This window comes from Dyella ginsengisoli (assembly GCF_044904665.1).
Classification (GTDB): Bacteria; Pseudomonadota; Gammaproteobacteria; order Xanthomonadales; family Rhodanobacteraceae; genus Dyella_A; species Dyella_A ginsengisoli.
In genome coordinates, this window is sequence record NZ_JADIKM010000004.1 from 1 (window position 1) to 111655 (window position 111655).

General features: G+C 68.1%; 102 protein-coding genes, 1 tRNA gene and 1 riboswitch (1 of these 104 cut by a window edge). Of the genes, 50 read left to right on the forward strand and 53 right to left on the reverse strand.

Annotation, left to right across the window (positions count from 1 at the left end):
* Window positions 1-289: 289 nt before the first annotated feature.
* The 7 genes from ISP17_RS14315 to ISP17_RS14345 are packed head-to-tail and all read right to left on the reverse strand — an operon-like array spanning window position 290 to window position 7023.
* On the reverse strand, window positions 290-1378 hold the full coding sequence (locus ISP17_RS14315; protein WP_404634340.1) for an SAM-dependent methyltransferase: 1089 nt from the start codon (window positions 1376-1378) through the stop codon (window positions 290-292).
* On the reverse strand, window positions 1375-2166 hold the full coding sequence (locus tag ISP17_RS14320; protein WP_404634342.1) for a DUF1295 domain-containing protein: 792 nt from the start codon (window positions 2164-2166) through the stop codon (window positions 1375-1377). Before ISP17_RS14320 ends, ISP17_RS14315 begins: the two co-directional genes overlap by 4 nt.
* Entirely contained in the window at window positions 2156-2707 is a 552-nt protein-coding gene (locus ISP17_RS14325; RefSeq protein WP_404634344.1) for a DUF2878 domain-containing protein, read from the reverse strand. The genes ISP17_RS14320 and ISP17_RS14325 overlap by 11 nt, the downstream gene beginning before the upstream one ends.
* Window positions 2708-2717: 10 nt before the next feature.
* Window positions 2718-3986, reverse strand: coding sequence for a class I SAM-dependent methyltransferase (locus ISP17_RS14330; RefSeq protein WP_404634910.1), 1269 nt, complete (start codon window positions 3984-3986; stop codon window positions 2718-2720).
* A 36-nt stretch (window positions 3987-4022) separates the two neighbouring features.
* The gene (locus tag ISP17_RS14335; protein WP_404634346.1) at window positions 4023-4874 is read right to left on the reverse strand and encodes a DUF1365 domain-containing protein; all 852 of its coding nucleotides are present in this window, start codon (window positions 4872-4874) and stop codon (window positions 4023-4025) included.
* Window positions 4868-6109 (reverse strand): NAD(P)/FAD-dependent oxidoreductase, encoded by a 1242-nt coding sequence (locus ISP17_RS14340; RefSeq protein ID WP_404634348.1) that lies wholly within the window; start codon window positions 6107-6109, stop codon window positions 4868-4870. Before ISP17_RS14340 ends, ISP17_RS14335 begins: the two co-directional genes overlap by 7 nt.
* Before the next feature lie 8 nt (window positions 6110-6117).
* Window positions 6118-7023 (reverse strand): acyl-CoA desaturase, encoded by a 906-nt coding sequence (locus ISP17_RS14345; RefSeq protein WP_404634912.1) that lies wholly within the window; start codon window positions 7021-7023, stop codon window positions 6118-6120.
* 404 nt (window positions 7024-7427) lie between these two features.
* Here ISP17_RS14345 and ISP17_RS14350 point away from each other — a divergent pair, with 404 nt between their 5' ends.
* Window positions 7428-8186 carry a pseudouridine synthase gene (locus ISP17_RS14350; protein WP_404634350.1) on the forward strand — a complete coding sequence of 253 codons (759 nt, stop codon included), beginning with the start codon at window positions 7428-7430 and terminating at the stop codon, window positions 8184-8186.
* Between the two features lie 548 nt (window positions 8187-8734).
* Here the strand turns inward: ISP17_RS14350 and kbl are convergent.
* The 3 genes from kbl to tdh form a co-directional block, all read right to left on the reverse strand.
* On the reverse strand, window positions 8735-9931 hold the full coding sequence (kbl, locus tag ISP17_RS14355) for a glycine C-acetyltransferase (RefSeq protein WP_404634352.1): 1197 nt from the start codon (window positions 9929-9931) through the stop codon (window positions 8735-8737).
* Between the two features lie 79 nt (window positions 9932-10010).
* Complete coding sequence (locus tag ISP17_RS14360; RefSeq protein ID WP_404634354.1) at window positions 10011-13643, reverse strand: DUF748 domain-containing protein; 3633 nt, start codon at window positions 13641-13643, stop codon at window positions 10011-10013.
* A gap of 190 nt (window positions 13644-13833) precedes the next feature.
* Window positions 13834-14868, reverse strand: a complete 1035-nt coding sequence (tdh, locus tag ISP17_RS14365) for an L-threonine 3-dehydrogenase (protein WP_404634356.1) — start codon at window positions 14866-14868, stop codon at window positions 13834-13836.
* Between the two features lie 121 nt (window positions 14869-14989).
* On the opposite strand from tdh, the gene miaA reads away from it, so the two are divergent.
* The 6 genes from miaA to ISP17_RS14395 all read left to right on the forward strand — a co-directional run bounded on the left by miaA (window position 14990) and on the right by ISP17_RS14395 (window position 21439).
* Window positions 14990-15955 carry a tRNA (adenosine(37)-N6)-dimethylallyltransferase MiaA gene (gene miaA / locus ISP17_RS14370; protein WP_404634358.1) on the forward strand — a complete coding sequence of 322 codons (966 nt, stop codon included), beginning with the start codon at window positions 14990-14992 and terminating at the stop codon, window positions 15953-15955.
* Window positions 15956-16095: 140 nt separating this feature from the next.
* Window positions 16096-16365: an RNA chaperone Hfq gene (gene hfq, locus ISP17_RS14375; protein ID WP_404634360.1), complete on the forward strand. Its 270-nt coding sequence runs from the start codon at window positions 16096-16098 to the stop codon at window positions 16363-16365.
* A gap of 87 nt (window positions 16366-16452) precedes the next feature.
* Window positions 16453-17766, forward strand: a complete 1314-nt coding sequence (hflX, locus tag ISP17_RS14380; RefSeq protein WP_404634362.1) for a ribosome rescue GTPase HflX — start codon at window positions 16453-16455, stop codon at window positions 17764-17766.
* A gap of 165 nt (window positions 17767-17931) precedes the next feature.
* Complete coding sequence (gene hflK / locus ISP17_RS14385) at window positions 17932-19083, forward strand: FtsH protease activity modulator HflK (RefSeq protein ID WP_404634364.1); 1152 nt, start codon at window positions 17932-17934, stop codon at window positions 19081-19083.
* Window positions 19080-19946 carry a protease modulator HflC gene (gene hflC / locus ISP17_RS14390; RefSeq protein WP_404634366.1) on the forward strand — a complete coding sequence of 289 codons (867 nt, stop codon included), beginning with the start codon at window positions 19080-19082 and terminating at the stop codon, window positions 19944-19946. Before hflK ends, hflC begins: the two co-directional genes overlap by 4 nt.
* 200 nt (window positions 19947-20146) lie before the next feature.
* Window positions 20147-21439, forward strand: coding sequence for an adenylosuccinate synthase (locus ISP17_RS14395; protein WP_404634368.1), 1293 nt, complete (start codon window positions 20147-20149; stop codon window positions 21437-21439).
* 152 nt (window positions 21440-21591) lie between these two features.
* Here ISP17_RS14395 and ISP17_RS14400 read toward each other — a convergent pair whose 3' ends face one another.
* Entirely contained in the window at window positions 21592-21975 is a 384-nt protein-coding gene (locus ISP17_RS14400; RefSeq protein WP_404634370.1) for a DUF302 domain-containing protein, read from the reverse strand.
* 291 nt (window positions 21976-22266) lie between these two features.
* On the opposite strand from ISP17_RS14400, the gene ISP17_RS14405 reads away from it, so the two are divergent.
* The 7 genes from ISP17_RS14405 (at window position 22267) to ISP17_RS14435 (ending at window position 33267) form a co-directional block, all read left to right on the forward strand.
* On the forward strand, window positions 22267-23352 hold the full coding sequence (locus tag ISP17_RS14405) for a Fic family protein (protein WP_404634372.1): 1086 nt from the start codon (window positions 22267-22269) through the stop codon (window positions 23350-23352).
* A gap of 106 nt (window positions 23353-23458) precedes the next feature.
* Entirely contained in the window at window positions 23459-24940 is a 1482-nt protein-coding gene (locus ISP17_RS14410) for a type I restriction-modification system subunit M (protein WP_404634374.1), read from the forward strand.
* Window positions 24937-26082, forward strand: a complete 1146-nt coding sequence (locus tag ISP17_RS14415) for a restriction endonuclease subunit S (RefSeq protein WP_404634376.1) — start codon at window positions 24937-24939, stop codon at window positions 26080-26082. The genes ISP17_RS14410 and ISP17_RS14415 overlap by 4 nt, the downstream gene beginning before the upstream one ends.
* Window positions 26083-26085: 3 nt before the next feature.
* Window positions 26086-29562 carry a DEAD/DEAH box helicase family protein gene (locus ISP17_RS14420; protein ID WP_404634377.1) on the forward strand — a complete coding sequence of 1159 codons (3477 nt, stop codon included), beginning with the start codon at window positions 26086-26088 and terminating at the stop codon, window positions 29560-29562.
* Window positions 29563-29603: 41 nt separating this feature from the next.
* Entirely contained in the window at window positions 29604-30518 is a 915-nt protein-coding gene (locus tag ISP17_RS14425) for a restriction endonuclease (RefSeq protein WP_404634378.1), read from the forward strand.
* A gap of 57 nt (window positions 30519-30575) precedes the next feature.
* The gene (locus ISP17_RS14430; protein ID WP_404634380.1) at window positions 30576-31415 is read left to right on the forward strand and encodes a helix-turn-helix transcriptional regulator; all 840 of its coding nucleotides are present in this window, start codon (window positions 30576-30578) and stop codon (window positions 31413-31415) included.
* Between the two features lie 130 nt (window positions 31416-31545).
* Entirely contained in the window at window positions 31546-33267 is a 1722-nt protein-coding gene (locus ISP17_RS14435) for a serine hydrolase domain-containing protein (RefSeq protein WP_404634382.1), read from the forward strand.
* Window positions 33268-33445: 178 nt separating this feature from the next.
* Here ISP17_RS14435 and ISP17_RS14440 read toward each other — a convergent pair whose 3' ends face one another.
* Window positions 33446-33799 (reverse strand): hypothetical protein, encoded by a 354-nt coding sequence (locus ISP17_RS14440; protein WP_404634384.1) that lies wholly within the window; start codon window positions 33797-33799, stop codon window positions 33446-33448.
* Window positions 33800-34104: 305 nt separating this feature from the next.
* On the opposite strand from ISP17_RS14440, the gene ISP17_RS14445 reads away from it, so the two are divergent.
* Both ISP17_RS14445 and ISP17_RS14450 read left to right on the forward strand, forming a co-directional pair.
* Complete coding sequence (locus ISP17_RS14445; protein ID WP_404634386.1) at window positions 34105-34548, forward strand: hypothetical protein; 444 nt, start codon at window positions 34105-34107, stop codon at window positions 34546-34548.
* Window positions 34549-34906: 358 nt separating this feature from the next.
* Window positions 34907-37555: a M1 family metallopeptidase gene (locus tag ISP17_RS14450; RefSeq protein WP_404634388.1), complete on the forward strand. Its 2649-nt coding sequence runs from the start codon at window positions 34907-34909 to the stop codon at window positions 37553-37555.
* Window positions 37556-37979: 424 nt separating this feature from the next.
* On the opposite strand, the gene ISP17_RS14455 is transcribed toward ISP17_RS14450, so the two are convergent.
* The 6 genes from ISP17_RS14455 to ISP17_RS14480 all read right to left on the reverse strand — a co-directional run bounded on the left by ISP17_RS14455 (window position 37980) and on the right by ISP17_RS14480 (window position 42599).
* Window positions 37980-38411 carry a type II toxin-antitoxin system death-on-curing family toxin gene (locus tag ISP17_RS14455; RefSeq protein ID WP_404634390.1) on the reverse strand — a complete coding sequence of 144 codons (432 nt, stop codon included), beginning with the start codon at window positions 38409-38411 and terminating at the stop codon, window positions 37980-37982.
* Between the two features lie 15 nt (window positions 38412-38426).
* The gene (locus tag ISP17_RS14460; RefSeq protein ID WP_404634392.1) at window positions 38427-38648 is read right to left on the reverse strand and encodes an AbrB/MazE/SpoVT family DNA-binding domain-containing protein; all 222 of its coding nucleotides are present in this window, start codon (window positions 38646-38648) and stop codon (window positions 38427-38429) included.
* A gap of 235 nt (window positions 38649-38883) precedes the next feature.
* Entirely contained in the window at window positions 38884-40113 is a 1230-nt protein-coding gene (locus tag ISP17_RS14465) for a carbohydrate porin (RefSeq protein ID WP_404634394.1), read from the reverse strand.
* A 60-nt stretch (window positions 40114-40173) separates the two neighbouring features.
* Window positions 40174-40548 (reverse strand): hypothetical protein, encoded by a 375-nt coding sequence (locus ISP17_RS14470; RefSeq protein WP_404634396.1) that lies wholly within the window; start codon window positions 40546-40548, stop codon window positions 40174-40176.
* Window positions 40549-40572: 24 nt separating this feature from the next.
* Window positions 40573-41340: a LytR/AlgR family response regulator transcription factor gene (locus ISP17_RS14475; protein WP_404634398.1), complete on the reverse strand. Its 768-nt coding sequence runs from the start codon at window positions 41338-41340 to the stop codon at window positions 40573-40575.
* The gene (locus ISP17_RS14480; protein ID WP_404634400.1) at window positions 41337-42599 is read right to left on the reverse strand and encodes a sensor histidine kinase; all 1263 of its coding nucleotides are present in this window, start codon (window positions 42597-42599) and stop codon (window positions 41337-41339) included. Before ISP17_RS14480 ends, ISP17_RS14475 begins: the two co-directional genes overlap by 4 nt.
* 219 nt (window positions 42600-42818) lie before the next feature.
* Between ISP17_RS14480 and ISP17_RS14485 the strand changes: the two genes are divergently transcribed.
* Window positions 42819-44900, forward strand: coding sequence for a putative bifunctional diguanylate cyclase/phosphodiesterase (locus tag ISP17_RS14485; protein WP_404634402.1), 2082 nt, complete (start codon window positions 42819-42821; stop codon window positions 44898-44900).
* 63 nt (window positions 44901-44963) lie between these two features.
* Here ISP17_RS14485 and gcvP read toward each other — a convergent pair whose 3' ends face one another.
* On the reverse strand, window positions 44964-47855 hold the full coding sequence (gene gcvP, locus ISP17_RS14490) for an aminomethyl-transferring glycine dehydrogenase (protein WP_404634404.1): 2892 nt from the start codon (window positions 47853-47855) through the stop codon (window positions 44964-44966).
* 41 nt (window positions 47856-47896) lie between these two features.
* Window positions 47897-48003, reverse strand: a riboswitch (glycine riboswitch).
* A 233-nt stretch (window positions 48004-48236) separates the two neighbouring features.
* On the opposite strand from gcvP, the gene ISP17_RS14495 reads away from it, so the two are divergent.
* Window positions 48237-48659: a VOC family protein gene (locus ISP17_RS14495; RefSeq protein ID WP_404634406.1), complete on the forward strand. Its 423-nt coding sequence runs from the start codon at window positions 48237-48239 to the stop codon at window positions 48657-48659.
* 8 nt (window positions 48660-48667) lie between these two features.
* On the opposite strand, the gene ISP17_RS14500 is transcribed toward ISP17_RS14495, so the two are convergent.
* Window positions 48668-49273: an HAD family hydrolase gene (locus ISP17_RS14500; RefSeq protein WP_404634408.1), complete on the reverse strand. Its 606-nt coding sequence runs from the start codon at window positions 49271-49273 to the stop codon at window positions 48668-48670.
* A 76-nt stretch (window positions 49274-49349) separates the two neighbouring features.
* Window positions 49350-49434 (reverse strand) — tRNA-Leu (locus ISP17_RS14505).
* Between the two features lie 266 nt (window positions 49435-49700).
* Between ISP17_RS14505 and rnr the strand changes: the two genes are divergently transcribed.
* Genes rnr through ISP17_RS14520 form a run of 3 tightly spaced genes read left to right on the forward strand, consistent with a single transcriptional unit; the run spans window position 49701 to window position 53331 of the window.
* On the forward strand, window positions 49701-52298 hold the full coding sequence (gene rnr / locus ISP17_RS14510) for a ribonuclease R (protein WP_404634914.1): 2598 nt from the start codon (window positions 49701-49703) through the stop codon (window positions 52296-52298).
* Window positions 52295-53041 (forward strand): 23S rRNA (guanosine(2251)-2'-O)-methyltransferase RlmB, encoded by a 747-nt coding sequence (gene rlmB / locus ISP17_RS14515; RefSeq protein ID WP_404634410.1) that lies wholly within the window; start codon window positions 52295-52297, stop codon window positions 53039-53041. Before rnr ends, rlmB begins: the two co-directional genes overlap by 4 nt.
* Window positions 53038-53331 carry a CBU_0592 family membrane protein gene (locus ISP17_RS14520; protein WP_404634412.1) on the forward strand — a complete coding sequence of 98 codons (294 nt, stop codon included), beginning with the start codon at window positions 53038-53040 and terminating at the stop codon, window positions 53329-53331. The genes rlmB and ISP17_RS14520 overlap by 4 nt, the downstream gene beginning before the upstream one ends.
* Before the next feature lie 78 nt (window positions 53332-53409).
* Here ISP17_RS14520 and phoU read toward each other — a convergent pair whose 3' ends face one another.
* The 6 genes from phoU to rnt form a co-directional block, all read right to left on the reverse strand.
* The gene (phoU, locus tag ISP17_RS14525; RefSeq protein ID WP_404634414.1) at window positions 53410-54129 is read right to left on the reverse strand and encodes a phosphate signaling complex protein PhoU; all 720 of its coding nucleotides are present in this window, start codon (window positions 54127-54129) and stop codon (window positions 53410-53412) included.
* A gap of 88 nt (window positions 54130-54217) precedes the next feature.
* Window positions 54218-55033: a phosphate ABC transporter ATP-binding protein PstB gene (gene pstB, locus ISP17_RS14530; protein ID WP_404634416.1), complete on the reverse strand. Its 816-nt coding sequence runs from the start codon at window positions 55031-55033 to the stop codon at window positions 54218-54220.
* Window positions 55026-55892: a phosphate ABC transporter permease PstA gene (gene pstA, locus ISP17_RS14535; protein ID WP_404634418.1), complete on the reverse strand. Its 867-nt coding sequence runs from the start codon at window positions 55890-55892 to the stop codon at window positions 55026-55028. Before pstA ends, pstB begins: the two co-directional genes overlap by 8 nt.
* Entirely contained in the window at window positions 55892-56911 is a 1020-nt protein-coding gene (gene pstC / locus ISP17_RS14540; protein WP_404634420.1) for a phosphate ABC transporter permease subunit PstC, read from the reverse strand. Before pstC ends, pstA begins: the two co-directional genes overlap by 1 nt.
* A gap of 150 nt (window positions 56912-57061) precedes the next feature.
* Window positions 57062-58081 (reverse strand): phosphate ABC transporter substrate-binding protein PstS, encoded by a 1020-nt coding sequence (gene pstS, locus ISP17_RS14545; protein ID WP_404634422.1) that lies wholly within the window; start codon window positions 58079-58081, stop codon window positions 57062-57064.
* A gap of 120 nt (window positions 58082-58201) precedes the next feature.
* On the reverse strand, window positions 58202-58861 hold the full coding sequence (rnt, locus tag ISP17_RS14550; protein ID WP_404634424.1) for a ribonuclease T: 660 nt from the start codon (window positions 58859-58861) through the stop codon (window positions 58202-58204).
* A 205-nt stretch (window positions 58862-59066) separates the two neighbouring features.
* Between rnt and ISP17_RS14555 the strand changes: the two genes are divergently transcribed.
* Window positions 59067-60332 carry a porin gene (locus ISP17_RS14555; RefSeq protein ID WP_404634426.1) on the forward strand — a complete coding sequence of 422 codons (1266 nt, stop codon included), beginning with the start codon at window positions 59067-59069 and terminating at the stop codon, window positions 60330-60332.
* A 158-nt stretch (window positions 60333-60490) separates the two neighbouring features.
* Here ISP17_RS14555 and nth read toward each other — a convergent pair whose 3' ends face one another.
* Both nth and ISP17_RS14565 read right to left on the reverse strand, forming a co-directional pair.
* Window positions 60491-61126, reverse strand: coding sequence for an endonuclease III (gene nth, locus ISP17_RS14560; protein WP_404634428.1), 636 nt, complete (start codon window positions 61124-61126; stop codon window positions 60491-60493).
* Window positions 61123-61746 (reverse strand): RnfABCDGE type electron transport complex subunit B, encoded by a 624-nt coding sequence (locus tag ISP17_RS14565; protein ID WP_404634430.1) that lies wholly within the window; start codon window positions 61744-61746, stop codon window positions 61123-61125. The genes nth and ISP17_RS14565 overlap by 4 nt, the downstream gene beginning before the upstream one ends.
* Before the next feature lie 69 nt (window positions 61747-61815).
* Here ISP17_RS14565 and ISP17_RS14570 point away from each other — a divergent pair, with 69 nt between their 5' ends.
* Window positions 61816-62130, forward strand: coding sequence for a hypothetical protein (locus tag ISP17_RS14570; protein ID WP_404634432.1), 315 nt, complete (start codon window positions 61816-61818; stop codon window positions 62128-62130).
* A 7-nt stretch (window positions 62131-62137) separates the two neighbouring features.
* On the opposite strand, the gene metG is transcribed toward ISP17_RS14570, so the two are convergent.
* The gene (gene metG, locus ISP17_RS14575; RefSeq protein ID WP_404634434.1) at window positions 62138-64249 is read right to left on the reverse strand and encodes a methionine--tRNA ligase; all 2112 of its coding nucleotides are present in this window, start codon (window positions 64247-64249) and stop codon (window positions 62138-62140) included.
* A gap of 130 nt (window positions 64250-64379) precedes the next feature.
* Window positions 64380-64826: a DUF2147 domain-containing protein gene (locus ISP17_RS14580; RefSeq protein ID WP_404634436.1), complete on the reverse strand. Its 447-nt coding sequence runs from the start codon at window positions 64824-64826 to the stop codon at window positions 64380-64382.
* Window positions 64827-64996: 170 nt separating this feature from the next.
* Between ISP17_RS14580 and apbC the strand changes: the two genes are divergently transcribed.
* From apbC to ISP17_RS14600, 4 genes are all read left to right on the forward strand, one after another.
* Window positions 64997-66091 (forward strand): iron-sulfur cluster carrier protein ApbC, encoded by a 1095-nt coding sequence (gene apbC / locus ISP17_RS14585; RefSeq protein WP_404634438.1) that lies wholly within the window; start codon window positions 64997-64999, stop codon window positions 66089-66091.
* On the forward strand, window positions 66088-66636 hold the full coding sequence (locus ISP17_RS14590) for an NADPH-dependent FMN reductase (protein WP_404634440.1): 549 nt from the start codon (window positions 66088-66090) through the stop codon (window positions 66634-66636). Before apbC ends, ISP17_RS14590 begins: the two co-directional genes overlap by 4 nt.
* 80 nt (window positions 66637-66716) lie before the next feature.
* Entirely contained in the window at window positions 66717-67283 is a 567-nt protein-coding gene (gene dcd, locus ISP17_RS14595; RefSeq protein ID WP_404634442.1) for a dCTP deaminase, read from the forward strand.
* A gap of 82 nt (window positions 67284-67365) precedes the next feature.
* Window positions 67366-67863, forward strand: coding sequence for a hypothetical protein (locus ISP17_RS14600; RefSeq protein ID WP_404634444.1), 498 nt, complete (start codon window positions 67366-67368; stop codon window positions 67861-67863).
* Between the two features lie 108 nt (window positions 67864-67971).
* Here the strand turns inward: ISP17_RS14600 and pcp are convergent, their stop codons facing one another.
* The 9 genes from pcp to ISP17_RS14645 form a co-directional block, all read right to left on the reverse strand.
* The gene (gene pcp / locus ISP17_RS14605; protein WP_404634446.1) at window positions 67972-68628 is read right to left on the reverse strand and encodes a pyroglutamyl-peptidase I; all 657 of its coding nucleotides are present in this window, start codon (window positions 68626-68628) and stop codon (window positions 67972-67974) included.
* 20 nt (window positions 68629-68648) lie between these two features.
* The gene (locus ISP17_RS14610) at window positions 68649-69617 is read right to left on the reverse strand and encodes a 5-oxoproline transporter, DUF979 family subunit (protein ID WP_404634448.1); all 969 of its coding nucleotides are present in this window, start codon (window positions 69615-69617) and stop codon (window positions 68649-68651) included.
* 2 nt (window positions 69618-69619) lie between these two features.
* A complete protein-coding gene (locus ISP17_RS14615) occupies window positions 69620-70303 on the reverse strand; it encodes a DUF969 domain-containing protein (protein WP_404634450.1) in 684 nt (227 codons plus the stop codon).
* A gap of 22 nt (window positions 70304-70325) precedes the next feature.
* Window positions 70326-71090, reverse strand: a complete 765-nt coding sequence (locus ISP17_RS14620) for a LamB/YcsF family protein (protein WP_404634452.1) — start codon at window positions 71088-71090, stop codon at window positions 70326-70328.
* A 1-nt stretch (window position 71091) separates the two neighbouring features.
* A complete protein-coding gene (locus ISP17_RS14625; protein ID WP_404634454.1) occupies window positions 71092-72066 on the reverse strand; it encodes a 5-oxoprolinase subunit C family protein in 975 nt (324 codons plus the stop codon).
* Window positions 72063-72767: a 5-oxoprolinase subunit PxpB gene (gene pxpB, locus ISP17_RS14630; RefSeq protein WP_404634456.1), complete on the reverse strand. Its 705-nt coding sequence runs from the start codon at window positions 72765-72767 to the stop codon at window positions 72063-72065. Before pxpB ends, ISP17_RS14625 begins: the two co-directional genes overlap by 4 nt.
* A 6-nt stretch (window positions 72768-72773) precedes the next feature.
* Entirely contained in the window at window positions 72774-73196 is a 423-nt protein-coding gene (locus ISP17_RS14635; protein WP_404634458.1) for an HIT domain-containing protein, read from the reverse strand.
* Window positions 73193-73867 (reverse strand): dienelactone hydrolase family protein, encoded by a 675-nt coding sequence (locus ISP17_RS14640; protein ID WP_404634460.1) that lies wholly within the window; start codon window positions 73865-73867, stop codon window positions 73193-73195. Before ISP17_RS14640 ends, ISP17_RS14635 begins: the two co-directional genes overlap by 4 nt.
* Before the next feature lie 159 nt (window positions 73868-74026).
* A complete protein-coding gene (locus ISP17_RS14645; RefSeq protein ID WP_404634462.1) occupies window positions 74027-74683 on the reverse strand; it encodes a dienelactone hydrolase family protein in 657 nt (218 codons plus the stop codon).
* Window positions 74684-74867: 184 nt separating this feature from the next.
* On the opposite strand from ISP17_RS14645, the gene rimO reads away from it, so the two are divergent.
* Together rimO and ISP17_RS14655 are read left to right on the forward strand one after the other, a co-directional pair.
* Entirely contained in the window at window positions 74868-76211 is a 1344-nt protein-coding gene (rimO, locus tag ISP17_RS14650) for a 30S ribosomal protein S12 methylthiotransferase RimO (RefSeq protein WP_404634464.1), read from the forward strand.
* Window positions 76208-77056 carry a DUF3025 domain-containing protein gene (locus tag ISP17_RS14655; RefSeq protein ID WP_404634466.1) on the forward strand — a complete coding sequence of 283 codons (849 nt, stop codon included), beginning with the start codon at window positions 76208-76210 and terminating at the stop codon, window positions 77054-77056. Before rimO ends, ISP17_RS14655 begins: the two co-directional genes overlap by 4 nt.
* Before the next feature lie 149 nt (window positions 77057-77205).
* Here the strand turns inward: ISP17_RS14655 and ISP17_RS14660 are convergent, their stop codons facing one another.
* The 4 genes from ISP17_RS14660 to ISP17_RS14675 all read right to left on the reverse strand — a co-directional run bounded on the left by ISP17_RS14660 (window position 77206) and on the right by ISP17_RS14675 (window position 81554).
* The gene (locus tag ISP17_RS14660; protein WP_404634468.1) at window positions 77206-78198 is read right to left on the reverse strand and encodes an OmpA family protein; all 993 of its coding nucleotides are present in this window, start codon (window positions 78196-78198) and stop codon (window positions 77206-77208) included.
* 79 nt (window positions 78199-78277) lie between these two features.
* On the reverse strand, window positions 78278-78793 hold the full coding sequence (gene greB, locus ISP17_RS14665; RefSeq protein ID WP_404634470.1) for a transcription elongation factor GreB: 516 nt from the start codon (window positions 78791-78793) through the stop codon (window positions 78278-78280).
* Complete coding sequence (locus tag ISP17_RS14670; protein ID WP_404634472.1) at window positions 78790-80055, reverse strand: hypothetical protein; 1266 nt, start codon at window positions 80053-80055, stop codon at window positions 78790-78792. Before ISP17_RS14670 ends, greB begins: the two co-directional genes overlap by 4 nt.
* Entirely contained in the window at window positions 80052-81554 is a 1503-nt protein-coding gene (locus tag ISP17_RS14675; RefSeq protein WP_404634474.1) for a helicase HerA-like domain-containing protein, read from the reverse strand. The genes ISP17_RS14670 and ISP17_RS14675 overlap by 4 nt, the downstream gene beginning before the upstream one ends.
* A gap of 110 nt (window positions 81555-81664) precedes the next feature.
* Between ISP17_RS14675 and ISP17_RS14680 the strand changes: the two genes are divergently transcribed.
* Entirely contained in the window at window positions 81665-83140 is a 1476-nt protein-coding gene (locus ISP17_RS14680; RefSeq protein WP_404634476.1) for a transglycosylase SLT domain-containing protein, read from the forward strand.
* 49 nt (window positions 83141-83189) lie between these two features.
* Here the strand turns inward: ISP17_RS14680 and ISP17_RS14685 are convergent, their stop codons facing one another.
* Together ISP17_RS14685 and asd are read right to left on the reverse strand one after the other, a co-directional pair.
* Window positions 83190-83627, reverse strand: a complete 438-nt coding sequence (locus ISP17_RS14685) for a hypothetical protein (RefSeq protein ID WP_404634478.1) — start codon at window positions 83625-83627, stop codon at window positions 83190-83192.
* Window positions 83628-83764: 137 nt separating this feature from the next.
* Window positions 83765-84601 carry an archaetidylserine decarboxylase gene (gene asd / locus ISP17_RS14690; RefSeq protein ID WP_404634480.1) on the reverse strand — a complete coding sequence of 279 codons (837 nt, stop codon included), beginning with the start codon at window positions 84599-84601 and terminating at the stop codon, window positions 83765-83767.
* A gap of 152 nt (window positions 84602-84753) precedes the next feature.
* Between asd and prmB the strand changes: the two genes are divergently transcribed.
* The 9 genes from prmB to ISP17_RS14735 all read left to right on the forward strand — a co-directional run bounded on the left by prmB (window position 84754) and on the right by ISP17_RS14735 (window position 94393).
* On the forward strand, window positions 84754-85674 hold the full coding sequence (prmB, locus tag ISP17_RS14695) for a 50S ribosomal protein L3 N(5)-glutamine methyltransferase (RefSeq protein WP_404634482.1): 921 nt from the start codon (window positions 84754-84756) through the stop codon (window positions 85672-85674).
* Between the two features lie 102 nt (window positions 85675-85776).
* Complete coding sequence (aroC, locus tag ISP17_RS14700) at window positions 85777-86865, forward strand: chorismate synthase (protein ID WP_404634484.1); 1089 nt, start codon at window positions 85777-85779, stop codon at window positions 86863-86865.
* Between the two features lie 38 nt (window positions 86866-86903).
* Window positions 86904-87923 carry a 2-hydroxyacid dehydrogenase gene (locus ISP17_RS14705; RefSeq protein WP_404634486.1) on the forward strand — a complete coding sequence of 340 codons (1020 nt, stop codon included), beginning with the start codon at window positions 86904-86906 and terminating at the stop codon, window positions 87921-87923.
* Between the two features lie 122 nt (window positions 87924-88045).
* Entirely contained in the window at window positions 88046-89074 is a 1029-nt protein-coding gene (locus ISP17_RS14710) for an aspartate-semialdehyde dehydrogenase (RefSeq protein ID WP_404634488.1), read from the forward strand.
* 10 nt (window positions 89075-89084) lie between these two features.
* A complete protein-coding gene (locus ISP17_RS14715; protein ID WP_404634490.1) occupies window positions 89085-89390 on the forward strand; it encodes a hypothetical protein in 306 nt (101 codons plus the stop codon).
* Window positions 89391-89565: 175 nt separating this feature from the next.
* Window positions 89566-91848, forward strand: a complete 2283-nt coding sequence (locus tag ISP17_RS14720; RefSeq protein ID WP_404634492.1) for a FimV/HubP family polar landmark protein — start codon at window positions 89566-89568, stop codon at window positions 91846-91848.
* Between the two features lie 107 nt (window positions 91849-91955).
* Window positions 91956-92723 (forward strand): tRNA pseudouridine(38-40) synthase TruA, encoded by a 768-nt coding sequence (gene truA, locus ISP17_RS14725; RefSeq protein ID WP_404634494.1) that lies wholly within the window; start codon window positions 91956-91958, stop codon window positions 92721-92723.
* Entirely contained in the window at window positions 92720-93349 is a 630-nt protein-coding gene (locus ISP17_RS14730; RefSeq protein ID WP_404634496.1) for a phosphoribosylanthranilate isomerase, read from the forward strand. The genes truA and ISP17_RS14730 overlap by 4 nt, the downstream gene beginning before the upstream one ends.
* Window positions 93350-93388: 39 nt before the next feature.
* Entirely contained in the window at window positions 93389-94393 is a 1005-nt protein-coding gene (locus ISP17_RS14735) for a cupin-like domain-containing protein (RefSeq protein ID WP_404634498.1), read from the forward strand.
* A 152-nt stretch (window positions 94394-94545) separates the two neighbouring features.
* On the opposite strand, the gene ISP17_RS14740 is transcribed toward ISP17_RS14735, so the two are convergent.
* Window positions 94546-95448, reverse strand: a complete 903-nt coding sequence (locus tag ISP17_RS14740; protein ID WP_404634500.1) for a LysR family transcriptional regulator — start codon at window positions 95446-95448, stop codon at window positions 94546-94548.
* A 126-nt stretch (window positions 95449-95574) separates the two neighbouring features.
* Here ISP17_RS14740 and trpB point away from each other — a divergent pair, with 126 nt between their 5' ends.
* The 3 genes from trpB to accD all read left to right on the forward strand — a co-directional run bounded on the left by trpB (window position 95575) and on the right by accD (window position 98653).
* Entirely contained in the window at window positions 95575-96804 is a 1230-nt protein-coding gene (trpB, locus tag ISP17_RS14745; RefSeq protein ID WP_404634502.1) for a tryptophan synthase subunit beta, read from the forward strand.
* Between the two features lie 132 nt (window positions 96805-96936).
* Window positions 96937-97737, forward strand: a complete 801-nt coding sequence (gene trpA, locus ISP17_RS14750; protein WP_404634504.1) for a tryptophan synthase subunit alpha — start codon at window positions 96937-96939, stop codon at window positions 97735-97737.
* A gap of 46 nt (window positions 97738-97783) precedes the next feature.
* Window positions 97784-98653 carry an acetyl-CoA carboxylase, carboxyltransferase subunit beta gene (gene accD / locus ISP17_RS14755; protein ID WP_404634506.1) on the forward strand — a complete coding sequence of 290 codons (870 nt, stop codon included), beginning with the start codon at window positions 97784-97786 and terminating at the stop codon, window positions 98651-98653.
* 290 nt (window positions 98654-98943) lie between these two features.
* On the opposite strand, the gene ISP17_RS14760 is transcribed toward accD, so the two are convergent.
* The gene (locus ISP17_RS14760) at window positions 98944-99516 is read right to left on the reverse strand and encodes a phosphatase PAP2 family protein (protein ID WP_404634508.1); all 573 of its coding nucleotides are present in this window, start codon (window positions 99514-99516) and stop codon (window positions 98944-98946) included.
* Window positions 99482-100645, reverse strand: coding sequence for a glycosyltransferase family 4 protein (locus ISP17_RS14765; protein WP_404634510.1), 1164 nt, complete (start codon window positions 100643-100645; stop codon window positions 99482-99484). Before ISP17_RS14765 ends, ISP17_RS14760 begins: the two co-directional genes overlap by 35 nt.
* Before the next feature lie 193 nt (window positions 100646-100838).
* Between ISP17_RS14765 and ISP17_RS14770 the strand changes: the two genes are divergently transcribed.
* Window positions 100839-101186 carry a hypothetical protein gene (locus tag ISP17_RS14770; protein WP_404634512.1) on the forward strand — a complete coding sequence of 116 codons (348 nt, stop codon included), beginning with the start codon at window positions 100839-100841 and terminating at the stop codon, window positions 101184-101186.
* A gap of 26 nt (window positions 101187-101212) precedes the next feature.
* Here the strand turns inward: ISP17_RS14770 and ISP17_RS14775 are convergent, their stop codons facing one another.
* Window positions 101213-102019 carry a transporter gene (locus tag ISP17_RS14775; protein ID WP_404634514.1) on the reverse strand — a complete coding sequence of 269 codons (807 nt, stop codon included), beginning with the start codon at window positions 102017-102019 and terminating at the stop codon, window positions 101213-101215.
* Window positions 102020-102033: 14 nt separating this feature from the next.
* On the opposite strand from ISP17_RS14775, the gene gltX reads away from it, so the two are divergent.
* The 6 genes from gltX (at window position 102034) to ISP17_RS14805 (ending at window position 106673) form a co-directional block, all read left to right on the forward strand.
* Window positions 102034-103434 (forward strand): glutamate--tRNA ligase, encoded by a 1401-nt coding sequence (gene gltX / locus ISP17_RS14780; protein WP_404634516.1) that lies wholly within the window; start codon window positions 102034-102036, stop codon window positions 103432-103434.
* 36 nt (window positions 103435-103470) lie between these two features.
* Window positions 103471-103764, forward strand: coding sequence for a hypothetical protein (locus ISP17_RS14785; RefSeq protein ID WP_404634518.1), 294 nt, complete (start codon window positions 103471-103473; stop codon window positions 103762-103764).
* Window positions 103765-103840: 76 nt separating this feature from the next.
* Complete coding sequence (locus tag ISP17_RS14790; protein ID WP_404634520.1) at window positions 103841-104362, forward strand: transcriptional repressor; 522 nt, start codon at window positions 103841-103843, stop codon at window positions 104360-104362.
* A 109-nt stretch (window positions 104363-104471) separates the two neighbouring features.
* Entirely contained in the window at window positions 104472-104900 is a 429-nt protein-coding gene (locus tag ISP17_RS14795) for a MerC domain-containing protein (RefSeq protein ID WP_404634522.1), read from the forward strand.
* Window positions 104901-104982: 82 nt separating this feature from the next.
* The gene (locus tag ISP17_RS14800) at window positions 104983-105144 is read left to right on the forward strand and encodes a 30S ribosomal protein THX (RefSeq protein ID WP_404634524.1); all 162 of its coding nucleotides are present in this window, start codon (window positions 104983-104985) and stop codon (window positions 105142-105144) included.
* 131 nt (window positions 105145-105275) lie between these two features.
* Window positions 105276-106673: a hypothetical protein gene (locus tag ISP17_RS14805; protein WP_404634526.1), complete on the forward strand. Its 1398-nt coding sequence runs from the start codon at window positions 105276-105278 to the stop codon at window positions 106671-106673.
* A 44-nt stretch (window positions 106674-106717) separates the two neighbouring features.
* On the opposite strand, the gene hutI is transcribed toward ISP17_RS14805, so the two are convergent.
* From hutI to ISP17_RS14820, 3 genes are read right to left on the reverse strand one after another with little or no spacing between them, the layout of a single operon-like run.
* Window positions 106718-107944, reverse strand: a complete 1227-nt coding sequence (gene hutI / locus ISP17_RS14810) for an imidazolonepropionase (RefSeq protein WP_404634528.1) — start codon at window positions 107942-107944, stop codon at window positions 106718-106720.
* Between the two features lie 21 nt (window positions 107945-107965).
* On the reverse strand, window positions 107966-109471 hold the full coding sequence (locus ISP17_RS14815) for a chloride channel protein (protein WP_404634530.1): 1506 nt from the start codon (window positions 109469-109471) through the stop codon (window positions 107966-107968).
* 33 nt (window positions 109472-109504) lie between these two features.
* Window positions 109505-111073, reverse strand: coding sequence for a GNAT family N-acetyltransferase (locus ISP17_RS14820; protein ID WP_404634532.1), 1569 nt, complete (start codon window positions 111071-111073; stop codon window positions 109505-109507).
* 79 nt (window positions 111074-111152) lie between these two features.
* Between ISP17_RS14820 and ISP17_RS14825 the strand changes: the two genes are divergently transcribed.
* Window positions 111153-111655 carry the beginning of a formimidoylglutamate deiminase gene (locus tag ISP17_RS14825; protein ID WP_404634534.1) on the forward strand. It continues 871 nt past the right edge of the window, so only the first 503 of its 1374 coding nucleotides appear in the window; its start codon is at window positions 111153-111155; its stop codon lies off the right edge, out of view.

The following is a 111655-nucleotide window of genomic DNA, read 5'->3' on the forward strand; positions in this document are numbered from 1 at the left end:
ACGGCGAGAGCGATCCGGTGGACACGAACGACACGGATGCCGGTCGCGCCCGCAACCGTCGCACGGAGCTACAGGTTCAGCAGTAAGAACCCCCGCAGTACCCATGAAGAAGCCCGGCATCTGCCGGGCTTCTTCTTTTTTGGCTTCCGCGTAAGGCTCCGCCACGGAGGGATGAGGCTCTCCCGACGTGATTTCGGTGAGCCAGGCGAGGCAACTGGGTGTGTGTGACAACGCAAGAAAAAGCCCGGGCAAACCGGGCTTTTTTGTCATAAGGAGGGCGGCGAAAGTATCAGTCGGGACGGCGCATGAACCGGTAATGCCCCACCAGCCACTCGTCGCCGCCGTCGAAACCGAACAGCTCCGCACAGGCCATCCAGAACATGCGCCACCGCTGGTGCCAAAGATTCGCCGCCTGCTCGCCGTAGGTTCCCGCCAGCACCTGGAGAACCTCCTCGCGGTTGGCATCCTGGTTGGCCAGCCAGTGGTTGGAGGTCTTTTCGTAGTGGGTGCCTGACAGGCGCCACTGCTGCTCGATCACCATGTGCTGCTGGAAATGCATGAACGTATCGGCCGCCGGCATCAGGCCGCCGGTGAAGAAATGACGGCCCATCCAGTCGTCGTCGCGCTCTGTCTCGAACGGGTACATCAGTTCGCGGTGGCAGAAGATGTGCACGAACAGCTTGCCGCCGGGACGCAGCCATTCGGCTATGCGCTGCAGCAGGATCTGGTAGTTGCGTACGTGTTCGAACATCTCCACCGAGACGACGCGGTCGAACTGCTCCGGATCGAGCTCCAGCCGGTTGACGTCCTCCGTGATCACCCGCACGTTGAGCAGCCCGCGCTCGCGACAACGCGCCTCGATGTGCTCGCGCTGCGGGCGCGAGTTGGACACGGCGGTGATGTGCGAAGCGGGATAGCGCTCGGCCATCCACAACGTGAGCGACCCCCAGCCGCAGCCGAGCTCCAGGATCTGCTGGCCATCGGCCAGCTCCGCGCGCTCGCCGTAGAGCGAAAGCATCTTCTCCTCAGCCTGGTCGAGCGTTTCGTTGCCGATGGGGTAGTAGCAGCTGGAATACTTCAGGCGCTTGCCCAGGCAAAGCTCGAAGAAGCGTGGCGGCAACTCGTAGTGCTGGCGGTTGGCGGCATCGGTATGGATGGCCAGCGGGCTCTGGCGCAGCTGTTCGAGCTGCGCGCGGAAGCGCTGCCAGGTCGCCTCCGCGCCGCCCGCGCTCTCCTCGCGCAAGCGCTGCGCGCACAGTCGGCGGATGCCCAGCCGCAGCAGGCCGTCCGGGATCAGCCCCAGCTCGGCCAGGCGCGTGAGTCCGCGCTCCTCGGTTTGCTCGATGGCGTCGGAGTTCATGGCGAGACTGTCGGTCATGGGGTCGATCCTTGCTTTTTCGGAAACCACGGGATGAAGGAGCTGGTGCTGCGCTGGTAGTCGCGGTAATCGTCGCCGCGACTGCGCAGCGCCTGCGCCTCGGTGAACGGGATGCCGGTGAAGCGGTACAGCGACACCAGCATCAGCAGCGGCCCCAGCCACGCCAGCCAGGCCAGCGGCGAGCCCCAGGCCAGCAGCACGTAGGCGAACCAGTGCGTCCACTCGAAGAAGTAGTTTGGGTGTCGCGAATAGCGCCACAATCCGACGCGGCAGGTGCGGCCGCGGTTGGCCGGATCCTCGCGGAAGCGCGCGAGCTGGCGGTCGGCGATCGACTCGCCGTACAGGCTGCCAAGCCACACCAGTATTCCGACGATCATCAGCGCCGCCATGCCGCCGCCGGGATTCGCCGCCACGGCCAGAAAGGGCAGCGAGAAGATCGTGGTGAACAGCGCCTGCGCCTGGAAGAAGCCGAAGAACTTGGCTTGGTTATCCTGCCAGTGCTGGCGCAGGTAGCGGTAGCGGCCGTCCTCGGTGCGGATGCGGTGCAGCAGGTGCAGGAACAGCCGCAGCGCCCACAGTCCGCCGAGTACCGCCATCAGGCCACGCACGGCGGGCGATCCGCTGCCGACGGCGGCGTAGAACACCGCGCTCAGGCCCATCGTCGCGGTCCAGATCGCATCCACCAGGGTGGCGTTGCGCGTGCGGTACTGCACGGCCCAGCCCAGCGTCATGGCGGTGGCGGTGACCAGCCATACGGCGAGGATCTGCCAGCCGACGTCATGCCACATGCGCGCGACTCCCTGTCGATGACGTTGTCTGCCGGCGCTCGAAGTGCTGCGCCAGCGTGACGAGCGCCGGCATCGCGATGAGCCAGCCGAGGCCGAGTGCGATCACTGCCGCGGTGGTGCCGCGAGGAAACGCCACCGCATGCCAGCCACGCGCAGCGGCGAGATAGGCCAGCGGAGCCCCGATCGCGCCCAGCGCGGCGGCGAGCACCGGTCGACCGTGCAGAAAGCGGAAGCTGTGCCGCAGGGTGAGCGCGAATGCCGCCCAGATCGCGACGATCCACACCGGCGCCGCATGCGGTGACGGTACGGCCGAGGCGTACGCCACCAGATCGCTGGCCGCGAGCGTGGAATCCAGCGCGACGCCGATCAGCATCGCCACCGGCATCAGCCACGCATCCGCGCGTCCGTCCGGCCGGCTGAGGTACCAGGCGGCGAACGGAACCAGCGCCAGCGGCGCCAGCCACCAATAGCCGGTGGCCGCACCCCACACGGCGGCAAACCAGACCAGCTGGTAGCCGAGGGCGTTGACCCAGACCTTCATCGGCGCACCGTCAGGCCGCTGCCGAGGTGGGCAGGTCGGGCAGGAAGGAGGCGCGACGGCAGCCGGGGCGCGTCAGCAGCATCTGCACGTCGCCGATCGAGCGCTCGCGGAAACCGCCTTCGCAATAGGCGAGGTAGAACTCCCACATGCGGATGAAGCGCTCGTCGTAGCCGGCCTGCATCACCTCGCTGCGACGGCCCATGAAGCGCTCCCGCCACGCCTTGAGGGTCAGCGCGTAACTGGGGCCGATGTCCTCCAGATGGAACAGGCGCAGGTCGCTGGCCTTGCGCGCGGCGCCGAGCATGGCACTCACCGAGGGAATGAAGCTGCCCGGGAAGACATAGCGCTTGATGTAATCGACCGACTTCAGCGCCTGCTCGTAGCGGTGGTCCTCGATGGTGATGGCCTGGATCAGCGCCATGCCGTCGTCCTTCAGCAGGCGCGAGATCGCGCCGAAGTAGGTCGGCATGAACTCGGCGCCGATCGCCTCGATCATCTCGATGGACACCAGCTTGTCGTAGCGGCCGGTGAGATCGCGATAGTCGTTGAGCAGGAGCTCGATCCGATCGCCAAGCCCCGCTTCGGCCACGCGCTGAGTGGCCAGGTCGAATTGCTCGCGCGAGATGGTGGTGGTGGTGACACGGCAGCCGTAATGCCTGGCGGCGTGGATGGCGAAGCCGCCCCAGCCAGTGCCGATCTCGAGTACGTGGTCGGCGGGCGACAGGTTGAGCTTCTGGCAGATGCGATCAAGCTTGCGGGTGGAGGCGGTCTCCAGCGACTCGCTCTCGTCGGCGTAGATTGCCGAGGAGTACATCAGGTCCTTCGACAGGAACAGCCCGAACAGCTTGTTGCCCAGGTCGTAGTGCGCGGCGATGTTGCGACGGCTGCCCGAGCGCGTGTTCCGGTTGAGCGCGTGCCACGCCTTCATCGCCAGGCCGCCGAGGCGGGCGAGGCCGCTCTCCATGCCGTCGAGCAGGTCGCGGTTGCGCACCATGATGCGGATCAGCGCCACCAGATCGTCGCAGCGCCACATGCCCTCGATGTAGGCCTCGCCGGCACCCACGCTGCCGTTGGCCGCGACCAGCCGGTAGAAGCGTGGATCGAGCACGCGCAGGTGCACGCGCAGCGGCTCCTCGCCGGCGATCGGCGTGCCCAGCTCCACCGAGTCCACCGCGTCGTCCAGGGTGAGGCGGCAGCCCCTGAGCTGGCCCATCTGCGTCAGCAGGCGGCCGCGCAGCATGCGCTCCAGGCTGCCCGGCTGCGTGGCGGTGGCCGGCATCTGCTCGGCGACGGTGCTCAGTTCGATATCCATGGGTCAGTTCTCGTGATGCTTGGGATGGTCGTGAACGGGGTTGCGCTTGAGCCACAGCTTCAGCGCCTGCCAGTGGATCGCCCACACCACCTGCAGCGTCATCAGCGGGTAGCGCCACAGCACGCGGGCGAGGCCGGCGCCGTCCAGCGGGCGGCGTTCCAGCACCAGCGTGGCGTCGAAGTCGCGTCGGTCGCCGTCGAGCACGTTCATATGTACGCGCAACACGTCGCCCGGGATGCCGAAGCGCCAGTCGTAGCGACGCGCCATCGGCATGAATGGCGAGACGTGGAAGGTCTTGTCGAACGCCCACGCCGCCGCGGTGCCGTGCGTACGGCCCTCGGCCAGCGGCAGTACATAGGCGTGGCGCTCCTTCCACGGCGTGTTGGTGATCTCGGCGACGATGGTTTCCAGCGTGCGGCCGTCCGCGGCGTAGCAGTAGTAGAAGCTCACCGGGTTGAATACGTGGCCACCGTAGCGCAGGTGGGCGAGCAGGCGGATCGGGCCGGTCGGGCGCGTGCCGGTGTGCTCGGCCACGCGTCGGCGTACGGCCTCGTGCAGCGGCAGCTCGGCTGGGCCGAGGTAGTCGCTGCGGCGGAACTCGGCAAGGTTCCGCCGATCGCTCGACCACAGCCAGCGTCGTGCGAACAGCGTGGGCAGCTCGGCCAGGTCCAGATACAGCATCGCCATCCGATAGCGGAACGCGTGGGCCCGTGGTGCGTGGCGCCGGTGGCGCACCCAGCCTTCGTAGATGGCGCTCGCCAGCGGCCGGCTTTCCACGCTCGCGTCGGCGGCCGCACCCGCGCCGGTCGCGGCGGGCGTCGGTGCCAGCGGCTGGCGCAAGGCGGACGTCACCACTGCACTCCGAGCGCTTTGGTCACTTCCACCGCGCTGCGCATGCCGTCCTCGTGGAAACCCCAGCCCCAGTAGGCGCCGGCATACCAGATGCGGTCCTTGCCCTGGATCTCGCCCTTGCGCTGCTGCGCGGCCACCGAGGCGTGGCTGTACTCCGGATGCGCGTAGCGCATGCGGCGCAGGATCTTGTCCGGGTCGATGCGATCGGTGCAGTTGAGCGACACGCAGAAGGTGTCCTCGGCGTCCAGCGACTGCAGCAGGTTCATGCAGTAGGTCACCGTGCAGGCCTCGGTGGGCGAGGCCGGAATGAGCACGTTCCACGCCGACCACGCCTTGCGCCGGTTCGGCAGCAGGCGCGTGTCGGTGTGCAGCACGGTGTCGTTTTCCTGGTAGCGGATGGCGCCCAGCACCTCGCGTTCGGCCGGCGTCGGGGCGGCCAGCATCGCCAGCGCCTCATCGCTGTGGCAGGCCAGCACCACCTGGTCGTAGCGCTCGCTGCCGAGCAGGCTTACCACTTCCACGCCGTCGGCGTGGCGGTGCACTTCATGCACGGGACAGGCGATGCGCTCGGTGACGTTCCAGCGCTTGCGCAGCGCGTCGACGTAGCGGGTGGAACCGCCGCGCACCACGCGCCACTGCGGCCGACCCTCGATCTGCAACATGTGGTGGTTGGCCATGAACTGCACGAGGTAGCGCGCGGGGAAGTCGAGCACCTTGTCGCTGGGCGAGGACCACAGCGCCGAGGCCATCGGCACGATGTGGCGGTCGCGGAACATCGCGCCGTAGCGGTGCTCGCGCAGGTAGTCGCCCAGCGTCGGGCTGGCGTCGGCGGTCTGCAGCAGCGCCGGCGACTCGCGATAGAACCGCGTGAGGTCGCGCACCATGCCGTAGAAGGCCGGCGAAAGCAGGTTGCGGCGCTGGCAGAACAGCGCATCGACGGTGGTGGTGCCGTACTCGAAGCCGCTCGCCTCGTCGTGCACGGCGAAGCTCATGGTGGTGGGCTGTGAGTCCACGCCGAGCTCGGCGAACAACCGGCTCAGCAGCGGATAGTTGTCCGGGTTGAACACGATAAAACCGCTGTCTACCGCATACGGGCGGCCATTCGAGCTGACGTCGTGGGTGTGCGTGTGGCCCCCGACGTAGGCGTTGGCCTCGTACAGGTCCACCTGGTGCTGGCGCGACAGCAGCCACGCCGAGGCCATGCCAGAGATGCCGCTGCCAATGACTGCAATGCGCATGGCGAGCCTCAGCGTTCGCTGCGCTTGAGGCCGACCGGCACGGCTTTCAGCTCGCGCACCAGCCCGAACACCGCCATCGTCCGCAGGATGTAGAAGGTCAGGTCGACCTCCCACCAGCGGAAACCCTGCCGCGCCGAACCGGGAAAGTGGTGGTGGTTGTTGTGCCAGCCCTCGCCGAAGGTAAGGATCGCCAGCAGCCAGTTGTTGCGGCTGTTGTCGCGCGTCTCGAAGCGGCGGCTGCCGAAGCGGTGGGCCAGCGAGTTGATCGTCACCGTGACGTGGAACAGCACGATGGTGGAGATGAAAAAGCCCCACACCAGCAGCTGCGGCCCGCTGGTGCCCAGCTCCGGATGCGCCACGCCCAGCCAGCGGCCAAGGAAGAACAGGCCCACCGCCAGCGCCACCGGTACCAGCAGGTCGAAGCGATCGAGCAGGCGCAGTTCGGGGAATTTCACCAGGTCCGGAATCTTCGCCCAGTCGGTGCGAAAACCCGCGCGGCTGAGGAACCAGCCCATGTGGCTGTGCAGGAAGCCATGCTGCACAGGCGAATGCACGTCGGCCGGGGTGTCGGCATGGCGATGGTGGTTGCGGTGATGAGCTGCCCACCACAGCGGCCCGCGCTGCACCGCGCTGGCGCCGATCACCGCGAACGCGAACTGCACCGGGCGCGACGCCTTGAACGCGCGGTGCGAGAAGTAGCGGTGGTAAAACGCGGTGATCGCGAACATGCGCAGCGCGTACAGCCCCAGCGCCACCCAGAACGCGAACCACGAAAAACCAACCCAGATTACCGCCAGGCAGGCCAGGTGCATGCCGATGAAAGGGATGACCCGGCTCCAATCGATGTGGTCGTCGTCGTCGCCGATTTCGTCCTGTGCGCTGGTATCGAACCAGCGCACCAGGCCGGTGATCATCCGTTTGAGCATGTTCGGTTCTGCAATGCCGGTTTTCATGGGGCGCATTCGATCGTTGGATAGAGGCCTGCTGGCCGTGGCTAGACATACGTTGATCGGGGTGCCGCGGATGCAGCACCGCCGCCCTCCGGAACCGGCGGGCGACATACGCATGCGAAGGGCGGCGAGGTGGTTCCTCCGGCGCCTCCTGGGTTACTTCATGACCCGCCGGGTGGGCCGGCGCGAGGGCCGCCTTGCGGGCATGGCTCGGCGAAAGCGTGGGAGTGGTCAACCGTGGGGAAAGGTGCCTTGCGCAGCAGCGCGCCGCTGCCCTCATCGCACGCCGGGTGATTCGTGGCCGGACGGCCAAAAATCGGGCTGATCCGACGCTTGGTTTCTGCTCGCCGGCCGCCTAGGCTGCCCGGATGATCCGACCGCCCGACCGCTCTCCGACATCCCGCACCACTACTCCGCGCCACGGCCTGGCCCGCGTGTTGAGCAAGCTCGGCGTGTGCTCGCGCAGCCAGGCCGAGCAGGCGGTGCGCGCCGGACGGGTGAGCGTGGACGGCCGTCGCGTGCTCGATCCGGAACGGCCGACCGATCCGGCGCGCGAAGTGCTGCAGCTGGACGGCGCTACGGTGGGTGCCGCTGGGCGCGTCTACGTCGCCGTGAACAAGCCCCGCGGCATCGTGGTGAGCGCCGCCGACGAACGCGGTCGCGACACCGTCTACGACCTGCTCAAGGACGCCGGCCTGCCGTGGCTGGGCCCGGTGGGCCGGCTCGACCGCGCCAGCGAGGGCCTGCTGCTGCTCAGCAACGACACCGTCTGGGCCGCCGGCCTCACCGAACCGAAACATCACGTGGACAAGACCTATCACGTGCAGATCGACCGTCGCCCCGATACCGCGTTGCTCACCGCGCTGCAGGCGGGCGTAGTGGATGCCGGCGAGCGACTGGGTACGGTGGCGGTCTCCGTGCTGCGCGAGGGCGAAAAAAATGCATGGCTGGAGATCGTGCTCGACGAAGGCCGCAACCGGCACATCCGCCGCCTGCTCGCCGCGCACGAGGTGGGCGTGCTGCGGCTGATCCGCGTGGCGATCGGGCCACTGGCCCTGGGCGAACTGCCCAAGGGCCAGTGGCGGCACCTCACTCCCGACGAGGTGCGCGCGCTGCAGCGTGCATGAGCTCGCGGCGCGGAGAAGAGCGAGGCCGGCGAAGAAACCTGGTCCTCTCCCAGGAGCGATGAAGCTGTTCAGCGGGTGGAGCGCGGTCTCCCGTTCACCACGAAGCTCCCCGCTTGAGCCCTCTCCTCCGAGCCTGCTCGGGGGAGAGGGTTGGGTGAGGGGGCGCTTTGGGCTGTTGGTATTCGTCGGCGAGAGGGGAGCGCCTTCAAAGCAAAGGCCTCCCCCTCACCCCAACCCTCTCCCCCGAACGATGGAGCTGTTCGGGGGAGAGGGAGCAGAGCGCGCGCTCCCGGGCACCGCGAAGCTCCCCGCTTGAGCCCTCTCCTCCGAGCTTGCTCGGGGGAGAGGGTTGGGTGAGGGGGCGCTTTGGGCTGTTGGTTTCGTCGGCTAGCGGGGAGCGCCTTCAAAGCAAAGACCTCCCCTCACCCCAAACCCTCTCCCCCGAACGATGGAGCTGTTCGGGGGAGAGGGGGCAGGGCGCGCGCTCCCGGGCGCCACGAAGCTCCCCGCTTGAGCTTTCTCCCACAATCGAAAGAGAGGGCGTCGGGTCAGCCGATGACGCCGAGCCGCTTGCCGATGCGGGTGAACGCGGCGATCGCGCGGTCCAGGTGCTCGCGGGTGTGTGCCGCGCTCATCTGGGTGCGGATGCGTGCCTGGCCCTTGGGCACCACCGGGAAGAAGAAGCCGGTGACGTAGATGCCTTCCTCCAGCAGGCCGGCGGCCATCGCCTGCGCCTTGGGTGCGTCGTAGATCATCACCGGCACGATCGGGTGCACGCCGGGCTTGATGTCGAAGCCGGCGGCGGTCATGCGCTCGCGGAAGTAGGCGGTGTTCTCCTGCACCCTGGCGCGCAGCTCGCCGGCGCTTTCGAGCATGTCGAACACCTTGATCGCCGCGGCCACCACGTGCGGCGGCAGCGAATTGGAGAACAGGTACGGCCGCGAGCGTTGGCGCAGCAGTTCGATCACTTCCTTCGGGCCGGTGGTGAAGCCGCCCAGCGCGCCGCCGAGCGCCTTGCCCAGGGTGCCGGTGAAGATGTCGACCTTGTCCATCACGCCGCTGACCTCGGCCGCGCCGCGGCCGGTGGCGCCGAGGAAGCCGGTGCAGTGGCATTCGTCGATGTGCACCAGCGCGTCGTACTTCTCGGCCAGCGCGGTGATCTTGTCCAGCGGGGCGATGAAGCCGTCCATCGAGAACGCGCCGTCGGTGGTGATCAGCTTGATGCGCGCGCCGGCGGCGTCGGCGGCCTGCAGCTGGGCTTCCAGGTCGGCCATGTCGCAGTTGGCGTAGCGGAAGCGCCTGGCCTTGCACAGGCGGATGCCGTCGATGATCGAGGCGTGGTTGAGCGCGTCGGAGATCACCGCGTCCTCCTCGCCCAGCAGCGGCTCGTAGAGGCCGCCGTTGGCGTCGAAGCAGGCGGCGTAGAGGATGGTGTCCTCGGTGCCGAAGAACTGCGCGATCTTCGCTTCCAGCTGTTTGTGCAGGTCCTGCGTGCCGCAGATGAAGCGCACGCTGGCCATGCCGAAGCCGTGGGTGTCCAGCGCCTCCTTGGCGGCGGCGATCACCTCGGGATGATCGGCCAGGCCCAGGTAGTTGTTGGCGCAGAAGTTGAGCACCTTGCGCCCGCCCTCCAGCTCGATCTCGGCCGATTGCGGCGAGACGATGATGCGCTCGGCCTTGAACAGGCCCTGCTCGCGGATGGAGTCGAGTTCGGCGGCGTAGCGCGACTGGCCGGGGTAGCTCATGGCGGGGACCTTCTGCGTGGGCAAAACGCTATTCTCGCCCCTCGCGGCGGGGCTGGGAAGGAAGCCCCGCAAAGCCGCGCTACTGGTGCAGGCCGAAGTCCACCCGCGTGGTCTTGCCCTTGTCCTCGATGCCCTTGGCATCGAGCTGCACCGCCTTCTCGTCGTAGCGCGCCGCATCGAGCTTGCCGGCAAGCCAGGCGCGCACGGCATCGGCGCGGCGCTTGGCCAGCGCGCGCATCGCCGGTTCGTCCACCGCCACGTTGGCCTCCATCAGGCTGCGCATCTCGTCCGGTTCCAGCGATTTCTTCAAGCCGAGGAAGTTGCGCGGCTTGTTGGCGATGTCGTCGTGCTTGTAGGCGCGCTTGAGGTATTTCTCCACCTGGTCCGGCGTGACGCGCACGTCGGCCAGGGCAGCATCGGACACGTCCGCGTCCTTGCCCTTTTCGTCGAGCACCAGCTCGCGACGGATCAGGTTCTCCACGGTGACCTTGCGCAGCCCGTCGCGATCCTTGGTGGGGTCGACGCGACCGATGATGTCCAGCTTCAGCGACGGCTTCTTCTGCAGGATCCCCACAAGCTTGCCCAGCCGCTCCTGCGCCCCGGCATCGAGGATCGCCGAGCCCGGCGCAAACTCGACGTAGCCCAGGTCCGCGCCTGGCCCGCCGAAGGCCGCGCCGAGCAGGCGGAACGGCGCGGTCACCGCCTTGGCGATCAGGTTGCCCAGCGCGCGCCAGATCAGCCCGCCCACGCTGAATTGCGGATCGTCCAGCGAGCCGGATACCGGCAGGTTGACGTCGATGTTGCCTTCGGTGTCCTTCAGCAGCGCCACCGCCAGCTTGACCGGCAGGTGCTTGGCGCCGGGGCTGGTGTCGCGCTCGCCGAAGGTGAGCTGGGTGATGAAGATGTGGTTGTCCGCATCGAGCTTGCGCTGGTCGAGCCGATAGTGGACGTCCATGTTGAGCTTGCCGGCGGTGATCGGGTAGCCGGCGTAGCGGTTGGAGTAGGCGGCGAGCCGGGTCAGCTCCACCTGGTCGGCCTTGCCCTTGATGTCCAGGAACGCCACCGGCTGCAGCGGGTTGATGCTGCCGCTGATGTCCACCGGTGAGTTGTCGTCCAGCGCAGCCTGCACCGTCACGTCCGCCGGAGGGGCGCCCGGCGTGGTGCCGAAGGCGCCGATCTTGCCGGTGAGCCGGGTGAGGTTGGCGGTGTAGTTGGGCTTGATGAAGTTGTCGGTGTAGTTGAGCTGGCCGTTCACCAGGGTGATGCCGCCCAGGCGGATGTCGGCGGCCGGTGCGGGCGTTTGCGCCACGGCGCCGGGCTGCGGCGCGGGCGCGCTGGCGACGGGCTCCGGTGCGCCTGCGCCGCCCTCGGCGCGCGTCACCGACACCGGCGCGGAGCTCGGCGAGGCGACCACGTCGGACAGGTTCAGCTTGCCGTCCGCGTTGATGATCATGCGGGCGTAGAACGAGGTCAGCACCAGCGCGCCGATGTGCACGCGCGGCGCGCCGATGCCCACTGCTGCATCCAGCGTCGAGGCCGTGAGCGTGCGCCAGCGCAGGAAGTCGTCACCGCTGAGCTTGTCCTGCACGCGCACGCGTTCCAGCGCGGCGTTGCCCCGATAGCGCACGATCGGCGCGCTGCCGCGTGCGTCGTAATGCAGGGTGCCGTCGCTGCTGAGGTGCGCGCTGGCGATGGTCACGTTCAAGGGCACGCTGAGGTAGGGCACGAAGCGCGCGATGTCCAGACGGCGCGTGGCCAGCTTCAGGTCTGCGCCCAGCGGGATCGGACGCAGCGTGCCGTCGGCGGTGAAATTGCCGCGGTCGATCGTGCCCTGCAGCGCAAAGGGACGCGCCTGGTCGAGCTTCTCGCTGAGCTGGTCGAGATGGCCCCTCAACCCGGTGAGGCGCACCGTGATCGGCCGTGGGCCGGCGGCCAGGTCGGTGAAGTCCACCGACGAATCGTCCAGCGTGAGCTTGGCGAGACTCCAGTGCCAGGGCGCCTCGGCAGCGGCGGCCGTCGTTTGCGCGGCGGGCGCTTCCGGCAGCAGCTCCAGCAGGCTGAGGGTGCCGTTGCGCTGCCGCTGCAGGTCCATGCCGAGCTGGTGCACGTTGACGTCGCCCAGCTGCGCCCGTCGGCTGGCCAGGTCGAGCAGGGGAATCGCCGCGTCCAGCCGGCTCCAGGCCAACGCCGGGCCGCGCCCTTCGGCCTGCGGGGCCAGCGCGAAGTCGGTGACCGACGCGTGCGCATCGGTCAGGTGGACGTTGATCGTCTTGCCCCAGTCCAGTTGCAGCTGGCCGGCGGCATCCAGCGCGCCCCGGGTCACCGGTGCGCGCAGCGTCGGCGCGGCGACGGCCTGCAGCGGGGCCACGGGCACCTGCTTCAGGCCGAGCGCGACCTTCATCCGGCTGGCGGCCAGTTCCAGCGAGCCCTTGGCCGCGATGCTGCCGCCGCCGAGGCCGGCCATCAGGTTCAGTGCGCAGACCGGTGCCGGCAGCAGGCTGACGCCGTGCAGCGCACCGCGCAGCTTGGTGAGATCCAGCGTCTGCCCGCCCGCGCTGGCGTAGTGCACTGCGCTGTCGCCCAGGAACAGCGCATCGATGCGCAGGTCGGTGGGAGTGCTGCCTTTGGCCGGCGCCGGCCCGCCAGTGAGTGCGTCGAAGTTGCTGTGGCCGTCCGCGCGCTGGATGTAGCTGAGCCGCGCCCGGTCCAGCATCACCGTGCCGAGGTGATAGCGCGACACCAGCGGCTGCACGTCGGTGAGCTGCGCGCCGGCATGTCCCAGGCCGAGAATCGGCGAGCCGCGCGGCGTGGCCAGCGCGAAGTCGTCCAGCTGCAGGTGGCCGGTGAGCTGCAGTTGCGGGGTGGGTTGGCTCTGCACGAAGTGCAGGTCCAGCACGCCACTGAGCAGCCCTTTGGGAATGGAGACGGGCAGGGCGGTCGGCACGTAGGCGAGGTAGCGCGGCAGGTCCAGCCGATCGAACTGGAAGTGCATGATCGATTCGCGCGAATCTGCAAACGGCTTGGTATGCCCCTCGATGCGCAGCGGGCTGCCGTCCACCCGCATGGCCAGCAGCGGCTGCACGAAGATGTCGGTGTCGCTGGGCAGGTTGGCCAGGAACGGGATGCCCACATCCAGCTGCTCGACGTGGTGGCTGGCCTTGGTCAGCGCGTCGTCGAAGCGGATGTCGCCGCCCTGCACGCGGATGTTGGCCAGCGCGAAGCGCGCCGGTGGAGCTTTCGGATCGGTTGGTTTGGCGGCGTAGCGGTCGATCAGGTCGGAGAAGTTGAAGCGGCCGTCCGCCGCGCGCGCCAGATGCAGCTGCGGACGCTGCAGGCGCAGCGCGTCGAGCACCGGCGCCATGCGGAACAGCGAGGTCCACGAGGCGTTGATCACCGCCGTGTCCACGTCGACGAAGGCGGTGCCGGCGTCGCGGCCGCCCACGTGCAGATGGTCGAGCTCCAGCCGCAGGGTGAACGGATTGAAGTGCACCGCCTGCAGCGTCACCGGCCGCGACAACGCCGCGCTGGCGCGTTTCTCGATCTGCCCGCGCAGGATCGGTGGCGCGGCGAAGAAGCCCAGCAGGGCGAACACCGCCAGCACGACGGCGGCGATCAGCAGGCCGCGGCGAACGCGATGGGATTGGCTCAGCGTGCGGGCGCGGGACAGGGCGCGGGCCGCACGGGGATCTTCCAGAAAACGACGAACGCGCATGGCCTGCACTCCCTGAACGTCGCGATCCGGCGTGCCGTGACGGAGCAAGCCGGTGGTGGAATCCGTGGCCCCTGCGGATCGGTGGCAGTGTACGAAGAAGCCACGTCGGCGCACAGGCGCCGGCGTGGCTGGGTGGAGCGAATGGATCGTTCGAACGTGTGGCCGGGGCGCCGGCCTCAGCCGGACGTCCTCAGCTCCAGCTGCAGACCACCTTGCCGCAGGTGCCCGCGTCCATCAGGTCGAAGCCGCGCTGGAAGTCGTCGATGGCGATCTGGTGGGTGAGCACCTTCTGCAGCGGGAAGCCGGTGAGCACCATCTGCGTCATCTTGTACCAGGTCTCGTACATCTTGCGGCCGTAGATGCCCTGCAGGGTGAGGCCCTTGAAAATCACCTTGTCCCAGTCGATGCCGGCGCCGCGCGGCATGATGCCGAGCATGGCCACTTTGCCGCCGTGGTACATCACCTCGAGCATGTCGTTGAAGGCGCGCGGGTTGCCGCTCATCTCCAGGCCCACGTCGAAGCCCTGGATGTGCAGGTCCTTCACCACGTCGCGCAGCGACTGGTTGGCCACGTTCACCACGCGGGTGGCGCCCATGTCGGCGGCGAGCTTCAGGCGGTAGTCGTTGACGTCGGTGACCACCACGTTGCGCGCGCCCACGTGCTTGGCGATGCCGGCGGCGATGATGCCGATCGGGCCGGCGCCGGTGATCAGCACGTCCTCGCCGATCAGGTCGAACTCCAGCGCGCAGTGCGCGGCGTTGCCGTACGGGTCGAAGAACGCGGCCAGCTCGGAGGGGATCTGGTCCGGGATCGGCCACAGGTTGGAGGCCGGCATGGTCATGTATTCCGCGAACGCGCCGTTGCGGTTCACGCCGATGCCCACCGTGTTCGGGCACAGGTGCTGGCGGCCGGCGCGGCAGTTGCGGCAGTGACCGCAGACGATGTGGCCCTCGGCCGAGACGCGGTCGCCGATGCTGTAACCGGTGACGCCCGGGCCCATCTCCACGATACGGCCGACGAACTCGTGGCCGATGGTCAGGCCGGGCTTGATCGTGCGCTGGCTCCACTCGTCCCACTTGTAGATGTGCAGGTCGGTGCCGCAGATCGCGGTCTTCTCCAGCTTGATCAGCACCTCGTTCGGGCCTACCTCGGGCACCGGCACTTCTTCCATCCAGATGCCGGGCTCGGCGTGGCGCTTGACCAGGGCTTTCATCGTCTGAGGCATGGGGAAACCTGCTGTCTGGCCCGCAGGGCGGGCGGGGGAAAACGCAATTATAGGGTGACGCCGCCGACGCGTTCCTGCGGCACTGCGGCAGCGGCGGGTGCCGCGCCGATACACTGGCGCAATGCACCGCCACGACACCCGACCGCTCGCGATCTTCCTGATGGGCCCCACCGCCTCGGGCAAGACCGCGCTCGCCTGCACGCTGGCCGAGCGATTCCCGATCGAGCTGGTCAGCGTGGATTCGGCGCTGGTCTATCGCGGGCTGGACATCGGCAGCGCCAAGCCGGACGCGGCCACGCTGGCGCGCCATCCGCATGCGTTGATCGACATCCGCGACCCGGCCGAACCGTACTCGGCCGCCGACTTCCGCGCCGACGCGCTGACCGCGATGCGCGCGATCACCGCGCGCGGGCACGTGCCGCTGCTGGTCGGCGGCACCGGGCTGTATTTCCGCGCGCTGCAGCAGGGCCTGTCGGCGTTGCCGGAAGCCCACGCCGAGCTGCGCGCGCAGATCAGCGCCGAGGCGGCCGAGATCGGCTGGCCGCAGCTGCACGCCCGGCTGACCGGGCAGGACCCGGTCGCGGCCACGCGGATCGGCCCGAACGACGCCCAGCGCATCCAGCGCGCGCTGGAGGTGATCGCGCTCACCGGCCGGCCACTGTCGGAACTGCAGGGCAGCCAGGTGCGCGAGCCGTTCCCGTGGCGGGTGCTCAAGCTGGCCCTGCTGCCGGCCGACCGGGCGCCGCTGCATGCGCGCATCGCCGAGCGCTTCGACGCCATGCTGGCGGCCGGTTTCCTCGACGAGGTGCGCGCGCTGAAGGCCCGCGGCGACCTGCACGCCGACCTGCCGGCGATCCGCGCCGTGGGCTACCGCCAGGCCTGGCAGCACCTGGAGGGCGCCTTCGACGCGGCCGAGCTGCGCAACCGCGGCATCTTCGCTACCCGCCAGCTGGCCAAGCGCCAGATCACCTGGCTGCGCAGCGAGCTGGACGCCCGGGCGCTCGACCCGGAGCGCGCCGACCTCGCCGGACGGGCCGTCGATGCGCTCGAGCTGTTCCTCGGGCCGGCCGCCGGCAGACCGGGGTGATGGCCGCCGCGCTGCCGTCGGGGCGGCCGTCAAGCGGCTTTCGCGCTTGATTTAAAAGCGGTTAAGATCGAGCGGACTTGGTTCGGAGCGGGCGCGCTTCTTTGTCCGGACCGCAGCTTTGACGGGGGAGTATCAGAACAATGTCCAAAGGACAGTCCTTGCAAGATCCATTTCTCAACGCACTACGCCGGGAGCGCATCCCGGTATCGATCTACCTGGTCAACGGCATCAAGCTGCAGGGGACGGTGGAGTCGTTCGACCAGTTCGTGGTGCTGCTGCGCAACCAGGTCAGCCAGATGGTCTACAAGCACGCCATCTCCACCGTGGTGCCCAGCCGCAACGTGCGCGTCGGCAACGGCCACGACGGTCCCGGCGAAACCTCGGCCACGCCGGCCGAAACCGAAGCCTGATTCCGCCCCGCGCGGGCGCGCCCCGGCTTGATCGCAGCGGGCAAGCCCCCATGACTGGGGTTTGCCCGGCAGGACATCCCCGCACCCGTGTTTGACAGACAGAAAAAAGGCGACCGCGCGCTCCTCGTGCTTCCGCATTCGCGCGGCGAGGGCGACGCCGTGCGTCGCGGCGAGGAATTCGCCGAGCTGGTGAAATCCGCCGGGGCCGAGATCCTCGGCGCCATCCCCGCCCGCGTCGAGGCGCCCAACCCGCGCTTCTACATCGGTACCGGCAAGGCCGACGAGGTCGCCGAGATGGCGCGTGCGGTCGAGGCCGACGTGGTGCTGGTCGACCACCTGCTCACCCCCGTGCAGGAGCGCAACCTGGAAAAGCACCTGGGCGTGCGCGTGGTCGATCGCGCCGGCTTGATCCTGGACATCTTCGCCCAGCGCGCCCGCTCGCACGAAGGCAAGCTGGAAGTGGAGCTGGCCCAGCTCAAGCACATCGCCACCCGGCTGGTGCGCGGCTGGACCCACCTGGACGCCCAGCGCGGCGGTGCCATCGGCAACCGCGGCCCGGGCGAAACCCAGCTGGAGACCGACCGCCGCCTGCTCGGCGAGCGCGTGAAGCAGCTCACCAAGCGGCTGGAAAAAGTGCAGACCCAGCGCGGCCAGCAGCGCCGTGCGCGCCTGCGCAATACCGTGCCGCGGGTGGCCCTGGTGGGCTACACCAACGCCGGCAAGTCCACGCTGTTCAATGCGCTGACCACCGGCGGCGTGTACGCCGCCAACCAGCTGTTCGCCACGCTCGATCCCACCGTGCGCAAGATCGACGACCTCAGCTGCGGCCCGGCGGTGATCTCCGACACCGTGGGTTTCATCCGCGACCTGCCGCATGACCTGGTGGCCGCCTTCCGCGGCACCCTCGCCGAAGCGCGCGACGCCGACCTGCTGCTGCACGTGTGCGACGCCGCCGACGAAGACCGCGAGCGCCTGCGCCAGGTGGTCGACGGCGTGCTGGAGGAGATCGACGCCGGTGACCTGCCGCAGTTGCAGGTGATGAACAAGATCGACCTCGCCGGCACCGAGCCGCGCATCGTGCGCGATGGCGAGGGGCGGCCCACCCAGGTGTGGCTGTCCGCCGCCACCGGGGCGGGGCTGGAACTGCTGCGTGAGGCGCTGGGCGAACTGCTCGGCGGCGAGCGGCTGCAGTCCGCGCTCAGCCTGCCGCTGTCCGCCGGCCGGCTGCACGCCCGGCTCAAGGCGGCCGGCGCCATCGTCGGCGAGCGGGTCGACGAGGACGGCTGGCACCTGGACATCGACGCCCCGCGCAGCGTGATCGCCCCGCTCAGCGGCGGCGTGGATGCCGACGCCGTGCTGCTGCGCGACCTGCTCGAACGCACCGCGCTGCCGGTCGAGTGACCGGCAGCGCCGCGGTGCCTCTGGTAAACTCCCGCCCGTTTGTGCCCTCGGCTGGCGCGGGGCGTTCCCTGCGATTCCTGCACGCGAAGCACGTCATGACCCAACCCGTCACACCTGTGTTCCGGCTGCTGTTGCCGGCCTCCCAGCGGCCCCAAGGAGACTGACATGGCCTGGAACGAACCCGGCGACAACGGACAGCGCAATCCCTGGGGCAAGAAAAGCCCCGGCGGCGGCAAGGCGCCCAATCTCGACCAGCTGCTGAAGAACGTGCGCAACCGCCTGGGCCGCCTCGGCGGCGGCAGTGGCGGCATCGTCACCATCGTGCTGGCGCTGCTCATCGCGTGGATGCTGCTGAGCAGCTACACCATCATCAACACCAGCCAGAACGGCGTGGTGCTGCGGTTGGGCCAATACTCCCGCACGCTGGGCCCGGGCTTCCACTTCAAGCTGCCGGCGCCGATCGAAACCGTGTCCAAGGTCGAGACCACGCGCGTGCGCGCCATGGTCGACCAGGTGCGCATGCTCACCAGCGACGAGAACATCATCGCGGTGAACTTCAACGTGCAGTACCAGGTGTCGGACGCGCGCAAGTACCTGTTCTCCACCAACGATCCGGACGACACCCTCAAGCAGGCCGCCGAGGCGGCGGTGCGCTCGGTGGTCGGCGCCCATTCGATGGACGACATCCTCACCAGCCCGGGCGAGGACGTGGTCGCCGCGGCCGTCCCGGCCGGCGCGGCCTCCAGCATTGCCAAGCCGGCACCGGCGCCGGTGGCCAGCAAGGCCAGCGGCGACCAGGATCGCGTCACCCTGCAGCAGCAGACCCGCGAAGCGCTGCAGCGCACGCTGGACGGCTACGACGCCGGCCTCGTCGTCACCGACGTGAGCTTCCAGAACGTGTCGCCGCCGGACGAGGTGAAGGCCGCCTTCGACGACGTCAACGCCGCCCGCGAAGACAAGCAGAGCGCCGTCAACAAGGCCTACGCCTACGCCAACCAGGTGATTCCGCAGGCCACCGGCGAAGCCTCGCGCATCCTGGCCAAGGCCGCCGGCGACAAGGCCGAGCGCGTGGCCCGCGCCACCGGCGACGCCGAGCGCTTCAATCTGCTGCTCACCGAATACAAGGCCGCTCCCGCCGTGACCCGCCAGCGCCTGTGGCTGGAAACCATGGAAGAGGTGATGGCGCGCAACACCAAGGTGGTCGACGGCTCCGACGGCCGCAACATCATCAACCTGCCGGGCGCCGCACCCAGCGCGCCGGTGAGCGCGGGGGTGTCCGTCACCGGTGACGCCAACGGCCAGGAGAAGCAGCCATGAAGATCTCCGCCATCGTCGCCGTCGTCGTGGTCGCGCTGCTCGGGCTGAGCAGCATGTACATCGTGAGCGAGGGGCAGACCGCGCTGCTGCTGCAGTTCGGCCGCATCGTGCGCACCAGCGACCAGCCGGGCCTGCACTTCAAGCTGCCGCTGGTGCAGCAGGTGATGCGTTTCGACAACCGCATCCTCACCATGGACGCCCAGCCGGAGCGCTACTTCACCTCCGAGAAGAAGAGCGTCAACGTCGACTTCTACGTGAAGTGGCGCATCGCCGACAACGCGGATTTCTACCGCGCCACCGGCGGCGATCCGCTGCAGGCCGCCCAGCGGTTGAGCCCGATCGTGAAGAACGCGCTGCGCTTCGAGTTCAACGGCCGCACCCTGCAGGAGCTGATCACCGGCGGGCGCAAGGACATCACCGACCGCGTGCGCGAGCAGACCGACGCCGCCGCGCGCAAGAACCTCGGCATCCAGGTGGTGGACGTGCGCATCAAGCGCATCGACCTGCCCGACGAGGTGAGCGACTCGGTCTACAAGCGCATGAAGGCCGAGCGCCTGCAGCTGGCCAACGAGCTGCGCTACACCGGCGAGCAGATGGCCACCACCATCACCGCCGACGCCGACCGCCAGGGCCAGGTGCTGCGTGCCAACGCCGAGCGCGACGCGGCCAAGACCCGCGGCGAGGGTGATGCCCAGGCCGCGCTGATCTACGCCCAGGCCTACGGCCAGGATCCGGAGTTCTTCGCGTTCTACCGCTCCATGGAGGCGTATCGTCACGCCTTCGGCGACGGCAAGAGCACGCTCATCGTCAAGCCGGACGATCCGTTCCTGCAGTATTTCCAGAGCAGCGCCGGAAAGCGCTGAGACACGTTCGCGACACACCGGCGGGCCGACCGATTCGGCTCGCACCTATTGGCTCCGGCCCACGGGCTTGAGGGTGCGTCGCGCGCGGGCGTGATGCGGATTCCACGGACGAAACCCGCCAGCGCCACCGCAACACCGGCAATACCAACGCGTTACCTCCCGCCCCGCCGATCGGGGCGCCACACGAGAGCGAAACCATCATGGGCAAGTCAGTAGTCATTCTTGGAGCCCAGTGGGGCGACGAAGGCAAAGGCAAGATCGTCGACCTGCTGACCGAACGCGTGGGCGCCGTCGCGCGCTTCCAGGGCGGCCACAACGCCGGCCACACGCTGGTGATCAAGGGCAAGAAGACCGTGTTGCACCTGATCCCCTCGGGCATCCTGCGCGACGACGCGCTGTGCCTGATCGGCAACGGCGTGGTGCTCTCGCCCGCCGCGCTCAAGCACGAGATTGAGGAGCTGGAGGCCAACGGCGTCAACGTGCGCCCGCGCCTGAAGATCAGCCCCGCCACGCCGCTGATCATGCCGTACCACATCGCCGTGGATAAGGCGCGCGAGATCGCCGCCGGCAAGAGCGCCATCGGCACCACCGGCCGCGGCATCGGCCCGGCCTACGAAGACAAGGTCGCCCGCCGCTCCATCCGCGTGGCCGACCTGATGTACCCGCACGAGCTGCCGGCCAAGATCAAGGCCGCCGTGGACTACCACAACTTCATCCTCACCCAGTGGCTCAAGGCCGAGCCGGTGGACTACCAGACCGTGCTGGACGAAGCGCTGACCTACAGCGAGTTCATCCGCCCGATGGTCGACGACGTCGCCACCATCCTGCACGACGTGCGCAAGGCCGGCGGCAACATCCTGTTCGAAGGCGCGCAGGGCGCGCTGCTGGATATCGACCACGGCACCTACCCGTACGTCACCTCCAGCAACACCACCGTGGGCGGCGCGCTCGCCGGCACCGGCGTGGGCGCAGGCGACATCGACTACGTGCTGGGCATCTGCAAGGCCTACGCCACGCGCGTCGGCGGCGGCCCGTTCCCCACCGAGCTCAACGACGAGATGGGCGAGCGCCTGCGCAAGGTCGGCAACGAGTTCGGCGCCAGCACCGGCCGCCCGCGCCGCTGCGGCTGGATCGACCTCGTCGCGCTCAAGCGCGCCGTGCAGATCAACGGCATCAACGGCCTGGCCATCACCAAGCTCGACGTGCTCGACGGCCTGCCCAGCATCAAGGTGTGCATCGCTTACGAATACCGCGGCAAGCGCCGCGAGCTGGCCCCGCTCGACGCCGACGGTTGGGACGAGTGCAAGCCGGTGTACCTGGAGTTCCCCGGCTGGGAAGAGTCCACCGCCGGCATCCGCGAGTGGGACAAGCTGCCGCCCGCCGCCCGCGCCTACCTGCGCTCGCTGGAAGAACTCTCCGGCTGCCGCATCGCCCTCGTCGCCACCGGCGCCGACCGCGATGACACCATCATCCTGGACGACCCGTTCGCCTGAGTGGTGGGTAAGTCGTGACACGAAAAAGCCCCGCACCGCGGGGCTTTTTTTTATTCCTTCTCCGCGTTTCTCCCTCTCCCCGCCGGGGAGAGGGCCGGGGAGAGGGCCGGGTGCTCGCGGGAAACTCTACCAAGCCAAACACCGATAACGACTCAAACCGCCTCGTCGATGATCGCCTTCATCGTCGCCTCCACCCCGCGCGCCGCCTCGGCAATGCGTGCATCGCTGGAGATCAGAGAAAGCTGGTCGGTCGGCGGCACCATACCGATCCACGTCGCGCCGTTCTCCTCGTACACCGACACCCGGCAAGGCAGCGCCATGTTCAGCGTCATGTCCATCGCCAGCACCTCCGACGCCTGCTTCGGATTGCACACCTCCATCACGATGCAGCCGTTGGCCAGCGCAAACCCCTTGTCCGCCAGCGTCTGCTTGAAGTCGTAGGTGTGCAGCACGCCAAACCCGTGCGCCTTCACCGCCGCCTGCATGGCCTCGAACGCCTGCGCGATCGGTTTGGATGTCTGCTTCTTGTAGATCATGGTCGCGTCTCCTTGGGGGATAAGTCGCCGACTACCGTGCGCATTGGCCAGTATGGAGTTCGTCAACGTGGCGCTGAGGTGAGCGGCCCGTTCCGGTGTCTTTGTGGCTTTGCCGATTGGAAGACGATTGCCGCCAAAGCGGCAACAAGCGGGCGGGAAGCCCGGATTGTTGGGCGCTGAATTCGTCCTCATGGTTGCCAATATGCATAGAAAATCGAAATTTCTATACATGTTGCTTTCCATGTGTATAGATATGTCCGGTTTCCTTGCGCATTGCCACGGATGAACGCCATGCCTCCCATCGCTCCCCTTGAGCAGCTGCAGCCCGAGCGCTTCGAAACGCCCGCCATTCTCAAGCCGCTCAACGCCGCCAGCCGAAAGCTGGCCGAGCTGAAGGGGGTGGCTGCATCCATCCCGCACCAAGGCATCCTCATCAATACGCTTGGCCTGCAGGAAGCAAAGGACAGCTCCGCCATCGAGAACATCGTCACCACCCATGACGAGCTGTTCCGTGAGGAGGCCTTTCCCGAGGGCGTCAATAGTCCAGCCACCAAGGAGGTAGCGCGCTACCGCCAGGCGTTGCGGGTGGGGTTCGAGGCAGTTCGCGATTCGGGCCTGCTTACCAGCAACCACATTCTCACCATCCAGCAGCAGTTGGAGCACAACCGCGCCGGCTTTCGCAAAGTGCCCGGTACGTCCCTCAAGGACGGTGCAGGGCAGGTGGTCTACACGCCGCCGTCGCCGGAGCAGATACCGGACCTCATGGGCGATCTGCAGCGCTTCATTAACGATGACGGCCTCTTTGCCGCCGATCCGCTGATCAAGATGGCTCTGATCCATCATCAATTCGAGAGCATCCACCCCTTCTATGACGGCAACGGCCGCACCGGCCGCATCGTCAACGTGCTCTATCTGGTGAAAGAGGGGCTGCTCGACATCCCCGTGCTCTACCTCAGCCGTCACATCGTCCAGACCAAGGCCGAGTACTACCGACTGCTGCAGGCTGTGCGCGACGACGACGCATGGGAAGACTGGGTGCTGTACATGCTCACGGCAGTGGAGCAGACCGCCAGCGACGGCATCGCCACGATCCAGGCGATCAAGGCACTGCTGCTGGACATGAAGCATCGCATCCGCGAGCGCTACCGCTTCTACAGCCAGGACCTGATCAACAACCTGTTCAACCACCCGTATACCAAGATCGATTTCATCCGGCGTGACCTCAAGGTCTCCCGGCTCACCGCCACGCGATACCTCGACGAACTGGCGGAGGGCGGCTTCGTGCACAAGCAGAAGGTCGGGCGCTCCAACTACTACATCAACCTTCCGCTGTACCGGATTCTCACCGGCGCCGCGCCGCCGGAACGTCATGGCTGATAACCGCTATTGAGCCGTGCCCTCGCGCGCCGGACACTACGCGCTTGCGCCCTCGGCACCTCAATTCACCAAGGCGGCGATGACGCCGCCAACAGCACGGAAAAGCATGATCACAGGCACCATCAAATCCCAGGTTGACCAGATCTGGAACGCGTTCTGGAGCGGCGGCATCTCCAACCCCATGGAGGTCATCGAGCAGATGACCTACCTGCTTTTCATCAAGCGGTTGGACGAGCTGCACACGGTGCGCGAGAAAAAGGCCAATCGCCTCAAGCAGCCGATCGAGAACCCCATCTTCAACCGCAAGCAGCAGAAGCTGCGCTGGTCGCACTTCAAGGATCTGGGCGACCCGGGCCTGCTGTATCACATCGTCTCGGAGGAGGTGTTCCCCTTCATCAAGAAGCTGGGCGGGCATGAGGGTGACTCCACCTATGCCACCCACATGAAGGATGCACGCTTCACCATTCCGCAGCCGCTGCTGGTGAAGGTGGTGGACATGCTCGACGCCATCCCCATGGAGGATCGCGACACCAAGGGCGACCTCTACGAGTACATGCTCGGCAAGATCGCCAGCGCCGGACAGAATGGCCAGTTCCGCACGCCGCGCCACATCATCAAGCTGATGGTGGAGATGATGGCGCCCAAGCCCAGCGACGTGATCTGCGATCCGGCCTGCGGCACGGCGGGCTTCCTGGTGGCAGCGGCCGAGTACCTCGACCAGCATCACCGCGACCAAATCTACGCCGACAAGAAGGCGCTGAAGCGCTTCAACCACGACACCTTCCACGGCTTCGACTTCGACAGCACCATGCTGCGCGTCGGCTCCATGAACATGCTGCTGCATGGCGTGGAAGACCCGGCCATCGAAAACCGCGATTCCCTGAGCGAGAACCATGCCGGTGTCGAAGACCAGTTCACCCTGATCCTGGCCAACCCGCCGTTCGCCGGCAGCCTCGACTACGAGAGCACGGCCAAGGATTTGCAGGCCATCGTCAAGACCAAGAAGACCGAGCTGCTGTTCGTGGCGCTGTTCCTGCGTCTGCTGAAAGCCGGCGGCCGCGCGGCGGTGATCGTGCCGGACGGCGTGCTGTTCGGCTCCTCCAAAGCGCACAAGACGCTGCGCCGCCTGCTGGTGGAGGAGCACAAGCTGGACGGCATCGTCTCCATGCCCTCGGGCGTGTTCCGCCCCTACGCCGGTGTGTCCACCGCGATTCTTCTATTTACCAAGACCAACTCCGGCGGTACCGACCAGGTGTGGTTCTACGACATGCAGGCCGACGGCTACTCACTGGACGACAAGCGCAACCCGCTGGACCCGACCAAGCACGAAACCAACAACCTGCCGGACATCCTCACCCGCTGGCAGCATCGGGACAAGGAAGCCAAGCGCGCCCGCACCGAGCAGAGCTTCCTGGTACCCACGGCCGAGATCGCCGCCAACGACTACGACCTGTCAATCAATCGCTATAAGCAGGTGGTGTACGAGGAAGTGCAGCACGCCTCGCCGCAGGTGATCCTGGCCGAGCTTAAGGCGCTGGAGGCGGAGATCATGCGAGGAATGAATGAGTTGGAAGGGATGCTCAAGTGACCCATCCAGCAGCACGCCTTGGTGATCTGGCTGAAGTTACGAGCGGCTTTGCTTTCAAATCGGAGCAATTCAACACGGAGGAGAAGGGCCTTCCGCTGGTTCGGATTCGCGACGTGGTTGATGGAGTGTCGGACACGTACTACTCGGGCGAATACAGCGCCGAGCACCTCGTTGCGGATGGCGATGCCTTGATAGGCATGGATGGTCAGTTCAACCTTGCATGCTGGCGCGGAGGGGCAGCCTTACTTAATCAGCGAGTATGCAGAGTGAAGGCTGTCAATAGTCGTCTTGATCAGTCTTATCTTCTTCACTTTCTTCCTGCAGCCTTGAAAGAGATTGAGGATAGAACTCCGTTCGTGACGGTAAAGCACCTTTCGGTCAAAGCATTGCGAGAGATAGAAGTTCCACTGCCACCTCTAGCGGAGCAACGCCGCATCGCGGCGATTCTGGACAAGGTCGACGCACTACGCGCCAATCGCCGCGAAGCCATCGCCAAGCTCGATCAGCTGCTGCATTCCGTGTTTCTGGACATGTTCGGCGATCCCGCAACCAATCCGATGGGCTGGCCTGTCGGGGTGATTGGTGATCTTTTGGATTCTGTGAAATATGGCTCGTCCGAAAAGGCTGTCTTAGAGGGCGAGGTGCCAATTCTCAGGATGAACAACATAACGTACTCGGGCGAGATGGACTTGAGAGACCTCAAGTACATAAGCGCCTCGAGCGCGGATGAAAAGTATTTGGTCCGACCAGGCGATATTCTTTTCAACCGTACCAACAGTAAGGAGTTGGTCGGAAAGACCGCTGTGTACGATGGGCCGACACCTATGGCTTACGCGGGGTATCTGGTTCGTGGGCGCGCGAAGAGTGGGCAGTCTCCGTATTACATCTCCGGTTTCATGAACTCTCTCTACGGAAAGACAATGCTGCAAGGGATGTGCAAGAGCATCGTAGGGATGGCCAACATAAACGCTCAAGAATTCAAAGCCATCGCTATCGCGCTGCCTCCTGCTCGGGTGCAGAAAGAGTACGAATCAAAAATTCGAAGCATCAAAGCGCAGAGGGACCAACATCGGAGCCAATCCGTCAAACTGGATGCTCTCTTTTCTTCGCTGCAACAGCAGGCTTTTGCAGGGACGCTCTAACCCATGACCAATTTCCAGTTCCTCCTCCCTGAGTTCAAACCGCTCTACGAGCCGGCCAAGGGCGCGGAGCAACTGGTCTATTCCGACCCGCGCGCCTGCTGCATGCGTACCCGTCATGCGCTGGAGCAGGCGGTGCACTGGCTGTACGAGCACGACCGCGACCTGCGCATGCCGTACGACAGCGGCCTCAACGTGCTGCTCACGGATCGGGACTTTGAGCGACTGCTGCCACCGCATATCCACCAGAAGACCCGGCTGATCCAGAAGCTGGGCAACCAGGCGGTGCATGCCGGCCAGCCGATCGGGCAGCTGGATGCGCTGCGTCTGGTGCGCGAGCTGTTCCACGTGCTGTTCTGGCTGGCACGCAGCTACACCCGCGCCAGCGACCCCAAGTCGCTGGAGGCGAGCTTCGACGAAAAGCGCGTGCCGCGGCTGGTGCGCGCCGACGAAGCCATCGCATTGACCCGCGAAGAGCTGAAGAAGCAGGAGGCGACCTTCCAGCAGCAGATCGCCGCCCAGCACGCCGCGCTGGAGCAGCGCGAGGCGGCGATTGCCGAGCAGGCCGCCACGCTGGCGGAGCGCGAGGCGCTGCTGGCACAAGTCAACGCGGATCTGGCGGCAGCCCGTGCCGAGCTGGCCCAGGCCAAGGCCGCCAACATCGCCGTGCCCGACACGCACGACTACGACGAGGCGGACACGCGCCGCTTCTTCATCGACGTGCTGCTGCGCGAGGCCGGCTGGACGGTGGGCGGCAACGCCTCGGTGGAAGTGCCGGTGACCGGCATGCCCAACAACCAGGGCGAGGGCTTCGTCGACTACGTGCTGTGGGGCAAGGATGGGCTGCCGCTGGCCGTGGTCGAGGCCAAGCGCAGCCTGAAAGATCCAGACGTGGGCCAGCAGCAGGCCAGGCTCTATGCCGACTGCCTGGAGGCCGAGAAGGGCCGGCGACCGCTGGTCTTCTACACCAACGGCAACAGCACCTGGTTGTGGGACGATCGCCGCGCCCCGCCACGCGAAGTACAGGGCTTCTACATCCGCGAGGAGCTGGAGCTGGCGATCCAGCGCCGGGGCATGCAGGACGACCCGCGCGCGCTGGCGATCAACACTGCCATTGTCGAGCGCCCATACCAGCACCGCGCCATCCGTGCGATGGTGGAGTCGCTGGCCAGCGGCCGCCGCGCCGGCCTGCTGACCATGGCCACCGGCACCGGCAAGACCCGCACCGCCATCGCGCTGGTGGAGCTGCTGATGCGCGCCAACTGGGTCAAGCGCGTGCTGTTCCTGGCCGACCGCGTGGCGCTGGTGAACCAGGCGGCCGGCGCGTTCAAGGAGCACCTGCCGGACTCCAGCCCGGTGAACCTGGTGACCGAGAAGCACGGGCAGGGCCGGGTGTACCTCAGCACCTACCCGACCATGATGGGCCTGATCGACCAGATGGACGGCGATACCCGCCGCTACGGCGTCGGGTATTTCGACCTGGTGATCGTCGACGAGGCGCACCGCAGCGTGTACCAGAAGTACGGCGCGATCTTCCGTTACTTCGACAGCTACCTGGTGGGCCTCACCGCCACCCCGCGCGACGAGGTGGACCGCGACACCTACCACCTGTTCGGCCTGGAAACCGGCGTGCCCACCGACGCCTACTCGCTGGACGAGGCGGTGGCGGACGGCTTCCTGGTACCCCCGAAGGCACATTCGGTGCCGATGAAGTTCGTGCGCGAAGGCATCAGGTACGACGAGCTGAGCGACGAGGAAAAGGAGCACTGGGAGTCGCTGGACTGGGGCGACCGCGCCGGCGAGAGCGAGGAGGCGCCTAGCGAGGTGGCCGCCTCCGACATCAATAAGAAGCTGTTCAACGAGGACACCGTCGACAAGATGCTCCGCCACCTGATGGAGCACGGCCTGAAGGTGGAGGGCGGCGACAAGCTGGGCAAGACGATCATCTTCGCGGTGAACCAGAAGCACGCCGAGTTCATCGCCAAACGCTTCAACCATCACTATCCGCACACCAACGGCGAATTCGCCCGCGTGATCACCCATGCGGTGAGCTATGCGCAGAGCCTGATCGACGACTTCGGCAGCAAGCTCAACAAGCTGCCGCAGATCGCCATATCGGTGGACATGCTGGACACCGGCGTCGACGTGCCGCAGGTGCTGAACCTGGTGTTCTTCAAGGCGGTGCGCTCGAAGGTGAAGTTCCTGCAGATGATCGGCCGCGGCACGCGCCTGTGCCCGGACCTGTTCGCGCCGGGCGTGGACAAGACCGACTTCTACATTTTCGACTTCTGCGCCAACTTCGAATACTTCAACGAGAACCCGAAAGGCGCGTTGGGCGGGCTGGCCGAGCCGCTGGGCAAGCGGCTGTTCAAGGCGCGGCTGGATCTGCTGTCGCTGCTGCCGGACGGGAAGGGTGACGAGGCCCATCCGCTCTCCGATGGCGTGGGTGGCTACGACAAGCTGCTGTTCCTTCGCGAAGGGCTGACCGACGAGCTGCACGGCGAAGTAGCGGCGATGAACCTGGACAATTTCATCGTGCGCACCGAGCGCGAGCACGTCTCGCGCTTCCGCGAACGCGAGCAATGGAAAGCGCTGGACGATTCGGCGTTGGGCGACCTGCGCGGTCATGTGGCGGGCCTGCCCAGCGAGCGCGAGCCCGAGCACATCACCGCCAAACTATTCGACCTGATCTGCCTCAACCTGCAGCTGGCGCTGGTGCGCTCTACCGCTGACTTCGTCGGCTACCGCGACAAGATCATCGACCTGGCCAACGAGCTGGAGACCAAGGACACCATTCCGGCGGTGCGCTCCGAGCTGGCCCTGATCCAGGACGTGCAGTCCGAGGAGTTCTGGAAGGACATCACCCTGCCGATGATCGAGCAGGTGCGCCGCCACCTGCGCGGGCTGATCCAGTTCATCGAGCGCAAGTCGATCAAGCCGGTCTACAGCGTGTTGACCGACGAGATCGGCGAGGCGACGCCCGTCGTGCTGAAGGACTTCAGCACCGGCATCAACCTGGCCCAGTACAAGAAGAAGGTGGAGGCGTACATCCGTGCCAACGAGAACCACGTCGCCATCGCCAAGCTCAAACACAACAAGCCGCTGACGCCCACCGACCTGGGCGAGCTGGAGCGTTTCGTCTACGAGTCCGAGCCGGTGGAAAGCCGCGCACGCTTTGAGCAGGTGTTCGGCAAAGCGCAACCGCTGACCGTCTTCATCCGCTCACTGGTAGGCCTGGATCGCAACGCGGCCAAGGAAGCTTTCGGCCAGTTCCTCGACGAAAAGCGCTACACCAGCCAGCAGATCCGCTTCGTCGACATGATCATCGACCGCCTGACCCAACGCGGCGTGATGGAGCCGGGCCACTTGTACGAGCCACCCTTCACTCGTTTTCATCACGAGGGTCTAGACGGGACATTTGGAGACAGTGACGCGGACGCTATCCTTGATGTACTGGCCGACATCAATCAGAAGGCGGCCTAGTTCGGCGGCCCGAGTTCTTTCATCGTAAGGAAGCGTCATTCATGTCCGTTCCGACCTTTGACCAGTTCATTGAACCGATTTTGCGTTTTCTAGCCTCGCATCCCGGTGGAGTGGCGACAAAGGAAGCTCAAGATGCTGCTGCTGATCAACTTGGGCTAACCGAGTCCCAGCGCCTCGAGTTCATTGCAAGTGGCCAAGCGATGTTTCGGAACAGGGCCAATTGGGCGCATGACAGGTTAAAGCGAGCTGGACTCTCCAGCAGCGCAAAGCGCGGCTTCTGGGTCCTGACTACAGAAGGTGCCAGCTACGCAGCATCCCATCCGGCTCCGCTTTCGGAGGCAGAGGTGGAGCATTTGGCCGTTGGCTTTATGGACGTGAAATTGAAAGCACCGGACGAGGTGACCTTGCCTGGTAAGGAAAGCGTGTCGCCGGCCGCCGCGACGGCGAGTCCAGATGATCGCCTTGAGCAAGCGTTGAGCGAGCTACGAGATTCGGTTGCTTCTGATCTCCTCGACCGGCTCAAGCAGACATCTCCAGGTCGGTTCGAAGTAATTGTGCTGGATGTCCTTCACCGGCTCGGCTACGGCACTAGTCGTGAAGATCTTCAGCGAGTTGGTGGATCCGGCGACGGCGGTATCGACGGGGTGATTTCGCTCGACAAACTCGGCTTGGAGAAGGTCTACGTGCAGGCGAAACGCTGGCAAAGCAGCGTGGGACGGCCCGAGTTGCAGGCCTTTTATGGCGCCTTGGCGGGGCAGAAAGCCAAGAGGGGAGTCTTCATCACCACATCGGCCTTTACGCCCCAAGCGGTCGACTTCGCCAAGTCGGTCGAAGGTATCGTCATTGTCGACGGGGCGCGTCTCGTTTACCTGATGATGGACAACGAAGTGGGTGTCACTTCTAGGGTTGTTAGAGTGCCAAAGGTCGATAGCGACTACTTCGACGAAGAAAGCTGACTGCTGCAGAAAATTTCTCTGCTCAGGCCTTGGCCGATGAAATAATCTGGGGAAACCATGCGGTCCGTACGTCCGTTATCGATCTTCCCCCAAGGCCACTTCCTCGGTCGCACCGAAACCCGCTGGTCCGCGGGCGGGTTCGCGCTGGCGCGGATGGTGCCGACGGTGCCGGAGCATGAGGTGCATGAGCACACGCATGCAGAGGCGCATTTCGTGGTGTTGCTGCGGGGCGAATATCTCTCCAGCGCGGAGGGGGCGCCGGCGTTGGCGCGCGAGCCGCTTGTGGTCTACAACCCGCCGGGCACGCTGCATCGCGACCGGTTTCGGGGTGACAGTGCAGGCGGAGAGTTCATGACGGTGACGCTGGGCATGGATACGTTGCGCGATTACGCGCAGGCGGTGGCCTTGCCGGATCGGCCTCGCGCGTTCGCGGCGCATGAGGGGCTGGCGTGGCGACGGCTGGCCGGGTTGGCGACGACAAAAAGTGACTCGGAAGGTCTGCTCACCGAATCGCTGTGCGCTGAACTTTTAGATGCGGCTTCGGAGCCGCTGCGCGACCGGCGCGAGCATCTGCCGCCGTGGCTGTGGCGCGTGCGCGAATGCCTGCACGACGACTGCGGCAGCGAGCTTTCGCTGGGTGAGCTGGCCGCGGTCGCCGGGGTGCATGCGGTGCACCTGACGCGCAGCTTCCGTCGCCATTTCGGCTGCACGCCGGGCGACTATCTGCGTCGCTGCCGGCTGGCCAAGGCGGCGGCGCTGCTGACCACCTCGCGTGAGGCGCTGGTCGACGTGGCCGCCCGCTGCGGCTATTTCGACCAGGCGCATTTCGCACGTAGTTTTCAAGCGGCCTTCGGGCGCACGCCGCGCGCCTACCGCCACGCGGTGGCCGACGCCTGACGCGGCAGGTTTGCCGGATACAAGAATGCACGGAGGTGCAGGGCTAGCATGCCTGCGCAAGGCCCGGCTTTGGGCCGCACCACAACGGAAAGGGGATGGCATGCGCTTGGGCAACGGTTGGGCTGGGACGATGGCGGGGCTTTTGGTGATGCTGGCGGTGCCGGCGCGCGCGGCAGTCAGTCCCGAGGATCTGGTCGGGCTGTGGGGCAACGAAACCCAGATGACCCAGCCGGTGGCCGGGCGGCTGGTGCTGGATCTGCGCGGTGCGGCCGGCGAAGCGCACATCGGCGGCATCACGGCGCCGGTGTCCCAGTCGGGCGATGACGTCCGGGTGGCGCTGGCGGTCGGCCTGGGCACGTTTCGTGGCCATTGGTCCGCCGACCGTGCGCGCGTCGACGGCTTCTGGGTGCAGCCGCCGTCTGCCTTGCGGAGCGCGTATGCCACGCCGCTCACGCTCACTCGATCGCAGCCGGGCGTGTGGATGGGCACGGTGCAGCCGCAGGCCGAGCGTCTGTCGCAATACCTGAAGATCGAAAGAGGCGCCAACGGTGCCCTGCGCGCCTTTTTGCGCAACCCCGAGGCCAACCTCACGCGCGAGCGCTGGATGACGGTGGCACTGGATGGAGACTCGGTGACCTTCGGCGATCCCGGCCGGCCGCGCTGGCAGCTGCATGCGAGCTACGACGAGGAGACCGGACAGCTGCAGGTGAACTGGCAGGGCATCGGCGTGTTCGCCTTCACCAAACGCGATCGCGCGAATGCCATCGGCTTCTACGCCAGCACGCCGCAGGCCGGCACGCCAGCCTGGCGCGCGCCGCTCACGCTGGGCGACGGCTGGGGTACGGATGCCCCCGCACCGTCCGGCTTCGATACGAAACAGCTGGATGCGCTGCTGGCGCGTGTGCTGCAGAGCGACGATGCGGGCACGCCGCAGGTACAGTCGCTGCTAATCGCCCATCGCGGCAAGCTGGTGGTGGAGCGCTACTTCCACGGCTTCGATGCCGATCAACCGCACGACAGCCGCTCGTCCGGGAAAACCTTCGCGCCGCTGCTGGTGGGCCTGGCGATGGCGCAGAGCAAGGCGTTCACGCCCTCCACGCCGCTGCGCGACGTGCTGCCGGCCTACCGCGACGCGTTCGGCAGCGACCCGCGCAAGGCCCGCATCACGGTGGCAAACCTGATGACGATGACCTCGGGCCTGGCTTGCGACGACGGCGACGACAAATCGCCCGGCAACGAGGACGCCATGCAGAGCCAGCAGGCGCAGGCCGACTGGTATCGCTACACGCTGGCCTTGCCGATGCTGCGCGAGCCAGGCGGCGACAAGGCGGTGTACTGCTCGGCCGGGATCAACCTGCTGGGCGCGGTGGTCGCCAAGGCCACCGGCGCGTGGCTGCCGGATTTCTTCCGCCGCACCGTGGGCGATCCGCTGCAGATGCGCGATTACCACATCAACCTGATGCCCAGCGGCGATGCGTATCTCGCCGGTGGCATCTACATGCGCCCACGCGACATGCTCAAGCTCGGCCAGCTCTATCTCGATGGCGGGCGCTGGCACGGTCAACGCATCGTCGACGCTGCGTGGGTCGAGGCCTCCACCAAGCACCACAGCGCGTTCACGCCGGACCATGCGTACGGCTACGGCTGGCACCTGCACACGATGACGGTGGCCGGGCATGCGTATCGCGAGTACGCGGCCGAGGGCAATGGCGGTCAGTTCGTGATCGTGGTGCCGGAGCTGGAGTTGGTGGTGGGGATCCAGGCCGGCAACTACGGCGACTTCGCCACCTGGTACAAGCTGCAGGACCTGGTGCCGACGTTCGTGATCCCGGCGCTGCGACGGGCTCGCTGAGGTTGCAGAGTCAGCGTTCGCACCCGATGTGGGCTGCGATGCACGGATTGACAGCTTGCCTGACTGGCTGACCGATCGTGGACGTGGCTTGGCGCACGTGGGCCGTGCTTCACCCGGCATGACGTGGTAACGAACGAGGCCCCGCATCGCGGGGCCTCGTTCGTTTCAGGTGGCTAGCTCAATGCCTGCGCTGCTTGCGGATATGCCGGCTGTTGCGGTTCTCGGCGCGGTTGAGGTGCGCGGTTTCCTTCTTGGTGAGGTGGCCATTGTGGCGGGCTTCGTCGGCGCTGGCGCGCTGGGCGATGTTGGCGTCGTGCTTTTCGTCGCGGGCGGCCTGCTTCGGCGTGATGGTGCCGTTGGCGACGCCCTTGTCGATGCGCTGCTGCTGGTTGTCGACGCGCTTGTTCACCTCGTTGACGCGCGGGTGGTGGGGCACGGGGGTTGCCTGCGCCGCGGCGCCGGTGGCGGCGGCGAGGGCGCCGGTGGCGAACAGGGCGATGAGGCTGTGGCGAAGGGTGCGGTTGAGCGTCATGGCTGGGTCCTTTCAGTGCGGTGGTGTGGAATGAACCAACGGTCGTAACTTCATGCGCGACAAGCGCTTGCGGCGTTTCTGCATCGATGCCGGCGGACAGTAACGGTGGTTGCGGCAGGAGCGTTGACGTGCGTGCAGCGACGGATATCGGCGATTCAGTCTCGCGGCGATGCAGCATGTCGGGCGGCTGCGATCACGCACCCAGGCGGTCGTGTCCCGTCGAGGCGCAACAACTTTTCCACGTGGCGGCAACCTGGCGGAGCAGAGCATGCGACCTCCGTCCCCCCCACCACAGGAGCACCTCCATGGCCCACACCGACATACCCAAAGGCAGCAGCAAGAAAGCATCCCCACCGGTCACCGCTCACGCGACTCCGGTGGCACCGACGTCGGCGAAGTCGGGCAAAGGCAAACGCGCCGCCCGCGCATCGCACAACGCCGACGATGCCATCCGCATGGCCACGCAGCCGGAGGGCGGCGTGGGCGGCCAGAGCGGCACCGGCCAGCGGCAGCCGCATCACCGCGTCGACGAGGCCGCGGGCAAGCAGGCCGCGCAGGCGCAGACCTCCGAAGAGACCCAGCTGCCCGAGCCGCCTGCCGGGCCGGGGTATCAGAGCGGTGGTCGCGGGCTCGACCGCGAGCAGCAAGTTGCCGAGCGCAAGCAGCGCGAGAGCGGCGTGGGCAAGACGATGGATCAAGGCCCCGGCCTCGATCCGCCGCCCGGCGCGCCGCTGCATCGTCGGCATTAGGGCGGCCGGCGCCCGCCAGCAGGTTGCGTGGCGACGGATCGCACGCGGCGTGTGCACGGGCATCGACTGCGTCACGGTGTGATGAGCCGCCCGCGCGGGCCTGCCCGCGTGGGCGGCATGGATCTCTGACAAGGCTCCGCATGGCGGGGCCTTTTTTCATGGGTGCGCCACTGACGCTGCGGTGGCATGACGACACCGTGCGCGAGCGGCGGTGGCGGACGCCGCCCCATGACTTCCGGCGGTGTCCGCCAGCGCGCCGCGCACGTCACTATCGAGGTGTTTCGAGGGGTACTTTCCGGCTTCGCGATGCCGCCGTTGGGCGGTGCGTGGGGCGTGTTCGATTTGCAAGGGAGAAGTCATGCGTCGTTATCTTGTTTCCGCCATTGCGTTGGCCCTGGCCGGCGTGTCGATGGCCCCGCTCGCGGCCACCGTCAAGGCGCCGCCGATGCGCGAGGCCACCACCCAGCTGCCGCGTGGCGTGGTGCCGTTGCACTACGACGTGGCCGTGGTGCCGCACGCCGACAAGCTCAGCTTCGACGGCAAGGTCACGATCACGCTGAACGTGCTCAAGCCCACCAACAGCATCACGCTCAACGCGGCGGACCTCACGTTCTCCGAGGCCACGCTGACGCCGACCAAGCTGAAGATCATGGTGGGCAAGCCGAAGGTGTCGGTGGATGACAAGGCGCAGACGGCCACGTTCACCTTCGATCACCCGATTCCCGCCGGCGAGTACCGCCTGGCGATGACCTACACCGGCAAGATCGGCACCCAGGCCAATGGCATCTTCGCGCTGGACTACGACACCAAGGCCGGCAAGAAGCGCGCGCTGTACACGCAGTTCGAGAACTCCGACGCGCGCCGCTTCATCCCCTCGTGGGACGAGCCGAACTACAAGGCCACCTTCGACCTCACCGCCACCGTGCCGAGCGCGGACATGGCGGTGAGCAACATGCCCATCGTCTCGAAGAAGGACCTGGGCAACGGCATGACCGAGGTGCACTTCGGGCAGTCGCCGAAGATGTCCACCTACCTCTTGTTCTTCAGCGTGGGCGAGTTCGAGCGCGCCACCAAGATGGCCGAGGGCACCGAGATCGGCGTGATCGCGCAGAAAGGCATGGTCGACCAGGCCGACTTTGCGCTGGAGTCGTCCGCAGCCGTGCTGCACGAGTACAACGACTACTTCGGTGTGAAGTACCCGCTGCCCAAGCTGGACAACATCGCCGCGCCGGGCCAGAGCCAGTTCTTCTCGGCGATGGAGAACTGGGGCGCGATCTTCACCTTCGAGTACTCGCTGCTGCTCAACCCGACGATCTCCACCCAGGGCGACAAGCAGCGCGTGTTCAACACCGCCGCGCACGAGATGGCGCACCAGTGGTTCGGCGACCTGGTGACCATGAGCTGGTGGGACGACCTGTGGCTCAACGAGGGCTTCGCCTCGTGGATGGCCGAGCGCACCACCGAGAAGCTGCATCCGGAGTGGCACACCAACCTCGACCTGGTCGGCACGCGCGAGGGTGCGATGTCGCTCGACGCGGTCGCCACCACCCACCCGGTGGTGCAGCACGTGGAGACGGTGGAGCAGGCCAGCCAGGCGTTCGACTCGATCACCTACTCCAAGGGCCAGGCGGTGATCACCATGCTCGAGGCCTACGTGGGCCCGGAGACCTGGCGTACCGGCGTGCGCAACTACATCAAGGCGCACGCCTACGGCAACACGGTCTCCGATGACCTGTGGAAGTCGGTGCAGGCGGCGGCCGGCAAGCCGATCACCCAGATCGCGCACGACTTCACCCTGCAGCCGGGCATCCCGCTGATCCGCGTGCAGACCACCGCCTGCAACGCCGGCAAGACCGAGGTGCTGCTGAGCCAGGGCGAGTTCACCAAGGATCGCCCGAACAAGAAAGCGCTGCGCTGGCACGTGCCGGTGATCGCCAAGACCCTCGACGGCAAGCCGGTGACCACCGTGGTGGACGGCAAGGGCTCGGTGACCGTGCCGGGCTGCGGCCCGGTGCTGGTCAACGCCGGCCAGACCGGCTACTACCGCACGCTGTACTCGTCGGCGCAGTTCGCTGCGCTCAAGAGTGACTTCGCCAAGCTGGCGCCGATCGACCAGCTCGGCCTGATGGGCGACACCTGGGCGCTGGCGATGGCCGGCCAGGAGCCGGTGGCCAACGTGCTGGAACTGGCCAAGGCCATGCCGGCCGACGCCGATCCGCAGGTGTGGGGCGAGGTGGCCGGCTACTTCAACGCCATCGACAGCTACTACAAGGGCGACGAGGCGCGCCAGACCCGCTTCCGCGCGTTCGCGCTGGAGCGACTGCGCCCGGTGTTCGCGCGCATCGGCTGGGAGGCCAAGGCCGGCGAAAGCGTGCCGACCGCGCTGCTGCGCACGCAGATGATCGGTACCCTGGCCAGCCTGGGCGACAAGGACGTGATCGGCGAAGCGCGCCGCCGCTTCGCCGCGCAGAAGACCGACCCCAAGGCGGTGCCGGTGCCGCTGCGCAAGACCATCACCGCCATCGTCGCCCGCAACGCCGACGCCGCCACCTGGAACCAGCTGCACGACGAGGCCAAGGCCGAGACCACGCCGCTGATCAAGGACCAGCTCTACGCCATGCTGTCGGTGGCCAAGGATGATGCGCTGGCCAAGCAGGCACTCGACCTGGCGCTCACCCCGGAGCCGGGTGCCACCAACAGCGCAGGCATGATCCGCATCGTGTCCTACGACCACCCGGACATGGCGTTCGACTTCGCCGTGGCGCATCGCGAGCAGGTGGACAAGCTGGTCGACTCCACCTCGTCCAGCCGCTACTACCCGGCGCTTGGCGCGAGCTCGTTCAAGCCGGAGATGATCGACAAGATCAAGGCGTACGCCGATGCGCACATCGCCGAGGGCTCGCGCCGCGTGGCCAACACGGTGATCGCCAACATCCAGTACCGCATGATGATCCGCAACGATCGCCTCTCGGACGTGGATGCCTGGCTGGCGAAGAACGCCGACTGATTGGTTTACAACCTGAGTGATGAAAGAAGCCCCGCGATGCGGGGCTACTTTTTTGGTCCTCCGGGCGTGCGCCCTATCGCGCACCATCAAGAGGGGTGACCGGCTTGCCCGGTTGAAAAGCCCTTGCTGCATTCGCGGGAACGACGGCCACGGAAGTCCGCCGTCGTTTCACATCTGCAGTGCGCATGGCACCCCTGTAGGAGCCCGCTCGCGGGGGATGCTCCCGTTCTGATGCGGCATCAAAGCCAAAAGCATCGCCCGCGAGCGGGCTCCTACAGGGGATTGCAGTACCCCTCGCGGGAGCTGCCTGAGTGCCGTTGGTGTGGCGAATCCGGGCGGAAGACTTCTGCCGCGACAGTGGCGTGGCGCGCCACTTCGACGTCAACACCCCGAGCCCGCTGCAGCGATTCTCTCAACGCGATGCTCAACGTCGCGCGTAACGGGGCGCCGCTTCGTTCACCTGTGGATCGCCAGCCAGGATGAGGCGCGGTCGCAACCAGTCGGCGAACTCCTGCTCGGTGAGGCTGCCTTCGGCGAGGGCGACCATTTGGACGTATTTCTCCTCGTCGCTCGCCTTCAATTCCGCATCGTTGAGAGCGAGGAACACGCGATAGCAGACGTGGGCGGTGCGCTTGTTGCCGTCCATGAACGGATGATTGCGGGCGAGGCCGAATGCGAGGCTCGCCGCGAGGTCGGCCAGATCCGGTGGCGGATCGCCGTAGCTGTACCGGTGTTCGGGCCGCCCAAGTGCGGAGTCGAGTAGCCCCTCGTCGCGTACGCCGGGAATGCCGCCGTGTTCGGCGAGCTGGCGATCATGGATGGCGAGGGCAAGCGTCTTTCCGATCCAGACAATCATGATTGCGCCTCCGCTCTACTGCGCCAGTTTGTGCAACACGAGGCGGTCTTCGCGCATGATTTTCTCGGCCACCTCCATCTGCTGCGCCAGCGTGGGATCGAACGCAGTCAGCCGTACGCCGTCGGGGGTCTCGATGGCATACAGCTCGTCGCCTTTTTCCAACCGCAACCGGGCCAGCAATTCCTTGGGCAAGATGACGCCGGCGGAATTGCCGATGCTGGTGATCTTGAGCTTCATGGCGGGCTCCGCATGATGGTTATAACGCATGTTATACCGCGTGTCGGAGCAGGGACAAGCTGGCCGCCGCGGGGGCTGGACTCATCCTGCAAGCGCGGCGGCTCTGCCATCCGGAGCGCCATCACCCCATCGTTCATCTTCTGTAGGAGCCCGCTCGCGGGCGATGCTTTTCGGTTTGATGTGGCATCGGAGCCAGAGCATCGCCCGCGAGCGGGCTCCTACAGGGAAGGGCGGGTTACAGGTCGGTGGACAGTTCGAAGCGCAAGCTGAACACCAGGGCGTTGCGCACGGTGGGGTCGGTGTCCGGGTGGATCACGTACTGCAGGTCCGGCTGCACGGCGAGCCACTCGGTCGCCTGGGCCAGGTAGCTCAGCTCGATCGAGCGCTCGGTGGCGGTGATCGGCCGCGGCGCCTGTTGTTGCCGGTAGGGGCGCCCGTTGCGCGCCACCGCGATGGCCAGGCCCAGCTCGTCCTGGCGGCGCTGCTCGAACGGGCCGGCCAGTACGGCACCGGCACCGACATAGCGGCCGAAGCGTGCCACCGCCGGATCGCCCGCGCCGAACTGCGCGAACAGCGAGAGGCTGTGGCGGCTGTCGCGCGCGTCGCGTGCCACGGTGCGATCGGCCACCGCGTAGTAGCCGGAGGCACCGTGCTGGCGCGCCGCGCCGGAGGCGGGTGCGAGCCGGTCGAACGTGGTGGTGTAGTGCCATGCGCCGATGGCGAGCTTGCCGGCGTACATCGGCAGCATGGCGTTGCGGCCGATGCGCAGGCGCGCATCGCCGGGCGGGCGCGCGCCGGGGCGGTCGAGCAGGGCAAGTTCGGCCACGTAGAGAAGGCCATCGTGGGCCCGGAAGGCGCGCAGCCGGTTGCCATCGCGGATCAACGGCACGCCGTCGAGCACGGCCGCACGCAGCACCACACCCTCGGCCGGCTTGTACGCGACGCGCGCGCCCAGCGCCGTGCGCGGAAAGATCGACGGCCCGTCGACGCCGGTCTGCGCGAACTCCGGGCCGATGCCGAACGCGCTGTTGAGAAACAGCCCACCGGATTGCGTGCGGTCGAACTCGCTGTTGACGTCGTACAGCCCGGCCAGCACCGAGACGTTCGCGTTGGCGAGGTTGTGCTCGATCCAGGCCTCCTCGAGCTGCAGGTTCGGCGGTGCGCTGAGGTTGCTGACGCCCATCGCGTCGCCGACGAAGGCGCCGGGCTGGCCGCCGTGGATCCACAGCGCATCGACGTAGGCGTGGGTGCCGGTCCAGCCGAGCGCGCGCTCCAGGTCGAGCCTGCTGCGCAGGTGCAGGTTGCCGACGTAGGTGGACGAGCGCGCCACGCCGCCGTCGATATTGCCGATGGCGGCGCCGTCATAGGTGAGGGTGGTATTGGCCCAGCCGGTGTCGTCGGCGCGGGCCTGGGTTGTCGCCAGCGCCAGCAGGGCGCCCAGTGCGATGGCGATGCGCTGAGGCATGGGGCGGCTCGCGGGGAGGTGCGCGAAGTATAGGTGCCCGGGCGAGCGAAGCAGCGACGATCAGGACGCCGGCGGCAGCGGCTGGCAGCGCGCATCCACTGCGGCGGTGTCGGCACGCACGCATACCTGCACGGTGGTCGGCAGGTCGGTGACGTCCTGCTCGGTGCCGGTGGCGACCGTCAGTTGCCGCAGAGGCGGTTGGCGGCATTCGCCCTGGCCATCGCAGTCCCTGGCGAACACGGTGTAGTGGCAGCTGCCGCCAAGGGCGGTGCGGCAGTCGAAGCGGGCGCGGCTGGCGAGAATCTCCACCTGGCTGTCGAGCAGGTCCACGCCGTTGGCGGTGGTGCGCTGGGTGAAGCTGCGGTGCGGGTGGTCGCAGCCGAGCATGCTGGCGACAAAGGCGAACAGGGCGACGAGGCGGTAGATCGTGTACATGGCGATGTCCTCGCGAAAGGCCGCTCACATGGTCCGGAACAGCACCATGAAGGGCTGGCTGACGGTGAGCGTCTCCGGGCGGTTCTTCAGCCGCAGCAGGCCGCGGCCGGTGTCGTCGCGCACGATCGAGGCGACGGCCTTGAGGTTGACGATGGTGGAGCGGTGGATCTGCCGGAACGCGTGGGCGTCGAGTACTTCCAGCAGCTCGCGCAGCGGCGTGCGCAGCAGCGCTTCGCCCTCGGCGGTCATCGCCACCGTGTATTTGTTGTCGGCGCGGAAATAGGCGACGTCGTCGACCATGATCAGTCTCGTCTCGCGGCCGGTGCTGGCAGTAATCCAGGTCAATGGAGGAGCCTTTGGTGTGGTGGCCGCGCCCTGCGCGAGATCGCGCAGCAGCTGGCCGAGGTCGGTCGGCAGGCGGCCGCTGGCCAGCCGCGACTGGATGCGCTGCACGGTGGCGGCGAGGCGTTCGGGCGTGACCGGCTTGAGCAGATAGTCGATGGCGCCGCGCTCGAACGCATCGATGGCGTACTGGTGGTAGGCGGTGGTGAACACGATCTGCGTGCCCGGGCTGCTGCCCGCGGCGGCGGCGGCGACGTCCATGCCGGTGAGGCCCGGCATGCGGATGTCGAGGAAGGCCACTTCGGGCTGCTGTTCGGCGATCGCCTCCAGCGCGCTGGCGCCGTCCTCGCATTCGGCGACGATCTGCAGCTGCGGCCACGCCTGCCGGAGCAGTCGCACCAGCTCGCTGCGCAGCAAGCCTTCGTCTTCGGCAACGACGGCGCGGGTCATGGCGTCACCTTCGACGCGTCGGCCGGCGCGGCAGCCACGGCCGGCACGGTGATGGTGGCGGCGACGCCTTCGGGCACGTTGGCGACCACGGCCAGCGAGGCGCGCTCGCCGTAGAGCAGGCGCAGGCGCTCGCGCACGTTCTTCAGGCCGATGCCGGTGCCGCCGGTGGCGACGCCGAAGCCCTGGCCGTTGTCGGCCACGGTGACCATCACGCGGTCCTCGTCGCGGCGGGCGAAGATCCACACGGTACCGCCGCCGGGCTTGGGTTCCAGGCCGTGCTTGATCGCGTTCTCCACCAGGGTCTGCAGCATCATCGGCGGCAGCGCGATGGCGCGCAGCGCATCGGGCACGTCCACCTCCATCGCCAGCCGCGCGCCCATGCGGATGCGGATGATCTCCAGGTAGGCGCGGGTGCGTTCCAGCTCGTCGCCGAGGGTGGACAGCGATTCGTCGGAGCTGGGCAGCGAGTGGCGCAGGTACTGGATGAGGTGGCCGAGCATGCGGTCGGCCTGCGCCGGATCGGTGCGGGTGAGCAGCTGCGCGCTGGCCAGCGTGTTGTAGAGGAAGTGCGGTTCCACCTGCGCATGCAGCAGGTTGAGGCGGGCGACGGTGAGCTCCTTCTCGGTGGCGGCCTGCGCGGCGGCCCGCTGCTCGTTGCGACGGTGCTCGGCGACACGGCGCGCGATGGCGCGGGTGACCGCCTCGGCGTTCTCCAGGTTGGTGCCATCGTCGACACGGAACCAGTCGCTCCACGCGGCCGCCTCCGGCTCGCACAGCAGCGTGACGCTGCCGGTGCCGTTGACCGGGGTGACCGTGGCGGTGATCTGGTTGCGCAGGCTGCCCAGCCAGTCGGCCGGATTGAGCCGCTGCACCCAGTGGCGGCCGTAGGGCTGCGGGCGACGGATCTTGGCGCGCACCTGCAGGCTGTCGCGGGCGCTCTCCACCTCCTCGATGCGCGGCAGCTCGCGGATCGCCGCGTCGATCAGGTCGAACGCCTCGCCGGCTTCGAACGGGATCTCGATCCGCCGACGCTGCCGGTTGGCCAGTGCGCTGGAGTCGACTTCCCCGGCGATCAGCCGCACCCGGCCCAGGTGCGAGAACGCGCCGGTGATCACGAAGGCGAGAGTGATGAAGTAGACCAGCGGGATGAGGTGTTGGTCGTGGTAGCCCGGCGTGGCACTCCAGAACAGGCTGCCCACCAGGAACAGCGCCGACCAGGCGAGCGCGATGCGCAGGACGAAGAACAGGCTCTTGAACATGGCACGGCCGGCGTTGGAAGGATGGTGCAGAGCTTAATCGTGCTCGGTACCTGCCTCGGGGCCGCGGCGACGAAACCGTCGTGCGGGCGACGAAGGCGCCATGCCGCGGAGCGAAGACGGGGTGGGTGGTCGCGATGCGGCGTGGCGAAAGCTCAAGACGTGTCATGTGTTGCCGCTATGCTTGTGATACCCCTTATCCCTCGGGCCCCCGCGGCGTTCATGATCGGCAGCTTTCACCTCGTCCTGGCGCTCCTCGCCCCGCTGATCGGCGCCACCACGGTCTATCAGGCGTTCGACATCGCGCCGCGGCTGGCCGCCTCGCACGAGCGCTGGCAGCGCGTGAGCTGGTACGTGGTGGGCATCTGGATGGTGGGTCTGGGCATCTGGGCGCAGCATTTCGTGGGCGTGCTGGCGCGCGTGCCGCAGCTGCGCAATGGCCTCGATCCGCTGCTGTGCATCGCCTCGGGCCTGCTGGCGCTGCTGCTGGCCGGCGTCGTGCTGGTGGTGACGAATGTCGCCACGCTCTCGCCGCGGCGGCTGCTGGTCGGCTCGCTGGCGGCGGGGGCCTGCGTGCTGCCCATGCACCTGCTGATGGTGGCCTCGCTGCACCTGCCGGCGGTGCGCGTCGGCGACGTCGATGCGATATGGGCCTGGTACGGACTGACCTGCGTGGTCGCCGCCGTCGCGCTGCGACTGGTGCATGTGTTCCGGGCACGCCACAGCCGCTCGCTGCGTCGGCGCATTCCGGTAGCCGCGGGCGTCGCGCTGGTGCTGGTCACGGCATTGCACGTGGCCATGCGCGTGTCCGGCGCGCGTTTCCCCGGCGGCGACGACGCCGATTCGGCCGCCGTGGTGTGGGTCGGCATGATGATTGGCGTGGTGGCGCTGGTGTCGATGGGCACAGCGATCGGGCTGTCCGAATGGGTCACCCGGCTGTACCGGCGCACGCGCAGGCTGGCCGGGTCGCTGGACGATCTCAACGACCGCCTGCGCTACCTGGCCACCCACGATGCACTTACCGGGCTGCCCAACCGCGTGACCCTGGTGGAACGGCTCAGGCGCGCGCTGGAAGGGGCACGGGCGGGGCAGGGCCACGTGGCCGTGCTGTACATCGACCTGGACGGGTTCAAGAACATCAACGATTCGCTCGGCCACGGCGCCGGCGACCAGCTGCTGTGCGCGGTGGCCGAGCGGCTCACCGGGCAGCTGCGCTACGACAGCGTGGCCCGCGTCGGCGGCGACGAGTTCGTGGCCGTGCTCGAGCGCATGCGCGCACCGGAATCGGCGCACGGCATCGTCGAGCGCGTGCTGCAGGTGATGCAGGACACGTTCGTGATCGAGGGCACCTCGCTGTGCGTGACGCCCAGCATCGGCGTGGCGCATTTTCCGCAGGACGGCGAGGACGTGGAGGCGCTGATCGCGCATGCCGACGTGGCCATGTACACGGCCAAGCAGTGCGGCCGCAACGGCTACAGCATCTACGACACCAGCATGCGGCAACGCGCCGAGCGGGCGCTGACGATCCAGCGCGGCCTGCTCACGGCGATCGAGGATGGCTCGCTGTCATTGCATTTTCAGTCCAAGTACGACGCGCGTACCGGGGCGATCGTCGGCGCCGAGGCGCTGGCGCGCTGGACGCATCCGGAACTCGGTGCGGTGCCGCCGATGGAGTTCATCGCGGTGGCCGAGCGCAGCGGGCAGATCGGTCGCATCGGCGAGTGGGTGATCCGCGAGGCCTGCCGGCAGATCGAGGACTGGCGAGAGCGGGGGCTGCCGCCGATCCGCATCGCGATCAACCTGTCACCGCTGCAGCTCAACCAGCCGGGCCTGGTCGACACCGCCGCGCGCATCGTCGCCGAGGCCGGCAGCGATCCCTCGCTGATCATGTTCGAAGTGACCGAGAGCATGGCGATGGAAAACGCCGAGCGCACCACGCTGATGCTGCAGAACTTCCGCACCCGCGGCTTCGAGTTCGCCATCGACGATTTCGGCACCGGCTATTCCAGCCTGGCCTACCTGCAGAAATTCCAGGTGCGCCAGCTGAAGATCGACCGCTTCTTCATCCAGGCGCTGGACGAGGGCGGCACGGAGGCGCGCGCGATCATCGCCGCGATCATCGAGCTGGCCCACACGCTGGCGATGGAGGTAGTGGCTGAAGGCGTGGAGACCGCGACGCAGGCCGAGCTGCTGCGCACGCTGGGCTGCGACCAGGTGCAGGGCTATTACCTCTCGCTGCCGATGCCGCCGGACGAGTTCGAGCGGCGCTGCCTCCTGGGCGCGCCGGTGTCCTTGCCGCTTTGAGGCGGGCCAAAAGCGAAGCCCCGCCGGAGCGGGGCTTCGTTTGCAGCGCATCGCGTGCGCGGCTTACATCACGTTCGGTTCGCTGAACGCCTCGATCTCGCCCTTGAAGGCCTCGACCGGGATGCACGCGCACATGATGTTCTTGTCGCCGTAGACGTTGTCCACGCGCGCGACCGGCGGCCAGTACTTCTGCAGCTTCAGGCTGGGCAGCGGGAAGGCGGCCAGTTCGCGCGGGTAGGCGTGGGTCCACTCGCTGCCGGAGACCATCGCGGCGGTGTGCGGGGCGTGCTTGAGCGGGTTGTCGTCGCGGTCGAGCTTGCCCTGTTCCACGGCGCGGATCTCCTCGCGGATCTGGATCATCGCGTCGATGAAGCGGTCCAGCTCGTGCTGGCTCTCGCTCTCGGTCGGCTCGACCATCAGCGTGCCGGCCACCGGGAAGCTCAGTGTGGGCGCGTGGAAGCCGAAGTCGATCAGCCGCTTGGCCACGTCCTCGGCGCCGATGCCGGTGGCGTCCTTGAGCGGGCGCAGGTCGAGGATGCACTCGTGCGCCACCAGGCCGTTGCGGCCGGTGTAGAGCGTCTTGTAGTGCGGCGCCAGCCGCCTGGCCACGTAGTTGGCATTGAGCAGGGCCACCTGGGTGGCGCGGCGCAGGCCCTCGGCGCCCATCATGGCGATGTACATCCAGCTGATCGGCAGGATCGAGGCGCTGCCGAACGTGGCCGCGCTGACCATGCCCACCGCGCCATCGGTGCCCAGCGCCTTGGGCAGGAACGGCGCCAGGTGCGACTTCACCGCGCAGGGGCCGACACCCGGGCCGCCGCCGCCGTGCGGGATGCAGAAGGTCTTGTGCAGGTTGAGGTGGCTGACGTCCGAGCCCCACTTGCCGGGCTTGGCCACGCCGACCAGGGCGTTCATGTTGGCGCCGTCGGTATACACCTGGCCGCCGTGCTGGTGCACGATCTGGCAGATCTCGACGATGTCTTCCTCGAACACGCCGTGCGTGGACGGGTAGGTGACCATCAGCGCGGCGAGGCGGTCGGAATACTTCTCGGCCTTGGCGCGCAGGTCGGCCACATCCACGTTGCCGTTGGCGTCGCAGGCGGTGACCACCACGGTCATGCCGCACATCTGCGCGCTGGCCGGGTTGGTGCCGTGGGCCGATTCGGGGATCAGGCAGATGTCGCGATGCGCTTCGCCGCGCGAGCGGTGGTAGGCGCGGATTGCCAGCAGGCCCGCGTATTCGCCCTGCGCGCCGGAGTTCGGCTGCAGGCTCACCGCGTCGTAGCCGGTGCACTCCACCAGCATCGCCTCGAGGCCTTCGATCAGCTGCTTGTAGCCCGCGGCCTGGTCGGCCGGCGCCAGCGGATGGATATTGCCGAACTCGGGCCAGGTCACCGGGATCATCTCGGCGGTGGCATTGAGCTTCATGGTGCACGAGCCCAGCGGGATCATCGTGCGATCCATCGCCAGATCCTTGTCCGCCAGCATGCGCATGTAGCGCAGCAGCTCGTGCTCGCTGTGGTGCGTGTTGAACACCGGGTGGGCGAGGAAGTCGCTGGTGCGCACCAGCGCAGGCGGCAGCGCGTCGGCGGTGGCGGCATCGAGTGCGTCGATGCTGTCGATCTCGGCGCCGAACAGGCCCGCCAGTGCGATCACGTCGGCGCGGGTGGTGGTCTCGTCCAGGCTGATGCCGATGGCGGTGCCGTGGATCTGGCGCAGATTGATGCCCAGCGCTTCGGCGCGTGCGTGCACGGCGTCGGCGTCCACACCGGTGATGTGCAGCGTGTCGAAGAAGTGCTTGCCCACTGCGACGCCAGCGTTGCGCAGCGCGGCGGCGAGGATCGCGGTGAGTCGATGCGTGCGGCGCGCGATGCGGGTCAGGCCCTCGGGGCCGTGGTACACGGCATACATCGAGGCCATCACCGCCAGCAGCACCTGCGCGGTGCAGATGTTGGAGGTGGCCTTCTCGCGGCGGATGTGCTGCTCGCGGGTCTGCAGGGTGAGGCGATAGGCCGGCTTGCCCTCGGCGTCGACCGAGACGCCGATCAGGCGGCCCGGCATCGAGCGCTTGAACGCGTCGCGGCAGGCCATGAAGGCGGCGTGCGGACCGCCGAAGCCGAACGGCACGCCGAAGCGCTGGCTGTTGCCGATCACGATGTCCGCGCCCCATTCGCCCGGCGCCTTGAGCAGGGTGAGTGCGAGCAGGTCGGTGGCCACCGCCACCAGGCCACCGCGGGCGTGCACGGCGGTGGCGACGGCGGCGTAGTCGTGGATCTGGCCGAACGTGTCCGGGTACTGCAGCAGCACGCCGAAGCTGTCGACGGTGGCGGCCTCGGCGTCATCGCCGATCTGCAGGTCGATGCCCATCGCCTCGGCGCGGGTGTGCAGCACTTCCAGCGTCTGCGGGTGCACGCCGCGGGACACGAAGAACAGGTTGCTCTTGGACTTGCACGAGCGCTTGGCCAGCGTCATCGCCTCGGCCGCGGCGGTGGCCTCGTCCAGCAGCGAGGCGTTGGCGATGTCCATGCCGGTGAGGTCGGCGCACATCGTCTGGAAGTTGATCAGCGCCTCCATGCGGCCCTGCGAGATCTCCGCCTGGTACGGCGTGTAGGCGGTGTACCAGGCCGGGTTCTCCAGGATGTTGCGCAGGATGACGTTCGGCGTGTGGGTGCCGTAGTAGCCCTGGCCGATGAAGCTCCGGAAGACGGTGTTCTTCGAGGCGATCGCGCGGATCTTCGCCAGCGCCTCCACCTCGGTGACCGGGGCGGGCAGGGCCAGCGGCGCGGGCGACTTGATCGAGGCGGGCACGATCGCGTCGGTCATCGCATCCAGCGAGGGCTGGCCGATGACGTGGAGCATGCGGGCGATCTCGGTGTCGTTCGGGCCGATGTGGCGCTCGATGAAGGCACCGTGGTGCTCGAGCTCGCGCAGCGAGGGAGAGGAAGACTGGCTCATGGCTGGGGGCATCCGGGAATACACGTGCCGTGCCGCACGCGGGGCGCCCCTCTGTCCTTTTGCCTGAGAGTTTGGAGGCGGGCGATTTGCTGCCGCACCTGGTGCCCCTTCGGCGCCGGATTCAACCGGTCTCTCCAGAGTGTTTGCGCACGATGGTTTTTGGGCCTGAGCGATTACGGGCGTTGCGCCTTCGGCAGCGATCGATCCGGTGAGGGGCCGAACGCTTCTCCCATCGTGCGTTTACCGCGCGGATTATACAGGCCGGCGCGCCGCTGTCTGGCCGGTCGGTGCTGCCGGCCGGGTCGATTCAGGCGCGGGTGGTCGGATGCGTCGTCGTGTCGCGGCGTCTACCATGCCGGCTCCGATCCCCGGAGTGCGCCCATGAGCCAACCGCCCTTCCAACTGGAACACATCGACCACGTGGTGCTGCGCGCTCGCGACGCCGAGGTGCTGTGCCGCTTCTACTGCGACGTGCTGGGATGCCGCGAGGAGCGTCGGCAGGACGAGATCGGCCTGGTGCAACTGCGCGCCGGCAGCTCGTTGATCGACCTGGTGAGCGTCGACGGCAAGCTCGGCCGCCACGGCGGCCGGGCGCCGGACAGCGAAGGCCACAACATGGACCACCTGTGCCTGAGCGTAGCCGGCTACGACGAGGCGGCGATCGTGGCGCACCTGCACGCGCACGGCGTGCGGCTGGGCAGCATCGGCTCGCGCTACGGTGCGCGCGGCGAGGGGCCGTCGATCTACTGCTTCGACCCGGAGGGCAACATGGTCGAGTTGAAGGGCCCGCCGCACGCGGGCTGAGGCAGGGCTCAGGCCAGCGCCGCGTGCAGGCCGAGGCAGTCGTCGAAGCGCCAGTCGGTGAGCTCGGGCCAGGGATTGCCGGGCAGGTTCACCAGCACACTGGCGGCGCCGGCGGCGCGGGCGCAGGCCAGGTCGTAGGCGTAGTCGCCCACCATCACCAGTTCGCCGGGCCGTACCGTCCAGCGCGCGGCGAGGTGGTGCAGGCCGGCCGGGTCCGGCTTGGGCGCGGCATCCTCGCGACCGAGCACGTCGACCGGATCGAAGCAGTCGGCCACGCCGATCGCTTCCAGCGTGATCAGGGCCAGTTCGCGCAGGTTGCGGGTGAGGATGCCGAGCCGGCAGCCGCGCGCGACCAGGCCGCGCACGAGTTCCGCCGCGCCGGGCGCCGGCCGCGAGGCGTGGGCCAGTTCGCGTTCGTGCTCGAGCAGCCAGGCCCGCTTGGCGCGGGCATTGGCGTCGGGCAGGGAGGCAATGTGCGCCAGGATGTCTTCGTCGTCGCGGATCTCGAGCGCGCGGCGGATCGCCGTAAAGTCGTGCATCGCCACGGTGAGCGTGCCGTCCATGTCGAACACCCAGTGGCGGCGTGTGGCGAGGGCGTGGGTCGAGGCGGGCATCGGCGGTTCATCCGCTGCGGCACGCATGAACCGCAGAAACGACGAAGCCCGCATCGCTGCGGGCTTCGTCTACAATTGGTGCCCAGGAGAGGACTCGAACCTCCACGGTTTTACCCGCTAGTACCTGAAACTAGTGCGTCTACCAATTCCGCCACCTGGGCAGGTGGTCCGCGCAACCTTTCGGTCAGCGCGAGCCGCGTAGAGTAGGCACCTCCCTGAGGGTTGTCAACTATCCTGTCACAGAATCTTCCCGCGCCGATCGCCTCGGGCATCGCGCTCTCAACAAGGCAACTGAGTGACCAGAAAAAAATCCAACCGCGCCGACAAGGGCACCGCACCGTCGCACCCGCAGGACGAGTCGGCATCCAAGACCGGCGTGCGCAAGCCGCGCTCCAACGGCGGCGCGCCGCGCAAGGGCTCCGGCTCGATCCGTGACCCGCAGGCCGAGCGCGAGGCGCAGCGCTACGAGCGCCCGATCCCCAGCCGCGAGGCGATCCTCGCCCTGCTGGAGGACCGCGGCGAATGGCTCAGCGAGGCGCGCATCGCCGAAGCGCTGAAGCTCGACGACGAGACCGACCTGCTGGCCATGCACAAGCGCCTCGGCGCGATGGTGCGCGACGGCCAGCTGCTGCAGGGCCGGCGCGGCGACTACGCCCCGGCGCAGAAGCTGGACCTGATTCCGGGCGCGGTGATCGCCAACGTCGAGGGCTACGGTTTCCTGCGCCCGGACGAGGGCGGCGACGATCTCTATCTCTCTCCGCAGCAGATGCGCACCGTGATGCACGGCGACCGCGTGCTGGCCAGCGTGGTCGGACTCGACCGCCGCGGCCGCCGCCAGGGCGCCATCGTCGAGGTGCTGCAGCGGCGTTCGCCGCGGCTGGTGGGGCGTGTGGTGGTGGAGAACGGCGTCACCGTGGTGGCGCCGGACGACCGCCGCCTGCACCAGGACATCCTGATTCCGCCCGGCCAGGAGCAGGGCGTCACCACCGGCCAGATCGTGGTGGTGGAAATCACCGATCCGCCCAGCCAGCACCGCGGTCCGCTGGGTGCGATCCGCGCCGTGCTCGGCGAACGCCTGCAGCCCTCGCTGCTGGTGGAGATGGCGATCGCCAGCTACGACCTGCCCAGCGAGTGGCCGGATGCCGTGCTGCGCGACGCCGCCCAGGTGGAGCCGCAGGTCACCGCGGCCGAGCGCGAGGGCCGGGTGGACCTGCGCCAGCTGCCGCTGGTCACCATCGACGGCGCCGACGCGCGCGACTTCGACGACGCCGTGTATGCCGAACCGCGCCGCGGTGGCGGCTGGCGGCTGATCGTGGCGATCGCCGACGTTTCGCACTACGTGCGGGTCGGCGGCGCGCTGGACAAGGAAGCGGTGGAGCGCAGCACGTCCACCTATTTCCCCGGCTTCGTGGTGCCGATGCTGCCGGAGACGCTGTCCAACGGCATCTGCTCGCTCAACCCGAAGGTGGAGCGGCTGTGCATGGTGTGCGACATGCAGATCGATGCCAGCGGTGAGGTGACCAAGTCGAAGTTCTACGACGCGGTGATGCTCTCGCACGCACGCCTCACCTACGACAAGGTGTGGCAGGTGGTGGGTCTCAACGATCCCGATGCGCGCCAGGAAGTGTCCGACGTGCTGCCGCAGCTGGAGAACCTGCACGCGCTGTACAAGGCGATGGCGCAGCAGCGCCAGCGCCGCGGCGCGATCGACTTCGAGACACCGGAGGTGAAGTTCCGCCTCGACCAGCGCGGCGAAGTGGAGTCGATGGGCGCCACCGAGCGCAACGACGCGCACAAGCTGATCGAGGAATGCATGATCGCGGCCAACGTGCAGGCCGCGCTGTTCCTGGAAAAGAAGAAGATCCCGGCGCTGTTCCGCGCGCACGAGCCGCCGCCGGCGGAGAAGTACGAGGACCTGCAGCAGTTCCTGCGCGAGTTCAAGCTGAGCATGCCGCCGATCGCCGAAGTCACCCCGGCCGACTTCTCCGAGGTACTGCGGATGGTGCGCGAGCGCCCCGAGCGGGAGCTGATCCAGTCGGTGCTGCTGCGCGCGCAGAGCATGGCGGCTTACCAGCCGGACAACCGGGGTCACTTCGGCCTGGCGCTGAGCGCCTACGCGCACTTCACCTCGCCGATCCGCCGCTATCCCGACCTGCTGGTGCATCGCGCGATCCGCTATGCGCTGACCGGCGGCAAGCCGGAGAAGTACAGCTATACGCCCATCGAGATGGGCTCGCTCGCCGTGCACTGCTCGCAGCGCGAGCGTCGGGCGGAAGAGGCCGAGCGCGATGTCGACGAGCGCTTCAAGTGCGCGTGGATGAGCAAGCACGTGGGCAGCGAGTTCGACGGCGTGGTCACCGGTGTGACCTCGTTCGGGCTGTTCGTCGAGCTGGACGATTCGAAGGTATCCGGTCTGGTGCACATCAGTCAGCTGGCCAACGACTATTACCACTTCGACCCGCAGCGCAAGCTGCTCAAGGGCGAGAAGTCCGGCGAGCAGTTCCGCCTGGGCGACCATGTGCGCGTGCAGGTGTTGCGCGCCAGCCTGGAGGATCGCAAGATCGACTTCCGGATGGTGCCGCAGAAGAAGAAGGGCGTGCCGCCGCCGCGCACCGCCAAGGCCTACGACTATTCGGCCAGCGGTGAGCGCTACTCGCTGCCCAAGGCGGCCAAGCCGGTGGTGAAGGCGGAGAAGGCACCGGGCATGTTCGGCCGTGCGGCCAAGGCGATCGGTCGGGCGTTCGGTCGCCGCGATGCGGAGCTGCCGGTGGCCGCGCCGGCGAGCGATAATCCGCCGCCACGTTCGCACGCGCCGGCGTCGGCGCCGGCCGCGGAGTCCGCGTCGCGCAAGCGTCGTGGTCCGTCGCCACAGGAAGCGCGTAGTCAGGGCGCGCCGCGCAAGGGCGGTTCCGGCAAGTCGTCTTCGGGCGGGCACCGCGCCGAGGGCGGCAAGGCGGCACCGGCGCCGTCCGGCGGCGGTCGCCGGCGTGGCGGTCGTTCCTCGAAACCCAAAGGCAAGTCATGAGTGAGAGCTGGATCGTCGGGATCAACCCGGTCGAAGGTGCGCTGAGCAACGACGCCGAGCGCGTGCGCGAGGTGCTGGTGGAGCAGGGCCAGCGCAATGCGCGCGTGCAGGCGCTGGCTGAGCAGGCCAAGGCGCTGAAGATTCCGGTGCACCATCGCCCGCGCGAGCAGCTGGACAAGCTGGCCGGCGAAGCGCGGCACCAGGGCGTGGTCGCCCTGTACGAGCCGCCGCCGATGGCGCACGAGGGCGATCTCGCCAAGTTGATGGAGCGTGATGGCGCGCAGACGCTGGTGCTGGTACTCGACGGCGTGACCGATCCGCACAACCTCGGCGCCTGCCTGCGCAGCGCGGCGGCGGCGGGCGTGACGGCGGTGATCGTGCCGAAGGATCGCGCGGTGGGCCTGACTCCGGTGGTGCGTCGGGCTTCGGCCGGTGGTGCCGATCGCGTGCCGCTGATTGCGGTGACCAACCTGGCCCGCACCCTGCGCGAGCTGAAGGACGCCGGCGTGTGGATCACCGGCCTGGCCGGCGATACCGACACGTCGATCTACAGCGTGGACTTCAAGGGTCCGGTGGCGCTGGTGCTGGGCAGCGAAGGCGAGGGCATGCGAAGGCTCACGCGCGAGCTGTGCGATTTCGTGGCGAAGATCCCGATGCCGGGCACGATGGAGAGCCTCAACGTCTCCGTCGCCACCGGCGTGGTGCTGTTCGAGGCGTTGCGACAGCGGAGTGCGAAGCGATGACGTTCTTCTGGTACGACTGGGCCGGTTATCTCGGCGTGGCGCTGGTGCTGCTGGCCTATTTTCTCCTGCAGGCGCACAGGCTGCAGGGGCATGGGCTGGTCTACCAGCTGATGAACGTGCTGGGCGCGATCGGCGTGATCCTCTCGCTGAGCTTCAGCGCCGGGCCGATCAACTGGCCGGCGTTCCTGATGCAGGTGGCGTGGATCGTGATCGGCGTGTACGGCATGGTGCGCGGCGCCGCACGCCGACGCGAGGCGCGCGAGCGCGGCCGCGGCGCCCCGTCGGCTTAGCCGCACTACCGGTTGCCGCGAAGCAGAACGCCCGCCGATACCCATCGGCGGGCGTTTTCTTTGGCACGCAAAGCCGACTTATTCGCCGAGCTTGCCCAGCTCCGGGCTGGAGGTGAAGTCGCGCTTGGTGCGCTGCTTGTCCAGCGGCTCGCCGTGCACCTGGAACCACACGTTCTCGGCGATGTTGGTGGCGTGGTCGCCGATGCGCTCGATGTTCTTGGCCATGAACAGCAGGTGCGTGCACGGCGTGATGTTGCGCGGGTCTTCCATCATGTAGGTGAGCAGCTGGCGGAAGAAGCCGGTATAGGCCTCGTCCAGCTCGGCGTCGCTCTTCCACACCTGGTAGGCGCGCTCGGCGTCCTGGTCACGGTAGGCCACCAGCACCTCGCGCACCTCGGCGGCGGCCAGCTTGGCCAGGTAGCCCAGGCCCTTGGTCGGCGCCACCGGCGCCACCATCGACAGCGGGATCGAGCGCTTGGCGACGTTGGCCGCGTAGTCGCCGATGCGCTCGATGTCGGCGGCGATACGCAGCGCGGCGAACACGTTGCGCAGGTCGCCGGCCATCGGCGCGCGCAGGGCCAGCAGGCGCACCACGTCGTGGCTGATCTCCTGCTCCAGCTGGTCGATCGCGTCGTCGTTGGCGACCACGCGCTGGGCGGCGCGCTCGTCGCGACGGTCGACCACGTCGATCGCCGCCTCCAGCTGGGTCACCGACAGCTCGCCCATGCGCACGATTTCGCCGGTCAGCCGGGTCAGTTCGCTGTCGTAGCTCTTGATGATGTGTTCGCTGCCGCTCATGGGTCGCTCTCAGTCGTGATTGGGGGCAGAGGTCTCGTGAGCCCTCACCCAGTCCTCTCCCCGGCGGGGAGAGGGAGTCACTGCATCGTCAGCCGAAGCGGCCGGTGATGTAGTCCTCGGTCTGCTTCTTGCCGGGCTTGGTGAAGATCCGCTCGGTGCCGTCGTATTCGATCAGCTCGCCCATGTACATGAAGGCGGTCTGGTCCGAGCAGCGCGCCGCCTGCTGCATGTTGTGCGTCACGATGACGATGGTGAACTGGCTCTTCAGCTCTTCCACCAGCTGTTCGATGCGGCCGGTGGCGATCGGGTCCAGTGCCGAGGTCGGCTCGTCGAGCAGCAGCACTTCGGGCCTGAGCGCAATGGCGCGGGCGATGCACAGACGCTGCTGCTGACCGCCGGACAGGCCCAGTGCGTTCTGCTTGAGCTTGTCCTTCACCTCGTCCCACAGCGCGGCGTCGCGCAGCGCCTTCTCCACCCGCACGTCCATGTCGGCACGCGAGAGCTTCTCGTGGTGGCGGATGCCGTAGGCGACGTTCTCGAAGATCGTCATCGGGAACGGCACCGGCTTCTGGAACACCATGCCGACCTTGCTGCGCAGGCGATTCATCGAATAACCCGGGGCGAGTACGTTCTCGCCGTCCAGGATCACCTCGCCGCGCGCTTCCAGCTTCGGGTAGATCGCGTAGATGCGGTTGAAGATGCGCAGCAGCGTGGACTTGCCGCAGCCGGACGGACCGATGATGGCGGTGACCTTCTTCTCCGGGATCGCCATGCTGATGCCTTTCAGCGCATGGAAGCCGTTGTAGTAGAAGTGCAGGTCGTTGACCTGGATCTTGGTCGGCACGTCCGGAGCCTGGCTGGCCGATGGCTGCGGATGAAGGCCGGCGGCGGCGGACTCAGTCATGGGACACCTTGTTGCGGGAAAGGACCAGGCGGGAGGCGAGGCTCAGCAGGAGGACGAACATCGTCACCACGAACGCGCCGGCCCAGGCCAGCGCGTGCATGGCGTCGCCGGGATCGTTGGCGTACTGGTAGATGATCTGCGGCAGGCTGGCCATCTTGTTCATCGGATTGACCACCATGAAGTTGTTGCCGAACGCGGTGAACAGCAGCGGGGCGGTCTCGCCGCTGATGCGCGCCAGGGCCAGCAGCACGCCGGTGATGATGCCCGAGCGGGCGGCGCGGATCAGGATCTGCAACGTCAGCTTCCACTGCGGCACACCGAGCGACAGCGCGGCCTCGCGCAAGGTGGAGGGCACCAGGCGCAGCATCTCGTCGGTGGTGCGCACGATCACCGGCAGGGCGATCAGCGCCAGCGCCACGCCGCCGGCGAAGCCGGAGAAGGTGGTGTTGCCATGGGTCAGTGCCGTGCTCGGCAGCACCACGATGGTGTAGACGAACAGGCCCATCACGATCGACGGTGCCGACAGCAGGATGTCGTTGAGGAAGCGGATCGTCTCCCCCAGCTTGGTGCGGTTGGCGTACTCGGCCAGCCAGGTGCCCGCCAGCACCCCGATCGGCGTGGCGATGGCGATGCCGATCAGGTCGATGATCAGGCTGCCGACCATCGCGTTGGACAGGCCGCCGTCGGCGCCGTAGGCGGTGATCTTGGTGAACAGGTGAAGGTTCAGCGCGCTGATGCCCTGGCGCAGGGTTTCCCACAGGATCCAGGCAAGGAAGCCCAGCCCGATCAGGGTGGCCAGCACGCTGAGCGACAGCGCGATCCAGTTGGTGAGGCGGCGGCGCAGATACAGTGCGCTCATCAGATGCCCTCCCGCTTCTTGAGCTGGCGCAGCATGAGGCGCGCGATCAGCAACACGATGAAGGTCACCACGAACAGCAGGAAGGCCAGCGCCATCAGGGTGGATTTCTGCAGCCCCACCGCCTCGCTGAACTGGTTGGCAATGGTGGAGGCGATCGACGCGCCCGGATCCAGCAGCGAGGGCGACAGCTCCATCGCGTTGCCGAGCACGAAGGTGACCGCCATCGTCTCGCCGAGCGCGCGGCCGAGCCCGAGAAAGATGCCGCCGATCACCGCCGAGCGGGTGTAAGGCAGCACGATGTCCCACGACACCTCCCAGGTGCTCGAGCCCAGCGCATAGGCCGATTCCTTGAGGCGGGTGGGCACCGTCTGAAACACCTCGCGCATCACCGAGGAGATGAACGGGATGATCATGATCGCCAGCACGATGCCGGCGGTCAGCACGCTGGCGCCAAACGGATAGCTGGAAGCGAACAGCTTGCCGATGAACGGCACGTGCGAAGCCACCCACGACACCTTGCCGTCATCCGGGCTGTCGCCCAGGTAGCTGGTGAGGAAGGGCTTGATGTGCTCGCTGAAGAACGGCGCAAAGATGAAGAGGCCCCACATGCCGTAGATGATCGACGGAATGCCGGCCAGCAATTCGATGGCGGATGACACCGGGGTACGCAGCCACGGCGGCGCCACTTCGGACAGATACAGCGCGATGCCGAAACTGATCGGCACGGCGATGATCAAGGCGATCAGCGAGGTGGCGATGGTGCCGTAGACGGGCACCAGCGCGCCGTAGACATCGTTGCTGGGATCCCATGCGGTGCTGGTCAGGAAACCCCAGCCGAACGTGCCGAAAGCTTGCCTGCCGCCCCACAGCGTGGCACCGGCGGCGCCCAGCAGCGAGGCCAGCACGAGCAGCGCACAGGCCATGAGCAGCCAGCGAAAGTAGCGGTCGTGGCGCGCATCTCGGCGGCTGCGCGGGTCCTCGGCATCGCGGATCGCCAGGGCGTCGGGCGGGCTGGACATGGGGTGGCTGGTCCTTTCGGGTGCAGGCGCGAAGCATACCGGCGCCTTCAATGGAAAGCCGCCCCTGGAACACCGGGGCGGCTGATCGGTCGGCGTCCTGCCGGATGTGGCGGTGCGTTCGCACCGCCACCGATCGGGTGAATCGCGATCTTACTTCTGGAAGTCCGACGCCCAGTAGGCCTCGATCTGCTTGACCAGCGAGTCCGGCAGCGGCACGTAGTCGAGCGAGGCAGCCTGGGGCTGGCCGTTCTCGTAGGACCACTTGAAGAAGTCGAACGCCACCTTGGTATGCTCGGCATTCTTCGGCTTCTTGTACATGATCGCCCAGGTGGTGGCGGTGATCGGCCACGCGGTCTGGCCCGGCGCGTTGGTCATGATCAGGTTGAAGTCCTTGGCGCTGGCCCAGTCGGCGGTGGCAGCGGCGGCGGCGAAGGCATCGGCGTTCGGCTTGATGACGTTGCCGGCGGCGTTCTTCATGTCCACCCAGCTGATCTTGTTCTTGACCGCATAGGCGTACTCGACGTAGCCGATCGAGCCCTTGATCTGGCGCACGTACTGCGACACGCCCTCGTTGCCCTTGCCACCCACGCCGGTCGGCCAATCCACGGCCGTGCCGAACTTCACCTTGGCCGCCCAGTCCGGGCTGACCTTGCTCAGGAAGTTGGTGAAGTTGTAGGTGGTGCCCGAGCCGTCCGAGCGGTGCACGACGGTGATCTTGCCGGCCGGGATGCTCACGCCGGCGTTGAGCGCGGCGATCTTCGGGTCATTCCAGTTGGTGATCTTGCCCATGAAGATGTCGGCCAGCGTGGCGCCGTCGAGCTTGATCTGGTCAGCCTGGATGCCGCCGATGTTGACCACCGGCACGATGCCGCCCACGACCAGCGGGAACTGACCCAGGCCGAACTTCTTGAGGTCTTCCGAGCTCAGCGGAGCGTCGGAGGCGCCGAAGTCGATGGTGCCGGCCTTGATCTGCGCGATGCCCGCGCCCGAACCGACCGACTGGTAATTCAGCTGGTTGCCGGTCTTCTCGGCATAGGCGGCGGACCACTTGGTCAGCACCGGGTAGACGAAGCTGGAGCCGGCGCCGGTGATGTCGGTGGCCTGGGCGGCCATGCTCATCAGCGAGGCCGCGGCGATCACGGCAATGCGGGATTTGGTTGAGGTCAACACGGTAGCTCCTTGAGGAGGAAAGTCACGGGACGAGGCCCGTCCTTCCCCCATTACAGGGGTGGTGTGTTGCAATGAAATGAGATGAATGTTGCAGCCGTGTGACAAACCGTCATCCAGGCGTCACAACACGCCCAGGCCGATGTGCTCACGCTCGAAGGTTTCCAGCCTGCGCCAGCGATTGACGATGCCGCAGAACAGTTCGGCCGTGCGTTCGGCGTCGTAGACGGCCGAGTGCGCCTCGCGCGAGTCGAAGCTGCTGCCGGAGGCCAGCACGGCCTTGCTCAATACCGTCTGCCCATAGGCCAGGCCGCTTAGCGTGGCGGTATCGAAGCAGCTGAAGGGGTGGAACGGATTGCGCTTGTGCCCCGTGCGACGCACCGCGGCGTTGAGGAACCCCAGGTCGAAGGCGGCGTTGTGCCCCACCAGCACGGCACGCTGGCAATGATGGTGGCGCATGGCCAGGCGCACCTCGTTGAAGACGTGGTCCAGGGCGATCCGTTCGCTGAGCGCCCCGCGCAGAGGGTTGTCCGGGTCGATGCCGGTGATCTCCAGTGCGCGCGGATCGAGGTTGGCGCCGGGGAAGGGTTCGACATGGGCCGACACCGCCGGCTGCGGATGCAGGTAGCCCTCGCTGTCCATGCTGAGGGTGACCGCGGCGACCTCCAGCAGGGCGTCGCGCTCGGCATCGAAGCCGCCGGTTTCCACGTCCACGACCACGGGTAGAAAGCCGCGGAAGCGGTCGGCCATGCGGCTGGCCAGGCTCTTGTTGAGGTCATCCATCCGCAAAGCATATCAGTGCCGCCGGCGCCGACCGGTGGCGAGGCTGCGTGGGAAAGTGACAGATCGAGGCGGCTGACTTTGTTTTGTCACATTTCGTCAACATGACTGCAAAGGGAAGCCTGCAAACTTTTAACGTCCTGCTTCGCCGACCACGATTCAAAGGGGCGCGGTCGAGGTGGCGTTATCCATCCAGCGGAGATTTCCCATGCGTTCCAAGTTGCTTGTGGTAGCGATTGCTGCCGGTCTCGGGTTCAGCACCTTCGTCTCGGCGGCCCCGGCCACCAAGACCACCAAAGCGTCGACCACCTCGGCCACCACCAATGCCGAAATCGAGATGCTGAAGGCCCAGCTGGCCGCCATGCAGTCCAAGATCGATGAGCTGGAGCAGCGCACCGACGCCCAGTCCGACATCAACGTCAGCACCGGCCAGGCGATCGAGAAGGTGCAGGCGTCCGCCACCAACGACAAGACGCTGGCCAAGCTCGAGAAGCTGGTCAACAACACGACGATCGGCGGCAAGATGTACGTCGACTTCACCAACATCGACCAGAAGAACAGCGACACCGGCAAGACCGCTGCCTCCGGTACCGGTCTGGACGTGAAGCGCTTCTACCTCAGCGTCACGCACAACTTCGACGACATCTGGTCGGCCAACCTGACCACCGACTTCAATTATGTCGGCAGCGATGGCGAGACCAACCTGTTCGTGAAGAAGGCCTACGTGCAGGGCAAGTTCGATCAGGCCGCCGTGCTGCGCCTGGGTTCGGCCGACATGCCCTGGATCCCGTTCGTCGAGAACTACTACGGCTTCCGTTACGTCGAGAATACCCTGACCGATCGCCTGAAGTACGCCAACTCGGCCGACTGGGGTATCCATCTGGGCGGTGACATCGGCGAGAGCAAGTCGGTCAATTACGCCGTGTCCGTGGTCAACGGCAACGGTTACAAGAATCCGAGCCGCTCCAAGGGCGTGGACGTGGAAGGCCGCGTCGGCTTCGTGCCGTTCGAGAACACGATCGTCGCAGTGGGCGGCTACTCCGGCAAGCTCGGCAAGGACGTGCAGGGCGTGCCTTCGACCAACACCGCCACCCGTGGCGACGTGCTGATCGCCTATGCCAGCAAGCAGTTCCGCGTCGGCGCCGAATACTTCACCGCCAAGAACTGGAACAACGTGCTGACGCCGTTCACCGACAAGGCTGACGGTTACTCGGTGTGGGGCAGCGTGGCAGTGGCTGACGGCGTGAACCTGTTCGCCCGTTACGACAACGCCAAGCTGAGCAAGGACCGCGACCACGACGCGAAGGACTCCTACTACAACGCCGGCGTCGAGTTCCAGATCACCAAGGGCTTCAAGCTCGCCGGCGTGTGGAAGCACGAGAAGGCCGACAAGACCGTCGGTACCCCGGTTCCGCCGCACGTGCAGAACGTGAAGACGAACGAGATCGGCGTGTTCGGCGAAGTGGCGTTCTAAAACTGTCACACGCCTCCGGCAAGATGCCGGAGGCGTGGTACCGATTATCGGAAGGGAGTTCGACCCAGGGACGGAAAACGGCGGGCAGCAGCCCGCCGTTTGCTTTTGTGCCAAGCCAAACACGTACCCCACTACATCGCTTTTCCGCCGGCGGTGGTTCAGCCCGGGGTCTTGTCCTTGTAGCGGCACAGGTCGCGGATCACGCAGTTCGGGCAATCCGGCTTGCGCGCCTTGCACACGTAGCGCCCGTGCAGGATCAGCCAGTGGTGGGCGTCGAGCTTGAACTCCGGTGGCACCACCTTTTCAAGCTTCGCCTCCACCGCGCGCACGTCCTTGCCGGGGGCCAGGCCGGTGCGGTTGGAGACGCGGAAGATGTGCGTGTCCACCGCGATGGTCGGCTCGCCGAAGGCGGTGTTGAGCACCACGTTGGCCGTCTTGCGGCCCACCCCGGGCAGCGCTTCCAGCGCCTCGCGTTCGCGCGGCACCTCGCCGCCGTGCTGCTCGATCAGCAACTGGCACAGCGCGATGACGTTCTTCGCCTTGGCGTTGAACAGCCCGATGGTGCTGATGTAGCCCTTCAGCCCGTCCTCGCCCAGCGCGAGGATCGCCGCGGGCGTGTTGGCCACCGGGTAGAGCCGGCGCGTGGCCTTGTTCACGCCGACGTCGGTGGCCTGGGCGGAGAGCACCACGGCCACCAGCAGCTCGAACGGCGTGGTGTAGGCCAGCTCGGTGGTGGGCTTGGGGTTCAGCTCGCGCAGGCGGGTGAACATCTCCACGACATCGGCGCGCTTCATTCGGGGGTTCCCTGTTTTTTCGCCCTGGCCCGAGCCAGCGCGGCCAGCACGGGGTTGCTCGGGGTGGCTGCGGCATCCACCGCCGCCTTGCGCGCGGCGAGCTCCGCCTCGTGGGCCGCACGCTCGCGCGCCAGCCGGGCCTCGCGACGCTGGAAATGCAACCGCGCCGCCGCGGCGCGGTCGGCGTCCTCCGCCCAGGCCAGCGGCATCGGTTCGAGCACGATGCAATCCACCGGGCAGGCCGGCACGCACAGTTCGCAGCCGGTGCAGTCGTCGATCAGCACGGTGTGCATCAATTTGGCCGCGCCGACGATGGCATCGACCGGGCAGGCCTGGATGCACTTGGTGCAGCCGATGCAGTCTGCCTCGACGATGCGTGCCAGCGTGCGCGGCTTCTCCACGCCGTGGGCGGGATCGAGCGCAAGTGCCGGCTGATCGAGCAATGCGGCGAGTTTCGCGATGCCGGCCGCGCCACCGGGCGGGCAGCGGTTGATCGGGGCTTCGCCGCGCGCGATCGCCTCGGCGTAAGGGCGGCAGCCGTGGAAGCCGCACTGCTCGCACTGGGTCTGCGGCAGGAGCGCGTCGATGCGGGTGGCCAGAGTGTCGATCGGTTCGCTCATGCGTGGTGGGCGGTCGGGGCGATAATCGCCGATCCGATACTGCCGTATTCCCGCTTCCGGAGTCTGCTCATGAAAGTCTTCCCGCTGAAACGCGCGCCGCTGACCGTCGCTTCGCTGCTGCTGGCCGCCGCCATCGGTGCGGTCGGTTCGGTCGCGCTGGGCCACGTGGGTCCGGCGCGTGCCGACACCGCGCCGGCCGGAGCACCCCAGAGCGTCACCGTCTTCATCGACGCCCACTTCGGCATGCGCAAGGACCACCTGGCCGGCCAGCTCACCAGGTCGCATGCCGACTTCGCGGCGCGCGGCTACCGGTACGTGGACATGGCGCCGTACAACGAGAACGGCGACCTGGTCGGCGTGTTCGTTACCTACAGCCGCCGTTGAACGGGCTTCAGCGCACCGTGGCGCCGGGCCTGGCGCCGGCGTCGGCGTCGAGCAGGAACAGGTCGCTGCCGCCGTCGCCGGCCGAGAGGATCATCCCCTCGCTCAGGCCGAAGCGCATCTTGCGCGGCGCCAGGTTGGCGATGAACACCACGTTGCGGCCCACCAGTTTTTCCGGCTCGCCGTAGGCGGCGCGGATGCCGGAGAAGATCTGCCGCGTGCCCAGCGCGCCGGCGTCCAGCTCGAAGCGCAGCAGCTTGTCAGAACCGTCGACGAATTCGCACGTGATCACCTTGCCCACGCGCAGGTCGAGCTTGGCGAAATCGTCGATACCGATGGTGGCGGCCGTTGCGGCGGCAGTGTCGGCGGAAGCGGGGGCGGGCGTGGCGTCGGTCATGGCTTTCTTCGCTTGCTTGGGTTTTTCGATGGGAGCGGGCGCACCGGCGGGAGCGCCGAGCGACTCCTTCGAGGCCTCGACCATGGCTTCGATCTGCTTCGGATCGAGGCGGCCGAGCAGCGGCTCGAAGGGCGCGATGATGTGGTTGTGCAGCGGTGCGCGGGCGCTGTCGAAATCGATGATCGGCGCAGCCAGGAACTGCTCGGCCGCCGCCACGGTGGCCGGCAGGATTGGCTTGAGCAGGCCGCCCAGCAGGCGGAACGCGGCGATCGCGAACGAGCACACATGGTGCAGCTCGACGCGGCGCGACTCGTCTTTGGCCAGCGTCCACGGCGCGGTGGCGGCGATGTGGCCGTTGACCAGGTCGGCCATCAGTACGAAGCGGCGGGTGACCTCGGCGAACTGGCCCTGGTCGTAGAGTTCGGCGAGGCCGTCGTAGTGCTCCTGCAGCCGGTTCCACAGCGCGGTTTCGGTGGCGCCAAAACGCTCGGCGAGCCGACCCTCGAAGAACTTGTGCACGAAGCCCGCGGTGCGGCTGGCGATGTTCACCCACTTGCCGACCAGGTGCGAGTTGACTCGCTCCTCGAATGCCTTCAGGTCGAGGTCCACGTCCACCGGTGCGTCGTCGAGCATGGTGGCGAAGTAGTAGCGCAGGCACTCCGGGTTCAGCCCGGCGTCGAGATACGTGCGCGCCTGGATGAAGGTGCCGCGCGACTTGGACATCTTCGCGCCGTTGACGGTGAGGTAGCCGTTGACGTGCAGCGCGGTGGGCGTGCGGAAGCCGGCGCCGTGCAGCATCGCCGGCCAGAACAGGCCGTGGAAGTTGATGATGTCCTTGCCGATGAAATGGTGCATCTCGGCGGTGCTGCCGGGCGCGAGGAAGTCGTCGAAGCTCAGCCCCGTCCTGTCGCACAGCGCCTTGAAGCTGGCCAGGTAACCCACCGGCGCGTCCAGCCACACGTAGAAGAACTTGCCCGGCGCGTCGGGAATCGGGAAGCCGAAGTACGGCGCGTCGCGCGAGATGTCCCAGTCCTTCAGGCCGCCGTCCAGCCACTCGCGCAGCTTGGCCGCCACGCCGCTGTTGGCCACCGGCTGGCCGTTCGAGTACTTGCCGGCGAACCAGTCGCGCAGCAGGCCCTCGAACTTGGACAGCTGGAAGAAGTAGTGCTCCGAGTCGCGCAGCACCGGCGTGGCGCCGGACATCACCGAGTACGGGTTGATCAGGTCGGTCGGCGCGTAGGTGGCGCCGCAGTTCTCGCAGTTGTCGCCGTACTGGTCGGGCGTCTTGCACACCGGGCAGGTGCCCTTGATGTAGCGATCCGGCAGGAACATCTGCTTGTCCGGATCGAACAGCTGCTGGATGTCGCGCCGCGCGATGGCGCCGCCGTCGCGCAGGCGCGTGTAGATCAGCGTCGCCAGCTCGCGGTTCTCGTCCGAATGGGTGCTGTGGTAGTGGTCGAATGCCACGCCGAAGGCCGCGAAGTCGGCCTCATGACCGGCGCGGATGCCGTCGATGTAGACCTCCGGTGCCAGCCCGGCTTTCTCGGCCGCCAGCATGATCGGCGTGCCGTGCGCGTCGTCGGCGCAGACGTAGGCCACCTCGTTCCCGGCCATGCGCTGCGCCCGCACCCAGATGTCGGCCTGGATGTAGCCCAGCAGGTGGCCCATGTGCAGCGCGCCGTTGGCGTAGGGCAGGGCGTTCGTGACGAGGAGGCGACGGCTCATGGCAGCTTGCTTGGCGAAGTGACCGCGCATTATGGCATGGACGTCCAAATCGCCCCGGCCCTGCATGCCGCGTCGGCGCAACAAAAAAGCCCGCCGAGAGGCGGGCTTTCGGGGGAGCGCGAAGCGCCGGTTACGGCTGGCGTTCCCACACCTGCGAGCGGCCGAGCAGGGCGAAGCCGATGTAGCCGTGCACGTCGAGCTTCTGGCCACCGTCCATCAACGTGAGCTTGACCTTGTATTCCTTGCCGTTCTTCGGGTCGAGGATCTTGCCGCCGTCCCACACGTCGTCGTCCTTGGTGACGCCCCACATGATGGTCATGCCCTCGACGGGCTGGTTCTTGCGCGCGCCGTCGCACTTCTTGCAGATCGGGTTCGGGCCCTCGTCGGAATTCAGCACCTTGACCACCTTGGCCTGCAGCTCGCCGTTGTTCTCGGTGATCTCGACGATGGACTTGGGCTGGTGGGTCTTGTCGTCGATGGTCTTCCAGGTGCCGACCGGCGTGTCGGTGGCGGCGAAGGCGGAGCCGGCGATCAGCAACAGGCCGGTGGCGAGGGTGAAGCGGGACAGCAGTGTCATGGTGATCCTCCCGTACGAAAGCGTATGGGGCGAGCGTGCCGAGGCCCCCGGGGCGGGTCAAGCTGCATTGCGCAAGACCCTGATCGGCGGCATCCGGCCTGATCTGGCGCAGCCGGGCACGCGATCGAGGCTGGCATAATCGCGGGTCTCTCCACCCAAGACATGCCCCCATGACGCAGGCGAATGAAGCCCTGGTGCGCCGCATCCTCGGCGAACTGACCGACCCCCACACCGGCGCGTCGCTGGTCGACGCCGTGCGCGCCATCGGCGTGGACGGCGACCGCGTATCGGTCGACCTTCAGCTTGGCTACCCGGCGGCCACGGCGCACGAGGCGCTGGCTGCGCGGGTGCGCGACGCGCTGCAGGCCGAGCCGGGCATCGCGGCGGCGACGGTCTCCGTCACCAGTCGCGTGCAGGTGCACAAGGTACAGGGGCAGCTGGCGCCGCTGCCGAACGTGAAGAACATCATCGTGGTCGCCTCGGGCAAGGGCGGCGTGGGCAAGTCCACCGTGTCGGTGAACCTCGCGCTGGCGCTGGCGGCCGAAGGCGCGAAGGTCGGCATTCTGGATGCCGACATCTACGGCCCCAGCCAGCCGCGCATGCTGGGCATCAGCGGCAAGCCGCAGTCGCCGGACGGCAAGAGCATCATCCCGATGCAGGCGCACGGCCTGCAGGCGATGTCGATCGGCTTCCTGGTCGACGAGGAGACGCCGATGATCTGGCGCGGCCCGATGGTCACCCAGGCGATGATGCAGCTGCTCAACGACTCGCGCTGGGACGCGCTGGACTACCTCGTGGTGGACCTGCCGCCCGGTACCGGCGACATCCAGCTCACGCTGTCGCAGAAGGTGCCGGTGGCCGGCGCGGTGATCGTCACCACGCCGCAGGACATCGCCCTGCTCGATGCGCGCAAGGCGCTGAAGATGTTCGAGAAGGTCGAGGTGCCGGTGCTCGGCGTGGTGGAGAACATGGCCACCCACGTGTGCTCGAACTGCGGCCACGAGGAGCACATCTTCGGCGAGGGCGGCGGCCAGCGCATGGCCGACCAGTACGGCGTGGCCTACCTCGGCTCGCTGCCGCTGGACATCCGCATCCGCGAGCAGGCCGACGGCGGCAACCCGACCGTGGTGGCGATGCCCGAGTCCGATCTCGCCGCACGCTACCGCGAGATCGCCCGCAACGCGGCGGGACGGCTGTCGCGCCAGCCGCGCAACAAGTCGCTGGGCCTGGGCAAGATCGTGGTGCAGGGCGCGCCGGCGGCATGACGGTGCTCCCGCGTCGCCGGGTGCTGTGCCTGTCCGGCAGCCTGCGGCGCGTCTCGGCCAACACGGCGGTGCTGGAGGCGGCGCGTGTGCTCGCGCCGCCGTCGCTGGAGCTGGTTCTGCATGACGGCCTGGCGGCGCTGCCGTGGTTCAACCCCGACGACGAACGCGATCCGCTGCCTGCCCCCGTCGCGGCCCTGCGCGAGGCGGTCGGCACCTGCGATGCGCTGCTGATTGCCTGTCCGGAATACGCCCACGGCGTGCCGGGCGCTTTCAAGAACGCGCTGGACTGGCTGGTCGGTGGACTGGAATTTCCGGGCAAGCCGGTGGCGCTGATCAACGCCTCGGGGCGCGGCTCGCATCACGCGCAGGACGCCCTCGTCGAGATCCTGCGCACCATGTCGGCCACCGTGCTGGACGACGTCTCCGGTACGGTGCCGCTGCCGGGCGTCGGCTGCGAGCCGGCGTGGATCCTCGGTCAACCGGCCCTGCGCGAGGCGCTGTCCGCGCTGCTGGCGCGGCTGGACCGGGCGCTGGCGCAAGCCTGAGCGGTCGTCCCCGTGCTATTTTTTCGTACTTGGCGGCGGCCGACGTTGGCTGCACCGACCCTTTGACGACCGGAGCGCGCGTGAGCATCAAACCCGACAAGTGGATCCGCCGGATGGCCGAGCAGCACGGCATGATCGAGCCGTTCGAGCCGGGCCAGGTGAAAGTGCGCGACCACCAGAAGCTGATCTCCTACGGCACCTCCAGCTACGGCTACGACGTGCGCTGCGCGCGCGAGTTCAAGATATTCACCAACATCAACTCCACCATCGTCGACCCGAAGGCGTTCGACCCGACCAGTTTCGTCGACGTCGAGGCGGACGTGTGCATCATTCCGCCCAACTCGTTCGCCCTGGCGCGCACGGTGGAATATTTTCGCATCCCGCGCTCGGTGCTCACCGTGTGCCTGGGCAAGAGCACCTACGCGCGCTGCGGCATCATCGTCAACGTGACCCCGCTGGAGCCCGAGTGGGAAGGTCACGTGACGCTGGAGTTCTCCAACACCACGCCGCTGCCGGCGCGCATCTACGCCAACGAGGGCGTGGCGCAGATGCTGTTCTTCGAATCGGACGAAGAGTGCGAGACCAGCTACAAGGATCGCGGCGGCAAGTACCAGGGCCAGCAGGGCGTGACCCTGCCGCGCACCTGAACGCACGCTCCTTCGCCCCCGACGCCACCGCCCGCCGGCGCTACACTCGAGCGCTGTCACGAATGCCCTGCAGGAGATCCGCATGATCCGTCTTTCCACCCTCGCCGGCCGCCTGGTTGCCGGCACCGTGCTGGCCAGCGCGCTCGTCCTCACCGGCTGCCATCGCGGCGACGTCAAGACGGAAGTGGCGGCGATCCAGGCGAAGCAGCATTTCGACACGGTGATCCAGGCGTACAAGAGCGGCCAGTTCCTGGTCGACGGCGCCGTGCTCAGCGCGATCGACACCGGCAGCCACTTCGCCTACCTCAAGGACGCCGGGAAGCTGCCCAAGACCATCCTGCTAACCCCCAGCGACGACTCCAAGGTGCGCAAGCAGCATCTCGAGTACATGGCGCGCATCGCGCTCGATTACGGCGTGCTCGTGTACTACGACGACAAGGGTGAGCTGAAGCAGATCAACCCGCAGGAAACCAAGGCGCGCGCCCTCGAGGACTACCACGCTCCGCTCAAGATGAACGACGAGCAGAAGAGCAAGAGCGCGGCCGGCAGCAGCATCGAGGATCAGTCGCGCGGCTACTGATCGACCGCGGCCGTCGTCCGGCACGATCGTCTGGGGGGAGTCTGAACAACCTGCTTTTCGCCCGGCATCCCCGCTTGCGCTGGGATGACGGGCAAAGTCAGGCATTCCCTAGCTGATCGTGCCCGCGGCAGCGCGGATGTCCGCATCGGTGGACGCAACCACGCGCAGGGCGATCGCCAGCCCTTGCGTCACGTCCTCCAGCGCCATGCTCGGCGCATGGACATGCCGCACCGCCTGGTCGGGCAGGAACGGAATGTGGATGAAGCCGCTGCGCACGCCGCGCAGGCGCGCCGTGAAATGCGCCATGGCGTAGGCGACGTGGTTGCATACGTAGGTGCCGGCGGTATTGGAGATTTCCGCGGGCAGGCCCGCCGCGTGCAGGGCGGCCAGCATCGCCTTGATCGGCAGGTTCGAGAAATACGCCGCGGGGCCGTCCGCCACCACCGGCACGTCGATCGGCTGCGCGCCCGCGTTGTCGGAGATGCGGGCGTCGGCCACGTTGATCGCCACACGCTCGATCGACAGCCGGCTGCGCCCGCCGGCCTGTCCCACCCCCAGCACGATGGCCGGGCGCACTTCGCGCAGCGCGGCCTTCAGCACCACGAGCGAGCGGGCGAATTCGGTGGGCAGCTGGCGCGCCACCACCCGATGCCCGGCGAGGCGCCGGCCGTGCAGGGCGCGTACCGCCTCCCACGAGGGGTTGATGGTCTCGCCGCCGAACGGATCGAAGCCGGTCAGCAGGATGCGTGGAAGCGTCGATGCCATGTGCGCGTCGCCTGTGAGGACTATCGGAAAACCAGCAGGGCCATCAGCGCCAGGTTGGCCGCCAGCAGTACCAGCGCGGTCCACACCTGTGCGTGGATCACTCCGTAGGGCGAGCGCAGCTCCAGCAGCGCAGCCGGCACCAGGTTGAAGTTCGCGGCCATCGGTGTCAGCAGCGTGCCGCAGTAGCCGCACAGCATGCCCATGGCGCCGAGAATGGCCGGGTTGGCGCCGTGCTGTACCACCAGCAGCGGCAGGCCGATGCCGGCCGTCATCACCGGGAACGCGGCGAACGCATTGCCCATGATCACGGTGAACACCACCATGCCCAGCGCGTAGGCCAGCAGGCAGACCAGCGCGCTCCCGGTGGGCAGCCACGCCGTGGTGAGATGTGCGATGGCGTCGCCCACGCCGCTGCGCGTGAACACCTGGCCCAGCGCCGCCAGCAGCAGCGGCAGCAGCGCCGCCCAGCCGATCGTGTCCAGCAGCCGGCGCCCCTCCACCAGCCCGCGCACCGGCGAACTGCGGGTGACCCACGCGGCGGCGAACAGCGACAGCAGGCAGGCCAGCGCGAGCCCGGTGAGGGTCATCCGGTCCGCGGCAAACAGGCGATGGCCGTGCCAGGCCAGGTGGTCGCCCAGCAGCGCGACGAGCAGCGTCACGCCGGGGATCACCAGCGCCGGCACGAACAGGCGGTGGCCCAGCCGCACCGCCGAGGCCAGCCGCTGCGCGGACGAGTGTTCCTCGGTCACGCCGCCGCTGCGCAGGCGCGGCGCGATCAGCGCCAGCGCGATCACCGCGACGCCCGCCACCTGCGCCGGCAGCGCGTGGCCGGCCGCACTGGCGCGCAGCACCGCGTCGCCACCGGCGAACAGCACGCCCAGGATGAGCCAGAACACGGCGCGCCAGCCATGGCCTTCGCGCAGGTTGCGCCAGCCGGTGTAGAGCAGGAACAGCGCCATCAGCCACTGCGCGTGGGCGATCTGCAGCATCGTCAGCGCCCCGCCGCCCGCGCCCGTCGCGCCATCTGCCGCTGATGCCAGACGATGCGCACGCTGTGGATCGCGAACGCGGCCACCGCGGTGGGAATCGACCACACCGCGATCGACACTGGGGTGAGCTCGATGCCGTGCTGCGCGAAGAAGCTCTGGATCAGCAGCACCCCGCCCAGCGCGATGAACACGTCCTCGCCGAAAAACAGCCCCACGTTGTCGGTGGCCGCGGCGAGCGCGCGCAGCCGGTCGCGCTCCTCCTCGGAGAGCTGCGGATCGATGCGCTCGGCGGCGGCCTCGGTCATCGGCACCAGCAGCGGACGCACGGTCTGCGCCGGGCCGGCCACGCCCTGCAGTCCGATCATCGACAGCAGCTGGCGCCCCAGCAGGTAGCCGATCAGCAGGCGCGCCAGGGTGAGGCCGCGCAGCTGCGCCATCCAGCGCCGCGTATGTTCGCGCAGGCCGGCGCGTTCGAGCAGGCCGATCGCCGACAGCGGGAGGATGATGATCAGCAGGATCCGGCTGGAGGCAAAGCTGGTGCCCAGCAGGGCCAGCAGGTCGGGCATCGCCATGCCCGACAGCAGGCCGCTGGTCAGCGCTGCGGCGACCACCACCAGCACCGGGTTGAAGCGCAGCACGAAGCCCAGCGCGATCACCGCGACGCCGAGCAGGGGCCAGTAGTTCATCGTGGACGTTCCCGCTTCGTGCTCATGCTGCCGCGGGCGCAGCGATGCGCAGGCCGGCTGCTTCCAGCGCGGCGCGCAGCCGGCGCGCGAAGTCCACCGCGTGTGCGCCGTCGCCGTGCAGGCACAGCGTGTCGGCCTTTAGCGCCACGCGCTGGCCGTCCACGGCGGTCACCTCGCCGCGCTGCGCCATGCGCAGGGCCTGCGCGGTGGCAGCGTCGGCGTCGTCGATCACCGCGTCGGGCTCGCGCCGCGGCTGCAGCGAGCCGTCGGCGCGGTAGCGGCGGTCGGCGAAGGCTTCGGAGACCACCTTGAGCCCGACGGCGCGACCGGCGTCCAGCAGCGCCGAACCGGCGAGGCCGAACAGCGCCAGCGCCGGATCGAACGCCCGCACGGCATCGGCGATCGCCTCGGCCAGCGCGCGGTCGCGCGCAGCCATGTTGTATAGCGCGCCGTGCGGCTTGACGTGGGCGACGGCGGTGCCCGCGGCGCGGGCGAAGGCGTGCAGTGCGCCGAGCTGGTACAGCGTCATGGCGTGTACCTCGGCGGGCGTCACCGCCATCTCGCGGCGACCGAAGCCCTGCAGATCGGGCAGCGACACGTGCGCGCCGATCGCCACGCCGCGCTCCGCGGCCAGCACCACCGTGTGCTGCATGATCGCCGGATCGCCGGCGTGGAAGCCGCAGGCGACGTTGGCCGAACTCACCAGGGCCAGCAGCGCGGCGTCCTCGCCCATGCGCCACGCGCCGAACGATTCGCCGAGGTCGCAGTTGAGGTCGATGCGGTTCACGTCAGCGGGACTCCCCTCGGTCGATCACGCGCTGCACCAGCCGGTGCAGCTGCTGCTCGCGTTCGTGCTGGCGGGCCAGCGCCTGCTCCAGCGAAACGGCCTCGAAGCATACGGCATCGCCGGGCCGGCGCTGGGCCATACGCGGCAGGTCCGCCGCCGCCACCTGGCCGATGCGCGGATAGCCGCCGGTCACCGGCGCCTCGGCCATCAGCACGATCGGCCGGCCGGACGGCGGCAGCTGCACGGTGCCCGGCAGCACGGCGGCGGAGATCAGTTCCAGCGGCGCGCGCAGGTGCAGCGCCGGGCCATCGAGCCGGCTGCCGGTGCGGTTGCTCGATGCGCTCAGCCGGAACCGCGCGCCGTGCAGCTGGCGGCGGGCGTCGTCATCCAGTGCGTCGACGTGGCTGCCGGGGAGGAGGGCGATCGGCGTCATGGCGAAGTCGAACCACGGCTGCGGGTCCACGCCCCAGCGGCGCACGGTCACCGCACGGACGGGCGCGAGATCGGGCGTCGCACCGATGGGCAGCACGTCGCCTGCACGCAATGCGCGTCCACCCAGCGGCCCGATGCCCGCGTGCAGGTCTTCGCTGCGGCTGCCGAGCACCGGCTCGGTGGCGATGCCGCCGCGCAGCGCCAGGTAGCTGCGGCAGCCCTGCCGCATGCCACCCAGGCGCAGCGTGCTGCCGGCGGGTGCGTCCACGGCGGTCCATGGCGGCAGGGCGATGTCGTCGAGGCGGGCGTCGATGGGCGCGCCGGTGAGCGCGAGCCGGGTGGCGCGCTCGATCACCAGCACTGGACCGCGCAAGGTGATTTCCAGTACCGCCTCGTCGCCGGCGTTGCCGACCAGCGCGTTGCCGAGCCGCCAGGCCGGCCGGTCCATCACGCCGGCGCGGCCCAGGCCGAGCGCGGCATGGCCGGGGCGGCCGCCGTCCTGCACGGTGGTGAGCAGGCCCGCCTGCAGCACCCGCAGGCTCACGCGTCGCGCCCCTGCAGTTCGTCGAAACGCGCCGTGTCGATGGCCTCGAAGCGCACCCGGTCGCCGGGCTGCAGCCGCGACGGCGGCGTGGCGCGCATGTCGAACATCCTCAGCGGCGTGCGGCCGATCAGCTGCCAGCCGCCGGGCAGGGCTTCGGGATAGATGCCGGTCTGCATGCCCCCGATCGCCACGCTGCCGGCCGGCACCCGCGCACGCGGATCGGCGCGTCGCGGCACCGCCAGCCGCGGATCAAGCCCCAGCAGATAGGGAAAGCCCGGCGCGAAGCCCAGCATCGCCACGCGATAGCGACCGGCCGCATGACGCGCGATCACCTCGGCCTCGCCCAGCCCGGCGTGCCGCGACACCGCGTCGAGATCCGGCCCGTACGTGCCGCCGTAGAGCACCGGGATCACCACCTCCCGCGAGGGCGCGTGCGCGACGTCGCTTGATGCCAGCACCTCGGCCGCGGCTGCGCGCACCCGCGCATGCGGGGTGTCGCCTGCTTCGCCACGCCACGCCGCCGGTTCAAAGCGCAGCAGCAGGCTGGCGTAGGCGGGCACGCATTCGAGCGACGGCAGATGCCGCGCGATCGCCGCCGCGGCCGCCAGCACGCGGGCGCTGGTCGCCTCGTCGATGGCGTCGCCGAAGTGCAGCAGCAGCGCGTCCTCGGCCAGCGCCTCGTCGCGGAGCGGTGCGATCACGATACGTCAGTCCTCGTGATCGGCGAGCCGCCAGCGCAGCGCGGTAACCCTGGCCTCCAGCGAGGCGGCCTCGTACGGCTGCGCCGCGCCGCTGCCCCACACCGGGCCGGGCCAGGCGGCGTCGCCCGCCACGCGCGCGACAATGTGCACGTGCAGCTGGCGCACGATATTGCCCAGCGCGCCGTGGTTGAGCTTGTCGCAGGGCGCCACGTCACGCAGGGCCGCGCTGGCGAAGCGGATCTCGCGCCACAGCTGGTCCTGGTCCGTGGGATCGAGATCGTGGATCTCGCTCATGCCGTCGCGCCGCGGCACCAGCAGCAGCCAGGGGAAGCGGGCGTCGTTCATCAGGCGCGCGCTGCACAGCGGCAGCTCGATTACCGGTACCGAGTCCGCGGCGAGCCGGGCATCGAGCATGAACGTCGTATTCATGCCGCGCCCCCAAGTTCGCGTGCGAAGAAGTCCAGCGTGCGCTGCCAGGCCAGCTGCGCGCTGGGCGCGTGATAGGCGTGCGGGTCGACGTCGCGATTGAAGGCGTGGCCGGCGGGGTAGGTATGGACGTCCATCTGCGGCAGCTTCTCGCGATGCAGCTGTACCGTTTCCGGCGGGATGGACGGATCGTTCTCGCCGAAGTGGAACAGCACCGGCGCCCTGGGCACCTCGTCGAGATAGGCCGGGTTGCGCGCGCCGTAGTAGCTCACCGCGGGCAGGCCCAGCCGCTGGGCGGCGCGCAGTGCCACGGTGCCGCCCCAGCAGAAGCCGACCACGCCGATGCGCCCGGCCGAGGCGATGGCCTCGGCCGCACTGGCCACGTCGTCCACCGCCAGTTCGATGCCGACCTCGGCCACCAGCGTGCGTCCCTTGGTGAAGCCGGCCTCGTCGTAAGCCAGCTCCACGCCGCTTTCCACATGGTCGAAGAAACACGGTGCGACGGCCACGTAGCCCGCGTCGGCGAAGCGGTCGGTCACGGCGCGGATGTGCGCGTTCACGCCGAAGATCTCCTGCACCACCACGATGCCCCCGCGCGGCGTGTCGGCGGGCCGGGCGAGGTAGGCGCCGATGCAGTGCAGGCGGGTGGTGTTGAGGTGGATGGACTGGCCCATGCGTGATTCCGTCGGTCGATGCGCAGGCCCGCAGTCTAGGCGCGTCGCGACCGCGCGGTCGATGTCGGAGCGATCGCGCCGAGTGGCTGGATGTTGCGATGCCTAACGACAAACGGGGCGCCCGAAGCGCCCCGTTCGTGTAGTTCCATGCCTGCGGTATCAGCCGATGTGCTCGGCGAAGAACGCCAGCGTGCGCGCCCACGCCAGCTTCGCGCTCGCCGCGTCGTAGGTGGCGCGACGGTCGCAGTTGAAGCCGTGGTCGGCGTCGTACTCGTACAGCGGGGCGTCGGGGTTGGCCGCGGCCACCTTCGCGCGGTCGTCGGCGCTGATGTGGGTGTCTTTCAGGCCGTAGTGGAACATCAGCGGCGCCTTGGCCGGGCGGTCGACAAAATGGGTGTTGCCGCCGCCGTAGTAGCTCACGCCCGGCAGGCCCAGTTCGATCGCCGCGGCATAGGCGACCGTGCCGCCCCAGCAGAAGCCCACCGTGCCGACCTTGCCGGTGTGGGCGATGTACTTGGCGGCGGCCGCCACGTCCTTCAGCGGTCGCTCGAAGCCGACCTGGCCCATCAGGGCGACGCCCTTGCCGATGCCGTCCGTGTCATAGCCGAGCTCCACGCCCGGCTGCACCGCGTCGAAGAGGGCCGGTGCAATGGCGGTATAGCCGGCGGCGGCGATACGGTCGGCCACGTCGCGGATGTGTGCGTTGACGCCGAAGATCTCCTGGATCACCACGATGCCGCCGCGGGTCGGGTTGGCGGGCTCGGCGAGGTATGCGCCGATCGGGGTGTCGCTGTGGAGGGTGATCATCTGGCCCATGGAATGTCCTTGGCTGAGGGTAGGAATGGTTCGGCGCCGCAGCGGCCTGCGAATGGCCCGGCGCCATGCGAAAGGCCGCAGAGCCTAGCGAGGCTACCGTCAGATGAGAGTTAGACATTGGGCGCAGGCGGCCGCGGCGCGTGGTCGCGGTACAATCGGCGGCTGCTTCTTTCGGTCATCCGCCATGTCCACGCCCGCCCCCACCCAGAAGATCGGTTTCGTCAGCCTCGGTTGCCCCAAGGCGCTGGTCGATTCCGAGCGCATCCTCACCCAGCTCAAGGTCGAGGGTTACGAGATCGTGCCCAGCTACAACGCGGCCGACGCGGTGGTGGTGAACACCTGCGGCTTCATCGATTCGGCGGTGCAGGAGTCGCTGGACGCGATCGGTGAGGCGCTGCACGAGAACGGCAAGGTGATCGTCACCGGCTGCCTGGGCAAGCGCGAGGAGCTGATCCGCGAGGCCTACCCGGACGTGCTGTCGATCAGCGGCCCGCAGGACTACGCCAGCGTGATGAGCGCGGTGCATGCGGCGCTGCCACCGTCGCGCAACAAGTTCCTGGATCTGGTTCCGGATACGGGAGTGAAGCTGACGCCCAAGCACTACGCCTACCTGAAGATTTCCGAGGGCTGCAACCACCGCTGCAGCTTCTGCATCATCCCCTCGATGCGCGGCGACCTCGTTTCGCGCCCCGTCGACGAGGTGCTGCGCGAGGCCGAGCGGCTGGTGAAGGGGGGCGTGAAGGAGTTGCTGGTGATCTCGCAGGACACCAGCGCCTACGGCGTGGACGTGAAGTACGCCGAGCACCTGTGGCGCGACAAGAGCTACCGCACGCGGATGACCGAGCTGTGCGATGGTCTGTCCGAGCTGGGCGTGTGGACGCGCCTGCACTACGTCTACCCGTACCCGCACGTGGACGAGCTGATGCCGCTGATGGCCGCGGGCAAGATCCTGCCGTACCTGGACATCCCGTTCCAGCATGCCAGCCCGCGCATCCTCAAATTGATGAAGCGCCCGGGCAACATCGACAAGACGCTGGAGCGCATCCGCGCCTGGCGCAAGGTGGTGCCGGATCTCACCATCCGCAGCACCTTCATCGTCGGATTTCCCGGCGAGACCGACGCCGAGTTCGAGGAACTGCTCGACTTCCTGCGCGAGGCCGAGCTCGATCGCGTCGGCGCGTTCACCTATTCGCCGGTGGACGGCGCCCGCGCCAACGAGTTGCCCGATCCGGTGTCCGAGGAGCTGAAGGAAGATCGCCTGGAGCAGTTCATGGCGGTGCAGGCTGAGATTTCCGCTGCCAAGCTGCAGCGCAAAGTTGGCCGCACGATCACCGTGCTGGTTGACGAGGCAAATGAAGCGGGCGCGGTGGCGCGTTCATCCGCCGATGCGCCGGAAATCGACGGCACCGTGCTCATCGCCGACGGGCAGAAGCTCAAGCCCGGCCAGTTCGTGCAGGTGCTGGTGGAGGCGGCCAGCGAGCACGACCTGCACGCCCGCCTGGCGCCGACCGTGCTGCCGGTGGTGTGAAGCGGCAGCGCTACGTCGCCCCGGCGCGCGAGGCGGTCGATCCGACCGTGTTCGCGGCGCCGCCGCTGGCCGACTGGTGCGAGTTCGACGCGTGGCTGCATGGGCCGCACTGGCCCGCGATCGATGAACTCAACGCGCGGCGGACCGATGCGTCGATGCCGCGCTTCGCGCTGCAGGATGCCGCGTTGCTCGCCGATGGCCTGCACTACGAGCAGCGCATCGCCGAGCGCGGCCTCGTCGCCACCCGCGAGCGCAACTGGCACGACCTGTTCAACGCGCTGGTGTGGCTGCGCCATCCCACGCTGAAGGCCGCGCTGAACCGGCGGCAGGTGCAGGAGATCGCCCGCATGGGCCCGCGCCAGCGCTCGCGCCCGCAGTGCGCGATGACCCATTTTGACGAAGCCGGCGTGTTGGTGCGCGTGTCCGATCCTGCGCTGCTGGCGCTGTGGGACGCGCACGACTGGCACGGCCTGTTCTGGCGCGAGCGCTCGGCATGGCACGACGGGCGCATCGCCGTCGCGGTGTTCGGCCATGCCCTGCTCGAACATGCGCTCACGCCCGGCAAGCTGCTGGTGGGCAAGGCGTTGGTGTTCGAAGCCGGTCGCGATCTTTCGATGACCGATCTCGCGCAGGCGGCGGCGACCGCTATCAGCGCGAGCCGGGCGCTCGCCGATCCTCTTGAGCTGCGTCCGCTCCCGCTCTCGGGCATTCCGGGTTGGCATCCGGACAATGGCGAGGAAGCATTTCATCGCGAGGCGCCGTGCTACCAGCCGCTGCGCGCGGGGCGCCGCTATCCGCCGCCGCTGCACATGGCAACCGATTCCGGCATGCGCGCCCTGCGTTGACTCTCCAGGCTGGAAGCATCGTTTTCGCCAGGCGCCGGGCGATATCCATCACGGTCACGCTGAACTCGCGCCCGCCATTGCAGCGTCGCCTGGCTGGCGTGCGTGTCTCATGAATTCGCGGGAGCGGCTATCCGCTCCCGCGAAGCCAATCACTGGGCGACCAGCTCGACCCGACGGTTCTGCGCGCGGCCGGCCTCGGTGGCGTTGCTGGCCACCGGCGCCCACGACGCCACGCCCTCGGCGGTCATGCGGTTGGCCGCGACGTGGTAGTCCGCGGCCAGCGCCTGCACGACGGCCTGCGCGCGCTGCTGCGACAAGGTGAGGTTGTGCGCTGCGGCGCCGGTGTCGTCGGTGTGACCCACGATGTAGACCTTGAGTGCGGGACGTTCGCTCATCAGTTTGGCCATTTCGGCCAGCGTGGTCTTCGACGAGGGATCGATCGCTGCACTGTCGTTGGCGAAGTGCAGGCCATACAGAGCCACGTGGCCGGCACTGGCCAGGCCGTCGCCCATCGCCTTGGCATCCACGCTGACCTGGCCGGTGGCCATCGGTTCATGTTCGCAGATCTCCAGGAATATGCCGGGCAGCTCGTTGTCGTCCTTGGCCACCAGCAGCACCAGGTCGACGTCGCCCTGGGGGCGGGAGAGGTGGGCAGTCAGTGCGTCGAGATTGTCATTCGACGGATAAAGCGATTTGGACATCAGCCCCCGGTCCTCGGATTCGAGTTGCTGGAATACGGGGTCGACCACGGCATCGGCGAATTGGTAGCCATCGCCGCAACCGGGGTCGCCTTCGCAGCTGAAGCGGGTCGTGAAGCCCGCAGCCGAAAGCGCCTGCCGGAAGTTGCGGAAGATTTCCAGCGCGCTCTTGCCCGCCGGGGCAACGTACGCGATGCGGGTGATGCGTCCCTCGACAGTGTCCGACTTCGACAGCTTGTCGTCGACGGTCTTGCCCAGCGGCAGCAGCATGCGGTCGTAGTCGACGGCCCGATAGCCGGTGATCACCGAGCCGGCGAAACGCGACACCAGCGGATGATCGTGGCTGCCGGCGAGGTCGTGGTCGGGCATGTCCTGCGCGTCGGCGATGGCGGTGCCGGCGAGGGCCAGTGTGGCGATGCAGAAAAACAGGCGAAGCGGTTTCACTTAGGCAAATCCTTGCGTGGGTGTTGGAACGAAAGGTCCAGTGCCGGTCCATCGGCTCGTTCCGTGGCCGATGGGGCCTTCAGTCGGCGGGGTCGCCGTCGTAGCGCACGGCGACAACGGCGAAGCGGGTCTCGCCGCCGGGCAGCGCGGCGGAAAACTCGTCGTCCACCCGCTTCTTCAGCACCGCGCGGGCGAGCGGCGAGTCGATGCTGATCCAGCCCAGCTTCGCATCGGTCTCGTCCGGGCCGACGATGCGGTAGTGGAGGGCCTCGCCGGTGGCGAGGTTTTCCAGCTCGATCTGCGCACCGAAGAACACCGCGTCGCGGTCCGATGGCGTGCCTTCGGCCACCTTCAGCGCGGGGATGCGCTTGCTGAGGTAGCGCACGCGGCGGTCGATCTCGCCAAGCTGCTTCTTGCGGTAGGTGTACTCGGCGTTTTCCGAGCGGTCGCCTTCGGCCGCCGCGGCGGCGAGCGCCTTGACGACCTCCGGGCGCAGGGTGTGCCACAGGTGGTCGAGCTCGGCCTTCAGTCGCTCGAAGCCGGCGCGCGTGATGATGGCCGTCGACGACGGCGAGGGCGGACGCCAGCGGCTCATGCGCGGGTTCCCGGCTGCAGCTGGCGGATGCGCGCGAGCAGTTCGCCGTGCTGTGGATGGTCGGCCCAGGTGGATGCCACGCGACCGAGCAGTACGCTGGCTTCCACCGGCTTGCCTTCCGCCTCCAGCTCGCGGGCGGCGATCAGGGCCACCGCGGGCGCGCGACCGTCGCGCGGCCAGCTGGCCAGCCAGCCGCGGCAGAGTTTCAGCGCGGTGCGGCGCATCCCGCTGCGCGCGGCCAGTTCGATAAGTGCGCCGGCGTTGCCGGGATCGTCGGGGAGGAAATCCGGATCGATCGCGACGCAGTCCTGCAGCATCGCCAGCGCCCTGCGCGGTTCATCGTTCGCCACCAAGGCGGCGATGCGGATCTGCCCGTGCACCAGCAGCGCGTCACGCAGGTTCTGCCGGCGCAGCAGGTCGCGGTAGGCCTGGTGCAGTTCGGCTGGCGCTTCACGATCCTGCAGTCGCGGCACCAGCAGGCGGGTTGCGGCCATCGGGTCGTGCGCAGCCAGTTCCCTGGCGTGGTCGAGCAGGCGCTGGTCGTCGTTGCCGCCCAGTGCCTCGGCCAGCACCTCGGCCTCCGGCGTGAGGCCGAAGTGTTCGTGGCGGCGGTGGATCATTGCCCCCATGAGATGGAAGCCGAGCACGATCAGGTAGGTGTAGGCGAAGCCGAACAGGGGCAGCGAGAACAGTCGCGGCAGCCGCGCGGTGATCAGCGTGGCCAGCAGCGCCAGCACGCCCACCGCCAGGTTGATGCCCACCGGCACCAGGTAACTCCAGCCGAAGCGCCGGATGATTTCGCCCCAGTGTCCCGGGTTCAGCGCCAGCAGCAGGTTGCCGTCGAAGGCCAGCGCCATGTCGATCGCCGGCAGCGCCAGCGCCACGGCCAGCAGGGCCGGTCCGAACAGTGCGGGCGAATAGAACGTCATCGCCACGCAGAACGTGGCCGCCAACATGTGCACCACCGTGAGGCCCCACGCAGCGCGATCGCTGTCGCCCAGGCCGACATCGGGTGGATCGGCGAAGCCGTTGGCGGTGTGCAGCATGCACTCGGCCGCGTAGCGCCAGGTGGCGCCCCACACCAGCAGGCTGCCGGCGGTGCCCAGGAACAGCGGCAGCAGGCCCACGTAGTGGACCAATGCCAAGCCGACCAGAGTGGGCAGGGCGGCGCCGCGCAGCGGATAGCTGAGGCCCGTGGCGAAGCGCTCACCGAACGGCGTGTCCGGGTCGACCGCCCGGATGCGGACGTGGGCAGGCTTCAACGCTTGCCGCCGAAAATGCCGCCCAGCACGCCGCGCAGGATCTGCCGGCCTAGCTGGTTGCCCACCGTGCGCACGGCCGACTTGCCCAGCGCCTCGATCATGCCCTGACGGCGCTTGGTGCCGAACAGCGCGTCGTGCACGGCGCCGCCCCAGGCCGAGCCGGGCGTGCCGGCGGTGGCGGGCGCGCTGGTGGCGACCTTTTCCGCGTCGGCGGCTTTCTCCTGTGCGCGGGCGGCGAGTTTCTCGGCGGCGGATTCGCGGTTGACCGTGGTGTCGTACTTGCCGCCTACCGGCGAACGCATGCGCACGGTGCTGCGCTCGGCCTCGGTGATCGCGCCGATGCGGCAGCACGGCGTGGTCACCAGCACCTGCTGCACCGGTGCGGGCACGCCGCCGTCGCCGAGCGTGGAGGCCAGCGCCTCGCCCACGCCGAGCTGGGTGATCGCCTCGACCACGTCGAGCCTGGGATTGGCGACGAAGGTTTCCGCCGCCGCCTTCACGGCCTTCTGGTCGCGCGGGGTGAAGGCGCGCAGCGCGTGCTGCACGCGGTTGCCGAGCTGGCCGAGGATCTCGCCCGGCACGTCGTCGGGGTTCTGCGAGCAGAAGTACACGCCTACGCCCTTGGAGCGGATCAGCCGCACCACCTGCTCCACGCGCTGGCGCAGCGCGGGCGGGCAGTCGTCGAACAGCAGGTGCGCCTCGTCGAAGAAGAACACCAGCTTGGGCTGGTCCAGGTCGCCCACTTCCGGCAGCTGTTCGAACAGTTCCGACAGCAGCCACAGCAGGAAGGTGGAGTACAGCTTGGGCTTCATGATCAGCTGGTCGGCGGCCAGCACGTTGATGACGCCGCGACCGCTCATGTCCTGGCGCATCAGGTCGACCAGGTCGAGCGCCGGCTCGCCGAAGAACTGGTCCGCGCCGTCCTGCTCGAGCTTCAGCAGGGAGCGCTGGATCGCGGCGATGCTCTGCGGGCTGATCAGGCCGTACTGGGCCGAGATCGCCTTGGCGTTCTCGCTGGCCGAGGACAGCATGCTGCGCAGGTCGGCCAGGTCGAGCAGCAACAGGCCTTCGTCGTCGGCCACCTTGAACACCACTTCGAGCACGCCCTGCTGGGTGTCGTTGAGCTCCAGCACGCGGCCGAGCAGGGTGGGGCCCATCTCGCTGATGGTGGCGCGCACCGGGTGGCCGAGCTTGCCGTAGAGATCCCAGAACACCACCGGATTGGCCTGCGGCTTCCAGTCGGTGAGCTTGAGCTTGTCGAGCCGCGCCTTGAGCTTGTCGCCCGGTTCACCGGCGGCCATCGCCAATCCGGCGAGGTCGCCCTTGGCATCGGCCAGGAAGCACGGCACACCGAGCCGCGAAAAGCCCTCGGCCAGCACCATCAGCGAGACCGATTTTCCGGTGCCGGTGGCGCCGGCGATCATGCCGTGGCGGTTGCCGTAGCGCGGGTCGAGGCTGACGCTGGTGGAATCGTTGCGGCCGATCAGGATCTGGCTCATGGCGGGTCACTCCTTGGCAAGGGGTCGATTCTAACCATCGCCCGGGCGATTCATTGAGTCCGCTGCCGCGCGCGGCTATGGTGGTTGTTTAGCCCCAGCCGAAGTACCTCATGTCCGTGCGTTTGCCGCTGCACCGTTCGCTTTTCCTCGCTGTCGTTACCCTGCTGGCCGGATGCGCCAGTGCACCAGGCAAGGCACCGTCATCTCCCTCGCTCAATGCCTTGTACGGCCAGCTCGATACGGCCAGCCGGGGCTACGAGAACGCCTTGCGGCTGGCGCGCGAAGGGGATGACCAGGCCTCGCAGAAAGCCCTGACGGCCGCGCTCGATCAGCTGAAGAAGGCGTCGGCGCAGTGCGACAGCACGCCCGGCTGCGAGCCGCAGCGGTTCTATGCGGTGTTCGATCGCCTGCTGCGGCTGAAAGACGGCAGCGCGATCGGCGACGAGGGACTGGAGACGGCCGGCGAGTCGACCTCGCCCGAGGGGCAGGCGGTCGGTGCGGCGGGGCTGCCCGAGGCGCAGCGCAGCGTCACCCTGCTGCACGGGCAGAAGCTGTCCGAACTGATCGCGATGAACGGGCCGGTGAAGGCGGCGCTCGAGATGTGGCTGACCCAGTGGCGTCCGAACCTGATGGATGCCTGGGTCAACTATCAGTACATGCGTTTCGAGATGTGGCCGCAGTACGAGAAAGCCGATCTGCCCGAGGCCGTGCTGTTCGGCATCATGGCCAAGGAGTCCGGCGGCAAGGTGCACGCGGTCTCGCGTTCGGGCGCCGCCGGGCCGCTGCAGTTCATGTATGCCACCGGCGTACGCTTCGGGCTGGGCAGCGACAGTGGCTTCGATACGCGCTTCGATCCGGCCGACGCGGCCCGCGCCAATGCGCAGTACCTCAACGAGCAGCTGCGCGTGTTCAACAACAACCTCGAACTCTCGCTGGCGGCCTACAACGGCGGCGAAGGGCGCATGCGGCGGCTGGCCGGGGATCGTCCGCAGGTGAGCTTCTACGATCCGTCGGTGTACGACGAGCTGTCGCAGGAGACCCGCGACTACGTGCCGGCGGTGCTGGCGGCGGCCTGGCTGTTCCTGCATCCGCAGAGCTACAACCTGCGCTTCCCGAAGGTGGATGGTCGGCCCGGTCAGGTGACGCTCAAGCGCGCCGCCTCGATCTCCGAACTCACCGTCTGCCTGGGCAATGCGGGCGACATGCCGGAGGGCTGGTTCCGCACCCTGCGCAACCTCAACCCCCGCCTCGATCCGGAGATGCAGCAGCCGATGGGCGCCACGCTTTACCTGCCCAAGGCGCTGGAATCGGCGTACGCGTCGCGTTGCGTCGATGGTCCGTGGCCGATCCTCGCCGCCGACCTGCACAACGCGGTGGTGCCCAAGCCGGAGGCGGCAGCTCCGACGGCAGCACCGGCGGTTTCGTCAGGGCGAACACGCCGTTACCGGGTACGCCCGGGCGATACGTTGATCAGCATCGTGAACAAGCTGCGGTGCTCCAGCGTGCGCGAGGTGGCCGAGGTCAACCATCTGCGCCGGCATCAGATCCGGGTTGGGCAGGTGCTGACGGTGCCGGGTTGCCGCTAAGCTGGCGGATGCGGAGCGGGCTGCCGATGGGCAGCCCGGTGGTGCGAGATCAGGCGGCGGCCGAGGCGTTCATCCAGCTCTCGCTGGTATCACCCTCGCGGCGGGTTTCCTTCAGCTCGCGCAGCAGGCGCATGAGCTGGCGATAGACGGTCTGCAGGCCGCCCTGGCGGGCGTCCTTGGTCTCGTGATAGGCCACGGCCAGCCACAGCGCGATGCCGCGGATGGCGACCTCGACGTTCTCCGAGCGCGCTCGGGTGTAGCCGATCTCGGTGCCCTGGCCCCACGGCAGATAGCGCTCTTCCGGCGGCGTGCCGTACAGGTGCGGGAAGTCGCAGCGGGTCGCCTGGCCGATCTCGCGCAGCGCCAGCGTGCCGAGCCGGCTTCGATTCTGGCGCGAGAGTGCATCGATGCTGCGCTGGATCTCGCGCAGCTGGCGGCCGAGCTGGCGGGCGCGGTTGATGGCGATGAGCTGGGTCAGCAGGCGCATGGCGGTCTCGGGCTCGATAGGGCGACCGGATGTCGCGCTGAACCGGAGCTTACCCGAGCCATGGGCACATTTGCACCAATGGCGTCACAAGATGCCGTCAAGCGGCAGAGGCTCTGTGCATCAAGTGACGTATTACGTCACTTTTTCCCGAGCCGCTGGCCCACCTTCACCGCCTGCTGGGATGCCAAAGGATCCAGCTCGGCGCTGCCGGGCGGCAGCAGCAGGATCACCGTGGAGCCCATGTTGAAGCGGCCCATCTCGGCAAACCGCTCCAGCCGGATGTCGCGGCCGGCAAACGACTTGCGGCGGATGCCGGCGGCGTAGGGCGGTATGACCAGCCCATCCCAGACGGTGGACACGGAAGACACCAGCACGGCCCCCACCATCACCACGGCGAACGGCCCGTGCTCGCCCTCGAAGTGGCAGACCAGCCGCTCGTTGCGGGCGAACAGGCGGGGGATAGCCTCCACCGCGAACGGCGCCACGCTGAAGATGCGCCCGGGCACGTGCACGGTTTCTATCAGCGTGCCGGTCAGCGGCATATGCACGCGGTGATAGTCGCGCGGCGACAGGTAGACGGTGGCGAACCGACCATTCCGATAGGGCGCGGCGGCGGCCTCGTCGCCCAGCAGCTCGGCGGCGGTGTAGGACTGCCCCTTGGCCTGGAAGATGCGGCCGTCCACGATGGCGCCGGCCTGGCTGATGCGTCCGTCGGCCGGGCAGAGCAGGGCGTTGGGGTCGGGGTCCGGCCGCCGCGCGTCCGGCTTCAGCACGCGGGTGAAGAAAGCATTGAAGTGTTCGTAGGCGCGCGGGTCCGGCTGCGCCGCCTCGGCCATGTCGACCTGGTAGTTGCGCACGATGGTGCCGATCAACCAGTTCTTCCACGGCGCAAACGTCCAGCGCGTGGCCCAGTACACCACCCGCGACAGCGCGCGGTGCGGAAGGATGTATTGCAGGAAGACTTTGAAATTCATCGGGCCAGTATAAGAGCGAGGAGTGAGTGGAGAGGAGTGAGGAGTGAGAGGCGGCGACTTGCCGCAAGCCATGCTCTTCTCTCACTCCTCACTCCTCTTCACTCACTTCTCTCATAGCTATACTTGCCGGCCTTTCCGCTTCGGGTGTCGCCGTGACCGCCGAACTGTCCACCATCATCGACTTCATCCGCTACGGCGCCAGCCGCTTCTCGGCCGCCGGGCTGACGTTTGGCCACAGCCACGACAACCCGATCGACGAAGCGACGCATCTGATACTCGCTGCGCTGCACCTGCCGCCGGACCTGCCGCCGGCCTACGGTGCCGGCAAGCTGGTGGCCGAGGAGCGCGAGCGCGTTCTCGGGCTGATCGAGCGCCGCATCAGCGAACGCGTGCCGGTGGCCTATCTGGTGGGCGAAACCTGGTTTGCCGGGCTGAAGTTCAAGAGCGACCGCCGCGCGCTGGTGCCGCGCTCGCCGATCGCCGAGCTGATCGAATCGGGCTTTGCGCCGTGGCTCGATCATCGCCACGTGGAGCGCGCGCTGGACGTGTGCACCGGCTCGGGCTGCATCGGCATCGCCATGGCCGAGTACAACCCGGACTGGCAGGTCGACATCGTCGACATCAGCCCCGAGGCGCTGTCGCTGGCCCGCGAGAACGTCGTCTTCCAGCACGTCGAGGACCGCGTCGAGGCGATCGAGTCCGACCTGTTCGCCGGCGTGCAGGGTCGTCGCTACGACCTGATCGTGTCGAACCCGCCTTACGTCACCGAGGACGAGTACGCGGCGATGCCGGGCGAGTACCGCCACGAGCCCAAGCTGGGCCTGACCTCGGGCGAGGACGGCCTGGACCTGTGCCTGCGCATGCTCGACGAGGCGGCCGATTACCTCACCGAAGACGGCCTGCTGATCGTCGAGGTGGGCGAGAGCGAGCGGGCGCTCAACGCGCTGCTGCCGGAGGTGCCGTTCGTGTGGATCGAGTTCAAGGTCGGCGCGATGGGCGTGTTCGCGCTCGAGCGCCGCGATCTGGTCGAGCACACCAAGGCGATCCGCGCCGTCGCACAGGCGCGTCGCTGACCGGGGCCGGCCGCCCGTGGACGCGGGCGGCTGTGGCAAGATGCAGTGCAGCATGAGGCCGGGTCGTCCGGCTTCGGCGCCTCTGTCGCTCCGGTAGATCCCGTGTCCAGCAACTCCTTCGGCAAGCTCTTCACCGTCACTACCTTTGGCGAAAGCCACGGCCCGGCCATCGGCTGCGTCATCGACGGCTGCCCGCCTGGGCTGCCGCTCTCGGCGGACGAGTTCGAGGCCGATCTCGGCCGCCGCGCCACCGGCCGCACGCGGCATACCTCGCAGCGGCGCGAGGACGACGCCATCGAGATCCTCTCCGGCGTGTACGAAGGGCGCACCACCGGCACGCCGATCGCCCTGCTGATCCGCAACACCGACCAGCGCAGCAAGGACTACGGCGATATCGTCGAGACCTTCCGCCCCGGCCACGCCGACTACACCTACTGGCACAAGTACGGCATCCGCGATCCGCGCGGCGGTGGCCGTTCGTCGGCGCGCGAGACCACCATGCGCGTGGCCGCCGGCGTCATCGCCAAGAAGTGGCTGGCCGAGCGCCACGGCGTACGGGTGCGCGGCTACCTGGCCCAGCTCGGTGAGCTTGTGCCGGCCCGCTTCGATGCCGAGGCAATCGAGCAGAACCCGTTCTTCTGGCCCGATGCCGACCAGGTGCCGGAGCTGGAGCGGTACATGGATGCGCTGCGCAAGTCCGGCGATTCGGTGGGCGCCCGCGTCAACGCGATCGCCGACGGCGTGCCGCCGGGCTGGGGCGAGCCGATCTACGGCAAGCTCGACGGCGACCTCGCCGCCGCGATGATGTCGATCAACGCGGTCAAGGGCGTGGAGATCGGCGACGGTTTCGCCGCCGTTGCCCAGCGCGGCACGCAGCATCGCGATGAAATGCATTTGGACGGCTTTACGTCCAATCACGCCGGTGGCATCCTCGGCGGCATCAGCTCCGGCCAGCCGGTGACGGTCTCGGTGGCGTTCAAGCCCACGTCCAGCATCCTGATCCCGGGTGAGAGCGTGAACCTCGCCGGCGAGCCGGTGGAGGTGGTGACCAAGGGGCGGCACGACCCCTGCGTCGGCATCCGCGCCACGCCGATCGTCGAGGCGATGCTGGCGCTGGTGCTGATGGATCACGCACTGCGCCATCGTGCTCAATGCGGCGATGTCGGGCCGGTGCAGCCGCTGATTCCCTGATCGGCGCGCGCGATCGGCTCACCCCTGCAGGAACCGGAATGACCAAGCGGTACAAAGTGTGGGTGTCACGCCCGCTGTTCGCCGAAGCGCTGGCGCGGCTGGATCAGCACGTCACGCTGGATGCCGAGGCGATCGAGCGGGTGCACGCGCCCGAGCAACTGCGCGAGCGGCTTGCCGGCGTGGATGCGGCCATCGTCAGCCTGTCCGATCGCGTTGATGCGGCCACCCTGGCGGGCAATGGCCGGCTGCGGGTGATCGCCAACCTGGCCGTCGGCTACAACAACCTGGACATCGAGGCGCTCACCCGCGCCGGCGTGCTCGCCTGCAACACGCCCGACGTGCTCAACGAGACCACCGCCGACTACGCCTGGGCGCTGATGCTGGCCGCGGCGCGCCGCGTCGGTGCGGCCGAGCGCTGGCTGCGCGCCGGCCATTGGACGGGCGCCATGCGCTTCGACGACTGGCTCGGCGTGGACCTGCACGGCAAGACGCTGGGCATCCTCGGCATGGGCCGCATCGGTCAGGCGGTGGCGCGTCGCGCCAGCGGCTTCGACATGCGCGTGCTGTACCACAACCGCAGCCGGTTGCCCGAGTCCATCGAACGCCAGTGCGCCGCCCGTTGGGTGGATCAGGCCACCTTGCTGCGCGAGTCCGATCATCTGGTGCTGGTGCTGCCGTATACGCCCGAGAACCATCACGTGATCGGCGCCGCCGAACTGGCGCAGATGAAGCGCGGCAGCGTGCTGGTGAACATCGCGCGTGGTGGGCTGGTAGACGAGGCGGCGCTGGCGACCGCGTTGGTGTCGGGGCAGCTGGCCGCGGCCGGGCTCGACGTTTACGAGGACGAGCCTGCCGTGCATCCGGCGCTGCTGGAGCTCGAACAAGTGGTGCTCAGCCCGCATATGGGCAGCGCCAGCGCCGATACCCGTCGCAACATGGCGCAGCTGGCGGTCGACAATGTGCTGGCCGGGCTGGGCCTTGGGTCCCAGGCGGGCCATCCGCCCACCCCGATCAACCCGCAGGTGCTTCATGCGCGGGGAGTTTTGGACAAAGCGTGATCGGATTCACGATCGCGCGGTTCGCAGGTTGTGTTGCGCTCCGCCCCGGCTAGATTCCCGCGGATGCGGGAACGGCAATGGCCCGGCGGCCCTTTCCGATTTTCCTGACAGACAGACGGATCATGAGCAAGAAGAGCAGCTACAAAGTGGCAATGGTCGGCGCAACGGGCGCGGTGGGCGAAACCCTGCTGTCGATCCTGGCCGAACGCGAATTCCCGGTGAGCGAGCTGGTGCCGCTGGCGAGCGAGCGCTCGGCGGGCGGGCAGGTGGAGTTCGCCGGCAAGAAAGTGACCGTGCAGAACCTCGCCGACTACGACTTCACCGGCGTCGACATCGCGTTCTTCTCCGCCGGCGGCTCGGTCAGCCGCGAGCACGCTCCGCGCGCGGCGGCGGCCGGCGCGGTGGTGATCGACAACACCTCCGAGTACCGCTACCAGGACGACATCCCGCTGGTGGTGAGCGAGGTGAACCCGCACGCCATCGCCGACTACACCGTGCGCGGCATCATCGCCAACCCGAACTGCTCGACCATGCAGATGCTGGTGGCGCTGGCGCCGATCCACCGGGCGGTAGGCATCGAGCGGATCAACGTGGCGACTTACCAGTCGGTGTCCGGCGCCGGGCGCTCGGGCATGGAGGAACTGGGCAAGCAGACCGCCGCGCTGCTCAATTTCCAGGACGTGGAGCCGGCCAAGTTCTCCAAGCAGATCGCCTTCAACGTCATTCCCCACATCGACGACTTCCAGCCCAACGGCTACACCAAGGAAGAAATGAAGATGGTGTGGGAGACGCGCAAGATCCTCGAGGACGACTCCATCGCCGTGAATCCCACCGCCGTGCGCGTGCCGGTGTTCTACGGCCACGCCGAGGCGGTGCACATCGAGACGCGCGACAAGATCACCGCCGAACAGGCGCGCGCGCTGCTGGAGCAGGCGCCGGGCGTGGTGGTGATGGACGAGCGCAAGGCCGGTGGCTACCCGACCCCGGTGGGCGATGCCGCCGGCAAGGACCCGGTGTTCGTGGGCCGCATTCGCGAGGACATCTCGCACGAGCGCGGCCTGGATCTGTGGATCGTGGCCGACAACATCCGCAAGGGCGCGGCGCTCAATGCCGTGCAGATTGCCGAGCTGCTGATCGAGGACTATCTCTGAAGGTGACCCCATGCCGCGCACGCCCCTGCTGACAACCCTGTTCGGGCTGATGATTTCCACGGGGGCGGCCGCGGCCGCCCGTGGCGAGTCCCCGCCCGGGACGGTGACGCCGGATCGCGATCCGGCGGCGCTGCAGCAGTCGGTGCAGCGAAGCAGCACCGAGGTGACGCAATTGCAGCGCGACGTGGCGGCGCAGGAGCGCCGCAGCCGCGAGGCGGACGAGCGCCTGCGCGAGCAGGACGGCAAGCTGGAGCAACTGCGCCGGCAGTTGCGGTCTATGCAAGCCGGGACGGAGGCGCAAAACCCGGGGCAATAAACCTGGGGCAATAAGCGGTGTGCGCCGGTGAGAAGCGGGCGCAGCAATATCATGCAAGTATTCGCCACGCCTATTGTTGATTGGCAGGCATCTAACTAAAGTGACGCGTTATTCGGGATGCCGCCGCGTTTTGCGGTGGGTCGGGGAGCGTCACGGGTCGTCCGGGGGAAATACGATGAATCGTTCGTTGAAACTGTCCATGCTGCTGGCCTTGGCACTGGGGAGCAGCCAGGCAGTGGCACTGGAGCTGGGCCAGATAAGGGTCAAGTCTGCCTTGGGCCAGCCGCTGGTCGCCGAGATTCCGGTCACTCCCGAGGGCCCCGCGGACCTGCGCAATCTCAGCGCCCGCCTGGCCTCGGACGAGGATTTCCTGCGTGCCGGCATCACCGAGGGCCGTACCCGCGTCCCGCTGAGTTTCTCGATCGTGAACGGCCCGGGCGGCAGCAAGCTGATCCGCATCACGAGCACCGACGCGATCAACGATCCGTACCTCGACCTGCTCGTGCAGGTGGACAACGCCGCCGGCAAGAGCGTGCGCGAGTACACCATCCTGCTCGATCCGCCGGGCATGGCGGCGGCACCGCCCGCACCGGCTCCGGCAGCCGCCCCTCAGGCGCGTCGTCCTGCCCCCGCGCCGCGCGCGCCGGTGGCTTCGTCGGCTCCGGCTGCGGCGACGCCGTCGGCCGCCGCCGGTTCCAGCGTGACGGTGCAGAACGGCCAGACCCTGTCGGCGATCGCTCAGCAGGTCAAGCCGGCGGGCGCCGATCTCAACCAGACGCTGCTGGCGCTGAAGCAGTCCAACCCCGGTGCGTTCTATCGCGACAACATCAACGCGCTCAAGAGCGGTGCGGTGCTGCGCGTTCCCACCGCCGACGAGGCTCGCGCCATGACGGTGGCTGCGGCGCTGGAAGAAGTGCGCCGGCAGAACAGCGACTGGCGCGCCGGTGCGGTAGGCACGCCCACTAACGTGGCCGATTCGGCCACCCGCGCCACGGCGTCCAGTTCGCCCACGGCGCCGGCTTCCAAACGTGACGACCACCTCGAGTTGTTGCCCTCCGGCGAAGGCGCCAAGAGTGCCGCGGCCGGCGCTGGCAAGGGATCTGCCGACGTGCGCCGCGACCTGCAGCGCAGCCAGGAAAGCCTCGCCACGCTGCAGCAGCAGGGTGCCGAACTGCGCTCGCGGCTCAAGGATCTGGAAGACATCAACAGCAAGAACGAGCGTCTGCTGTCGCTGAAGGACAGCGAGATCGCCGAGCTTCAGCGCAAGCTCGCCGAGGCGCGCAAGGCTGCGCCTGCTGGCGAGAGCGCCGCGACACCGATGGTGCCGGCTCCGGCCGCCGCGGAGAAGCCGAGCGAGACGCCGCCGGCCCCCGCCGGCAGCGTGGCCGCCAAGACCGCGCCGGCTGCCGCTTCCACCGCGGCGACTGGTGGTGCGGTGGCCCCGGCCGTCGCGTCGACGTCGATTGCTTCCGCTCCGGCCGCCGCCAGCCAGCCGGCAGCGGCCAAACCGGCCGCCGCCAAGCCCGCAGCGGTCAAGCCGGCCGCCAAGCCGGCGCCTGCCGCTGCCGAAGAGCCCTGGTACATGCAGACCTGGGCATGGGCAGCAGGTGCGGGTGCCGTCGTCCTGCTGCTTCTGCTGATGCTGCGCGGTCGCCGCAACAAGTCGCCGGCCAAGGCGTCCGGCTCGTCGCTGGCCGATCGCTTCGGCGCGGTTCCGGCGCTGGGCGACACCGATCCGGACCAGGACGAGCTGCTCGACCAGCTCGCCGAGCACCCGGACGACATCAGCCTGCATCTGGAGCTGGTGAGCCTGTACTACCACCGCCGCGACGTGGAGCATTTCGAGGCCGCTGCGGAGGCGATGTACGCCCACATCTCCGATCCGCAGCAGTCCGAGTGGCAGGACGTGGCCGCGATGGGCGAGGACCTGGTGCCCGGTCATCCGCTGTTCGCCGGCGTAGATACCTCGGTGCCGGAGGCCGAGCGTGCTCCGCTGGGCGGCTTCAACCTCGACGATTACGACACGGATGCGACGGTCGCGGCGCCGGTGCCGCCGCCGATGCCGTCCGGTCCGTCGAAGATCAGCGAGTACCACTTCGACTTCAACCTGACCCCGCGCCAGGAAGCGGCCCGCCAGGCTGAAGCCGAGGCAGAGCTGCATGACGAGCCGGAGCATGCGTTCTCGCCTGACGCAACCGCCCACGATGCCGCGGTTGAAACGCCATCGCAGGCCGAGGCCGGCAGCGATATCCCCAGCTGGGAGTCGGGCATCAGCGGCATGGATTACGAGCCGACCGAGTTCAGCGACGATCCGATCGACACCAAGCTCGACCTGGCCCGCGCCTACCTGGACATGGGCGACGCCGACGGCGCCCGCGCCATGCTCGAGGAGGTGCTCTCCGAAGGCAGCCAGCCGCAGCGCGATACCGCGCGTCGCCTGCTCGACGGCATCGCCTGATCGATCCCTCGCGTGTGACCCGAACCCGGGCCGGCCCTGTGCCGGCCCGGGTTTTTTGTGCCGGCTGCTATGCTCTGCCGCCGTCCTGAACGCACCTGCATCCCTACATGCGCATTGCCCTGGGCATCGAGTACGACGGCACCGACTTCTCCGGCTGGCAGCGTCTGAGCCACCGCGACAGCGTGCAGGGCGCGCTGGAAAAAGCCCTCTCCTTCGTGGCCGCCGCGCCGATCGACGTGACCTGTGCCGGACGCACCGACGCCGGCGTGCACGGCCGCTGCCAGGTGGTGCATTTCGATACCGAGGTGCAGCGCGAGCCGCGTGGCTGGGTGCTGGGCGCATGCTCGAACCTGCCCACGTCGGTCGCGGTGCTGTGGGCGTTGCCGGTGGTGGACGACTTCCATGCGCGCTTCTCGGCACGCAGTCGCCGCTACTGCTACCGCATCCTCAATCGCCCGGTGCGCGCCGCACTCGACGCGCGCTACGTGACCTGGGAGCGCCATCCGCTGGATGCCGGGCGCATGCACGCCGCTGCACAGGCGCTGGTCGGCGAGCATGATTTCACCGCGTTCCGGGCGATCGCCTGCCAGGCCGCCCACGCGCGCCGCGAGGTGCTGGCCGTGTCGGTACGCCGTGAGGACGAGCAGGTGATCGTGGAGATCGAGGCAAACGCCTTCCTGCACCACATGGTGCGCAACATCGTCGGTTCGCTGCTGCCGATCGGCCGCGGCGAGCAACCGGTGGAGTGGATGGGCGAACTGCTGGCCGGCCGCAACCGCGAGGCGGCTGGCCCGACCGCCCCGTCGTCCGGCCTCACCTTCATCGGCCCACGCTACGAAGCGCGCTGGGGTCTGCCGCCGGAGGTCAGCCAGTGAACCGCACCCGCATCAAGTGCTGCGGCATGACCCGCGTCGAGGACGCGCGGCTGGCCGCTGAACTCGGCGCCGACGCGATCGGTGTGGTGATCACGGCGCGCAGCAAGCGCCGCGTCGACCTGGCGCAGGCACGCGCCATCGTGGCGGCGATGCCGCCCTTCGTCGCCACCGTGGCGCTGCTGATGGACGACAGCGCCGAGACGGTGCGCGCGGTAATCGAGCAGGTGCGGCCGGATCTGCTGCAGTTCCACGGCGCCGAGAGCGACGCATGGTGCGCGCAGTTTGGCCGTCCGTTTCTGAAAGCCGTCGCGATGGGCGAGGGCGCCGCGGCGCTGCCGCGCCTGCGCGAGTACCCGCGTGCGGCTGGCCTGCTGCTGGATGGGCATGGCCTGGGTGAGCCCGGCGGCAGCGGCAAGGCCTTCGACTGGTCGCTGATGCCGACCGACCTGGCGCAGCCGCTGCTGCTGGCCGGCGGCCTGCACGCCGGCAATGTCGGCGAAGCGATTCGCGCGGCGCGGCCGTGGGCGGTGGACGTGGCCAGCGGCATCGAGTCCGCGCCGGGCATCAAGGACGCCGACCGCATGGCGGCCTTCATCGCTGCGGTGCGTGCGGCGGATGCCACCTGAGTCGTCGATGATGCGGCACTCGACACGAGGGAATCGCCGATGACGGCGCCGATCGATGAGCGCACCGCCGCGGACGGCTGGCCCACCATGCGCGAACTGGTGGCGCTGGGTCGGCCGCTGGTGCTGCGCGGTCTGGTGGATGCGTGGCCCGCGGTCGCTTGGTCGCGCCGCTCCAGCACCGAGTTCGCCAGGGGGCTCGCCGGTCTCGACAGTGGGGCAGACGTCGATGCGCTGGTGATGGCGCCGGAAGAGGACGGCTGTGTGGGCTACAACGCCGATCTGAGCGACTTCAACTACGACCACTATCGCGTCAGCGTGACGGAAGGCCTGCGCCGACTGGCGCATGAGGCGCGCCAGGAGCGGCCGCGCGGCGTGGCGATCCAGAGCGCGCCGATCGCGACCTGCCTGCCGGCGTTTGTCGACACGCACCGCCTGCCGCTGCTCGATCCGGCCATCGCGCCGCGGCTGTGGATCGGCAACCGCGTCACCACGCCTGCGCATTTCGACGAGTTCCACAACGTCGCCTGCGTGATCGGCGGGCGCCGCCGCTTCACGCTGTTTGCGCCCGAGCAGGTGGCGAACCTCTATATCGGTCCGCTGGACTTCGCGCCGACCGGCGCGGCGATCAGCCTGGCCCGGCTCGATCGCCCCGACGACCCGCGCTTCCCACGCCTGCACCAGGCGCTGGACGCGGCGTTCGAGGCCGAGCTGCACCTCGGCGATGCCATCTACATTCCGCCGCTGTGGTGGCATCACGTGGCGTCGCTTGAGCGCCTCAATGCGCTGGTGAACTACTGGTGGAAGCCGGTGCCGCCAGGCGGCGTGGCGCCGGGCACAGCGCTTGGCGCGCTGATGCATGCCATCCTCGTGTTCCGCTCGCTGCCCGCGGCGGAGCGCATGGCGTGGCGCACGCTGCTGGATCACTACGCCTTTGGCGAGAACGACCCGGCAGCGCACATCCCGCCGGCGCAGCGCGGCTTGCTCGGCACGCTCACTCCGGCCCAGGCCGAGGCCTTGCGCGAGACGATCAAGCGCTACCTGTAGGAGCGGCTTCAGCCGCGATGCCCTTTGCCGGTCAACATCGAGACCCCGGGGCCTTCCGCTTCATCCCGCAATGCCCAGGGCCCCGCTTTCGCGGTAGCGGCCCCCTTCGCCAAGGTTCCTCAGCGTCCCGCCCCGCGGGTTCTATGGCCGCGCTACCGGACCGCCTCATCGCTGGCGAGCGCATGTTCCAGCCACCGGGCCAATGATGGCGCCCGCGGATCGGCGCCGCGCGCGGGCGTGGCCAGCACCCAGCTGGCCGAGGTCTGGCGGAAACCCCACGGCGCCACCAACCGCCCGCTGGCCAGGTCGTCGGCGACCAGCGGCTCGGGGGCGATTGCCACGCCGAGACCGGCCAGCGCCGCTTCCAGCAGGTAGTACAGATGGGCAAAGCCCTGGCCCAGCGTATGCGGCGGCGTCGGCAGGCCGGCGGCTGCGGACCAGTCGCGCCAGGCCTGCGGGCGGGAGGCGGTGTGCAGCACCGGTTCGTCGATCAGGGCGTTGGCAGGTTGCCCGGCCAGCCGCGACCAGCCGGCATAGCGCGGGCTCACCACCGGGCCGATGCGTTCCGGCGCAAGCACGCTGACTTGCCAGTTCACGGGCCAGGGCGGCGCGCCGATCAGCAGGGCACCATCGAGGCCGCCCAGTGCGGGCGTCAATGGCTCCTCCTGGGCGGAGAGGTGGAGCTTCAGTTCCGGCAGGTCGCGGCCAAGGCGGTCCAGGCGGGGAATCACCCAGCGCGCCAGCACGCTGCCGGCGCAGCCGAGCACGAACGGCGCCTGCGCCGGGCGGCGCACGCTGGCCCAGGCGTCGCGCAGTTGGTCGAACGCCGCACCGGCGCCGTCGCGCAACTGCTCGCCGGCCTCGGTGAGCGCGAGCTGGCGACCCTGCCGGGTGAACAGCGGGCGACCCAGTGCTTCCTCAAGCAGGCGCAGCTGCCGGCTCACCGCGCCGTGGGTGACGTGCAGCTCGTCGGCGGCGCGGCTCACGCTCTGGTGGCGAGCGGCCGCCTCGAAGGCGCGCAGGGCATTCAACGGGGGCAATTCGCGATCGGTCATGTGTGATATTTACTCACATGTTGGCTCAATCTTGTCGCTTTTTATGCGGCCTTGCGCGGACTATGCTTCGCTTTCGGCGCGGGCATGGGTTCGCGCACGCTCAGTTTTTCGCACAGGATTTCCGCCATGGCCACGCCGCTCCCCCTCTCCCCGGTGACCGATTTCCACGCCTGGCCCGATCCGCACGGCCGCTTCGGCCAGTTCGGTGGCCAGTACGTGGCCGAGACCCTGATGGCGCCGCTGGCCGAGCTGACCGAGGCCTACGAGCGGCTGCGGCACGATCCGGAATTCCTCGCCGAGCTGGATCGCGACCTCACCCACTACGTGGGTCGGCCCAGCCCGATCTACCACGCCGAGCGGCTGTCGGAGCATGTGGGCGGTGCGCGCATCATCCTCAAGCGCGAGGATCTGAATCACACCGGCGCGCACAAGATCAACAACACCGTGGGTCAGGGGCTGGTCGCCAAGCGCATGGGCAAGCCGCGCATCATTGCCGAGACGGGTGCCGGCCAGCACGGCGTGGCCAGCGCCACCATCGCGGCGCGGCTGGGCCTGAAGTGCGTGGTGTACATGGGCGCCACCGACATCGAGCGGCAGAAGATCAACGTCTACCGCATGAAGCTGCTGGGAGCGGAAGTGATTCCCGTGACCTCCGGCTCGAAGACGCTGAAGGACGCGCTCAACGAGGCGATGCGCGACTGGGTCACCAACGTGGCCGACACCTTCTACATCATCGGCACCGTGGCCGGCCCGCATCCGTATCCGATGATGGTGCGCGACTTCAACGCCATCGTCGGCCGCGAGGCGCGCGCGCAGATGCTCACCGAGTACGGCCGCCTGCCGGATGTGATCACCGCCTGCGTCGGCGGCGGCTCCAACGCGATCGGCCTGTTCCACGAATTCCTCAACGATCGCGAGGTGCGCATCGTGGGAGCCGAGGCGGCGGGTGAGGGCATCGGCAGCGGGTTGCATGCCGCTTCGCTGGCGGCCGGTCGCCCCGGCGTGCTGCACGGCAACCGCACCTACGTGCTGTGCGACGACAACGGTCAGATCGCCGAGACGCATTCGGTATCCGCCGGGCTCGATTACCCCGGCGTCGGCCCCGAGCACGCCTTCCTCAAGGACGAAGGGCGCGCCGAATATGTCGGCGTCACCGACGCCGAGGCGATGGAGGCATTTCACCTGCTGGCGCGTTGCGAGGGCATCCTCGCCGCACTCGAATCCAGCCACGCGGTGGCCCAGGCCATGAAGCTCGCTCGCGAGCTTCCAAAAGATGGGCTGGTGCTGTGCAACCTGTCCGGCCGCGGCGACAAGGACGTGCACACGATCGCCGCGCGCGAGGGTGTCACGGTGTGACAGCGAAGAGTGAGTGGAGAGGAGCGAGAAGTGAGAGAGACCTGCTTCCCGTTCCCCGGACCACTCGATACTTTTGGACTTGCCACCTCTCACTCCTCACTCCTCTTCACTCACTCCTCGCTCCTGGCCCTCATGTCCCGCATCGACAAACGTTTCGCCGCCCTCAAGACCGCCGGTCGCACCGGCCTGATCCCGTTCGTCACCGCCGGTGATCCCGCGCCGGAGCACACCGTGGCGCTGATGCACGCGCTGGTCGCGGCCGGCGCCGACCTGATCGAGCTGGGCGTGCCGTTCTCCGACCCGATGGCCGACGGCCCGGTGATCCAGCACGCCAGCGAGCGGGCCATCGCCAGAGGCGTGGGCCTGGCCGACGTGCTGCGCTGGGTGGCGGAGTTTCGCCAGCGCGATGCGGACACGCCGCTGGTGCTGATGGGTTACCTCAACCCGGTGGAGATCCACGGCTATGCGCGCTTTGCCGCCGAAGCCGCCGCGGCCGGCGTCGATGGCGTGCTGCTGGTCGACTGCCCGCTGGAGGAAGCGGCCGTACTGGAGCCGTTGCGCGCAGCAGGGCTGCAATTGATCCGCCTGGCGGCGCCCACCACCGCACCCGCGCGTATGGCGCAGCTGTGCGAGTTCGCCGAGGGCTTCCTGTACTATGTGTCGTTTGCCGGCATCACCGGCGCGGGCCGCTTGAGCACTCGCGATATCGCTGCCCGCGTGGCGGATATCCGGGCCCACGCCAAGGCGCCGGTGGCCGTCGGCTTCGGCGTGCGCGATGCGCAAAGCGCGAAGGAGATAGCCGCGTTTGCCGATGCGGTGGTGATCGGCAGCGCGCTGGTGGAGCGGCTGGACGGAGCGGGGCAGGCGGACGAGATCGCCGCCCGGGTGAAGGATTTCCTCACCCCCATCCGCGCCGCGCTCGATGCACACTGAAACGGTCGCCTGACCGTTTCGGGTCAGGAACGGTTGAGGTGTTGCGATGAACTGGCTGCAGAAAATCATGACTCCGCGGGTGCGCACGCAGGGCGCGGCCGCCGGCAAGGGCAAGGTGCCCGAGGGTGTGTGGGAAAAGTGCAACGGTTGCGGCGCGGTGCTGTATCGCCCCGAGCTGGAGCGCAACCTGATGGTCTGCCCCAAGTGCAGTCACCACCACTACATCAGTGCGCGCGAGCGCCTCGCCTCGCTGTTCGACGAGAACAGCACGCTGGAATTGTGGGCCAACCTCGAGCCCACCGATCCGCTGAAGTTCCGCGACTCGAAGAAGTACCGTGACCGCGTCGTCGCCGCGCAGAAATCCACCGGCGAGAAGGACGCGCTGGTCACCATGAGCGGCAAGCTCAAGGGGCGGCCGCTGATGGCTGCGGCGTTCGAGTTCGCCTACATGGGGGGCTCGATGGGCTCGGTGGTCGGCGAGAAGTTCGCCCGCGCCGCCGAGAAGGCGCTGGCCGATCGCAGTGCGCTGGTGTGCTTCTCCGCCACCGGCGGGGCGCGCATGCAGGAGTCGCTGTTCTCGCTGATGCAGATGGCCAAGACCTCGGCCGCGTTGGCGCGCATGCGCGATGCCGGCGTGCCCTACATCAGCGTGATGACCAATCCGACCACCGGCGGCGTCTCGGCCAGCCTCGCGATGCTCGGCGACATCAATGTGGGCGAGCCCAAGGCGTTGATCGGCTTTGCCGGTCCGCGCGTGATCGAGCAGACCGTGCGCGAGACGCTGCCTGAGGGCTTCCAGCGCTCGGAATTCCTGCTCGAGCATGGCGCGATCGACATGATCGTCGACCGCCGCGAGATGCGCGACAAGCTTGCCGATGTGCTCGGCCTGCTGATGAAGGCGCCGCGCGCCGCCTGATCGCGCACGCTCAGGTGTACCTCACGAAGCCGCCGCATCGAACGATGCGGCGGCTTCGTCGTTTGTGGCATCGCGTTGTCCACAGCCGATGTGCATGGCCTGCGGAGAACCCTGTGGACAAGCCGGCTTTGCGGCTTTGCGCTCAGTGACTTGCTACGCGGCGATTACTTCCTGACCAGTGCGGCGCGCGTTGTCCACAGCGTCTGTGGAGGCGGACGGGAAAAGCCTGTGGATAGATGCCCTATCGTGCTGATCGCACAACACATCCACACGGCGTGCGCAGAAACTGCTCAACCCACCATCGCCGCCGCGGGCATCAGCCACAGCGCGATGGCACCCAGCGCGCTGCCGATGCCGATGGCGGCAAGCACGTCGCTCGGATAGTGCAGGCCCAGCACCACGCGCGAGGCAGCGACCAGCGCGGTGAAACCCAGCAGTAGCGGCGCCAGCAGCGGATACCAGGCCAGTGCCACCACGGTGAAGCCCACCGCCTGCAGGGTGTGGCCGGAGGGGAAGCTGAACTCGTCCAGTGGCGGCACGTGGGCGATCACCCCCGCGCACACGCGGAACGGCCGCGGTCGTTTCGTCCAGCGCTTGAGCAACCGATACAGCGCCAGCGCGGTGAGGCCGGTGAGCGCCATGTGTGCGGCGGCGAGCATGCCGCGCCGGCCGTCGAACAGCGCGAGCGACAGCATCAGCGTGTACCAGAACACGCCATCGCCCAGCCGGCTCACGGCGCCGAAGAACACGCCCACCGCGCGTCGCGCGCCCCAGCGGTTGGCGGCCACGCACATGCGGCGGTCGATCGCGAAGCGCGGGCCGGTGAACTCAGGCGTGGGCACGAGCGGCGGCAGGCTGGACATGGTGGCTCTCCCGGGCGAGCTGCATCAGCAGGGATTCGAAATCGCGGATCACCGACTCCGGCGACAGCGCCGCGACGCTGGCGTGGGCGGCGCGACCCATGTGGCGGATCAGGCTGGGGTTGCCGGCAAGGGTCACAGTGGCATCGATGAAGCCGGCCTCGTCGCCGGACTCGATCACGTAACCGTTGCTGCCATGCTCCATGTGCTCGCGTGCGGCGCCCTCGCGGTAGGCCACCACCGGCAGGCCGGCGGCAAGCGCCTCGAGGATCACGTTGCCGAAGGTCTCGCTGAGGCTGGGGAACGGGAACACGTCCGCGCTTGCCACGTGCCGCGCCAGCGACTCGCCGCGCTGCATGCCGGCGAAGATGAAGTCCGGGTTCGCCGCCTGCAGTGCCGCGCGCGCCGGGCCGTCGCCCACCCACACGTAACGCGCGTTCGGCACCTGCTGCTGCACGGCACGAAAGGTGCGCACGGCGAGATCAAGGTTCTTCTCCGCCGCGATGCGCCCGACGTAGAGCACCACCGGCGCGTGGCCTTCGGCGCCCCACTGCTGGCGTAAATCGACGTCGCGATGGCGCGGATGGAACTGTGCGGTGTCCACCGCGCGGCGCAGGATGCGGGCATTGCTCACGCCCAGCGCACCCAGCTCGCGCTTGAGCGCGTCGGTGGGCACCAGCGTGGCGCCGCCGCGATTGTGGAAGCGGCGCAGGTAGCCGCGCACCGCCTCGGTGAGAAAGCCCACGCCGTAGTGCGCGGCGTAAGTGTCGAAGCGCGTGTGGAAGCCGGTCGCCGCGGGGATGCCCAGCTGCTGCGCGGTGCGCATGGCCGACCACCCCAGTGGGCCTTCCGTGGCCACGTAGATGGCGTCCGGCCGTAAGCGGTTCCAGCGCTTGCGCAGCATGCGGCCGCTGGGCAGGCCGAAGCGCAGGCCCGGGTAGCGGGGCAGGGCCACGCCGCGGGTCTGCACCGGCAGCATGCCGGGCTCGTCGACGAACGGCAGCGGCTGGCGTGGGCGGATCACTTCCACCGTGTGGCCCTGCGCGGCGAGTCCGGCGGCAAGGCTGTGCACGGTCAGCGCGACGCCGTTGATCTCGGGGGGATAGGTTTCGCTGACGATGCCGATGCGCATGGCTACACCTTGGCTGGCTTGACCCAGCTTCGGTCCGGCGCGTTGCGCGGGCATGGCGTCGACATGACGTGGCGGTGACGGCGTTGCATCGACCCGGCGCAGCGGTTGCGCCGAAGCGCGCCGGGAGGATTACCAGCGGCCGGGAAAGCTCTTGGGTTCGATCGTGACTCACGAAGCTGAGGAGGAGGTCGCCATGAAACTGCTCGTGCCCCTGTCCCTGTGCGTGCTTGTCGCATCGCTGGGCCTGCCGTCCGCCGCGCAGGCCATGGCCCAGCCGTACGCGCAGGATGCTTCGCGCAGTCCGGCAGAGGTCTCTGCGCCGTCCCGCTCACGGCCGCCGCTGTTCCAGGTGCGCTACGTGCTGGTGAGCGCCTTGCCGCAGCCGCATGACGATCCGCCGCTCGACTTCGGCGACGGCAAGCCGGCCATTCGCCCGTTAACGATGTCCGGTGCGCCCGGCGTGCTGTTGCAGGGCGGCGTGGCGAGCCCCAACGTCATCGTGTGCCGTGGCTGGTCGTGCATGGATTCGCCGCGCCGCTGATCCGTGAGGGCGAGCCGCGCAGCACGTCAGCGGCCGAAATAGATCGATACGCCGAGGTTGGCCAGCCAGCGGTCCGCGTCGCCCTGCAGGCGATGGTCCACGCCGGCATCCAGCTGCACGCGCGGGGTCGCCATCCAGGCCAGTCCGCCCCCGCCAAGCAGGCCGTGCCGGTGACCGGCGGCGTGCACGCTCGCCGTTTCGACATACACGCTCCACGCCGGAGTCAGCGCCAGGGTGTCGCTCAACGCCAGCGTGGTGCTGTCCGCGCTGCCTTCGCGCACGTCTTCGGCATAGGCGCCGATCGACTGGTGATCGGTGATCTGCCAGTTCCCCTGCGCACCGAGCAGGTACTGACGGCGCCCGGCGCGCAGCGCCGGATCGCCGTCCGTGAAGGTGACGCTGCCCAGCAGGCCCCAGCTAAGAGGGGCCGGCTGGTCCGGCAGGGCGAACTTCACGCCGAGGCTGCTGCTGCCGCGGCCTTGGACGACGCCTCGCGACGTGCCCCAGGTTGCCAGACGGTTCCACGGCGAGCTGGCCAGCTGCAGCTCGAACGGTCCGCCCACACCCAGGCGCACCAGCGTGTCGGCGCTGAGCTGGCGCGAGGTCACGCCATCGGCGGTATCCAGGCTGGCGTCCGGCAGGCCTTGTTCCACCGTGAGGTCGCCGGGGTCGAGCACGGCGGGGGTGAAACCCAGTCCGGGCCGGTCGTAGCCGGGGTTGTGCGTCTGTCCGTGCGCGCCTGCGGCGAACAGCGCCATGGCCAGCGCGACGGCGGCCGACAGCGCCGGGCGCGCATGGCCGGATGGTCTAAAATGCGCGATTCCTTTTTGCATGCAGCCAGTATCCCATGACCGTTCGCACCCGCTTCGCTCCCAGCCCCACCGGCTTCCTGCATATCGGCGGCGCGCGCACCGCGTTGTATTGCTGGCTGGAGGCGCGTCGCCGCGGTGGCGAGTTCGTGCTGCGCATCGAGGACACCGATCGCGAGCGGTCCACCGACGCGGCCGTCCAGGCCATCCTCGACGCCATGCACTGGTTGGACCTCGATGCCGACGCGCCGCCGGTCTACCAGACCCATCGCCTCGCGCGTTATCAGGAAGTGGCCGATCGCCTCGTGGCCGAGGGCAAGGCGTACTACGCCTACGAGAGCAAGGAGGAGATCGAAGCCATGCGCGAGGCGGCCATGGCCGCCGGCGAGAAGCCCCGCTACAACGGCTATTACCGCGACCGCAACGAGCCCCGCCGCGACGATCCGAACCGGGTGATCCGCTTCAGGAATCCCGCCGAAGGTTCGGTAGTGTTCGAGGACAAGGTCAAGGGCCGCATCGAGATCGCCAACAGCGAGCTGGACGACCTGGTGATCTTCCGTTCCGACGGCTGGCCCACCTACAACTTCGCGGTGGTGGTCGACGACATCGACATGGGTATCACCGAGGTGATCCGCGGCGACGACCACGTCAACAACACGCCGCGGCAGATCAACATCTACCACGCGCTGGGCGCGCCGGTGCCGGAGTTCGCACACCTGCCGATGATCCTGGACAAGGAGGGCAAGAAGCTCTCCAAGCGCACCAATTCGGTGAGCGTCATGGAGTACCGCGCCGACGGCTTTCTGCCGCACGCGCTGCTCAACTACCTGGTGCGGCTGGGCTGGTCGCACGGCGATCAGGAAATCTTTTCGCGCGAGGAAATGGTCAAGCTGTTCGACATCTCCGACGTCAACAAGGCGGCCTCGCGCTTCGATACCGAGAAGCTCGCCTGGCTAAACCAGCACTACCTCAAGACTGACGATCCGGCGGCGATCGCGCCGGAGTTCGAGTGGCACCTGCAGCGCGCGGGCTACGACCTGAGCAAGGGGCCGGTGCCGGCCGACCTGATCGTGGCGCTGCGCGACCGCGTGCAGACGCTCAAGGAAATGGCCGAGCGCGCGGCGATCTGGTTCGGCCCCATCGTCGAGTGGGACGAGAAGGCCGTCGCCAAGCACCTGAAGAACGACAGCGCGGTGGCCGTGCTCAGCGAGGCAAGGGTGCTGCTGGCCGGTTGCGAGTGGAAGCCCGAGCCGATCCACGCGGTGATCGAGCAGGTCGCGGCGAAACTGGAGCTGGGCATGGGCAAGATCGCTCAACCGCTGCGCGTGGCGATGACCGGCACCCAGGTGTCGCCGTCGATCGACCACACCATCTATCTGGCCGGGCGGGACGTGGCTTTGCAGCGCATCGACGATGCTCTCGCACGGGCGCACGGATGATCCCGCTCCCCATGCCACCGCGCTCCGGCGATCGGCATGGATGAGCTGCTGAGCAAGGCGTTGCAGGGCGTCGACCCGGACGCCCCGGGCGCGTTCTGGCAGGTGTTCGCCAACCTGATGGCGCTGGTGCCGTGGACCGCACTGACGCTGTGGAGCGTGTTCTTCGTGGCCGTGGGCGCGGGGCTCGGCTGGTGGCGCGGACACACCCGTGCCGGCGTGCTGTGGGCGCTGGCGCTGGGGCCGATCGGCTGGCTGGTGGTGCTGTGGATGCCGCGCGCGGGAAAAGGCGTGCCGCCGCCGCTGCCGCCATCGTCGCGGCACCGTCGTTAGCGCGGGCTGGCGTTGAGGCTTCCGCTTCGTGCAATGGCCCCCATATCCGGCTTCACCGGGTAGCTTCGGCACCCCGATGTATGATGCGCAACGAGGCGATTCCATTGAGCAAGTTCCATTGAGCAAGCAGGCGACCGGCAAGTTCCACACGCATCACGAAGGCGACCCGCAAGGGTTCGTCGACGCGGTGTCGCACGCCAGCGAGGAGCGTGGTCTGCGCCTCACGCCGCTGCGCAAGGAAGTGCTGGAGCTGGTTGCCGCTGCCGGCAAGCCGGTGAAGGCCTACGACCTGCTGGACCAACTGCGCGAACGCCACGGCAACGCAGCCCCGCCCACCGTTTATCGCGCGCTGGATTTCCTGCTCGAACAGGGCTTCATCCACAAGCTCGAGTCGATCAACGCCTTCGTGTCCTGCCATCACCCGGCCGAAGCGCACCAGGTGCCGTTCCTGATCTGCGACGTCTGCTCCAGCGCGCAGGAAGTGTGCGATGCGCGGGTCGCGGCGCTGATCGAGTCGCAGGCCGAGAGCTTCGGCTTCCGCCCGCAGGCGCAGACGCTGGAAGTGCACGGCGTCTGCAAGAACTGCAGCAAGGGGTGATCCGGGGTTCCGTGGCCTCGGATGGTGCGTTGGCATCTCTTTGCGTTATAAAGTAACATCGTGGACTGAGGGGGCAGGTATTTACCCGCCTCGACGAATGGGGTGACCCATGGATTCCGAATCTTCCGGCAAGTCGTTCTGGTGGCACGTGGCCGATCGCATCGGCACCGCGGCCTCGTTTTTGTGCGCCATCCACTGCGCGCTGCTTCCCTTCGTGCTTACGTTGCTGCCGTTCATCGGGCTGGAATTCCTGGCCAGTCACACGTTCGAGCGGATTTTCGTGATGTTCGCCTGCGCGCTGGCCTTGTTCAGTCTCGGGCGCGGGTACCGCCGCCACCGGGTGGCGCAGCCACTGACGATTGCCCTGCCGGCCCTGGCCCTGCTGCTGGCCGGCGTGACGGTGGCCGAGAGCGGTTCGATCGTGCTGCACAGCGTGATGGTCACCATCGGTGGCCTGCTGCTGGCGTTTGCGCACTTTCTCAACCTGCGCGCCGATCGCCTGTACGACCACGTGCATGGCCCCAACTGCGCACACTGAACGGCGTCGGCTTGCGATTTGCGCGCCCGCTGCTACGATGGTGGACTGTTTTTCGCAATCACACGCATTTGAAGGAGTTCCCATGGGTAAGGGCGATCGCAAGACCCGTCGCGGCAAGATCAACCGCGCCAGCTACGGCAACAGCCGCGCTCATGGCGCCGTGCCGGCAGTGGCCGGCGGCAAGCCCACGGTGACCAAGCCGGCGGCTGCCAAGAAGGCTGCGCCGAAGAAGAAGTCCGCCTGAGCCCTCGGCTCGGTGGAACGCGAAAGACCCCGCCTGGTGCGGGGTTTTTTGTTTAAGGCGACGGATCGCCGGGGCGGCGTGGCGAAACACCGGTGGCCGGCAGGGATGCAGGCACTGAAGGGGAGCAACCGATGAAGATCGATCGTGCCGGGCGGATTCCCGCCCATACCGTGGCCGTCGCGCTGCTGCTCGCATGCGCGGCGGCGATCTGGATTCCGGCGATCTGGACGCCCTTCTGGGGCGATGACTACGTCTATCTCTACGGCGCCCGGCTGGCCAACCAGGTCGGGCAGTCGTGGTGGCAGACGTTCTGGCCAACCCAGCCTCTGCAGTTCTGGCGCCCGCTGTCGCAGGAGGCTTGGTGGCGCATCGTCGAGGGCGCGATGGTGTCCAATGCGCGCGTCGCACATGCGGCCGCGCTCACGTTGCATCTGATGGCCGCCGCGGCCGTCGGCCTCGCCGGTGCCGCGCTGACGCGTGCCTCGGACTGGCCGCGGCCGGGCCGGGTGGGCGTGCTGGCGGGGGCGCTTTATGGCGTGCTCGCCCTGAACGCGTTGCCGGTCCACTGGGTCGCTGCCGTCAACAGTTCGATCCTCGTGATGTTCACCGGCTTGATCCTGGCCGCGTGGATGGCGGCTTGTGTGGCGGCCACGCGGACCTCCCGTTTGATGCTCCTGGCAGCCGTTCCTGCGTTGTTCGTGCTGGCGCTGCTGAGCAAGGAGTCGGCGGTGCTCACGCCGCTGCTGATGGCGGGTTTCATGCTGTTCGCCCGCGCGGGATGGCGGCGCGGGCACGTCGCGACGCTGGCTGCATGTGTCGTGATCGCGGCGATCTGGCTGGCGTTGCGCACCCAGGTCACTGCGCCTCCGGCGGCGCAGTATTCGTATGCCTTTGGCATCAACCTGGTCCGCAACGCGGTGTCGCTGGTGGCGTGGTTGTTCAACGTGCCCCGCGAGGCGCTGCGCATGCTGGCCGCCGGTCAGCTGCTGCCCGCGCTGGGCTGGATCGCCGCGGTGGCGATCCCGGTCGCCGCAGTCTGGTTTCTCGCGCTGCGCGGCGGGATCGCGCGGCTGCAACCGCGGCAGTGGCTGCTCGCGCTGGCGTTCCCCGTCGTCGCCTATGCGCCGTACTTTCCGTTGAGCTGGAACAGCTACGCCTACTACGCGGCGGTGGCGTCGATGCTGCCGGTCATCGTGCTGGCGCGCCTGCTCGATGGGCGCCGCACGGTGCTGGTCGCGGCGCTGCTGCTGGGGTGCTCCGGCTGGCTGGCGGTGGCCGGCACCCGGCACCTGGACCATCCGGGATTGATCGGTCGAGCGAGGTGGGCTGAAGCGACGTTCCGCCAGCTCGAACAACGGCCGATCACCCCGCCCTTGTGGGTGCAGGTGCAGGACGAGCATCGCTTCTACGCGATGGGTCCGTACGGCCTGGCCTGGCGACTGGGGTTGCCGTTGAGCGAGATCCACCAGGTCGAGGCCTGTCCGCAGCGCCCGGGCACCTGCCTGGTCATTCGCAGCGATGGCCGCTGACGGATCCGATCAAGTTGCCGGCGCGGACCGTGCACGGGCGGCCTTCAGTGCAGCGCGCGACCTGCCACATAGCTCTGGCGCAGCAGCGCGCCGCCGATCCAGTAGCACAGCTCGGCCGGGTCGCTGACGTTCCACACCGCCAGGTCGGCGCGTTGGCCCACCGCCAGCGTGCCGCGGTCGGACAGGCCGAGCGCGCGGGCGGCATGCACGGTCACGCCGCGCAGTGCTTCCTCCGGCGTCAGCCGGAACAGCGTGCACGCCATGCCGACGGCCAGGCGCAGTGACAGCAGCGGCGAGGTGCCGGGGTTGCAGTCCGTCGCCACCGCCATCGGCACGCCGGCGGCGCGCAGGGCGTCGATCGGCGGCAGCCGGGTCTCGCGTAGCGCGTAGAACGCACCGGGCAGCAGCACCGCCACGGTGCCGGCCGCGGCCATGGCGGCCACGCCGGTGGCGTCGAGGTATTCCAGGTGATCGGCCGACAACCCGCCGTAGCGCGCCACCAGCGCGGCGCCGCCCTGGTCGGACAGCTGCTCGGCGTGCAGCTTCACCGGCAGGCCGAGCGCGCGGGCGCGTTCGAACAGGCGCTGCGTCTCGGCCGGCGTGAAGCCGATCCCTTCGCAGAACGCATCCACCGCGTCGACCAGCCCCTCGCTCGCCAGCGCAGGGAGCCAGGCATCGCACACGGCATCGACGTACGCGTCGCGCCGATCGCGGTATTCCGGCGGCAGCGCATGCAGGCCCAGGAACGTGGTGCGCACGGTGACGCCCAGCGTGGCACCGACGCGGCGCGCCACGCGCAGCATCTTGCGCTCGTCGTCCAGCGTGAGGCCGTAGCCGGACTTGATCTCCAGCGTGGTCACGCCATCGGCGAGCAGTGCCTTGGCGCGCGCGGTGGCCGCGGCGAGCAACTGCTCCTCGTCGGCTGCGCGGGTAGCGGCGACCGTGGATACGATGCCGCCGCCGGCTTGCGCAATCTGCGCGTAGCTGGCGCCGTTGAGGCGCAGGTCGAATTCGTGCGCGCGGTTGCCGCCGAACACCAGGTGCGTGTGGCAGTCGATCAAGGCCGGGGTCACCAGGCGCCCGTCGAGGTCGATCACCTCGCGAGCAAGTGCGCCGGGGCTCTCCGGCAGTTCGGAGCGGGCGCCGACCCAGGCGATGCATCCGTCACGTATCGCCAGGGCACCGTCGCGGACCAGCCCGAACGGTGCGTCCGACGCGAACGTGGCCAGCGTGGCCCCGGTCATCAGCACATCCCAGCGCGGTTCACTCATTGGCAGCTGCCTGTGTTCGACTCAGGAAGGATCCGAGGAGGTGCTGCCGGGCAGATCCGCCTGCTCTCCGTAGGCACTGGTCTTGCCGGACGGCGCCGGCTCGACGACCTCGAGGTCGTCCGGCGCGGCGGTCGGTCGTGACGATGGCGCATCTGCCGGCGCCGCCTTGGCCTGGGCCGCGGCCTGCTGGCGCTCGAAGTCCTGCACCATGCGTTCGGCGAAGTCCTTGTAGACCGGGGTCGGGCAGAACAGCGAGGCGGCGGCGCGCGCCAGCAGGCAGGCGGCCATGATCGGGATCACCATCTCCTGGTTGTCGGTCAGCTCCATCGCGATCACCGCCGAGGTCAGCGGTGCACCGGTGACGCCCGAGAGGTAGGCGCTCATGCCCAGCAGCACCACCGCGCCGGCCGGCACGCCCGGGAGGAAGCTCGCGATGTTGTGGCCGATGCCCGCGCCCACGGCCAGCGCCGGCGAGAAGATGCCGCCAGGGATGCCCGCCCAGTAAGACACCACGTTCGCCAGCAGCTTGGCGATGCCGAAGCCCTGGCCCGGCGTCACCGCGGCTTCCTGCACGAACGCACGCGCCTGGTCGTAGCCGGTGCCGTAGATGTTGTTGTGGGTGAGCAGGCCGAGCAGCGCCAGGGCCAGGCCGCAGCCGGCAGCGAACAGCACCGGCGCACGCGAGCGAAGGCGGCCGATCTGCGCCAGCGGGCCGCGCCGGCTGAGCAGGATCAGCCGGGCGAACAGGCCGCCGGCCAGGCCGCAGATCACGCCGGTCAGCAGCACCGCCAGCCACGAGTGGCCCAGTGGCAGGCTGGCCTCCACTTCGCCGAAGTAGGCGTAGTTGCCCATGATGCCCAGCGAGACCACGCCGCCGACGATCACCGCCGTCAGCAACAGGCCGCTGAAGCGGTGCTCGAACGTGCCGGCCAGCTCCTCGATCGCGAACACCACGCCGGCCAGCGGCGTGTTGAACGCGGCCGCGATACCCGCCGCGCCGCCGGCCAGGATGAAGCGCGAGGCGGCCTTGGGGTCGGTGAAGCCAAAGCGCCGACCCAGCGTGTAGAACAGTCCCGCGCCCACGTGCACGGTGGGGCCCTCGCGGCCGATCGAGGCGCCGACTCCCAGCGCGATCAGGGTCAGCACCATCTTGCCCACTGCGATGGGCAGCGCGAGCATGCGCGCGCGAAAGCCCTCGTCCTCAATGTGCAGCGTGCCGATCACCTGCGGAATACCGCTGCCGCGGGTCGCGCGCAGCCTGCCTTCGGTGACCCAGGCAAGCAGGGCGAACACGATCGGCGTGACGATCAGCGGGATCCACGCCCCATAGCTCAGCATCAACTGGAACAGGTGGAACGACCAGTCGCTCGCCTTGGCGAACACGATCGCCGCCAGCGCCACCAGGATCGCGCCGATCCACAGCGCCAGTCGACGTTTCCATTGGGCCGGAGCGAAGAATTCGTGGCCCAGCAGCGCCTGCAGGCGCGGATTGGACGATGGGGGCGCGGGCGGTTGTTGATCGGTCATTGCACCAAAATCGGCAGGGAGTGATGGGGGCGGTCAGCGCGGCGGCAGCGGTTGCCAGCGCGTCTGGTACAGGTCGAAGCGGCGGTCCTTGAGGTTCTGCACGGCACCGGCGTTGCGTGCACGGGCCAAGCTCTCCAGCCGCAGGTCGGCGAACAGCACCGTCTCGATGTTCGGCGTGGAATCGGCGGCGATGCCGTCGCGCGCGAACGGGAAGTCGCTGGGCGTGAGGATGCAGCTCTGGCCGTACTGGATGTCGAAGTTGTTCACGCCGGGCAGGTTGCCCACGTTGCCCGAGAGCACCACGTAGCACTGGTTCTCGATGGCGCGCGCCTGCGAGCAGTAACGCACGCGCAGGTAGCCCTCGCGCACGTCGGTGCAGAACGGCACGAACAGGATCAGCGCGCCCTGGTCGGTGAGGTGGCGCGCCACCTCCGGGAATTCGGAGTCATAGCAGATCATCACGCCGATCGGGCCGCAGTCGGTCTGGATCGTCGCGGCGCTGTCGCCGCCGGTGACGTTCCACACGTTGCGCTCGCTCGGCGTGGGGTGCAGTTTCTCGCGCTCGTGGATCGAGCCGTCGCGCAGGCACACGTAGCAGACGTTGTGGATGTCGCCGTTGGGCTGCTCGGTGGGATGCGAGCCGCCGATGATGTTGATGTTGTAGCGCACTGCCAGGTTGCTGAAGAGCGCCTTCACCTGCGGCGTGTACTGGCTCAGCTTGCGGATCGACTCGACCGGCGAGAGCTCCTCGTTCTCGATCGACAGCAACTGCAGCGTGATCAGCTCGGGAAAGGTGACGAAGTCGGCGCTGTAGTCGGCGGCGATATCGGTGAAGTACTCCACCTGGGTGGCGAACTCCTCGAACGACTTGATCCGCCGCTGCTGGTACTGCACCGACGCCACGCGCACCGAGTCGGGCAGGTTCTGGTGCGAGGTGATCGACGGCGTGTCCGGGTGATCGTGCAGCTGCGGGTTGCGCCACACCAGGTGCACGGCGTAGCCGAGCGAGTCGTAGTCCGACGGCACGTACGCGCGCAGCAGGCCGATCATCTCGAAGTCGTTGTTGAGCTGGAAGCTCAGCGTGAGGTCGCGGCGCTTGCCCTCGATCACCGCCTGCACGTAGGCCTCGGCGCTGCCGTAGCGCTGGATGTTCTTCGCCAGCCCGGGAATGCGCCCGCCGAACACGATGCCGCGCAGCTTGAGGTCGGTGCACAGCCGCTTGCGCGCCTGGTACAGCCGCTGGCCGATGCGCATGCCGCGGAAATCCGGATGCACCACCACTTCCATGCCGTACAGCCAGTCTCCGTCGGGCTTGTGCCGCGAGCCCATGCCCCCGCCGGTGATCTGCGCCCAGGTGTGCGGCGCCAGCGCGGTGGCCTCGTCGATGCGGAACGTGGCGCAATAACCCACGATGCGCCCCTCGTACTCCACAACGAACTGGCCTTCGGGAAAGTGCGTCTGCTGGGAGCGCAGCATTTCCGCCGAATGGCCCCATTCAGGGGTGTAGACGCGAGCGGTGAGATCCACCAGCTGCGGCACGTCGGCGGGAACGGCCTGCCGCAGCAGGAGCTTGGGCGTGTGCTCGGGGTTTTTCTTGGCCATCCGCCCATTATGCCGCAGCGCCGTAAAAGCCGAGTCGCGATGCGGCCATTACACTCAACGCCTTTGCCGGGAAACGCCCATGACGCAGCCTCCATCGCAGCGCTTTTTCCACGCCACCCACGGCTGGCAGGGCAGTGCCTGGCAGGCCGATCTGCACCTGGCGGTGGACGTCGACGGACGCCTCGCACCGGCCGCCGCCGATGCCGGCGAAGCGCTCGGCCGCTGGGTGCTGCCGGGTATGCCCAACCTGCATTCGCACGCGTTCCAGCGCGCCATGGCCGGGTTGGCCGAGCGGCGCGGTCCCGGCAGCGACAGCTTCTGGACCTGGCGCGAGGCGATGTACGGCTTCGCCGCCGCGCTCGATCCCGAGTCGCTGCAGGCGATCGCCGCGCAGCTCTACGTGGAGATGCTCAAGGCCGGCTACACGCAGGTGTGCGAATTCCACTACGTGCATCACCAGCCGGACGGCACGCCGTATGCGCAGCGCGAGGCGATGTCGCTGGCGCTGATCGAGGCGGCGAAGGAAGCCGGCATCGCACTCACCTTGCTGCCGGTGCTGTACATGACCGGCGGCTTCGACGG

What these genes read in the sequence shown, in the direction of transcription:
- ISP17_RS14315 (WP_404634340.1), bottom strand. Translation starts at nt 1,378, where the DNA reads ATGACCGACAGTCTCGCCATGAACTCCGACGCCATCGAGCAAACCGAG.
- ISP17_RS14320 (WP_404634342.1), bottom strand. Translation starts at nt 2,166, where the DNA reads ATGTGGCATGACGTCGGCTGGCAGATCCTCGCCGTATGGCTGGTCACC.
- ISP17_RS14325 (WP_404634344.1), bottom strand. Translation starts at nt 2,707, where the DNA reads ATGAAGGTCTGGGTCAACGCCCTCGGCTACCAGCTGGTCTGGTTTGCC.
- ISP17_RS14330 (WP_404634910.1), bottom strand. Translation starts at nt 3,986, where the DNA reads ATGCCGGCCACCGCCACGCAGCCGGGCAGCCTGGAGCGCATGCTGCGC.
- ISP17_RS14340 (WP_404634348.1), bottom strand. Translation starts at nt 6,109, where the DNA reads ATGCGCATTGCAGTCATTGGCAGCGGCATCTCTGGCATGGCCTCGGCG.
- ISP17_RS14345 (WP_404634912.1), bottom strand. Translation starts at nt 7,023, where the DNA reads ATGATCACCGGCCTGGTGCGCTGGTTCGATACCAGCGCACAGGACGAA.
- ISP17_RS14350 (WP_404634350.1), top strand. Translation starts at nt 7,428, where the DNA reads ATGATCCGACCGCCCGACCGCTCTCCGACATCCCGCACCACTACTCCG.
- kbl (WP_404634352.1), bottom strand. Translation starts at nt 9,931, where the DNA reads ATGAGCTACCCCGGCCAGTCGCGCTACGCCGCCGAACTCGACTCCATC.
- ISP17_RS14360 (WP_404634354.1), bottom strand. Translation starts at nt 13,643, where the DNA reads ATGCGCGTTCGTCGTTTTCTGGAAGATCCCCGTGCGGCCCGCGCCCTG.
- tdh (WP_404634356.1), bottom strand. Translation starts at nt 14,868, where the DNA reads ATGCCTCAGACGATGAAAGCCCTGGTCAAGCGCCACGCCGAGCCCGGC.
- miaA (WP_404634358.1), top strand. Translation starts at nt 14,990, where the DNA reads ATGCACCGCCACGACACCCGACCGCTCGCGATCTTCCTGATGGGCCCC.
- hfq (WP_404634360.1), top strand. Translation starts at nt 16,096, where the DNA reads ATGTCCAAAGGACAGTCCTTGCAAGATCCATTTCTCAACGCACTACGC.
- hflK (WP_404634364.1), top strand. Translation starts at nt 17,932, where the DNA reads ATGGCCTGGAACGAACCCGGCGACAACGGACAGCGCAATCCCTGGGGC.
- hflC (WP_404634366.1), top strand. Translation starts at nt 19,080, where the DNA reads ATGAAGATCTCCGCCATCGTCGCCGTCGTCGTGGTCGCGCTGCTCGGG.
- ISP17_RS14395 (WP_404634368.1), top strand. Translation starts at nt 20,147, where the DNA reads ATGGGCAAGTCAGTAGTCATTCTTGGAGCCCAGTGGGGCGACGAAGGC.
- ISP17_RS14400 (WP_404634370.1), bottom strand. Translation starts at nt 21,975, where the DNA reads ATGATCTACAAGAAGCAGACATCCAAACCGATCGCGCAGGCGTTCGAG.
- ISP17_RS14405 (WP_404634372.1), top strand. Translation starts at nt 22,267, where the DNA reads ATGCCTCCCATCGCTCCCCTTGAGCAGCTGCAGCCCGAGCGCTTCGAA.
- ISP17_RS14410 (WP_404634374.1), top strand. Translation starts at nt 23,459, where the DNA reads ATGATCACAGGCACCATCAAATCCCAGGTTGACCAGATCTGGAACGCG.
- ISP17_RS14420 (WP_404634377.1), top strand. Translation starts at nt 26,086, where the DNA reads ATGACCAATTTCCAGTTCCTCCTCCCTGAGTTCAAACCGCTCTACGAG.
- ISP17_RS14425 (WP_404634378.1), top strand. Translation starts at nt 29,604, where the DNA reads ATGTCCGTTCCGACCTTTGACCAGTTCATTGAACCGATTTTGCGTTTT.
- ISP17_RS14430 (WP_404634380.1), top strand. Translation starts at nt 30,576, where the DNA reads ATGCGGTCCGTACGTCCGTTATCGATCTTCCCCCAAGGCCACTTCCTC.
- ISP17_RS14435 (WP_404634382.1), top strand. Translation starts at nt 31,546, where the DNA reads ATGGCGGGGCTTTTGGTGATGCTGGCGGTGCCGGCGCGCGCGGCAGTC.
- ISP17_RS14440 (WP_404634384.1), bottom strand. Translation starts at nt 33,799, where the DNA reads ATGACGCTCAACCGCACCCTTCGCCACAGCCTCATCGCCCTGTTCGCC.
- ISP17_RS14445 (WP_404634386.1), top strand. Translation starts at nt 34,105, where the DNA reads ATGGCCCACACCGACATACCCAAAGGCAGCAGCAAGAAAGCATCCCCA.
- ISP17_RS14450 (WP_404634388.1), top strand. Translation starts at nt 34,907, where the DNA reads ATGCGTCGTTATCTTGTTTCCGCCATTGCGTTGGCCCTGGCCGGCGTG.
- ISP17_RS14455 (WP_404634390.1), bottom strand. Translation starts at nt 38,411, where the DNA reads ATGATTGTCTGGATCGGAAAGACGCTTGCCCTCGCCATCCATGATCGC.
- ISP17_RS14460 (WP_404634392.1), bottom strand. Translation starts at nt 38,648, where the DNA reads ATGAAGCTCAAGATCACCAGCATCGGCAATTCCGCCGGCGTCATCTTG.
- ISP17_RS14465 (WP_404634394.1), bottom strand. Translation starts at nt 40,113, where the DNA reads ATGCCTCAGCGCATCGCCATCGCACTGGGCGCCCTGCTGGCGCTGGCG.
- ISP17_RS14470 (WP_404634396.1), bottom strand. Translation starts at nt 40,548, where the DNA reads ATGTACACGATCTACCGCCTCGTCGCCCTGTTCGCCTTTGTCGCCAGC.
- ISP17_RS14475 (WP_404634398.1), bottom strand. Translation starts at nt 41,340, where the DNA reads ATGACCCGCGCCGTCGTTGCCGAAGACGAAGGCTTGCTGCGCAGCGAG.
- ISP17_RS14480 (WP_404634400.1), bottom strand. Translation starts at nt 42,599, where the DNA reads ATGTTCAAGAGCCTGTTCTTCGTCCTGCGCATCGCGCTCGCCTGGTCG.
- ISP17_RS14485 (WP_404634402.1), top strand. Translation starts at nt 42,819, where the DNA reads ATGATCGGCAGCTTTCACCTCGTCCTGGCGCTCCTCGCCCCGCTGATC.
- gcvP (WP_404634404.1), bottom strand. Translation starts at nt 47,855, where the DNA reads ATGAGCCAGTCTTCCTCTCCCTCGCTGCGCGAGCTCGAGCACCACGGT.
- ISP17_RS14495 (WP_404634406.1), top strand. Translation starts at nt 48,237, where the DNA reads ATGAGCCAACCGCCCTTCCAACTGGAACACATCGACCACGTGGTGCTG.
- ISP17_RS14500 (WP_404634408.1), bottom strand. Translation starts at nt 49,273, where the DNA reads ATGCCCGCCTCGACCCACGCCCTCGCCACACGCCGCCACTGGGTGTTC.
- rlmB (WP_404634410.1), top strand. Translation starts at nt 52,295, where the DNA reads ATGAGTGAGAGCTGGATCGTCGGGATCAACCCGGTCGAAGGTGCGCTG.
- ISP17_RS14520 (WP_404634412.1), top strand. Translation starts at nt 53,038, where the DNA reads ATGACGTTCTTCTGGTACGACTGGGCCGGTTATCTCGGCGTGGCGCTG.
- phoU (WP_404634414.1), bottom strand. Translation starts at nt 54,129, where the DNA reads ATGAGCGGCAGCGAACACATCATCAAGAGCTACGACAGCGAACTGACC.
- pstB (WP_404634416.1), bottom strand. Translation starts at nt 55,033, where the DNA reads ATGACTGAGTCCGCCGCCGCCGGCCTTCATCCGCAGCCATCGGCCAGC.
- pstA (WP_404634418.1), bottom strand. Translation starts at nt 55,892, where the DNA reads ATGAGCGCACTGTATCTGCGCCGCCGCCTCACCAACTGGATCGCGCTG.
- pstC (WP_404634420.1), bottom strand. Translation starts at nt 56,911, where the DNA reads ATGTCCAGCCCGCCCGACGCCCTGGCGATCCGCGATGCCGAGGACCCG.
- rnt (WP_404634424.1), bottom strand. Translation starts at nt 58,861, where the DNA reads ATGGATGACCTCAACAAGAGCCTGGCCAGCCGCATGGCCGACCGCTTC.
- ISP17_RS14555 (WP_404634426.1), top strand. Translation starts at nt 59,067, where the DNA reads ATGCGTTCCAAGTTGCTTGTGGTAGCGATTGCTGCCGGTCTCGGGTTC.
- nth (WP_404634428.1), bottom strand. Translation starts at nt 61,126, where the DNA reads ATGAAGCGCGCCGATGTCGTGGAGATGTTCACCCGCCTGCGCGAGCTG.
- ISP17_RS14565 (WP_404634430.1), bottom strand. Translation starts at nt 61,746, where the DNA reads ATGAGCGAACCGATCGACACTCTGGCCACCCGCATCGACGCGCTCCTG.
- ISP17_RS14570 (WP_404634432.1), top strand. Translation starts at nt 61,816, where the DNA reads ATGAAAGTCTTCCCGCTGAAACGCGCGCCGCTGACCGTCGCTTCGCTG.
- metG (WP_404634434.1), bottom strand. Translation starts at nt 64,249, where the DNA reads ATGAGCCGTCGCCTCCTCGTCACGAACGCCCTGCCCTACGCCAACGGC.
- ISP17_RS14580 (WP_404634436.1), bottom strand. Translation starts at nt 64,826, where the DNA reads ATGACACTGCTGTCCCGCTTCACCCTCGCCACCGGCCTGTTGCTGATC.
- apbC (WP_404634438.1), top strand. Translation starts at nt 64,997, where the DNA reads ATGACGCAGGCGAATGAAGCCCTGGTGCGCCGCATCCTCGGCGAACTG.
- ISP17_RS14590 (WP_404634440.1), top strand. Translation starts at nt 66,088, where the DNA reads ATGACGGTGCTCCCGCGTCGCCGGGTGCTGTGCCTGTCCGGCAGCCTG.
- ISP17_RS14600 (WP_404634444.1), top strand. Translation starts at nt 67,366, where the DNA reads ATGATCCGTCTTTCCACCCTCGCCGGCCGCCTGGTTGCCGGCACCGTG.
- pcp (WP_404634446.1), bottom strand. Translation starts at nt 68,628, where the DNA reads ATGGCATCGACGCTTCCACGCATCCTGCTGACCGGCTTCGATCCGTTC.
- ISP17_RS14610 (WP_404634448.1), bottom strand. Translation starts at nt 69,617, where the DNA reads ATGCTGCAGATCGCCCACGCGCAGTGGCTGATGGCGCTGTTCCTGCTC.
- ISP17_RS14615 (WP_404634450.1), bottom strand. Translation starts at nt 70,303, where the DNA reads ATGAACTACTGGCCCCTGCTCGGCGTCGCGGTGATCGCGCTGGGCTTC.
- ISP17_RS14635 (WP_404634458.1), bottom strand. Translation starts at nt 73,196, where the DNA reads ATGAATACGACGTTCATGCTCGATGCCCGGCTCGCCGCGGACTCGGTA.
- ISP17_RS14640 (WP_404634460.1), bottom strand. Translation starts at nt 73,867, where the DNA reads ATGGGCCAGTCCATCCACCTCAACACCACCCGCCTGCACTGCATCGGC.
- ISP17_RS14645 (WP_404634462.1), bottom strand. Translation starts at nt 74,683, where the DNA reads ATGGGCCAGATGATCACCCTCCACAGCGACACCCCGATCGGCGCATAC.
- rimO (WP_404634464.1), top strand. Translation starts at nt 74,868, where the DNA reads ATGTCCACGCCCGCCCCCACCCAGAAGATCGGTTTCGTCAGCCTCGGT.
- greB (WP_404634470.1), bottom strand. Translation starts at nt 78,793, where the DNA reads ATGAGCCGCTGGCGTCCGCCCTCGCCGTCGTCGACGGCCATCATCACG.
- ISP17_RS14675 (WP_404634474.1), bottom strand. Translation starts at nt 81,554, where the DNA reads ATGAGCCAGATCCTGATCGGCCGCAACGATTCCACCAGCGTCAGCCTC.
- ISP17_RS14680 (WP_404634476.1), top strand. Translation starts at nt 81,665, where the DNA reads ATGTCCGTGCGTTTGCCGCTGCACCGTTCGCTTTTCCTCGCTGTCGTT.
- ISP17_RS14685 (WP_404634478.1), bottom strand. Translation starts at nt 83,627, where the DNA reads ATGCGCCTGCTGACCCAGCTCATCGCCATCAACCGCGCCCGCCAGCTC.
- asd (WP_404634480.1), bottom strand. Translation starts at nt 84,601, where the DNA reads ATGAATTTCAAAGTCTTCCTGCAATACATCCTTCCGCACCGCGCGCTG.
- ISP17_RS14705 (WP_404634486.1), top strand. Translation starts at nt 86,904, where the DNA reads ATGACCAAGCGGTACAAAGTGTGGGTGTCACGCCCGCTGTTCGCCGAA.
- ISP17_RS14710 (WP_404634488.1), top strand. Translation starts at nt 88,046, where the DNA reads ATGAGCAAGAAGAGCAGCTACAAAGTGGCAATGGTCGGCGCAACGGGC.
- ISP17_RS14715 (WP_404634490.1), top strand. Translation starts at nt 89,085, where the DNA reads ATGCCGCGCACGCCCCTGCTGACAACCCTGTTCGGGCTGATGATTTCC.
- ISP17_RS14720 (WP_404634492.1), top strand. Translation starts at nt 89,566, where the DNA reads ATGAATCGTTCGTTGAAACTGTCCATGCTGCTGGCCTTGGCACTGGGG.
- truA (WP_404634494.1), top strand. Translation starts at nt 91,956, where the DNA reads ATGCGCATTGCCCTGGGCATCGAGTACGACGGCACCGACTTCTCCGGC.
- ISP17_RS14735 (WP_404634498.1), top strand. Translation starts at nt 93,389, where the DNA reads ATGACGGCGCCGATCGATGAGCGCACCGCCGCGGACGGCTGGCCCACC.
- ISP17_RS14740 (WP_404634500.1), bottom strand. Translation starts at nt 95,448, where the DNA reads ATGACCGATCGCGAATTGCCCCCGTTGAATGCCCTGCGCGCCTTCGAG.
- trpB (WP_404634502.1), top strand. Translation starts at nt 95,575, where the DNA reads ATGGCCACGCCGCTCCCCCTCTCCCCGGTGACCGATTTCCACGCCTGG.
- trpA (WP_404634504.1), top strand. Translation starts at nt 96,937, where the DNA reads ATGTCCCGCATCGACAAACGTTTCGCCGCCCTCAAGACCGCCGGTCGC.
- accD (WP_404634506.1), top strand. Translation starts at nt 97,784, where the DNA reads ATGAACTGGCTGCAGAAAATCATGACTCCGCGGGTGCGCACGCAGGGC.
- ISP17_RS14760 (WP_404634508.1), bottom strand. Translation starts at nt 99,516, where the DNA reads ATGTCCAGCCTGCCGCCGCTCGTGCCCACGCCTGAGTTCACCGGCCCG.
- ISP17_RS14765 (WP_404634510.1), bottom strand. Translation starts at nt 100,645, where the DNA reads ATGCGCATCGGCATCGTCAGCGAAACCTATCCCCCCGAGATCAACGGC.
- ISP17_RS14770 (WP_404634512.1), top strand. Translation starts at nt 100,839, where the DNA reads ATGAAACTGCTCGTGCCCCTGTCCCTGTGCGTGCTTGTCGCATCGCTG.
- ISP17_RS14775 (WP_404634514.1), bottom strand. Translation starts at nt 102,019, where the DNA reads ATGCAAAAAGGAATCGCGCATTTTAGACCATCCGGCCATGCGCGCCCG.
- gltX (WP_404634516.1), top strand. Translation starts at nt 102,034, where the DNA reads ATGACCGTTCGCACCCGCTTCGCTCCCAGCCCCACCGGCTTCCTGCAT.
- ISP17_RS14785 (WP_404634518.1), top strand. Translation starts at nt 103,471, where the DNA reads ATGGATGAGCTGCTGAGCAAGGCGTTGCAGGGCGTCGACCCGGACGCC.
- ISP17_RS14790 (WP_404634520.1), top strand. Translation starts at nt 103,841, where the DNA reads ATGTATGATGCGCAACGAGGCGATTCCATTGAGCAAGTTCCATTGAGC.
- ISP17_RS14795 (WP_404634522.1), top strand. Translation starts at nt 104,472, where the DNA reads ATGGATTCCGAATCTTCCGGCAAGTCGTTCTGGTGGCACGTGGCCGAT.
- ISP17_RS14800 (WP_404634524.1), top strand. Translation starts at nt 104,983, where the DNA reads ATGGGTAAGGGCGATCGCAAGACCCGTCGCGGCAAGATCAACCGCGCC.
- ISP17_RS14805 (WP_404634526.1), top strand. Translation starts at nt 105,276, where the DNA reads ATGAAGATCGATCGTGCCGGGCGGATTCCCGCCCATACCGTGGCCGTC.
- hutI (WP_404634528.1), bottom strand. Translation starts at nt 107,944, where the DNA reads ATGAGTGAACCGCGCTGGGATGTGCTGATGACCGGGGCCACGCTGGCC.
- ISP17_RS14815 (WP_404634530.1), bottom strand. Translation starts at nt 109,471, where the DNA reads ATGACCGATCAACAACCGCCCGCGCCCCCATCGTCCAATCCGCGCCTG.
- ISP17_RS14820 (WP_404634532.1), bottom strand. Translation starts at nt 111,073, where the DNA reads ATGGCCAAGAAAAACCCCGAGCACACGCCCAAGCTCCTGCTGCGGCAG.